The 110,623-nt window shown below is 67.3% G+C and carries 110 protein-coding genes, 2 tRNA genes and 2 pseudogenes (2 of these 114 only partly in view); 48 read left to right on the top strand and 66 right to left on the bottom strand.

The genetic code is table 11. From position 1 onward, the window contains the following. Positions 1–314, top strand: the 3' portion of a protein-coding gene (locus tag ACXAGF_RS05330; RefSeq protein ID WP_475015042.1) for a DMT family transporter. The gene continues 655 nt to the left of window position 1, outside the view; only the last 314 of its 969 coding nucleotides appear in the window; its start codon lies off the left edge, out of view; its stop codon occupies positions 312–314. A 196-nt stretch (positions 315–510) separates the two neighbouring features. Further along, positions 511–1,164, top strand: coding sequence for a haloacid dehalogenase type II (locus tag ACXAGF_RS05325; RefSeq protein ID WP_475015041.1), 654 nt, complete (start codon positions 511–513; stop codon positions 1,162–1,164). Positions 1,165–1,261: 97 nt separating this feature from the next. Here ACXAGF_RS05325 and ACXAGF_RS05320 read toward each other — a convergent pair whose 3' ends face one another. Then, entirely contained in the window at positions 1,262–1,987 is a 726-nt protein-coding gene (locus tag ACXAGF_RS05320) for a pentapeptide repeat-containing protein (RefSeq protein WP_475019215.1), read from the bottom strand. Between the two features lie 346 nt (positions 1,988–2,333). Between ACXAGF_RS05320 and ACXAGF_RS05315 the strand changes: the two genes are divergently transcribed. After that, entirely contained in the window at positions 2,334–3,491 is a 1,158-nt protein-coding gene (locus ACXAGF_RS05315) for an MFS transporter (protein WP_475015039.1), read from the top strand. A gap of 102 nt (positions 3,492–3,593) precedes the next feature. On the opposite strand, the gene ACXAGF_RS05310 is transcribed toward ACXAGF_RS05315, so the two are convergent. Further along, positions 3,594–3,980, bottom strand: coding sequence for a hypothetical protein (locus tag ACXAGF_RS05310; RefSeq protein WP_475015038.1), 387 nt, complete (start codon positions 3,978–3,980; stop codon positions 3,594–3,596). 239 nt (positions 3,981–4,219) lie between these two features. On the opposite strand from ACXAGF_RS05310, the gene ACXAGF_RS05305 reads away from it, so the two are divergent. From ACXAGF_RS05305 to ACXAGF_RS05295, 3 genes are all read left to right on the top strand, one after another. Beyond that, positions 4,220–5,752 (top strand): helicase HerA-like C-terminal domain-containing protein, encoded by a 1,533-nt coding sequence (locus ACXAGF_RS05305; RefSeq protein WP_475019214.1) that lies wholly within the window; start codon positions 4,220–4,222, stop codon positions 5,750–5,752. A 116-nt stretch (positions 5,753–5,868) separates the two neighbouring features. Further along, positions 5,869–6,543, top strand: a complete 675-nt coding sequence (locus tag ACXAGF_RS05300) for a YoaK family protein (protein ID WP_475015036.1) — start codon at positions 5,869–5,871, stop codon at positions 6,541–6,543. A gap of 325 nt (positions 6,544–6,868) precedes the next feature. Further along, positions 6,869–8,386: an ABC-F family ATP-binding cassette domain-containing protein gene (locus tag ACXAGF_RS05295; protein ID WP_475015035.1), complete on the top strand. Its 1,518-nt coding sequence runs from the start codon at positions 6,869–6,871 to the stop codon at positions 8,384–8,386. 44 nt (positions 8,387–8,430) lie between these two features. Here ACXAGF_RS05295 and ACXAGF_RS05290 read toward each other — a convergent pair whose 3' ends face one another. After that, positions 8,431–8,919 (bottom strand): MarR family winged helix-turn-helix transcriptional regulator, encoded by a 489-nt coding sequence (locus tag ACXAGF_RS05290; protein WP_475015033.1) that lies wholly within the window; start codon positions 8,917–8,919, stop codon positions 8,431–8,433. A gap of 260 nt (positions 8,920–9,179) precedes the next feature. On the opposite strand from ACXAGF_RS05290, the gene ACXAGF_RS05285 reads away from it, so the two are divergent. Continuing rightward, on the top strand, positions 9,180–10,217 hold the full coding sequence (locus ACXAGF_RS05285) for a DUF3095 family protein (RefSeq protein WP_475015032.1): 1,038 nt from the start codon (positions 9,180–9,182) through the stop codon (positions 10,215–10,217). A 98-nt stretch (positions 10,218–10,315) separates the two neighbouring features. On the opposite strand, the gene ACXAGF_RS05280 is transcribed toward ACXAGF_RS05285, so the two are convergent. Continuing rightward, positions 10,316–10,882 (bottom strand): cytochrome P460 family protein, encoded by a 567-nt coding sequence (locus ACXAGF_RS05280; RefSeq protein ID WP_475015030.1) that lies wholly within the window; start codon positions 10,880–10,882, stop codon positions 10,316–10,318. Positions 10,883–11,199: 317 nt separating this feature from the next. On the opposite strand from ACXAGF_RS05280, the gene ACXAGF_RS05275 reads away from it, so the two are divergent. Next, positions 11,200–11,595 (top strand): Ohr family peroxiredoxin, encoded by a 396-nt coding sequence (locus tag ACXAGF_RS05275; RefSeq protein ID WP_475015028.1) that lies wholly within the window; start codon positions 11,200–11,202, stop codon positions 11,593–11,595. A 114-nt stretch (positions 11,596–11,709) separates the two neighbouring features. Then, on the top strand, positions 11,710–12,993 hold the full coding sequence (locus ACXAGF_RS05270; protein WP_475015027.1) for an epoxide hydrolase family protein: 1,284 nt from the start codon (positions 11,710–11,712) through the stop codon (positions 12,991–12,993). A gap of 63 nt (positions 12,994–13,056) precedes the next feature. On the opposite strand, the gene ACXAGF_RS05265 is transcribed toward ACXAGF_RS05270, so the two are convergent. Beyond that, positions 13,057–13,479, bottom strand: coding sequence for an organic hydroperoxide resistance protein (locus tag ACXAGF_RS05265; RefSeq protein WP_475015025.1), 423 nt, complete (start codon positions 13,477–13,479; stop codon positions 13,057–13,059). Between the two features lie 107 nt (positions 13,480–13,586). Here ACXAGF_RS05265 and ACXAGF_RS05260 point away from each other — a divergent pair, with 107 nt between their 5' ends. The 3 genes from ACXAGF_RS05260 to ACXAGF_RS05250 all read left to right on the top strand — a co-directional run bounded on the left by ACXAGF_RS05260 (position 13,587) and on the right by ACXAGF_RS05250 (position 16,451). Further along, positions 13,587–14,075 carry a MarR family winged helix-turn-helix transcriptional regulator gene (locus ACXAGF_RS05260; protein ID WP_475015024.1) on the top strand — a complete coding sequence of 163 codons (489 nt, stop codon included), beginning with the start codon at positions 13,587–13,589 and terminating at the stop codon, positions 14,073–14,075. 71 nt (positions 14,076–14,146) lie between these two features. Next, a complete protein-coding gene (locus tag ACXAGF_RS05255; RefSeq protein WP_475015021.1) occupies positions 14,147–16,102 on the top strand; it encodes a sensor histidine kinase in 1,956 nt (651 codons plus the stop codon). After that, complete coding sequence (locus ACXAGF_RS05250) at positions 16,074–16,451, top strand: response regulator (RefSeq protein ID WP_475015019.1); 378 nt, start codon at positions 16,074–16,076, stop codon at positions 16,449–16,451. The genes ACXAGF_RS05255 and ACXAGF_RS05250 overlap by 29 nt, the downstream gene beginning before the upstream one ends. 6 nt (positions 16,452–16,457) lie before the next feature. On the opposite strand, the gene ACXAGF_RS05245 is transcribed toward ACXAGF_RS05250, so the two are convergent. Further along, positions 16,458–17,246 carry a L,D-transpeptidase gene (locus ACXAGF_RS05245; protein ID WP_475019213.1) on the bottom strand — a complete coding sequence of 263 codons (789 nt, stop codon included), beginning with the start codon at positions 17,244–17,246 and terminating at the stop codon, positions 16,458–16,460. Positions 17,247–17,526: 280 nt separating this feature from the next. Between ACXAGF_RS05245 and ACXAGF_RS05240 the strand changes: the two genes are divergently transcribed. Beyond that, positions 17,527–18,759: an adenylate/guanylate cyclase domain-containing protein gene (locus ACXAGF_RS05240; RefSeq protein ID WP_475015017.1), complete on the top strand. Its 1,233-nt coding sequence runs from the start codon at positions 17,527–17,529 to the stop codon at positions 18,757–18,759. Between the two features lie 12 nt (positions 18,760–18,771). Here the strand turns inward: ACXAGF_RS05240 and ACXAGF_RS05235 are convergent, their stop codons facing one another. The 3 genes from ACXAGF_RS05235 to ACXAGF_RS05225 all read right to left on the bottom strand — a co-directional run bounded on the left by ACXAGF_RS05235 (position 18,772) and on the right by ACXAGF_RS05225 (position 21,929). Beyond that, complete coding sequence (locus ACXAGF_RS05235) at positions 18,772–20,400, bottom strand: cisplatin damage response ATP-dependent DNA ligase (protein ID WP_475015016.1); 1,629 nt, start codon at positions 20,398–20,400, stop codon at positions 18,772–18,774. Then, on the bottom strand, positions 20,400–21,410 hold the full coding sequence (locus ACXAGF_RS05230; protein WP_475015014.1) for a ligase-associated DNA damage response exonuclease: 1,011 nt from the start codon (positions 21,408–21,410) through the stop codon (positions 20,400–20,402). Before ACXAGF_RS05230 ends, ACXAGF_RS05235 begins: the two co-directional genes overlap by 1 nt. Positions 21,411–21,476: 66 nt before the next feature. After that, the gene (locus ACXAGF_RS05225; RefSeq protein ID WP_475015012.1) at positions 21,477–21,929 is read right to left on the bottom strand and encodes a MarR family winged helix-turn-helix transcriptional regulator; all 453 of its coding nucleotides are present in this window, start codon (positions 21,927–21,929) and stop codon (positions 21,477–21,479) included. A gap of 152 nt (positions 21,930–22,081) precedes the next feature. Between ACXAGF_RS05225 and ACXAGF_RS05220 the strand changes: the two genes are divergently transcribed. Both ACXAGF_RS05220 and ACXAGF_RS05215 read left to right on the top strand, forming a co-directional pair. Further along, positions 22,082–22,555: a DUF1579 domain-containing protein gene (locus ACXAGF_RS05220; protein WP_475015011.1), complete on the top strand. Its 474-nt coding sequence runs from the start codon at positions 22,082–22,084 to the stop codon at positions 22,553–22,555. Positions 22,556–22,865: 310 nt separating this feature from the next. Then, entirely contained in the window at positions 22,866–24,230 is a 1,365-nt protein-coding gene (locus ACXAGF_RS05215; protein WP_475015009.1) for a TIGR03808 family TAT-translocated repetitive protein, read from the top strand. A gap of 188 nt (positions 24,231–24,418) precedes the next feature. Here the strand turns inward: ACXAGF_RS05215 and ACXAGF_RS05210 are convergent, their stop codons facing one another. From ACXAGF_RS05210 to ACXAGF_RS05200, 3 genes are all read right to left on the bottom strand, one after another. Beyond that, entirely contained in the window at positions 24,419–24,901 is a 483-nt protein-coding gene (locus tag ACXAGF_RS05210; RefSeq protein WP_475015007.1) for a copper chaperone PCu(A)C, read from the bottom strand. Positions 24,902–24,965: 64 nt separating this feature from the next. Continuing rightward, the gene (locus ACXAGF_RS05205; protein WP_475015005.1) at positions 24,966–26,351 is read right to left on the bottom strand and encodes a PepSY-associated TM helix domain-containing protein; all 1,386 of its coding nucleotides are present in this window, start codon (positions 26,349–26,351) and stop codon (positions 24,966–24,968) included. A 56-nt stretch (positions 26,352–26,407) separates the two neighbouring features. Further along, complete coding sequence (locus ACXAGF_RS05200; protein ID WP_475015003.1) at positions 26,408–26,821, bottom strand: hypothetical protein; 414 nt, start codon at positions 26,819–26,821, stop codon at positions 26,408–26,410. A gap of 153 nt (positions 26,822–26,974) precedes the next feature. Between ACXAGF_RS05200 and ACXAGF_RS05195 the strand changes: the two genes are divergently transcribed. Next, the gene (locus ACXAGF_RS05195) at positions 26,975–27,634 is read left to right on the top strand and encodes a glutathione S-transferase family protein (protein ID WP_475015002.1); all 660 of its coding nucleotides are present in this window, start codon (positions 26,975–26,977) and stop codon (positions 27,632–27,634) included. Here the strand turns inward: ACXAGF_RS05195 and ACXAGF_RS05190 are convergent. Beyond that, positions 27,594–28,535: a LysR substrate-binding domain-containing protein gene (locus ACXAGF_RS05190; protein ID WP_475015001.1), complete on the bottom strand. Its 942-nt coding sequence runs from the start codon at positions 28,533–28,535 to the stop codon at positions 27,594–27,596. The two genes, ACXAGF_RS05195 and ACXAGF_RS05190, sit on opposite strands and share 41 nt — an antisense overlap. 127 nt (positions 28,536–28,662) lie before the next feature. Here ACXAGF_RS05190 and ACXAGF_RS05185 point away from each other — a divergent pair, with 127 nt between their 5' ends. Next, complete coding sequence (locus ACXAGF_RS05185; RefSeq protein ID WP_475014999.1) at positions 28,663–28,869, top strand: hypothetical protein; 207 nt, start codon at positions 28,663–28,665, stop codon at positions 28,867–28,869. A gap of 58 nt (positions 28,870–28,927) precedes the next feature. Then, positions 28,928–29,296 carry an MmcQ/YjbR family DNA-binding protein gene (locus tag ACXAGF_RS05180; protein ID WP_475014998.1) on the top strand — a complete coding sequence of 123 codons (369 nt, stop codon included), beginning with the start codon at positions 28,928–28,930 and terminating at the stop codon, positions 29,294–29,296. Between the two features lie 26 nt (positions 29,297–29,322). Here ACXAGF_RS05180 and ACXAGF_RS05175 read toward each other — a convergent pair whose 3' ends face one another. Beyond that, the gene (locus ACXAGF_RS05175) at positions 29,323–29,943 is read right to left on the bottom strand and encodes a glutathione S-transferase family protein (protein WP_475014997.1); all 621 of its coding nucleotides are present in this window, start codon (positions 29,941–29,943) and stop codon (positions 29,323–29,325) included. Positions 29,944–30,041: 98 nt separating this feature from the next. Continuing rightward, positions 30,042–30,431, bottom strand: a complete 390-nt coding sequence (locus tag ACXAGF_RS05170) for a VOC family protein (protein WP_475014995.1) — start codon at positions 30,429–30,431, stop codon at positions 30,042–30,044. 312 nt (positions 30,432–30,743) lie between these two features. Between ACXAGF_RS05170 and ACXAGF_RS05165 the strand changes: the two genes are divergently transcribed. Next, entirely contained in the window at positions 30,744–31,367 is a 624-nt protein-coding gene (locus ACXAGF_RS05165) for a hypothetical protein (protein WP_475014994.1), read from the top strand. Between the two features lie 63 nt (positions 31,368–31,430). Here the strand turns inward: ACXAGF_RS05165 and ACXAGF_RS05160 are convergent, their stop codons facing one another. The 5 genes from ACXAGF_RS05160 to ACXAGF_RS05140 form a co-directional block, all read right to left on the bottom strand. Next, entirely contained in the window at positions 31,431–32,438 is a 1,008-nt protein-coding gene (locus ACXAGF_RS05160) for an asparaginase (RefSeq protein WP_475014992.1), read from the bottom strand. A gap of 91 nt (positions 32,439–32,529) precedes the next feature. Next, complete coding sequence (locus ACXAGF_RS05155; RefSeq protein WP_475014990.1) at positions 32,530–33,531, bottom strand: NAD(P)H-quinone oxidoreductase; 1,002 nt, start codon at positions 33,529–33,531, stop codon at positions 32,530–32,532. A 558-nt stretch (positions 33,532–34,089) separates the two neighbouring features. Beyond that, on the bottom strand, positions 34,090–35,892 hold the full coding sequence (locus ACXAGF_RS05150) for an EAL domain-containing protein (protein WP_475014988.1): 1,803 nt from the start codon (positions 35,890–35,892) through the stop codon (positions 34,090–34,092). Positions 35,893–36,036: 144 nt separating this feature from the next. Further along, a complete protein-coding gene (gene crcB, locus ACXAGF_RS05145; protein ID WP_475014987.1) occupies positions 36,037–36,423 on the bottom strand; it encodes a fluoride efflux transporter CrcB in 387 nt (128 codons plus the stop codon). Between the two features lie 188 nt (positions 36,424–36,611). Beyond that, positions 36,612–37,163 carry an HdeD family acid-resistance protein gene (locus ACXAGF_RS05140; protein ID WP_475014986.1) on the bottom strand — a complete coding sequence of 184 codons (552 nt, stop codon included), beginning with the start codon at positions 37,161–37,163 and terminating at the stop codon, positions 36,612–36,614. Positions 37,164–37,325: 162 nt separating this feature from the next. On the opposite strand from ACXAGF_RS05140, the gene betI reads away from it, so the two are divergent. From betI to ACXAGF_RS05115, 5 genes are all read left to right on the top strand, one after another. Further along, entirely contained in the window at positions 37,326–38,000 is a 675-nt protein-coding gene (gene betI, locus ACXAGF_RS05135; protein WP_475014985.1) for a transcriptional regulator BetI, read from the top strand. A 40-nt stretch (positions 38,001–38,040) separates the two neighbouring features. Next, positions 38,041–39,573, top strand: a complete 1,533-nt coding sequence (gene betC, locus ACXAGF_RS05130) for a choline-sulfatase (RefSeq protein WP_475014984.1) — start codon at positions 38,041–38,043, stop codon at positions 39,571–39,573. 1 nt (position 39,574) lies between these two features. After that, positions 39,575–41,038, top strand: a complete 1,464-nt coding sequence (gene betB / locus ACXAGF_RS05125) for a betaine-aldehyde dehydrogenase (protein WP_475014983.1) — start codon at positions 39,575–39,577, stop codon at positions 41,036–41,038. Between the two features lie 77 nt (positions 41,039–41,115). Then, complete coding sequence (gene betA, locus ACXAGF_RS05120) at positions 41,116–42,768, top strand: choline dehydrogenase (protein ID WP_475014982.1); 1,653 nt, start codon at positions 41,116–41,118, stop codon at positions 42,766–42,768. A 96-nt stretch (positions 42,769–42,864) separates the two neighbouring features. Next, the gene (locus ACXAGF_RS05115; protein ID WP_475014981.1) at positions 42,865–43,167 is read left to right on the top strand and encodes a hypothetical protein; all 303 of its coding nucleotides are present in this window, start codon (positions 42,865–42,867) and stop codon (positions 43,165–43,167) included. A gap of 33 nt (positions 43,168–43,200) precedes the next feature. On the opposite strand, the gene ACXAGF_RS05110 is transcribed toward ACXAGF_RS05115, so the two are convergent. The 6 genes from ACXAGF_RS05110 to ACXAGF_RS05085 form a co-directional block, all read right to left on the bottom strand. Beyond that, positions 43,201–43,674, bottom strand: a complete 474-nt coding sequence (locus tag ACXAGF_RS05110) for a DUF6644 family protein (RefSeq protein ID WP_475014980.1) — start codon at positions 43,672–43,674, stop codon at positions 43,201–43,203. Positions 43,675–43,685: 11 nt separating this feature from the next. After that, a complete protein-coding gene (locus ACXAGF_RS05105) occupies positions 43,686–44,066 on the bottom strand; it encodes a DUF6152 family protein (protein WP_475019212.1) in 381 nt (126 codons plus the stop codon). 129 nt (positions 44,067–44,195) lie between these two features. Next, entirely contained in the window at positions 44,196–45,230 is a 1,035-nt protein-coding gene (locus tag ACXAGF_RS05100; RefSeq protein ID WP_475014978.1) for a sulfate/molybdate ABC transporter ATP-binding protein, read from the bottom strand. Positions 45,231–45,244: 14 nt separating this feature from the next. Next, on the bottom strand, positions 45,245–46,099 hold the full coding sequence (cysW, locus tag ACXAGF_RS05095) for a sulfate ABC transporter permease subunit CysW (protein WP_475014976.1): 855 nt from the start codon (positions 46,097–46,099) through the stop codon (positions 45,245–45,247). Continuing rightward, positions 46,092–46,949: a sulfate ABC transporter permease subunit CysT gene (gene cysT, locus ACXAGF_RS05090; RefSeq protein ID WP_475014975.1), complete on the bottom strand. Its 858-nt coding sequence runs from the start codon at positions 46,947–46,949 to the stop codon at positions 46,092–46,094. The genes cysW and cysT overlap by 8 nt, the downstream gene beginning before the upstream one ends. Before the next feature lie 5 nt (positions 46,950–46,954). Next, complete coding sequence (locus tag ACXAGF_RS05085) at positions 46,955–47,974, bottom strand: sulfate ABC transporter substrate-binding protein (protein WP_475014974.1); 1,020 nt, start codon at positions 47,972–47,974, stop codon at positions 46,955–46,957. A 458-nt stretch (positions 47,975–48,432) separates the two neighbouring features. Here ACXAGF_RS05085 and ACXAGF_RS05080 point away from each other — a divergent pair, with 458 nt between their 5' ends. The 4 genes from ACXAGF_RS05080 (at position 48,433) to ACXAGF_RS05065 (ending at position 52,989) form a co-directional block, all read left to right on the top strand. Further along, positions 48,433–49,182 carry a phosphoadenylyl-sulfate reductase gene (locus ACXAGF_RS05080; protein WP_475014973.1) on the top strand — a complete coding sequence of 250 codons (750 nt, stop codon included), beginning with the start codon at positions 48,433–48,435 and terminating at the stop codon, positions 49,180–49,182. A gap of 40 nt (positions 49,183–49,222) precedes the next feature. Continuing rightward, on the top strand, positions 49,223–50,176 hold the full coding sequence (cysD, locus tag ACXAGF_RS05075; RefSeq protein WP_475014972.1) for a sulfate adenylyltransferase subunit CysD: 954 nt from the start codon (positions 49,223–49,225) through the stop codon (positions 50,174–50,176). Position 50,177: 1 nt separating this feature from the next. Next, complete coding sequence (gene cysN, locus ACXAGF_RS05070) at positions 50,178–51,647, top strand: sulfate adenylyltransferase subunit CysN (RefSeq protein ID WP_475014971.1); 1,470 nt, start codon at positions 50,178–50,180, stop codon at positions 51,645–51,647. A gap of 301 nt (positions 51,648–51,948) precedes the next feature. Beyond that, positions 51,949–52,989, top strand: a complete 1,041-nt coding sequence (locus ACXAGF_RS05065; RefSeq protein WP_475014969.1) for a glutamine synthetase beta-grasp domain-containing protein — start codon at positions 51,949–51,951, stop codon at positions 52,987–52,989. A 94-nt stretch (positions 52,990–53,083) separates the two neighbouring features. On the opposite strand, the gene ACXAGF_RS05060 is transcribed toward ACXAGF_RS05065, so the two are convergent. The 4 genes from ACXAGF_RS05060 to ACXAGF_RS05045 all read right to left on the bottom strand — a co-directional run bounded on the left by ACXAGF_RS05060 (position 53,084) and on the right by ACXAGF_RS05045 (position 58,531). Then, a complete protein-coding gene (locus tag ACXAGF_RS05060) occupies positions 53,084–54,001 on the bottom strand; it encodes an MBL fold metallo-hydrolase (RefSeq protein ID WP_475014968.1) in 918 nt (305 codons plus the stop codon). Between the two features lie 686 nt (positions 54,002–54,687). After that, positions 54,688–55,983, bottom strand: a complete 1,296-nt coding sequence (locus ACXAGF_RS05055; protein WP_475014967.1) for an HlyD family type I secretion periplasmic adaptor subunit — start codon at positions 55,981–55,983, stop codon at positions 54,688–54,690. Positions 55,984–56,023: 40 nt separating this feature from the next. Then, positions 56,024–57,763: a type I secretion system permease/ATPase gene (locus tag ACXAGF_RS05050; RefSeq protein ID WP_475014966.1), complete on the bottom strand. Its 1,740-nt coding sequence runs from the start codon at positions 57,761–57,763 to the stop codon at positions 56,024–56,026. A gap of 231 nt (positions 57,764–57,994) precedes the next feature. Continuing rightward, complete coding sequence (locus ACXAGF_RS05045; protein WP_475014965.1) at positions 57,995–58,531, bottom strand: MgtC/SapB family protein; 537 nt, start codon at positions 58,529–58,531, stop codon at positions 57,995–57,997. Positions 58,532–58,680: 149 nt separating this feature from the next. Here ACXAGF_RS05045 and ACXAGF_RS05040 point away from each other — a divergent pair. Beyond that, positions 58,681–58,757, top strand: a tRNA-Pro gene (locus tag ACXAGF_RS05040). Between the two features lie 259 nt (positions 58,758–59,016). Here ACXAGF_RS05040 and ACXAGF_RS05035 read toward each other — a convergent pair. Then, a complete protein-coding gene (locus tag ACXAGF_RS05035) occupies positions 59,017–59,820 on the bottom strand; it encodes an acyltransferase (protein ID WP_475014963.1) in 804 nt (267 codons plus the stop codon). A 108-nt stretch (positions 59,821–59,928) separates the two neighbouring features. On the opposite strand from ACXAGF_RS05035, the pseudogene ACXAGF_RS05030 reads away from it, so the two are divergent. Further along, positions 59,929–60,576: pseudogene (locus ACXAGF_RS05030) on the top strand (sulfotransferase family 2 domain-containing protein); the annotation flags it as partial. A gap of 28 nt (positions 60,577–60,604) precedes the next feature. Beyond that, positions 60,605–61,030, top strand: coding sequence for a hypothetical protein (locus tag ACXAGF_RS05025; protein WP_475014962.1), 426 nt, complete (start codon positions 60,605–60,607; stop codon positions 61,028–61,030). Between the two features lie 169 nt (positions 61,031–61,199). Here the strand turns inward: ACXAGF_RS05025 and ACXAGF_RS05020 are convergent, their stop codons facing one another. The 5 genes from ACXAGF_RS05020 to ACXAGF_RS05000 all read right to left on the bottom strand — a co-directional run bounded on the left by ACXAGF_RS05020 (position 61,200) and on the right by ACXAGF_RS05000 (position 65,720). Further along, positions 61,200–61,505: a hypothetical protein gene (locus tag ACXAGF_RS05020; RefSeq protein WP_475014961.1), complete on the bottom strand. Its 306-nt coding sequence runs from the start codon at positions 61,503–61,505 to the stop codon at positions 61,200–61,202. Positions 61,506–61,595: 90 nt separating this feature from the next. Then, complete coding sequence (gene kynU / locus ACXAGF_RS05015; protein ID WP_475014960.1) at positions 61,596–62,843, bottom strand: kynureninase; 1,248 nt, start codon at positions 62,841–62,843, stop codon at positions 61,596–61,598. Positions 62,844–62,957: 114 nt separating this feature from the next. Further along, positions 62,958–63,881, bottom strand: coding sequence for an ABC transporter permease (locus ACXAGF_RS05010; RefSeq protein WP_475014959.1), 924 nt, complete (start codon positions 63,879–63,881; stop codon positions 62,958–62,960). Positions 63,882–63,886: 5 nt separating this feature from the next. Beyond that, a complete protein-coding gene (locus tag ACXAGF_RS05005; RefSeq protein ID WP_475014958.1) occupies positions 63,887–64,666 on the bottom strand; it encodes an ABC transporter ATP-binding protein in 780 nt (259 codons plus the stop codon). 70 nt (positions 64,667–64,736) lie between these two features. After that, entirely contained in the window at positions 64,737–65,720 is a 984-nt protein-coding gene (locus tag ACXAGF_RS05000) for an ABC transporter substrate-binding protein (protein ID WP_475014957.1), read from the bottom strand. 173 nt (positions 65,721–65,893) lie between these two features. Between ACXAGF_RS05000 and ACXAGF_RS04995 the strand changes: the two genes are divergently transcribed. After that, the gene (locus ACXAGF_RS04995) at positions 65,894–66,649 is read left to right on the top strand and encodes a GntR family transcriptional regulator (protein ID WP_475014955.1); all 756 of its coding nucleotides are present in this window, start codon (positions 65,894–65,896) and stop codon (positions 66,647–66,649) included. A 97-nt stretch (positions 66,650–66,746) separates the two neighbouring features. Here ACXAGF_RS04995 and kynA read toward each other — a convergent pair whose 3' ends face one another. Further along, a complete protein-coding gene (gene kynA / locus ACXAGF_RS04990; RefSeq protein ID WP_475014954.1) occupies positions 66,747–67,583 on the bottom strand; it encodes a tryptophan 2,3-dioxygenase in 837 nt (278 codons plus the stop codon). 210 nt (positions 67,584–67,793) lie between these two features. Here kynA and ACXAGF_RS04985 point away from each other — a divergent pair, with 210 nt between their 5' ends. Then, positions 67,794–68,624: an alpha/beta hydrolase gene (locus ACXAGF_RS04985; protein ID WP_475014952.1), complete on the top strand. Its 831-nt coding sequence runs from the start codon at positions 67,794–67,796 to the stop codon at positions 68,622–68,624. A 30-nt stretch (positions 68,625–68,654) separates the two neighbouring features. Here ACXAGF_RS04985 and ACXAGF_RS04980 read toward each other — a convergent pair whose 3' ends face one another. Beyond that, positions 68,655–69,833 carry a DUF3095 domain-containing protein gene (locus ACXAGF_RS04980; RefSeq protein ID WP_475014950.1) on the bottom strand — a complete coding sequence of 393 codons (1,179 nt, stop codon included), beginning with the start codon at positions 69,831–69,833 and terminating at the stop codon, positions 68,655–68,657. A 77-nt stretch (positions 69,834–69,910) separates the two neighbouring features. Further along, a complete protein-coding gene (locus tag ACXAGF_RS04975; protein ID WP_475014948.1) occupies positions 69,911–70,369 on the bottom strand; it encodes a YbaK/EbsC family protein in 459 nt (152 codons plus the stop codon). 250 nt (positions 70,370–70,619) lie between these two features. Here ACXAGF_RS04975 and ACXAGF_RS04970 point away from each other — a divergent pair, with 250 nt between their 5' ends. Further along, positions 70,620–70,973: a hypothetical protein gene (locus ACXAGF_RS04970; protein WP_475014947.1), complete on the top strand. Its 354-nt coding sequence runs from the start codon at positions 70,620–70,622 to the stop codon at positions 70,971–70,973. 246 nt (positions 70,974–71,219) lie between these two features. Beyond that, complete coding sequence (locus ACXAGF_RS04965; RefSeq protein ID WP_475014945.1) at positions 71,220–71,546, top strand: sunset domain-containing protein; 327 nt, start codon at positions 71,220–71,222, stop codon at positions 71,544–71,546. A 305-nt stretch (positions 71,547–71,851) separates the two neighbouring features. On the opposite strand, the gene ACXAGF_RS04960 is transcribed toward ACXAGF_RS04965, so the two are convergent. From ACXAGF_RS04960 to ACXAGF_RS04950, 3 genes are all read right to left on the bottom strand, one after another. Continuing rightward, positions 71,852–72,196, bottom strand: coding sequence for a hypothetical protein (locus ACXAGF_RS04960; RefSeq protein WP_475014944.1), 345 nt, complete (start codon positions 72,194–72,196; stop codon positions 71,852–71,854). Positions 72,197–72,674: 478 nt separating this feature from the next. Further along, a complete protein-coding gene (locus tag ACXAGF_RS04955) occupies positions 72,675–74,201 on the bottom strand; it encodes a winged helix-turn-helix domain-containing tetratricopeptide repeat protein (protein WP_475014943.1) in 1,527 nt (508 codons plus the stop codon). A gap of 291 nt (positions 74,202–74,492) precedes the next feature. After that, a tRNA-Gln gene (locus ACXAGF_RS04950) sits at positions 74,493–74,567 on the bottom strand. Between the two features lie 212 nt (positions 74,568–74,779). On the opposite strand from ACXAGF_RS04950, the gene ACXAGF_RS04945 reads away from it, so the two are divergent. Beyond that, the gene (locus tag ACXAGF_RS04945; protein ID WP_475014942.1) at positions 74,780–75,697 is read left to right on the top strand and encodes an MBL fold metallo-hydrolase; all 918 of its coding nucleotides are present in this window, start codon (positions 74,780–74,782) and stop codon (positions 75,695–75,697) included. A 21-nt stretch (positions 75,698–75,718) separates the two neighbouring features. On the opposite strand, the gene ACXAGF_RS04940 is transcribed toward ACXAGF_RS04945, so the two are convergent. Then, the gene (locus tag ACXAGF_RS04940; protein WP_475019211.1) at positions 75,719–76,627 is read right to left on the bottom strand and encodes a DUF1499 domain-containing protein; all 909 of its coding nucleotides are present in this window, start codon (positions 76,625–76,627) and stop codon (positions 75,719–75,721) included. Positions 76,628–76,855: 228 nt separating this feature from the next. Between ACXAGF_RS04940 and ACXAGF_RS04935 the strand changes: the two genes are divergently transcribed. Both ACXAGF_RS04935 and ACXAGF_RS04930 read left to right on the top strand, forming a co-directional pair. Next, positions 76,856–77,236: a hypothetical protein gene (locus tag ACXAGF_RS04935; protein WP_475019210.1), complete on the top strand. Its 381-nt coding sequence runs from the start codon at positions 76,856–76,858 to the stop codon at positions 77,234–77,236. Between the two features lie 68 nt (positions 77,237–77,304). Beyond that, positions 77,305–77,553, top strand: a complete 249-nt coding sequence (locus tag ACXAGF_RS04930) for a hypothetical protein (RefSeq protein WP_475014941.1) — start codon at positions 77,305–77,307, stop codon at positions 77,551–77,553. 10 nt (positions 77,554–77,563) lie between these two features. On the opposite strand, the gene ppdK is transcribed toward ACXAGF_RS04930, so the two are convergent. From ppdK to ACXAGF_RS04905, 5 genes are all read right to left on the bottom strand, one after another. Next, on the bottom strand, positions 77,564–80,248 hold the full coding sequence (ppdK, locus tag ACXAGF_RS04925) for a pyruvate, phosphate dikinase (RefSeq protein ID WP_475014939.1): 2,685 nt from the start codon (positions 80,246–80,248) through the stop codon (positions 77,564–77,566). Between the two features lie 249 nt (positions 80,249–80,497). Next, positions 80,498–80,644, bottom strand: coding sequence for a hypothetical protein (locus ACXAGF_RS04920; RefSeq protein WP_475014938.1), 147 nt, complete (start codon positions 80,642–80,644; stop codon positions 80,498–80,500). Positions 80,645–80,731: 87 nt separating this feature from the next. Then, positions 80,732–84,196: a chromosome segregation SMC family protein gene (locus ACXAGF_RS04915; RefSeq protein WP_475014936.1), complete on the bottom strand. Its 3,465-nt coding sequence runs from the start codon at positions 84,194–84,196 to the stop codon at positions 80,732–80,734. A gap of 96 nt (positions 84,197–84,292) precedes the next feature. Then, entirely contained in the window at positions 84,293–85,114 is an 822-nt protein-coding gene (locus ACXAGF_RS04910) for a DsbA family protein (protein WP_475014935.1), read from the bottom strand. A gap of 112 nt (positions 85,115–85,226) precedes the next feature. Next, positions 85,227–85,745 carry a DUF721 domain-containing protein gene (locus ACXAGF_RS04905; protein ID WP_475014933.1) on the bottom strand — a complete coding sequence of 173 codons (519 nt, stop codon included), beginning with the start codon at positions 85,743–85,745 and terminating at the stop codon, positions 85,227–85,229. A 107-nt stretch (positions 85,746–85,852) separates the two neighbouring features. Here ACXAGF_RS04905 and mutY point away from each other — a divergent pair, with 107 nt between their 5' ends. Both mutY and ACXAGF_RS04895 read left to right on the top strand, forming a co-directional pair. Then, positions 85,853–86,968 carry an A/G-specific adenine glycosylase gene (gene mutY / locus ACXAGF_RS04900; RefSeq protein WP_475014931.1) on the top strand — a complete coding sequence of 372 codons (1,116 nt, stop codon included), beginning with the start codon at positions 85,853–85,855 and terminating at the stop codon, positions 86,966–86,968. Next, positions 86,965–87,579 carry an HAD family hydrolase gene (locus ACXAGF_RS04895; protein ID WP_475014929.1) on the top strand — a complete coding sequence of 205 codons (615 nt, stop codon included), beginning with the start codon at positions 86,965–86,967 and terminating at the stop codon, positions 87,577–87,579. The genes mutY and ACXAGF_RS04895 overlap by 4 nt, the downstream gene beginning before the upstream one ends. A gap of 318 nt (positions 87,580–87,897) precedes the next feature. Here the strand turns inward: ACXAGF_RS04895 and ACXAGF_RS04890 are convergent, their stop codons facing one another. The 4 genes and pseudogenes from ACXAGF_RS04890 to ACXAGF_RS04875 form a co-directional block, all read right to left on the bottom strand. Then, positions 87,898–88,089: a hypothetical protein gene (locus tag ACXAGF_RS04890; RefSeq protein ID WP_475014928.1), complete on the bottom strand. Its 192-nt coding sequence runs from the start codon at positions 88,087–88,089 to the stop codon at positions 87,898–87,900. A 295-nt stretch (positions 88,090–88,384) separates the two neighbouring features. Then, positions 88,385–89,512, bottom strand: coding sequence for a DNA methyltransferase (locus ACXAGF_RS04885; protein WP_475014926.1), 1,128 nt, complete (start codon positions 89,510–89,512; stop codon positions 88,385–88,387). 191 nt (positions 89,513–89,703) lie between these two features. Next, positions 89,704–90,057, bottom strand: a pseudogene (locus tag ACXAGF_RS04880) (antibiotic biosynthesis monooxygenase family protein). Next, positions 90,054–90,383 (bottom strand): NIPSNAP family protein, encoded by a 330-nt coding sequence (locus tag ACXAGF_RS04875; protein ID WP_475014924.1) that lies wholly within the window; start codon positions 90,381–90,383, stop codon positions 90,054–90,056. Before ACXAGF_RS04875 ends, ACXAGF_RS04880 begins: the two are co-directional and overlap by 4 nt. Positions 90,384–90,458: 75 nt before the next feature. Between ACXAGF_RS04875 and ACXAGF_RS04870 the strand changes: the two genes are divergently transcribed. After that, positions 90,459–91,163 carry an ArsR/SmtB family transcription factor gene (locus tag ACXAGF_RS04870; protein ID WP_475014922.1) on the top strand — a complete coding sequence of 235 codons (705 nt, stop codon included), beginning with the start codon at positions 90,459–90,461 and terminating at the stop codon, positions 91,161–91,163. Here the strand turns inward: ACXAGF_RS04870 and ACXAGF_RS04865 are convergent. Next, positions 91,093–91,602 (bottom strand): DUF1284 domain-containing protein, encoded by a 510-nt coding sequence (locus ACXAGF_RS04865; protein ID WP_475014921.1) that lies wholly within the window; start codon positions 91,600–91,602, stop codon positions 91,093–91,095. The genes ACXAGF_RS04870 and ACXAGF_RS04865 overlap by 71 nt on opposite strands. Before the next feature lie 231 nt (positions 91,603–91,833). Here ACXAGF_RS04865 and ACXAGF_RS04860 point away from each other — a divergent pair, with 231 nt between their 5' ends. Beyond that, a complete protein-coding gene (locus ACXAGF_RS04860) occupies positions 91,834–92,523 on the top strand; it encodes an HAD family hydrolase (protein ID WP_475014919.1) in 690 nt (229 codons plus the stop codon). Positions 92,524–92,536: 13 nt separating this feature from the next. On the opposite strand, the gene ACXAGF_RS04855 is transcribed toward ACXAGF_RS04860, so the two are convergent. Both ACXAGF_RS04855 and ACXAGF_RS04850 read right to left on the bottom strand, forming a co-directional pair. Beyond that, a complete protein-coding gene (locus ACXAGF_RS04855) occupies positions 92,537–93,463 on the bottom strand; it encodes a diacylglycerol/lipid kinase family protein (RefSeq protein ID WP_475014917.1) in 927 nt (308 codons plus the stop codon). Between the two features lie 75 nt (positions 93,464–93,538). Beyond that, positions 93,539–94,087, bottom strand: coding sequence for a hypothetical protein (locus ACXAGF_RS04850; RefSeq protein WP_475014916.1), 549 nt, complete (start codon positions 94,085–94,087; stop codon positions 93,539–93,541). 367 nt (positions 94,088–94,454) lie between these two features. Here ACXAGF_RS04850 and thrC point away from each other — a divergent pair, with 367 nt between their 5' ends. The 4 genes from thrC to ACXAGF_RS04830 all read left to right on the top strand — a co-directional run bounded on the left by thrC (position 94,455) and on the right by ACXAGF_RS04830 (position 100,852). Next, positions 94,455–95,852, top strand: coding sequence for a threonine synthase (gene thrC / locus ACXAGF_RS04845; RefSeq protein ID WP_475014915.1), 1,398 nt, complete (start codon positions 94,455–94,457; stop codon positions 95,850–95,852). A gap of 20 nt (positions 95,853–95,872) precedes the next feature. Then, positions 95,873–97,168, top strand: a complete 1,296-nt coding sequence (locus ACXAGF_RS04840) for a M16 family metallopeptidase (protein ID WP_475014912.1) — start codon at positions 95,873–95,875, stop codon at positions 97,166–97,168. A 113-nt stretch (positions 97,169–97,281) separates the two neighbouring features. Continuing rightward, positions 97,282–97,932 carry a GNAT family N-acetyltransferase gene (locus ACXAGF_RS04835; RefSeq protein ID WP_475014910.1) on the top strand — a complete coding sequence of 217 codons (651 nt, stop codon included), beginning with the start codon at positions 97,282–97,284 and terminating at the stop codon, positions 97,930–97,932. A gap of 7 nt (positions 97,933–97,939) precedes the next feature. Beyond that, positions 97,940–100,852, top strand: a complete 2,913-nt coding sequence (locus ACXAGF_RS04830; protein ID WP_475014908.1) for an EAL domain-containing protein — start codon at positions 97,940–97,942, stop codon at positions 100,850–100,852. Positions 100,853–100,921: 69 nt separating this feature from the next. Here the strand turns inward: ACXAGF_RS04830 and ACXAGF_RS04825 are convergent, their stop codons facing one another. Beyond that, positions 100,922–101,530, bottom strand: a complete 609-nt coding sequence (locus ACXAGF_RS04825; protein WP_475014906.1) for a YqgE/AlgH family protein — start codon at positions 101,528–101,530, stop codon at positions 100,922–100,924. A 191-nt stretch (positions 101,531–101,721) separates the two neighbouring features. Here ACXAGF_RS04825 and ACXAGF_RS04820 point away from each other — a divergent pair, with 191 nt between their 5' ends. Beyond that, entirely contained in the window at positions 101,722–102,549 is an 828-nt protein-coding gene (locus tag ACXAGF_RS04820; RefSeq protein ID WP_475014904.1) for a protein-disulfide reductase DsbD domain-containing protein, read from the top strand. 68 nt (positions 102,550–102,617) lie between these two features. Next, positions 102,618–103,103: a redoxin family protein gene (locus tag ACXAGF_RS04815; protein ID WP_475014902.1), complete on the top strand. Its 486-nt coding sequence runs from the start codon at positions 102,618–102,620 to the stop codon at positions 103,101–103,103. Positions 103,104–103,139: 36 nt separating this feature from the next. Here ACXAGF_RS04815 and ACXAGF_RS04810 read toward each other — a convergent pair whose 3' ends face one another. The 10 genes from ACXAGF_RS04810 to ACXAGF_RS04765 form a co-directional block, all read right to left on the bottom strand. Further along, positions 103,140–104,096, bottom strand: a complete 957-nt coding sequence (locus ACXAGF_RS04810; RefSeq protein ID WP_475014900.1) for an endonuclease/exonuclease/phosphatase family protein — start codon at positions 104,094–104,096, stop codon at positions 103,140–103,142. 99 nt (positions 104,097–104,195) lie between these two features. After that, positions 104,196–104,636 (bottom strand): ribonuclease HI, encoded by a 441-nt coding sequence (gene rnhA, locus ACXAGF_RS04805; protein WP_475014898.1) that lies wholly within the window; start codon positions 104,634–104,636, stop codon positions 104,196–104,198. Beyond that, a complete protein-coding gene (locus ACXAGF_RS04800; protein ID WP_475014896.1) occupies positions 104,633–105,601 on the bottom strand; it encodes a homoserine kinase in 969 nt (322 codons plus the stop codon). The genes rnhA and ACXAGF_RS04800 overlap by 4 nt, the downstream gene beginning before the upstream one ends. 46 nt (positions 105,602–105,647) lie before the next feature. Next, positions 105,648–106,652, bottom strand: coding sequence for a 4-hydroxy-3-methylbut-2-enyl diphosphate reductase (gene ispH / locus ACXAGF_RS04795; RefSeq protein ID WP_475014894.1), 1,005 nt, complete (start codon positions 106,650–106,652; stop codon positions 105,648–105,650). A gap of 141 nt (positions 106,653–106,793) precedes the next feature. Beyond that, the gene (locus ACXAGF_RS04790; RefSeq protein WP_475014893.1) at positions 106,794–107,537 is read right to left on the bottom strand and encodes an SURF1 family protein; all 744 of its coding nucleotides are present in this window, start codon (positions 107,535–107,537) and stop codon (positions 106,794–106,796) included. Continuing rightward, positions 107,530–107,913, bottom strand: a complete 384-nt coding sequence (locus ACXAGF_RS04785; protein WP_475014892.1) for a DUF983 domain-containing protein — start codon at positions 107,911–107,913, stop codon at positions 107,530–107,532. Before ACXAGF_RS04785 ends, ACXAGF_RS04790 begins: the two co-directional genes overlap by 8 nt. 214 nt (positions 107,914–108,127) lie before the next feature. Next, entirely contained in the window at positions 108,128–109,003 is an 876-nt protein-coding gene (locus tag ACXAGF_RS04780; RefSeq protein WP_475014890.1) for a cytochrome c oxidase subunit 3, read from the bottom strand. A 60-nt stretch (positions 109,004–109,063) separates the two neighbouring features. After that, positions 109,064–109,666 (bottom strand): cytochrome c oxidase assembly protein, encoded by a 603-nt coding sequence (locus ACXAGF_RS04775; protein ID WP_475014889.1) that lies wholly within the window; start codon positions 109,664–109,666, stop codon positions 109,064–109,066. Positions 109,667–109,669: 3 nt separating this feature from the next. Continuing rightward, positions 109,670–109,810 (bottom strand): hypothetical protein, encoded by a 141-nt coding sequence (locus ACXAGF_RS04770; protein ID WP_475014887.1) that lies wholly within the window; start codon positions 109,808–109,810, stop codon positions 109,670–109,672. Further along, positions 109,810–110,623, bottom strand: partial view of a heme o synthase gene (locus ACXAGF_RS04765; RefSeq protein WP_475014885.1) — the 3' portion only. It continues 143 nt past the right edge of the window; 814 of the gene's 957 nt are visible here — the last part of the coding sequence; its start codon lies beyond the right edge, outside the window — the gene reads right to left on this strand; the stop codon is at positions 109,810–109,812. Before ACXAGF_RS04765 ends, ACXAGF_RS04770 begins: the two co-directional genes overlap by 1 nt.

The following is a 110,623-nucleotide window of genomic DNA, read 5'->3' as shown; positions in this document are numbered from 1 at the left end:
CCGAACTCGGTTTCGGCTGGCATGCCGCTGGCTCGCTCTATCTCTGGGGTGCATCTTTCGCGTTGCTGGCAACCGTGTGCGGCGTCTGGGCGTGGAACATCGCTTCGCGAAGCTTGCCGGTCGCGCTTGCCGCACAGTTGATCGTCTCGGAAACCGCCTTTGGCGTCGTCGGCGGCCTCATCGTTCATGCTCGATGGCCGACCGCAATGGAAGCCGCAGGCGTTGCAGTCCTCATCACCGGCGTCGTCCTGTCTGTCCGGATTTTCTACGAAGGGCGGTTTCGATCGGGCGCGATGGCGCTGGCGCACGAGTAAGGGGCCCGTTGCTCTTTGTCGTCGGCGCCCCGCCAAGGCTGGTCCGCTTCAGGTCGAGAGACACGGGAGGGGGATGGGAGAGACATGGGCATCGCCCTGATTGCCGACAGCCGTATTGTGCATCGCACCGAATATTGACATTATGCAAGGCTAATAATTTGGAATGAAAGCGCTTTCCGGAAGGTAGACGAAGCCCTTGCCCTATGCCGCCTATGTGTTCGATGCCTATGGCACGCTGTTCGACGTGCACGCGGCCGTGCGCCGCCATGCCGGCGACGTCGGGCCGAACTACCAGCTGTTTTCCGAGGTGTGGCGGGCCAAGCAGCTCGAATATTCGTGGACCCGGGCGCTGATGGGCGCCTACCGCGACTTCTGGCAACTGACCGAGCAGGCGCTCGACTACACCTTCCAGCGCATCCCGGGCGTCGACCCGGCGTTGCGGCCGAAGCTGCTCGAGGCCTACTGGAAGCTCGACTGCTACCCGGAAGTGCCGACGGTGCTCAAGGCGCTGAAGGCGCGCGGCGCGCGCATCGCCATCCTCTCCAACGGCTCGCCGGAAATGCTGAAGTCGGCGGTCGCCAACGCCGCGCTCGATACGGTGATCGACGACGTCTTTTCGGTCGACGCGCTGAAGACCTACAAGACCGCGCCCGCCGTCTATGACATCGTCACCACCAGCTACCGGCTCTATCCGAGCGCCGTGTCGTTCCAGTCGTCGAACCGCTGGGACGTGGCGGGGGCGACGAAGTTCGGCTTCCGCACCGTGTGGATCAACCGCATGAACCTGCCCGACGAGTATCCCGACCTCGGCCCGGCACTGATCCTGCCGACGCTGGACGCGCTGGAATAGGACCGCAGAACCGCCGCGGCACTGCCGCCGTTCCCTGTTCCGCCGCTCGCCACCGCAACGACACGATCACCAGAGGCGTCGCGAACCGGGCGGCCGCTCAGTCGAACGGGCACGGCCACTTCGACGGGGTGGTGAAGCCCGGAGGCAACTTCGTCGTCGCGTCGCCACAGGCGAGGTCCACCTGCTCCTGCTCCAGCCCGATGGACGTCGACAGGTCGAGCCCCTCCAGCCGGGTCAGGAACAGGAAGGCATGGGTGAAATCGAGCGCCCCCTCGAACCTGGCCTTGCTCAGGTCGGCGCGGGAAAGATTGGCATAGGGAAAGCGCACACCGGTCAGTTCCGCGCCGGAAAAGTCGGCGCGGCCAAGCTCGGCCTTCTCGAAATCGGCGCCGGTGAGGACGGCACTCCTGAAGTTGGCGCGCTGAAGCTCGGCGGACGCGAAGGTGGCGCCCTGCGCACTCGCCCGCTCGAACCCGGCGCGATAGCCCTCGACGCGGTTGAAATTGGCCTTGGTCAGGACCGCGTCGGTGAACCAGGCGCGCAACAGCGTCGCCTTCTCCAGGTTCGCCTGGGTGAGATTGGTCTGGCTCAGGTCGGTCAGGGCGAGGTCGGACTCCGCCATGTTCGCGCCGATCAGGTTGCTGCCCTGGAGCACGATCATCCGCTTCCTGCAGCCGCTCCAGTCGATGCCGGGCTCGGCCGAACTCGAGCAGTCGGCGGCGACGGCGGTGCGGCCGTGCACCATCGCGGCGCCGATCGACAGGGCGAGCGCGATCAACCCGAACACCAGTACAGCACCGGCGGCGGCCCTTGCTCGCTGCATGCCCACCCGCACCCGATGACCGAAACGAATGCCCATTTCACACTCCCAATGCACGGCGACCGGATTGGCACGGAAACCGACCGGACGCAATCGCTATCACTACTGGCACAAGCGCCCCGCAATTGAAAGGACGGGGCGCCGCCCCCAGTGAACGGCCGGCGCACGCGGCGCGGCCGGATCAGGAACGGTCGCCCCCGCCCGGCATGACGGCCAGCAGCCGCCGCACCCACCCTCTCGAGCCGCCGGCGGGCAAGGGTCGACGTGCGGCGGCGCCGGCGGGCATTCCCTTCCGCCCCGTCCTCGGCTAAGCAGGTTCGGCCGCAGGCCGCGGCCCCGGAGCAAAGCAATGCAGGCGAACCAGAACCTTGCGGTCCAGACCATGCCCGACTGGCCGGCGATCGTGGCGGTCGTGCTCGGCGTCACCGCCTTTTCGGTGGCCCAGGGCGTGACCTATCCGCTGATCTCGCTGGTGCTCGAGGCGCGCGGCGTTTCCTCGACCATGATCGGCGTCAACGCCGTCGGCTTCGCGCTCGGCCTGGCGGCGGCGACGCTGATGCTCGGCCGGCTGACGCAGCGTTTCCGCGCCAACCACCTGATCATCGCCGGCCTCGTCGGCTGCTCGCTTTGCCTCGCCGCCTTTGCCGCCTTCTCGTCGACCTCGGTGTGGTTCGTCGCCCGCTTCCTGCTCGGCTTCTGCTCCAGCCTGATCTTCATGCTCAGCGAGGCCTGGCTCAACGTCGCGTGCCCCGACCGGCTGCGCGGCCGCGTCTCCGGCATCTACGGCGCCTCGATCTGCGCCGGCTTTGCCGCCGGCCCGCTGGCGATCCCGCTGTTCGGCACCGATGGCGGCCTCGGCTTTGCCCTGACCGCCGTCTACCTGGCCCTGGTCGCCTTCGCCACGGCGACGCTGATGTTCGCCACCCGCACCGTGCCCGAGCCGTCGTCGACACGCGAGCTGTTCGGCTTCTTCCGCCATGCGCCGATGCTGGTGGCGATGGTGTTCGCCTTCGGCTTCGCCGACATCGCCGCGATCTCGGCGATGCCGGTCTACTTCGTCAAGACCGGCCACTCCGAGGCGTTCGCCGCCGTCAGCGTCACCGTGCTGGCGCTGCCGACGGCGCTGGCGCAGCCCTTCATCGGCTATGCGCTCGACCGGCTGCCGCGCCACTCGGTCGCGGTCGGCACCGCGCTGGCGGCCGCGCTCAGCTACCTGGCGATCCCGTTCCTCGACGCGCCGGCGCTGATCCTCGCCGCGTTCGCCATGATGGGCATCGCCGGCTTCTCGCTCTACACCTGCGCGCTGACCATGCTCGGCGAGAACTTCCGCGGCGGCATGCTGCTCGCCGGCAGCGCCGCCTATTCGCTCAGCTATGCGGTCGGCAGCGGCGCCGGCTCCAGCCTGACCGGGGCGATCATGGAAGTCGGCGGCCCGCAGGCCGGGCCGCTCTCCGTCGGCGTGGGGCTGGCGGTGCTCACGGCCTTCTTCGCCTTCGGCAGGCGCTAGCCGCACCGTCGCGGCACCCGGCCGCCGCGCACCTTGACCGCGCATGAAAAAGCCCGCGGACACGGCCCGCGGGCTGCAAGCCGGTGCCGTTGGCCGGACGGCTCAGACGAACTGGCCCAGACCGGGCACCGAGCCGACCACCTCGTCGACCACCTCGTCGCCGGCGTACTCGCGGGCAACGGCGATCGTCTCCTTGGCAAGGCCGGTGATCTCGCCCATGCCGAGCCCCTCGCTCATCAGTTGCTGGCCGAGCGCCATGACGCCGCCGCCCATGGCGTTCATCAGGCCGCCGAGAAGGCCGCCACCGGCCCCCTCGCCGTTGTACTTGGCCACCAGCTCGGGGGCGCCGGGAATCGCCTCGATCATCTTCGCCACCGGTCCCTCGGCGGCCTCGCGCTGCAGGAAGCCGAGCATCATGCCGATGGCCTTTTCGGCGGTCGCCGGCTCGATGCCGACGTTTTCGGCGACGCGGTTGACGAGATCGTTCATGCACTTTCCTCCGGTCCAAACTTGACGTTAACGTCAACGTTAAATGAAACATCCAGCGAACTCAAGCACCGCAAGCGCGTCTTCCGTGCAAAGCCGGGCAAGGCCACGGGTGTTGAAGTTCCGTCCCCACCTTATAAAGTCGACACGGCGATTCAATGAAGCTTCGGGGTGGCGTGAGACGCGCCCCCGGGCGGCACGGACAGGAGACTGCAGTGAGCGAGACCAAGCTTCAGGACGGCATGCTCTATATCGGCACCAGCCGCAAGCCGGACAATGCCATCAACAAGCCGGAATATCTGGAGCTGAAGTTCGGCAACCGGCACGGCCTCGTCACCGGCGCCACCGGTACCGGCAAGACGGTAACGCTGCAGATTCTCGCCGAGGGCTTCTCCAACGCCGGCGTCCCGGTGTTCTGCGCCGACGTGAAGGGCGACCTTTCCGGCGTCGGCGCGATCGGCGAACCGAAGGACTTCCTGCTCAAGCGCGCCGAGGAGATCGGGCTTTCGCCCTATGACTTCCAGGAATTCCCGGTGATCTTCTGGGACCTCTACGGCGAGAAGGGCCATCGCGTCCGCACGACGATGACCGAGATGGGCCCGCTGCTGCTGTCCCGGCTGATGAACGCCACCGACGCGCAGGAAGGCGTGCTCAACATCGCCTTCAAGATCGCCGACCAGGGCGGCCTGCCGCTGCTCGACCTGAAGGACCTGCAGGCGCTGCTGAACTACATGGGCGAGAACGCCACCGAGCTTTCCAACCAGTTCGGCTTCATTTCCAAGGCCTCGGTCGGCTCGCTCCAGCGCGAACTGCTGATCCTCGAGCAGCAGGGCGCCGAGCATTTCTTCGGCGAGCCGGCGCTGAAGATCTCCGACATCATGCGCACCACCAACGACGGGCGCGGCGCGATCTCGGTGCTGGCCGCCGACCGGCTGATGATGAACCCCAGGCTCTACGCCACCTTCCTGCTGTGGCTGTTGTCGGAACTGTTCGAGGAACTGCCGGAGGTGGGCGACCCGGACAAGCCGCGGCTGGTGTTCTTCTTCGACGAGGCGCATCTGTTGTTCAACGATGCCCCGAAGGTGCTGGTCGAGCGGGTCGAGCAGGTGGTGCGGCTGATCCGCTCCAAGGGCGTCGGCGTCTATTTCGTCACCCAGAACCCGCTCGACGTGCCCGAGACGGTGCTGGCCCAGCTCGGCAACCGCGTGCAGCACGCGCTGCGCGCCTACACGCCGCGCGAGCAGAAGGCGGTGAGGACCGCCGCCGACACCTTCCGCCCCAATCCGGACTTCGACTGCGCCACCGTGATCACCGAGCTCGGCACCGGCGAGGCGCTGGTTTCCACCCTGTCCGGCAAGGGCGCGCCGTCGATGGTGGAGCGCACGCTGATCCGCCCGCCCGCCTCGCGCCTCGGGCCGCTGACGGAGGCCGAACGCGCCGGGGTGATGCAGGTCAGCCCGGTCGCCGGCCTCTATGACGAGGACTTCGACCGGGAATCGGCCTACGAAATGCTGGCCGAACGCGCAAGGAAGCTGGAGACGCAGCAGCAGGCCGAGCAGGAGCCGGAACCACAGCAGCAGGGCGGCGGACGATGGACGTTGCCGGGCTTCGGCGACGACGCGCCGACGACGACCGGCACGACCAAGCCGCGCAGCCGCTCGCGCTACCAGCGCGAGACCGTGGTGGAGGCGGCGATGAAGTCGGCCGCCCGCAGCATCGCCACCTCGCTCGGCCGGGCCATCGTGCGCGGGATCCTCGGCAGCCTGAAGCGGTAGCGGCAAATGGCCGCCGTGCGACGGCTTGGCGCCACGCGCCCGTTCGGGGCCAGCGCTTGCAAGGACCGGCCGCCTCTGGTTAGCTCGCGCAATCGCAATTCCGGATTGATTCCTGCATGACCGTTGCGCGGCGCCGGCGCCTGATCAGGCGCCAACGGAGTTCTGTCGGGCTCGCGCTCGTCGCGGCCATCTCGTTCCTGGCCGGCATGACCGACGCCATCGGCCTGATGTCGGTCGGCGAGTTCGTCTCGTTCATGAGCGGCAACACCACCCGCACCGCCGTCGCCATCGCCGACGGCGACACCCCGCGCACGGGCCTGCTGCTGACCGGCCTCCTTGCCTTCGTGCTCGGCAATTGCGGCGGCGTCATCATTGCCAGCCGGTTCCGGTCGCACGGCGTGCTGCTCGGCGTCACCGCCCTGTTCGCCGCCTCCGCCCTCGTCCCGGAATACCGCGAGGCGCGGTTCCTGCTGCTGATCTTCGCCATGGGCACGATCAACGCCGCCGTCGAACAGATCGAGGGCCTGCCGATCGGGCTCACCTACGTCACCGGCGCGCTCTCGCGCTTCGGCCGTGGGCTCGGGCGCTGGATCCTCGGCGTGCGCGACAACAAGTGGCTGATCCAGCTGGTGCCGTGGTCGGGCATGCTGGCGGGAGCGGTCGCCGGCGCCATGCTGCAGCGGAACGTCGCGGACGCCGCCGTCTGGGCGCCCTTCGTCGTCGCCTGCTTCGTCACCGCGGCCGCGATCCTCATTCCCCGGCGCTGGTCGGTGCGCTTCCTGCAGCGCTGACCGTCTTCGATGCCCGGCAGCGATTGAATTTTGCCGCATCCGGTGCTATCAGGCGGTTCTCAACCGAACCGTGAAAGGAGGGCGGACGTGAGATTCGATTTCCTGCCCAATCTCTCGCACGGTCCCGATCGGGCCCTGCAAACGCGTTTGCAGGGCTGACCAGAGACCGTTCCTCGCGACCCATCCCTGGTCTGCCCCTGGTGGCAGCGCGGCGTCTTGCGACGCCCGCATTTTCCATTGCTTCCGAGCCTGAACGCGCCCGCCCTCGACGACGGCTGAGGCCCACGACGCGGCGCGTGCTTGGAACGTTTCCCAGGGATCGACCATGTCGCTCATCACTCTCCGCAATCTCGGCGTAACCCTCGGCGCGCCGCTGTTTTCCAACCTCAGCCTGACGGTCAATGCAGGCGACCGCCTCGGCCTCGTCGCGGCGAACGGCCGGGGCAAGTCGACTTTGCTGCGCTGCATCGCCGGGGCGCTGGAGCCTGGCGAAGGCGAAATCACAAGGGCGCGCGGACTGACCGTCGGTCATGTCGCGCAGGACGTGCCGGCGGCGCTGATGTCCTTCTCCTTCCACGCCGCCGTGCTCGCCGCGCTGCCCGCCGATCAGGCCGCGCACGAGAGCTGGCGCGTCGACGTCGTGCTGGACTCGCTGGAGGTGCCGGACGCGCTGCGCACCCGCCCGCTGGCCAATCTCAGCGGCGGCTGGCAGCGGCAGGCCCTGCTTGCCCGCGTCTGGGTGACGGAGCCGGACATGCTGCTGCTCGACGAGCCGACCAACCACCTCGACCTCGGCCGCATCCTGCAGCTTGAGACCTGGCTCAATGCGCTGCCGCGCGATGTGCCGGTGATCGTCGCCAGTCACGACCGCGCCTTCCTCGACGCCACCACCGGCCGGACGCTGTTCCTGCGCCCGGAGCAGTCGCAGCTCTACGCCCTGCCCTATTCCCGCGCCCGGGCCGCGCTCGCGGAGGCCGACGCCGCCGACGAGCGGCGATTCCAGCGCGACATGAAGACCGCGCAGCAGTTGCGCCAGCAGGCGGCCAAGCTGAACAACATCGGCATCAACTCAGGCTCCGACCTGCTCACGGTCAAGACCAAGCAGTTGAAGCAGCGCGCGGAGAAGCTAGAGGAAACCGCGCGGCCGGCGCACCAGGAGCGGTCGGCCGGGGCGATCCGGCTCGCCCATCGCGGCACCCACGCCAAGGTGCTGGTGACGCTGGAGGATGCCGCGATCGCGACGCCGGACGGGACGCCGTTGTTCCGCACCGGCCGGCAGTTCCTCTGCCAGGGCGACCGGGTCGCGCTGCTCGGGGCGAACGGCGTCGGCAAGAGCCGGCTGGTGGCCGCGCTGCGGGCGGCGATCGCGGGCGAAGGCGTTGCCGGCATCAAGGCGACGCCGTCGCTCGTGCTCGGCTATGGCGACCAGGCGCTCGCCGACCTTGACGGGAAGGACAGCCCGCTGGCGACGATCGTGCGCCGCTTCGACATCGGCGACCAGCGGGCGCGCACGCTGCTGGTCGGCGCGGGATTTTCGATCGAGGCGCAAGGACGGCCGGTCGGCAAGCTGTCGGGCGGGCAGAAGGCCCGGCTCGGCATGCTGGTGCTGCGGCTGACCCACCCCAATTTCTACCTGCTCGACGAGCCTACCAACCACTTCGACATCGACGGGCAGGAGGCGCTGGAACGGGAACTGACGGCGGCGGAGGCGAGCTGCCTGTTCGTGTCGCACGACCGCAGCTTCGTGCGGGCCGTCGCCAACCGCTTCTGGCAGGTCGAGCGCGGGCGGCTGGTCGAGGTCGACGGCCCGGAGGCGTTCTTCGCAAGCGCCGGCGCGGCCTGAGCGAACGCCGGCCGCGGCCCTCGCGCTTCGGCCGGCTCAAGCCGTCAGTTGCCTTCCGCCGGCTCGGCCTGGTTTGCCCGCAGCAGGTTGTCGCGCAGCCGCGCCACCGACTGCTGCACCACCGGGAACTCCTCGCCGAGCCCCGTGGCCTCGGTCAGCGCGGCGCCGGGATCCATCTCCACCAGGCGGCGCCCGGCGGTCGTCAGGCTCACCCGCACCTGGCGTTCGTCGGCGGGGTCTCGGCGGCGCTTGAGATAGCCCTCGGCCTCGAGTTTCTTGAGGATCGGCGTCAGCGTGTTCGATTCCAGAAACAGCCGCTCGCCCAGTTCGCGGACGGTCTGCTCGTCCTCCTCCGACAGCGCAACCATAGCGATGTACTGCGTATAGGTCAGGCCGAGCCTGTCCAGTATCGGCTTGTAGGCCCGGCCGAAGGCCAAGTTTGCCGAATAGATCGCAAAGCACAGGAAGTTCGAGAGCTTCTTGCCGCCCTGCGCGGGCGCGTCCGCGCCGCCTGCCGTATTCGAAATGGTCATGGGCTTCTCCTGATCGGGGTTCCGGGGTGCCGTTTCTCCTATATAAATCGTACGCGATGAAATCGCAATAGCATTGACACCGAACTCGTCATCAACTATATCACACCTGTTCGATTAAATCGGACGTGATCTAGATGAGCCTTGCCGGCGTCAGCACGGGCAGCCCGCAGCAGGCGGGCGAAGCCATCGACCGACCAGACACCCGACCCCGGACGGCACGGCCCCAGGCCGGCCGGATCCGGAAAAACGGAGACCATGCCATGGCACACCGACCCGCGCCGCCGTCCGAAGCGCATCGCGACTTCGCGCTGGTGCTCGACCCGTCCAGCTACGCACCGCTGCCCGGCGACTGGCTGATCGGAATCACCGACGTCGTCGACTCGACCCTGGCAATCGAGGCGGGGCGCTACGAGGACGTCAACTTTGCCGGCGCCTCCATCATCGCCGCGCTCGGCAACGCCTGGGGCAGCTTCGACTTCCCCTTCGTCTTCCGCGGTGATGGCGCCGCCTTCGCGCTGCCGCCCGAGGGGATGATGACGGCGACGTCGACCTTGCGCCAGGTCGCGAGCTTCGCCGCCGCCCATCTCGGGCTGACGCTGCGGATCGGCCTGCTGCCGGTGCGCGAGATCCGCGCCAACGGCCGCGACGTCCGGCTGGCGCGCTACGCCGCCTCGGACAATGCCAGCTATGCGATGTTCAGCGGCGGCGGACTGAAATGGGCCGAGGAGCAGATCAAGGCGGGACGCTACCGCGTCAAGCCGGGGCGCTACGACACACAACCGGACCTGACCGGGCTGATGTGCGAATGGACCCCCTTTGCGAGCGAGCAGGGCGAGATTCTCTCGCTTCTGGTCGAGCCGGCCGAGCACACCAGCCCGGAGGGCTTTGCCGCCCTGGCGCGCCGGGTGCTGGCCGTCTTCGACGCCGGGCCGCGCCGGTCGCACCCGGTGCCGGTCGAGCCGGCGGCCCCCAAGGACAGCGCGACCGCCGTCAGCCGGCAAGCCTGGATCGACGTCGCCGCCCACTCGGATGTCCGCAAGTACGACGACGGGCTGCGCCTGACGCTGGACTGCACGGCCGAGCAGATCGACCGGGCCGAGGCGATCCTGGCCGAAGCCCGGGCGCGCGGCGAGATCCGCTTCGGCCTGCACCGCCAGTCGCACGCGCTCATGACCTGCCTGGTGCCGTCGGGGCGACCGGAGGGGCACCTGCATTTCCTCGACGGCAGCGACGGCGGCTATGCCCGGGCCGCGGCGATGATGGCGGCCGACGTGCCAGCGGCAGCAGCGCAGCGCTAGACCACGGGAGGAACCGGCCGCGGCCGCAACCTGCCCATGGCCGCATCCCTGGCCGCCGCCGTCCCTGCTCCGGCGCGGCGGCGCGGCTCCCGGCTCGCTCACCGCCTCCCGTATTCGGTGAAGACGAAATCCTTGGCCGCCGCGGCCTGGTGGCAGGCTGCCCCGCATTTGGCGTCATTGCCCTGCAGGGCCGTATTGGGCACGAGCCTGTCGGCGGCCGGGTCATAGTCGAACTGGGCATACCCCCACCCGCCGGTGTCGGGGAACCTTGCGCTATCCTTCACCATGCAGCCGATGCTCGAGATCGTGCCCGGCACCTTCACGGCGAATGGCGCCTCGGCGAGCTGGCGCGGATTCCAAAGGATCTTCACGATCCGCGAGCCGTCGGGGAAGGGTTTGCCGTTGCCCGGCGTGCCGGCACGGTAGGCCGCGATCATCGGCGCGTTGGCGACGATCAGGTTGAGCTTGGCCTCGGGCTCCTCGGGTTGGCTGGACGCCACCGCTGGCCAGTCCTCATATCCTTTGCACTCGGCGAGCGCGAGACCGCCTTGGACCGCCACGGCATACTTGTCCTGCACGGAATGGCTGTCCTGAGCGAGTCCGCCGCCGGCCACTCCGGCGAGCACGGCGGCCAGGACCAACCCGTGACGGATATCCCCCCTCATGGCACCCTCCATGCGCATGGACAAGCGACCTTGCCCGCCCGGACGCGCGGCGCGCAAGGAGCCGGTCACGAGCAAGGCGGCCGATAGCGCAATATCGCGACCCGGCCTGCAGGACGGTGGCAATTGTCTCACTCCGCTCCGTCATAGTCCATCGCCGGCACGATGACGCGCCCGCGGCTGGGACACGGATCCGTCGATGTCGCCTTTAGCTCGCATCCGATTAAATCGAATATCTGTTGACAGATCTTCTTCCAATCCGTATTAAAATCGCATCCGATTAAAACGGATCCGATTAATAACCACCAAAGGATCACGACATGACCGAGAAGCTTCTGTTCACCGGCAAGACCCACAACACCGGCGGCCGTGCCGGCGGCACCCGCAGCGGCGACGGCCTACTGGACCTGCGGCTGAGCCAGCCGCACCCGGCCGCCGAGAACCTGTTCGGCGCCGCATGGTCGGCCTGCTACATCGGCGCGATCGAGCTCGCCGCCGCCCAGCGCAAGATCAAGCTGGCGGCCGGCCCCGAAGTCGACGCCGAGATCGACCTGAACGTCGACGACGGCGCCTACTTCCTGCGGGCGCGTTTCAACGTCAGCCTGCCGGGCCTCGACCGCGACCTCGCCGAGGTCATCATCCACGCCGCCCACGAGATCTGCCCCTACTCCAAGGCAACCCGCGGCAACATCGAGGTCACGACGAACCTCGTCTGACGCCGAGCCAGCAACGCACCGGCGGCGCCCGCCGCCACCATCGATGACGGGACGCGCAACGGCCCGGCCGCAAGGACGGGCCACGCATCCGCAATACCCGATGCAGGAGAACACATGTCAGCCCTATCGTCTCCCCTTACCCGGCGCGGCCTGCTGGCCGGCGCAGCCATGGCAGGCGCGATCAGCCTGTTGCCCGGCCCGCTTGCCGCGGCAAGCGTCGATTCCGGCGCCATCCGCCCCTTCCGTTTCACCGCCTCCGAGGAGGCGCTTGCCGATCTGCGCCAACGCATTCAGGGCACGCGCTGGCCGGAGAGGGAAACGGTTCCGGACAATTCGCAGGGCGTCCGGCTCGACACGATCCAGAAGCTCGCGCACTACTGGTCGACCGGCTACGACTGGCGCAAGGGCGAAGCGCGGCTGAATGCCCATCCGCAGTTCGTCACCGAGATCGACGGGCTCGACATTCACTTCATCCATGTCCGATCCAGGCACGAGGACGCGCTGCCGCTGATCGTCACCCATGGATGGCCGGGCTCCATCATCGAACAGCTCAAGCTGATTGATCCGCTGACCAACCCGACGGCGCATGGCGGCAAGGCTTCCGACGCCTTTCACCTGGTGATCCCGTCGATGCCCGGCTACGGCTTTTCCGGCAAGCCGAGCACGACCGGCTGGAGCCCGGAGCGCATCGCCCGGACCTGGATCACACTGATGAAGCGGCTCGGCTACACCCGCTACGCCGCCCAGGGCGGCGACTGGGGCGCGCTGATCGTCGACCTGATGGCGGTTGAAGCCCCTGCGGAGCTGCTGGCCATCCATACCAACATGGCCGGGGCGGTTCCGCCCGAGATCGACAAGGCGGCATTTGCCGGGGCGCCGGTGCCCGCCGGTCTGCCCGCCGACGAGGCACGGGCCTACGAGCAGCTCGCCTACTTCTACAGGCACGGCCTCGCCTATGCGCAGGAAATGGGCAACCGGCCGCAAACGCTCTATGGGATCGCTGATTCCCCCATCGGCCTCGCCGGGTGGATCCTCGACCACGACATCCGCAGCTACGAACTGATCGCGCGCGTGTTCGACGGCGAGGCCGAGGGCCTGACACGCGACGACATCCTCGACAACATCACGCTCTACTGGCTGACGAACACGGCCGTGTCGTCCGCGCGGCTGTACTGGGAGAACAAGCTGGCCTTCTTCGCGCCCAAGGGCGTCAACATCCCGGTGGCCGTCAGCGTCTTCCCGGACGAGATCTACGCGGCACCAAAGCGCTGGGCGGAACAGGCCTACCCAGGGCTGATCCACTACAGCCGGCACGACAAGGGCGGCCACTATGCCGCCTGGGAACAGCCCGCGCTGCTTGCCATGGACCTCAGGGACGCGTTCCACTCGCTGCGCTAGCAAGAAAAAGGGCCCGGCGAAACGCTTCGCCGGGCCCTTGCCGTTCGACGCGCTGCGCCGCGGTCAGACGACGGTCGTCTTGACGTCGAGGTTGCCGCGGGTGGCGTGGCTGTAGGGGCAGACGACGTGCGCCTTCTTGACCAGGTCCTCGACCACGGCCTTGTCGACGCCGGGAACGGACACCTGCAGGGCTGCCTCGATGCCGAAGCCGCCGCCATCCTCGCGCGGGCCGATGCCGACGGTGGCCGTGACCTTGGCCTCGTCCGGGATCTTCACCTTTTCCTTGCCGGCGACGAACTTCAGCGCGCCGAGGAAGCAGGCGGAGTAGCCGGTGGCGAACAGCTGCTCGGGATTGGTGCCGCGGGCGCCATCGCCGCCCAGCTCCTTCGGCACGGTCAGGGTGACGTCGAGGACGCCGTCCTCGGTGGCGCCGTGGCCGGCCCGGCCGCCGGTGGCGGATGCCTTGGTGGTGTAGAGTATGGGCATGTCAGCTCTCCTTCGTGGTTGGATGGACATCGTGTAGCGTAAAATTAAATTGGACGCAATACAATTTTGCGCATTGCATTTTCCGAAAAGCACTGCGACAATAGCGCATGACGAACGATCACGACACGCCCTTGCCCCAGCTGCCCGGCGACGACATGCTCGCGCTCGACCGGCTGCTGTGCTTTTCCATCTACTCGGCGGCGCACGCGTTCAACCGCACCTACAAGCCGCTGCTCGATCCCTACGGCCTGACCTATCCGCAGTATCTGGTGCTGCTGTCGCTGTGGCAAGCGGACGGCAAGACGGTGAAGGCGCTCGGCGAGGCGCTGCATCTCGATTCCGGCACGCTCTCGCCCCTGCTCAAGCGGCTCGAGGCCAACGGCTACGTGGAACGCAAGCGCGACCGCACCGACGAGCGGCAGGTGCTGATCACGCTGACCAGGAAGGGCCGGGAGATGAAGGACGTGGCCCGCACCATCCTGAGCGAGATCGGCAAGGCGGCCGGCTGCACCGCCGACGAGCTGCATCGGCTCGGCAGCGAGCTGCAGGCCCTCGCCGCCAACCTGCGCGGCAACGACAAGACGGACGCCGCCTGACGGCCGATTTCGCGTCGGGCAATCCCCGATGCCCGGCTACACTCGAGGCTTCACCCGGGATGGGAGGACGAATGCGGAGCGATGACCGGCACGGACGGGTGACCGGCCTTTCGGCCGGACTGTGGTGCGTCCTGGTCGGTCTCGGCATGATCGCGACCTGGCTGTTCGCCCCGCTCGACCTTGCCGGTCGCCACCCGGCCGTGTTCGGGATGAAGTTCAACGCCGCCCTTGCCTTCACGGCCGTCGGCGCGGCCTTCATTCTCACGTTGTCGCGCTACAGAACCTTGCCGATCGTGCTGATGCTGGCGGTGTTCGTCTACGGCGTGCTGGCGCTGGCGCAGCATCTGTTCGCCGCCGATTTCGGCATCGACCTCCTGCTCTACCGCCCCGTAATCGACATCGGCACCAGCCTGCCGGGGCGGATCGCACCGAACACGGCGCTGTGCTTCGTGCTCATCAGCACGGCGATCGCCCTGCGCGCCGCCCGCGGCCGCACCGACCTTGTCCAGCTCGGCTGCGGCTACCTGGTCGCCGTGATCGCCGCCACCGCGCTGGCCGGCTACGCGATCGCGCTCGAGGGCGCCCACGACTGGGTGACGTTTACGCGCATGTCGGTCCAGAGCGCGAGCTGCTTCCTCGTCATCGGCTGCGCCATCGTCTTCGGCACCCCCCGTCCCGCCGGCTATCACCGCATGGCGATCGCCGCCTCGCTCGGGGCCGCCACCTACCTGATCCTGCTGACGCTGGCCTATGCCAAGATCCGGGCCGAGGTCAGCCGGCCGATCTCGGTGATCGAGCGCGCGGCGATGGCGTCGACCGCGACCACGCTGGCATCGCTGATCCTGATCTCCGGCGCGATCTATGCCGGCCTTGTCGGCTACTCCTACTGGAACGCGCGGCGCTACCGCCAGAGCGCCAGCGAACTGAGCGAGAGCCAGAGCCGCCTCGCCGCCATCATCGACAACGCCGTGGACGGCATCATCACGATCGACGGCGCCGGCGTGATCCTGTCCGCCAATCCGGCCTGCCAGCGCATCTTCGGCTACGCGCCGGCCGAGATGGTCGGCCGCAACGTCCGGATGCTGATGCCGGAACCCCACTATAGCGGCCGCGGCGCCGATCACGTCGGGTACTGGCGCGCCGGCACCGCCAAGCCCGACACCCGCAGCCGCGAGCTGGAGGGCCGCCGCAAGGACGGCAGCGTCTTTCCGATCGACCTCGCGGTGGCGAAGGTCGACGTCGCCGAGGGGACCATCTACAGCGGCATCGTGCGCGACATCTCCGAACGCAAGCATTTCGAGCAACAGCTGCTGGCCGCCAATGCCGAACTGGAGGAGTTCGCCTACCGCACCTCCCACGACCTGCGCTCGCCGATCGCCTCGTCGGTCGGGCTGCTGACCATCTCCCGCGAATTGCTCGAACGCGGCGACCGCGACGCGCTCGACGGCACGCTGGCGCGGATGGAGCGCAATTTCAGCCGCCTCGATCACCTGATCCAGAACATCATCGTCCTGACCCGCGACCGGCTGATGGAGGAGGCGGGCCAGAAATTCTCGCTGCGCGAACTCGTGCAGGCGACGGTCGAGGCGCTGTCCCACCTGGAGGACGTGGGCCGCATGGCGATCACCAATCATGTCGCCCCGGATTTGACAATCGTCGGCAAGAAATCGAAATTCGAGGTCATCGTCGGCAACCTGCTGTCCAACGCGATCAAGTACCACGATCCGCAGGAGCCGACCCCGCAGGTCGACGTCTTCGCGGAGCGGCGGGCCGGAACCATCCGGCTCGTGGTGGAGGACAACGGCATCGGCGTGCCGGAGCCGAAGCGGGCGCTCCTGTTCGGCATGTTCAGGCGCCTGCATCCGAGCCGCTCCTTCGGCAGCGGGCTCGGCCTCTACATCCTGAAGAAGAGCGCCGAATCGCTCGGCGGCGCGACCTACTACGAGGCAAGGAACAAGGGCAGCCGCTTCGTCGTGGAACTGCCCGATGAGGTTGATGATGAAAATCCAGACCATCCTCGTCGTTGACGATGACGAGAACGATCAGTTCATCTGCGAATACACGATCCGCAAGTACGATCCGACGATCACCGTGCTGGCGGCCATGGACGGCACCGAGGCGCTGTCGATCCTGAAGACGGCGATGCCCGACGCGATCATCCTCGACATCAACATGCCGGTGATGAACGGCTTCGAGTTCCTCGAGCGCTATGCCCGCGAGTTCGACAACCATGCGCCGGTGGTCGCCCTTCTGACCAGTTCCCGCCTCGGCTCGGACAAGGAACGGGCGCTGCGCTACCCGTTCGTGCGCAGCTACCTGGAAAAGCCGCTGACGCTCGAGCACCTGCGCGAGATCGCAGCGGTGCTGCAAGGCTGAGAGGCGTCAGATCACGACGATCGGGGCGCCGTTGCGCACCCGGCCGTACAGGTCGATCACGTCCTGATTGAGCAGCCGCACGCAGCCCGAGGAGGCGGCGCGGCCGATCGACTGCCATTCCGGCGTGCCGTGCAGGCGATAGAGCGTGTCCTGGCCGTTCTGGAAGATGTAGAGCGCCCGCGCACCGAGCGGATTGGCCAGGCCCGGCGCCATGCCGCCGTTGCTGGCCGAATATTGCGCCAGTTCCGGCTGGCGCTCGATCATCGAGTCCGGCGGGGTCCAGCGCGGCCATGACTGCTTCCACTGGATGACGCCGCGGCCGGACCAGGCAAATCCCTCGCGACCGATGCCGACGCCGTAGCGCATGGCGCGACCGCCCGGCATGGTCAGGTAGAGATAACGGTTGGCGGTGTCGACGATGATCGTCCCCGGTGCCTCGCCGAACGGATCCTCCACCTCGTGGCGCAGGTAGCGCGCGTCGATGCGGGTGTAGGGCACCTGCGGAATGGTGAAACCGCCGTCGATGCGCGCCGCATAGATCCCGGCATAGCGCGGGTCGAGATCGGGGATGCCGGTCGGCAGCATGGCGGTGTCATAGGGTCCCTGATCCGGGTCGCGGCCCTCGAGCCAGGGGCCGGGCACGCCTTCGAGGGCCGGGTTGCGATAGACGGGCTCGGTCTGCCAGCGAAAGCGGTCGGTGTTCATCGAGGAGGTGCAGCCGGCGAGCGCCGTCGCTGCCGCGAGCCCGGACAGGCGCAGGAAGCGGCGGCGGGAGAAATCGAGTTCTGGGACCATGGTCAAGCAACGCAATCCGTGAATTACCGAGAAACGCAAGCAGCGGGCGGCACGCACGAATCCCTGCCAGCGAGATAAGGCCGTCACCGTGCCGCAATTGTGGCAGACCCGGCTGGCGCGTGGCTTGCCATGATAAATTTCGCCCGCCTGCGCGCAAACGCCTGCGCCATCACGGTTTCGTCATCGCGCACGGCGCCGTCCGGCCGGCCTCGTCCCCTCCATCGGCAAGCGCCGCGGCACGCGGTATGATGGCGGCCGCACGAACGACCCTGGCGAGGTGATGGCGATGCCCGACGCGCTTTCTGCTTGCGATGCCCCGGCGCCCGTGGCGGCCGCTGTGAACTGGCTTGTCGACAGCGGGCTGGGCGGCAGCAGCCTGCCGGACCTCGTCGCCGGCCTGGGCCGGTGCCTCAACGACCACGGCATCGCCGTCGCGCGGGCCGGCTGCGCGATCCTGACGCTTCACCCCCAGATCGTCTCGCAGGAAATCACCTGGGTCGCGGAGACAGGCAGGGCAACGACGCGCTCGTACACGCCGAGCCTGATGGAGGATCCCGGCAGCCGCAACGGTCCCTACTTCGAACTCGCCTTGAACCGGCTGCGCTCCAAGCGGTACCGGCTCGAAGAAAGCCCGCCGGCAGCGCACATGTCGCTGCTCGCGCGGTTGCGTGCCGAAGGCCACACCGAGTATTTCGGCTTCTTTCACGCCACCGGCGGCGCGTCGGCGGTCACCCCGTTTGCCCGTCGGGTTGGCTTCGTCCCCTGCGTCGTCGGGTCGTTCGCGACGCGCCGGCCCGGCGGCTTCAGCGAGGCGGAGATCGGCTGCCTCCAGGCCATCACGCCGGCGCTGGCGCTGGCGGCAACGGCGCGGATGAACTTCGAGACGAGCGCCCGCCTGCTCGACATCTACCTCGGACGCTCATGCGGATCGCTGGTGCTCGACGGCCGGATCACACGCGGCGATTCGGAGCTGATCACCTGCGGCATCTGGTTCTGCGACCTGCGCCAGTCGTCACGGCTGGTGGCGCAAATGCCGCTCGGGGACTACGTCGCGCTCCTGAACCGCTATTTCGACATCACGATCGGGGCCGTCATGGACGCCGGCGGCGAGGTGCTGAAGCTCATCGGCGATGCGGTGATGGGGATCTTTCGCTCCGACCGGCCGGGAAGCGACACCGACATGCGGGAGCGGGCGCTGGCGGCGGCGATGCGCACGCTCGCCGACATGCGGGACCTGCACCTTGCCGGCCGGCCCGCGGAGGTCGGCATCGGTCTGCATGTCGGCGAGGTCATGTACGGCAATGTCGGCACCGACGAACGGCTGGACTTCACCGTCATCGGCCGCGCCGTCCACGAGGCGGCGCGGCTGCAGGCGCTGACCAAGCCGCTCGCCCGGCCCGTGCTGGCATCGGCATCGTTTGCCGCGCCGATCGCCGACCGCTTCACCTATGGCGGTGCCCACCCGGTCGCCGAGTTCGACGACGCGCTTGCGGTCTATGTCCCGCGCCCCTGACGGCTAGCACCGCTAGCCCGCCTCCTTGGCCTCGACCAGCGCCATCAGCGTGTCCAGCCGATCGGCCTCGCGCGGCAGCTTGTCGTCGCGCAGGCGGGCGATGCGGGGAAAGCGCATGGCGACGCCGGACTTGTGGCGGCTCGAGCGGTTGATGCCCTCGAAGGCGACCTCGAGGACGAAGCCGAAGTCGGGTTCGGCGCGCACGGCGCGCACCGGACCGAAGCGGTCGACGGTGTTGTTGCGCACGAAGCGGTCAAGCACCTCGAGCTCGGCGTCGGTGAAGCCGAAATAGGCCTTGCCGACCGGCACCAGCATTTCCCCCTCGGCCCCACCGGCCCAGACACCGAAGGTGAAGTCGGAGTAGTAGCTCGAGCGCTTGCCGTGGCCGCGCTGCGCATACATCAGCACGGCGTCGACATTGTAGGGGTCGCGCTTCCACTTGAACCACGGCCCTTTGAGCCGTCCCGCCTGGTAGGGGCTGTCGAAGCGCTTGATCATCACGCCCTCGATCACCGGGTCGGGCGGGTCGGAGCGCAGCTTGTCAAGCTCCTCCCAGCTTGTGAACGGCACGAGCGGCGACAGGTCGAAGCGGTCGTGCGGCGCCCTGTCGATCAGGTCCTGCAGCCGGGCGCGACGGGTGGCGAAGTCTTCCGGGCGCACGTCGGCCTCGCCGGAGAAGAGGATGTCGTAGGCGCGCACGAAGGCGGGGTAGTCCTCCAGCATCCGCGCGTTGACCGTCTTGCGGTTGAGCCGCTGCTGCAGGTCGGAAAAGCTGCGCGTTAGAGCGTTCGAGCGCGCCGTGCCGCCGACCAGCAGTTCGCCGTCGATGACCCCTTCGAAGCCGATCGCCTCAAGCACGTCGGGAAAGGCAGCGGAGATGTCGTCGCCGGAGCGGGAGTAGAGCCGGCGCGTGGCCCCGGCGGCGGAGATCTGCACGCGGATGCCGTCCCACTTCCATTCGGCGGCGAAGTCGCCGGGGGCGAGGCCGTCGAGGTCGCCCTCGCCGACCGGATTGGCCAGCATCACCGAATGAAAGATCGCCGGCGTCGCCAGCACGGGGCGGCCGGCCCTTCCCTCCAGCCAGGCGAACAGCGGCTCGTAGGGCGGTTGCAGGCCATGCCAGAGCGTCTCGATCTCGGTGACGTCGCGGCCGGAGAAGTCCGCCAGCGCCTGCTTGGCCAGCCGCGCCGACACGCCGATGCGCAAGCCGCCGGTGGCGAGCTTGATGAAGGCGAAGCGGGCCGACGGGTCGAGCCGGTCGAGCAGGTCGCGCACGGCCGAGCGCACCTCGGTCCGGCCGAGCGCGTTCATCCGCGCCACCACCGCGCCGAGCCTCGGCTGACCGGAGACGGCGATGCGCTCCTTGCGCTCCTGGTCCCAGACCAGCGAGATCGTCTCGGCGAGGTCGCCGACATAGTCGTAGGAATAGCGGAACAGCACCTCGTCCATGCGCTCGAGCACGAGTTCGCGCAGCATGGCCGGCTTGACGCTCTTCAGCTCGAGCGTGCCGGCGATCGCGGCCAGCCCGTAGCCGCGGTCGGGGTCCGGGGTTTCTCTAAAGTAATCCGCCAGCAGCTTGAGCTTGCCGTTGCGCGAGGGCGTCAGGACGAGACGGTCGAGGAGATCGGCGAAGGCGTGCATCAGTCCCCCTCGTCCTCGTAGCCGACCAGATGCAGCGGGCGGGCGGGAATGCCGGCAAGCTCGCACCAGCGCACCAGCGCCTCCTCGCGGCCATGCGTCACCCAGACCTCAGCCGGCGCAAGCTCGCGGATCGTCTCCGTCAGCTCGGGCCAGTCGCAGTGATCGGAGATCACCAGCGGCAGTTCGACGCCGCCCTGCTTGGCGCGCTGGCGCACCATCATCCAGCCGGAGGCGAAGGCGACGAGCGGCTCGGTGAAGCGGCGCGCCCAGCGATCGGCGAAGGCGGAGGGCGGGCCGACGACGACGGCGCCGCCGAGGTCGGTCGCGTCGCCCTTTTCCAGCGTCGCGGGCCGGAGCTCGCCGAGGTCGACGCCGCGGCTCACGTAGTAGTCGCAAAGCCGGGCGAGCGAACCGTGGATGAAGACCGGCCGGTCGTAGCCGCAGTCGCGCAGCAGCCGGATGACCCGCTGCGCCTTGCCGAGCGAATAGGCGCCGACGAGATGGGTGCGGGCCGGAAACTGCCGCAGCGACGTCAGCAGCCTGGCGATCTCGCCCTTCGGGTCCGGGTGATGGAACACCGGCAGGCCGAAGGTGGCCTCGGTGATGAAGACGTCGCAGGCGACCGGCTCGTAGGCGGCGCAGGTCGGGTCGGCGCCGCGCTTGTAGTCGCCGGAGACGCAGAACCGCGTGCCATGGGCGGTGATCGCGATCTGCGCCGAGCCGAGCACGTGGCCGGCGGGATGGAAGGAGACCGACGCGCCGCCGAGAGCGACCGTTTCGCCATAGGCCACGGCCTGGGCGCTGCCGCAGAAGTCCGGGCCGTGGCGGATCGCCATGATGTCGAGCGTCTCCCGGGTCGCCAGCACCGCCCCATGGCCGGCGCGGGCGTGGTCGGAATGGCCATGGGTGACCAGCGCGCGCGGCACCGGGCGCATCGGATCGACGTAGAAGTCGCCGGCGGGGCAATAGAGGCCGGCGGGTGCGGGATGGAGCAGCTGATCTGGCTTCATGCCTGAGAAGATAGGGACATTTCCGCCGTGCGCCAGACCCGCCTGACCCGCGCGTCCGCGGCCCCGTCAGGCGATCGCCAGCAGTCCCGCCCGCAGCGCATCGACGTCGACGTCGCCGCCGGCCAGCGCGCCCTCGACCTCGGCATGGGTCTGCTTCCACACCGGCACCGCCTGCGCCAGCAGCGCCCTGCCGGCATCGGTCAGCATCAGCCGGCGGCCGCGGCGGTCGCGCGGATCGGGCACGACGAGCACGAGCCCGCGCCGCTGCAACGGCTTCAGCGCCGCCGTCAGCGTCGTGCGATCCATGGCGAGCAGCGCCGCGACCGGCCCCATCGGCGGCGGCTCGGGCCGGTTCAGCGACATCAGCAGCGAGAACTGGCCGCTGGTGATGGCGAGCGGACGCAACGCCTCGTCGAAGCGACGCGCCAGCGCGCGCGCGGCCCGCTGCGCATGCAGGCAGAGACAATGGTCACGCACATGCACCGTGGTCTCGTAGGGAATGGCGACTTTCGTGGTCATGGGAGTTACTGTTGATATCAACTCAACCCTGTCAAGGGGCGGCGTCGCGGCGTCGGCGCCAGGCGCCACTTGAAAAGCGCCAAACGCGCCTAGCTTGCAGGTGAACGGGACGCGTGCCCGAAGCGAACGGGTCAACCCGCAGGGAGATCTTGATGAAAGCGGAAGTCACCACGCAACACCACTGGCTCGAGCGCCTGCACGGCGAATGGGACGTCGCGGCCGACGCGATCACCGCGCCGCCGACCGAAAGCACCTGGGTCGAGCGCGTGCGCCCGCTCGGCGATTTGTGGGCCGTGTGCGAAGGCAGCGGCCTGATGCCGGACGGCGCCGAGGGCCAGACGCTGATGACGCTCGGCTACGATCCGGAACGCCAACGCTATGTCGGCACATGGATCGGCTCGATGATGACCTATCTCTGGCACTATGAGGGCGCGCTGGAGCCGACCGGCGACCTTCTGGCGCTGCACTGCATGGGGCCGGATTTCGACAACCCGGGACAGAAGCTGCCCTACCAGGACGTCATCACCTTCATCGACGACCACCATCGCACGCTCACCGCGCTCGTGCACAAGCCCGACGGCCACTGGCACAAGCTGATGGAGATGCACTACTGGAAGCGGCGCTAGCCAGGCCGCCCCGCCGCGCGGGCCGTGCGTCCGTCCGCTCCTCGCCGGCGCACCGGCGGACGTTAGAGCACGGGTTCGGGCTGCCGCGCGTCCGAACCTGACGCCCCCCATCACGAGGCCCGCCGAGCCCCTCAGTCCGCCCCGGCCACCCGCGGCCGCACCCGTCCGCCGCGGCGTGCCAATTCCGGGCGACGTCGCGCTGAGGGACAGCGGTCCGATCCCGCACCCGCCGTTTACCCCCCGATTCCGTGCCGTTTCGACACAGAATCGACTGGCACGCTTCCTGCTCCTTAGTCCTCAAGGAGCATAAATGGTTACCAGACGCTTACTTCTTTCGACGCTTGGCCTCGGTGCACTCGGCATCGCGTCCCCGCTGTCGGCTGCCGCCGCGCCGGTGCTGAACGTCGAGCTGCGCGGTGCCATCGACGCCTCCGCCCACGGGGTGCGGCCCGGCGGCGGCGACCGCAAGAGCAAGGCCTTCGACCGGCTGCTGCGCCAGGCCGCGGCGAAGAACCAGCCGGTGTTCCTGCCGGCGGGCGACTATGTCGTCTCGAATGTCACGCTGCCCGAAAACACCCGGCTGACCGGCGTGCCCGGGGCAACCCGCATCGTCTATGGCGGCGGCGGCCACCTGTTCGCCGGGCAGGATGGCGGCCGCATCGTGCTGGAAAACCTCGTCATCGACGGCGGCAACCGCTGGCTCGACGACACGGTGCAGGGGCTGGTCCACCTCGGCGGCGCCTCCGACGTTCGGATCGACAACTGCGAGATCGCCGGCTCGGCCAAGTCCGCCCTCTATCTCGAACGCTGCGGCGGAAGGATCGGCAACAACCGCATCTCCGGCGCCGCCGATTTTGCCATCTTCGCGGTCGAAAGCGCGGGGCTGTCGATCGCCGGCAACACCGTCATCGAATGCGCCAACGGCGGCATCCTCGTGCACCGCTGGACCAAGGGCCCGGACGGCACGATGGTCGTCGGCAACCGCGTTTCGCGGATCGCGGCGACGAAGGGCGGAACGGGCGAATACGGCAACGGCATCAACATCTTCCGCGCCGACGGCGTGATGGTGACCGACAACCACCTTTCCGACTGCGCCTTCTCGGCGATCCGCGCCAACGCCGGATCGAACGTCAGGATCGCCGGCAACACGTGCCTGCGCTCCGGGGAAACCGCGATCTATTCGGAATTCGGGTTCGAAGGCGCGATCGTCAGCGGCAACCTGATCGACGGCGCCGCCAACGGCATCCTGATCGTCAATTTCAACGAGGGCGGACGGCTGGCGACGGTGACCGGCAACATCGTGCGCAACCTGCGGCTGGAGGGACCCTACGTGCATGACGGCGCCGGCTTCGGCTTCGGCATCGCCGTCGAGGCCGACACCGTGGTCAGCGGCAACACGGTCGAGAACGCGCCGAAATACGGCTTGATGCTCGGCTGGGGACCCTACATGCGCGGCCTCGTCGTCAACGGCAACCTCGTGCGGCAGACGCCTGTGGGGTGCGCGGTGACGGTCGTCGAGGGGGCCGGGTCGGCCCTGATCTCGGGAAACATTTTCGAGGAAACGCCGCAGGGCGCCATCGCCGGCTACCGCTGGAACGAGCGCGCGACCGGCGACCTCGCGCGCGGCGGCGAAGCCTTCGCGCATATCACGGTTGAGCGCAACCGTACGGGATAAGTCGGGTAGGCGCTCCCGCGGTGCGCGTCAGGGGCGACGCGCCCGCGGTTCATTCACAACCGGCCATGCCCGCCAGCAGAGGGCGACATGGCCGCGATACTCGCCCGTACCGGTTCCCGAACACCGGACAGGGCGATGGGGCGGGATGGGGAAGGCTTCTCTGCGTGCCTTCCCCATTTCCCGTCCCGCTAGTGGTGCTTGCCCCCGCCATTCGCAGCGGGCCTGGCCGCCTCGACGTCGAACTCGACCGCAATCGCCCCGGCCTTCTCGAAGGTGAGCGTGGCGGCGACGTGCTCGCCCTCCCTGAAGGGCTGCTTGATCGCCATGAACATGATGTGCAGCCCGCCCGGCTTCAGTTCCACCGTCCCGCCGGCCGGGATCTCGATGCCGTCGGGCAGCTGGCGCATCTTCATGACGTCGTTTTCCATCGACATCTCGTGCAACTGCACGTCGTCGGACACCGGCGAGGTGACGGAGACGAGCCGGTCGGCCTCGCTGCCGTGGTTGACGACGGTGAAGAAGCCGCCGCCGACCGGCTGCCCCGGCAGCGTCGCCTTGGAGGCCGGGTGCTGGATTTCGATGTCGCCCGCCTTGTAGTCGTGCGCGCCCGCGCCGAAGGCCGGCGCGGCAAGAAGGATGGCCGAAGCCAGGATCCGGGAAAGCAGTTTCATCTGATGCCCTTTCTGGGTTGAACAAAGACTGGTTGCGCTCCGCGGCAACGGCGGAGCGGACGCTCTAGGACAGAAACCGTCGCAGCGGCGGCACGAGCGGCACGAGAAGCAGATCGAGGGCGATCATCGCCAGGATCGCCAGACCCGTCAGCGGGAACAGCGCGCCGAACAGGGCGGCCAACGCCCACAGGCCGGCATAGATCGCGCGGCCGCGCGGCGCCGGCGGCACGCCAAGACGGCCGGACGGACGGCGCTTCCACCACATCACCACCGCCGTGACGCTGGAGGCGACGATCGCCAGGCAGGTGGCCAGCATCAGCAACTGGTTGAACAGTCCCCACTCGCGCCCCTGATGGACGTTGATGCTCCACTCGATCGCCTTGCCGGTGAAAGGATACTGGCCGAAGGCAATGTCGACCAGCCGTTCGCCGGAGTACTGGTCGATATGGATCGTGCGCTCGCGCTCCAGCTCGGCCGGAAAGATCGCGGCGGTATAGACCCCGGTGTCGTCGGAGGGCGGCGAGATTTCGTAGCCCGGCAGCATGCCGGCGGCCGAGGCGATCTCGACGGCGCGGTCGAGGCTGATCGGAGCCGGGCCCTCGCCGCCGGCCGGCGCGGCGGACGCCGGCACCGGCGCGTTCTCCATCAGCCAGCCGCTCTTCGGCATCACGTCGGCGGTCACCTTCTTCGACTGCGGCACGTCGTCCCAGAGCTGGGCCGGGTAGCCCATGCCGTTCGCGGTCAGGTAGCTGTTGACGTTGCTACCCCAGTAGCCGGACCACAGCAGGCCGGACACGGCAAGGAACAGGATCAGGACACCGGCCAGGATGCCGGTGACGGCGTGCATGTCGCGCCAGAACACGCGGCGGGACGGCGTGCCGCGCACCGACAGGACACCGCCCGCCTGGTTGCGCGGCCACCACAGATAGATCCCGGTCACCACCAGCACGATGGCAAAGCCGGCGGCGATCTCGATGATGATCTCGAACGACTTGCCGAAATAGTCGAGACTGTGGATGTCCTCGACCACCTGGTTGAACTCCTCGGCGGCGAGCACTGTGTCGAGCACGGTGCCGCTGTAGGGGTCGACGAACACCAGCAGGCTGCCCTCTTCCGTCGACAGCGTCACCCGGGCGGAGCGGTCCGACGCCGCGGGCACCCGGTAGGAGGATAGCGAGGCGCCCGGCACGGCGGCAAGCGCCGTTTCGACGACCTCGCTCGGCCGCAGCGGTTGCGTCGACACGGTGACGTAGTTACGCCCGCGAAACAGCGTCGCGTCGATCTCGTCGTTGAAGAGGTAGAGGCCGCCGGTGACGGCGAGATTGATCAGGAAGGGGATGACGAGGAGGCCGGCAAAGAAGTGCCAGCGCCAGACGGCGCGGTAGAGCCGCTGGGAGAAGGTGGAGGCGTCCGCGGCGGCGACTGCCGGCGCATCGGTTGCAAGGGTCATGGCATGCTCCGTCGAAGCGAGGGTGAAGACCGCGCGCACCAGGGCGCGACGGTGGCTCAGGCTCGGATCGACGGAACAGGGGGCGCGGTCGGCGGCGCCCCGGGCTGGTAGCGATGGCGACGGATGACCGCCTCGATCATCGGGCGGTCGCCGACGATGCGGAAGGCGAAGACGCGGCCGTCAAGATCGACCGGCGCCGGCAGGATGGCGGCCGCGCCGATGCGGCAGGCCTCGCAATGGCCGCCGACGCCCGACTTCGTCTTGCCGTGCTCGACGCCGCCGTCGAGGCAGAGGTCGGCGATGGTGCCGTCCGGCAGCGTGATCGCCGCCAGTTCGGCCGGCGACAGCCGCGCGGAAAGGACCGGCTTGTGGGCGAAGGCGAGCGCGACCAGCGCGAGCATGCACAGCATGCGCACCAGCCCCGACACCCTGTTGCCCGTCAGCTTCATCGTCGCCTCGCGATCCGCCATGGCGCGGATCATGCCGCCTTAACGCCAAGCCGAACGACGGTCAATGCGGCATTGTGGGTCCGGCATCACGACAATTCATCGGTAGATCACACACGAAGGCTTCTTCCCTCCGGCTCGCCCGCCTATGGTATCGCGCATCAGGGAGAACCGCACATGCTCACGATCTATGGGGTCTATCGCTCGCGCGCCTCGCGCAACTACTGGATGGCCGGGGAGCTCGACCTGCCCTTCGTCTCCGTTCCCGTGCTCCAGGCCCGCCGCCTCGAGAACCCGACGGCGCCGGACGCGCCGCTGAACACCCAGTCAGCCGAATTCCTGAAGGTCAATCCGACCGGGCTCATTCCCTGCATCGACGACGGCGGCTTCGTCATGAACGAGTCGCTGGCGATCAACCTCTACCTCGCCCGCAAGCACGGCGGCCCCCTGTCGGGGCAAACGCTGACGGAGGAGGCGGAGATGCTGCAGTGGACGATGTGGGCGGCGACCGAGGTCGAGCCGCATGCGGTGAAGATCATCCTGACCCTCGACGACAACGCCGCCGGGAGCGAACAGGGCCGGCTGACCATTCGTGCCGCGACCAAGGCGCTGAAGAAGGCCTTTGCCCTGCTCGACCGGCGGCTGGCGGCAACCGGACACGTCGTCGGCGCCCGCTTCACCGTGGCCGACCTGAACCTGGCGGAGGTATTCCGCTACACCATGAGCGAGGACGAACTGTTCGACGCCGCGCCCAACGTCAAGAGCTGGCTCGCCGCCTGCCAGGCGCGCCCGGCCTTCAAGGCGATGTACGAGACGCGCCTGAAGGAGCCGGCATAGGCGTCGCGGCGCCGTCACCGATCGTGTCGGCGATCGCCTGCGTCATCCAGGCCTTGAACAGCCGGACCTTGCGCGGCTCGCGCACGTCGGGGTCGGTGACGAAGTAATAGCCGGTGCCGGTCCGCACCCGGATGTCCAGCGGCGCCACCAGCCGCTCCTCCTTCACCGCCCAGGCGGCCAGGATCGGCCAGGCCAGCATCACCCCCTGCCCCGCCAGCGCCGCGTCGAGACAGAGCGAGGCGTCGCTGAAGACGTGCCGCGTCTTCGGCGCCGGCTGAGCGAGCCCGGCCGCCTTCAGCCAGACATCCCAGGTGAACTGGTCATTGGCATCAACGAGCGCCGGCATGTCGACGAGATCGGCCGGCGTGCGCAGCCGCTCCGCCAGCTCCGGCGTGCAGACGGGAAACATCTCCTGCGGCAGCACGAATTCCGCCCTCACCCCGGGCCAGTTGCCCGGGCCGATGCGGATGGCGAGGTCGACGTCGGAGCCGGACAGGTCGGTCAGCGCCGTCGTCGATTCGATCCTGAGACTGATCTCGGGATGGGCGGCGCTGAAATGGTGGATATGGTGAATCAGCCAGCGCGAGGCGAAGATCGGCGCCACCGAGATGACGAGAACCGCGTTGTCCCGCTCGCGGGCGCTGCCGACGGCCTCGGACAGCGCGTGGAAGCCGGCGTTGAGCTTGCGCAGGAAGGGCACGCCAAAGGCGGTGGCCACCATGCCGCGTGGCGTGCGTTCGAACACCGCCCGCCCGAGCTGGCCCTCGGCCCGGATGACCTGCTGGCTGACCGCGCCGACCGTCACGCCCAACTCCTCGGCAGCCGCCTGCAAGGACCCCAGCCGGCCGACCGCCTCGATCGCTCGCAGTCCGTTGAGGTGGATGCTGCTCAGGTTCTTCATATAGATTATCTATATCACGCACCTGAAATCCTCAATTGAATTCGACGGCGCCACGCCTCATTCTGCAGATCATAGAGCTCCCAGGCTTGACCCAGAACGCGAAAATGGCATGTGAATGGAGACGGCGATGTTCAAGTTTTTCTTCAGAAAGACGCATCGGTCCGCGGCCGCCGATCGAGGTGCCGACTACAGCGTGGAGGCGTGGACCGGCGATCTGCTGGCCCATCCCGACATCGAGGCGATGGACGAGCGCCAGCGCGCCGACCTGCCCTTTCCGGGCTATGCGGCGGCGCGTGACGGCGGCAAGCCGGCCCTGCCCTGCTGCGAGACCTGAGCGCTCGTCCCGGGCGCGAGGGGGCGCTATCATGGCTCCGCACGGAGGAGCCGCCGCCATGGCCGACAGCGACAAGATGGCACTCGAGGCCCGGCTCAGGCGGCTGGCGGACGGCCTTCCCGGAGTGGAGACGGGCACGTCCTATGGCGCCATGGCGCTGAAGGTGGCCGGGCGGCTGATCGCCCGCGCCAAGGATGCCGAGACGGTCATGCTGCCGATGCCGCTGGACGAGAAGGAACACGCCATCGAACTGGCGCCCGAGATCTATTTCGAGACGCCGCACTATCGCGGCTGGGCCGCGGTGTTGGTGCGCGCCAGCGCCATCGGCGACGAGGAACTGCGCCTGCGGCTGACCGAGGCATGGCGCAGGCGGGCGCCGGCGAAGCTGCGCCGGGCGGCGCGACCAGCCGAGCCGCCGGGCCAATAGGCCAGCGCAGCGCGCCGGCTTGCTCGTCAGGCGCTTTCGCGCGCGAGCGCGCGCCGGACGGCCGGCCGCTCGCGCATGCGGGCGTGATGGTCGGCAACGCGCGGAAAACGCTGCACGTCGATGCCGTGACCGTCCAGCCAGGTGCCGATGGTGAAGAGGTAGGGGTCGGCGACCGAATAGCCGCCGCCCATCACCCAGGGCCCCTCGAGCATCCCCTCCTCGATCAGGCGGAAGCATTCGGCCATGTTCTCCGGCACCTTCGCCTTCATCGTCTCGATCGCGGCCGCATCGTCCGACCAGCGCGCGCCGCGGCGGGCATGGGCGTGGGCGACGTGGACGGTGGAGCAGAGGTAGGAATTGAACGACTGCATCCGCGCGAACTGGAAGTGGTCGTCGAGCGGCGCCAGGCGTCCACCGGGCGTGACCTGGGCGATGTAGGCGAGGACCGCCGGCGTCTCGGTCAGGACGCCGCGTTCGGTGACGAGCGTGGGCACGCGCCCCTTGGGGTTGATCGCCAAGAATTCGGGCGTGCGCTGCTCGTTGTTTGCAAAATCGAGCTTCTTCACATCGAAGTCGAGTCCGCTTTCCTCCAGTGCGATGAGCGAGGCGAGCGCGCAGGTGCGCGGCGCGAAGTGCAATGTCAGCATGGTCTCCTCCGAAAATTTGTCTGAGACCAGTCTGCCAGCAGCGTCGCCGCGCCGCAATCGGCGGTGGCCGACGATCGGGCGCGGATCAACCGGCCGCGTCAGCCCTGCGCCATGTGCATCATCTCCCAGACATGGCCGTTGATGTCCTGGAAGCTGCAGCCGTACATCGGGCCAAACTCGATGTTGGGCTGCCACTCGCGCGCGCCGGCGGCCAGCGCCCTCGCCTTGAACGCGTCGACCTCGGCGCGGCTTTCGGCCGACAGGCAGGTCAGCACCTGGGTGTCCTTCTCCGGGTCGCCGACCTTTCCGGTGACGAACTGCTGGAAGCGCGCCTCGACCATGAGCATGACGAAGATGACGTCGGAAACGACCATGCAGGCCGTCTGCTCGTCGCTGAACTGCTCGTTGAAGGCGAAGCCGAGCGCGCCGAAGAAACGGCGCGTGGCCGACAGGTCCTTGACCGGCAGGTTGACGAAAATCATGCGCATGCGAGGCCTCCTTTGCCGCTTCTTCAGGGACGCGCCACCTGGCCCGCGTCCGCCGCATGGCCCAAGGACGGCCGCGACACCCTTGTCCCGACAGCCGGCACCATTTTTTGTGGCGGTACCCCGCGCGCCGTTCCGGTCCTTGTCAGGCCGCGACGGTCGGCAGCTTCTTCCGACAGGAATGAAGGCCGTTCCGTCGACGCGCCGCCGCGCCGTCCGGGTGGAGGGATTTTATTCCATCACATCATTTCGATTTTACGCCGGCTGCAACGCCCGATAGTCTTCGGACCGAACAACATCCCAGGGAGAGAAGCAATGAAACGCCAGCTTGCAGTGGTCGCAGTCGCCTTGGTATTTGCCGGGGCGGCCCATGCGCAGGACACCAGCATGAGCTTCTTCGTCACCAGCGCCAATCCCGGCAAGGGCGGCGACCTTGGCGGTCTTGAGGGCGCGGACGCCTACTGCACGACGCTGGCGACGGCGGCCGGCGCGACCGGCAAGACCTGGAAGGCGTACCTGTCCACCGACGCCGAGAACGCCCGCGACCGGATCGGCAACGGACCCTGGTACAACGCCAAGGGCGAGAAGATCGCCGACGACGTCGCCTCGCTGCACGGCGACGGCAACAACCTGACCAAGCAGACGGCCCTCAACGAGAAGGGCGAGGTCATCAACGGCCGCGGCGACACCCCCAACCGCCACGACATCCTGACCGGCTCGATGGCCGACGGCACGGCAGCGCCGGAGACCTGCGGCAACTGGACGATGGGCGGCGCGGACGGGGCGGCGATCGTCGGCCACAGCGACCGCATGGGCCTGAACGACTCGGCCGAGGCAAAGTCGTGGAACTCGTCGCACCCGACGCGCGGCGGCTGCACGATCGACGCCTTCAAGGGTACGGGCGGCGAAGGCCTGTTCTACTGCTTCGCCGCCAACTAGCGCCGACACCAGGCCCGGGGCGGTTCTGCCGCCCCGCCGGCACGTTCCCGCGGACGGCGGGCGTTACGCGGCCAGCGCGTCGGTCACCCGGACGTCGCCGACATGGATGCCGTTCCAGTTGTGCATGGCGTGATTGGCAAGCGCCATCAGCGAGGCCTTGAGTTCGGGCGTTTCGCCGGCGAAGCCGGCGAGCGTCGCGGCGACCATGGCCTCGGCGGCGCGGGTGGTTCCGTCCTCGCACTTCAGCGCAATCGCGATTCCCCTGTCCGGCACGGCGGCGCAGTAGACCCCCTCGGCGCCGACCTTTGCGAAGATCCGGCCGGGCGCGAGCTGCATCAGCCGGGTGCAGAAGCGGTTGCTGCCGGCGACGTAGAACGGTTCCGCCATGCAGGCGTCGAGCAGCCGCCGGGCGGCGCGGGCGCGGACCGGCGCGAGGCCGGCGCCGGTCGCCATCCTGGCAAAACCGTGCGCCATCGCCGTCAGCGAGGCGGCATAGGTCGGGATCGAGCAGCCGTCGGTGCCGCAATTGTCGTGCGCCAGCACCGCGCCGGTCAGGCTCTCCATCACGCCGCGGATCTCCGCCTGGATCGGATGGTCGTAGCCGACATAGCCCTTCGGGTCGACGCCGGCGTGGCAGGCGGCGCAGATGAAACCGGCATGCTTGCCCGAGCAGTTGTTGTGCAGCGCGGTCGGCTGGTCGAGACTGCGCGCCTGGCCGATCAGGATCGGCTGGTAGAAGCTCCAATGGGCGCCGCATTCGAGCACGGACGGCTGCTGCCCGGCCGCAGCCAGCATGCCGGCCGCAAGAGCGGCGTGTTCCGGCTCGCCGCTGTGCGAGGCACAGGCGAGCGCCAGTTCCTTCGCACCGAAGCCATAGGCGTCGGCCGCACCGCTTTCCACCAGCGGCAGCGCCTGCATCGCCTTGCAGGCCGAGCGCGGGAAAACCGGCGCCTCGACGTCGCCCAGCGAGAAGGCGACCTTGCCGTCGCCGTCGACCACGGCGACCATGCCGCGGTGGCGGCTTTCGACGCGATTTCCGCGCGTCACTTCGACAAGAACGGGGTTTTCCATGCTGCACGCCTCCGAATCCGTATTCCGGCTGCCGTCTTAGCCGAAAACCGGGGCCGTGACATCCGTCAAGATGGGCGCCGCTGCGGCGCCCTCACTCGAAGGTCATGATGATCTTGCCAATGTGGTCGCCCTGCTCCAGCAGGCGATGGGCGTGGACGACGTCGGTATGGGGCAACACCGCCTGGATCACCGGCGCGACGCGGCCGGCATCCAGCAATGGCCAGACCCGCTCGCGCAGCTCGTCGCGGATGGCCTGCTTTTCCGCGTTCGTCCGCGGCCGCATGGCCGAGCCCATGATCCGCAGCCGCTTCAGCAGGATCGGCGCAAGGCTGACCTTTTCGGCAAAGGTACCGCCGAGGAAGGCGATGATCGCCAGCCGCCCGTCGATCGCGAGCGATTTGAGGTTGCGCTCGAAGTAGGCTGCTCCGACCATGTCGAGGATGACGTCGACGCCGGCCCTGCCGGTCTCCGCGGCAATGACTGCGCAAAAATCCTCGCTGCGGTAGTTGATCGCCCGGTGCGCGCCGAGCCCGACGCAGGCCTCGCATTTCTCGGCCGAGCCGGCCGTGGCATAGACCGTTGCGCCGAAGGCGGCGGCAAGCTGGATCGCCGTCGTGCCGATGCCGCTGGTGCCGCCGTGCACCAGCACCGACTCGCCGGCCTTGAGCCCGGCCATCATGAAGAGGTTGGCCCAGACGGTGAAGACGGTCTCCGGCAGAGCGGCCGCCTTGACCGCGTCATAGCCGCGCGGGAACGGCAGGGCCTGGCTCGCCGGCACCGCGCAGTACTGGGCGTAGCCGCCGCCATTGGCGAGCGCGCAGACATGGTCGCCGAGCTTGAACTCCGCCACGTCCGCGGCGAGCGCGACCACCTCGCCGGCGATCTCGAGCCCGAGAACCGGGCTCGCGCCGGGCGGCGGCGGGTAGTCACCCTTGCGCTGCATGATGTCGGGCCGGTTGATGCCGGCGGCGGCGACGCGGACAAGAATTTCGCCCGGCCGCAGCTGCGGCAGCGCGCCCTGCATCACCGCGAGCTTTTCGGGTCCACCGTATTCGCCGATCCCGACATAGGCCATGGTTTCTGGAAGTGGCATCGCGTCTCCTCCCGGCGGTGGCCTGCGGCCGGTGTCCAAGATAGCGGATATCGCCTGCGGGCATCAGGCCGGCCGCCCGGCCGAACATTAATTTTTCGTCATATAGGGCACGGCACAACCTGCTGCAACCCATTGAAATGGCGATATTTCATGGGCTTGCCGAATTACCAAAGCTTAATTTGAACTGCGGCCCCAACCGGCCTAGTTTCACGCCCAGACCGGGATGTCCCGGGGCCAACGGTCGCGACGCGACGCCTTCCGGACGGGCCACGGCCGGACCTGGAAGCCGGATGCCCCACTGGAGCCCGACGGCCGGCCCGCGCGCGGCTGAGCCCCGTCAGATGCGGTCCGATGGCCGGCGTCTTCGGTCTCCTCGCGCGAGAACGAACGTGAAGTTTCCCAGTCTTGAGCGGCCTGCCCCGAAAAAACAAGGGCCGCTCAGGATAGGCCGAGCCGGTTGATGTGTGTGTACAGGCCGCTCGGCCGAAAGAGGGCGGGTCCGGCGCCGGGCTCGCCCTCCCCCGTTTCCGGCCGGTGCGGCCGGCGCGGGTGTTGCCCTCAGGCGGCGCTGCGGATGCTTTCCCTGCACATCACGATGCCGCGCGCACTCGACTTGGCCGCCCCCTTCAGCATTGCGATCCGGGCGCTGATCTGCTGCGGGTCGGCAAAGAGCTCGCCCGCCGGCACGCGCAGCACCACCGCCGAGCAGCGCAGCAGCGGGAAGTCGCGAGCATTGCCGTCGCGATCATGGCCGCGGATGACGCCCGCACGCAGGTCCTCGGACGCATAGAGGTTGCGCGCCTCGGCGGCGAATTCCTTGACCAGCAGTTCCAGCAGCGCGTTCAGCGTGGCCTCGTCACGGCCGCAGACGCCGGCAAAGAAATCGTCGCCGCCGAGATGGCCGACGAACGTGTCCGAGCCGACGAAATGGCGGCGCAGCAGCGAGGCGAAGAGCAGGATCGCGCGGTCCCCCGTCTGGAAGCCGTAGTGATCGTTGAACGGCTTGAAGTTGTCGAAGTCGAAATAGCAGAAATAGCGCACCTGGCCGCCGTCCAGCGCCCGCTCCTGCAGGTACTCGTGGATCGACCGGTTGCCCGGCAGCCCGGTCAGCGGGTTCTGGTCCTCGGCCGTCTTCAGCTGCTTCTCGCTGATGATCTTGAGCAAGGACGAGGCGCTGAGGATGCCGGCGTAGCGCATGTTCTCGGTCAGGATCACGCATTCGTTGCCGCCCATGTCGGCAAAGATGCTGAGAAGCTGCTCGGCCGGGGTCTCGAGGTCGGCCACCGGCGCCATGATCGCGAAATGCGCAAGGCTCTTCTGGTACAGCTTGTTCTTCAGAAGATCGCGCCCGAACGGGTGATAGATCAGTTCCTTGACATGATATTCGTGCAGGATGCCGCGCGGTTCGTCGTTGGCGTTCAGCACCGGGAAGAACGTGCGCTTGGGGTCCTTGCGGAACAGCTCGAACACCGATTCCAGGCTGGCGTTCTCGCGCACGGCCGGGAGGCGCTCGATCTGGCGGCGGATCAGCATCTTGTCGAGCGAATGCAGGCTGCTGCGACGGGCCGCGGCACGCGCAACGGCCGGATAGAACGGGCGCAGGGCGGACATGTCGGTTTGCGGACGGGCGACGTACCAGCCCTGGACCAGGTCGCAGCCGGCATCGCGGCAGGCGATGAACTCGGCTTCCGTCTCCACGCCCTCGGCGATAACGCGGATGCCGAGCACATGGGCGGCGCTGACCATGTTGCGCACCAGATGCCGCTTGCGCGCGTCCGCGTCGATGCCGGTGACGAAGTGGCGGTCGATCTTCAGATAATCGACCGGGTGGTCGCACAGCACCTTCATGCCGCTGTGGCCGATGCCGAAGTCGTCGATGGCGAGCTTGAACCCCTCGAGCCGCAGCCGGCGGACGAGGGAGCCGAACTCCGGAGCCAGGGTGCTGTCGAAGCGCTCGGAAATCTCGAAGCAGATCGAGGACGCGGGGATGCCCGCCCGCTTGAGATGGCTGGTGAGGCGCTCCACCGTGTCATGCGCCTCTGCCGTCAGGCGGGAATCAAGATTGATGAACAGGGTCCGGCTGGAAAAGTCGGGCAGCGCGGCGAAGGCGGCAAGCGCCCGGGAATTGACCATGTGTTCGAGCGAGAGCAACTGTCCGGCCGCAAAGGCCCGGTCGAGCAGTTCCAGTGGCGAGGCGACCCCGAGCCGGTCGAAGCCGCGCATCAGCGACTCGTAGCCGAACACCGCCCCGGAAACGCATTCCACGATCGGCTGGAAGGCCGTCTCGATGACCAGCTTGGCAAGCGTGACGATCTCATCGTCGCCAAGACGGGTAAGGGCGAGCATTTCGGCGGCGGACATCGGGCTGGCTCCGGAGGGCGTGCTTTTTGCCCGCGACTCTTCGCCGCCGACCCTGAAGAAATCGTTTCGCCAGTGTGACGTTTTGATGAACTTAAGTTACGACAAGGGCTTACATCAGAAACTTGTCAGATAGCCGCCGACGTTTCAGGGCAGGCTCTCCCAGGCAAGCCGGGCCAGCGCCAGCCCGGCGACGACCGATGAAAGCGACAGCACGACGCTGCCCAGCACATAGGCGAGCGCCAGGCCGAGGTTCCCGCGTTCCCACAGCACCGTGGCGTCGAGCGCGAAGGCGGAGAAGGTGGTGAAGCCGCCGAGGACGCCCGTCGTCAGCAACAGGCGCAATTCCTGCGGCAGGTGCCCGCGAAAGGCGAAGAAGCCCGCCAGCAGCCCCATCGCCAGGCAGCCGAGCACGTTGACGGCCAACGTGCCGAGCGGAAAGCCGTTGCCGGCGAGCCGCGCCGCCAGAACGTTGACACCGTGCCGGCCGGCCCCGCCGATCCCGGCCCCGATGAAGACGATCAGATAGTACATGCGTTACCCCTCCGCGGCGTGGCGACAACGGCGCCCGTGAGCCGCCGCAGCCGCACCTGCCCCTTCACGGCCATCCGATGCGCCACAGGCGGGAGATCTTGCCCGATCGAGAGTTGTCGGGGCCCAGCCCACGCGCCTCCCTATCGCGGCGGCGGCGGCGCTGTCAAACGCCGCCATCGCCGGCTTGGTCAGGCCCTGCGCAGGGCAAATCCGAAGGCGATCAATGCCCAGCCCTGCATCGCCAGATCGAAGGCGAGGAACAGGCCGAGCAGCCACAGACTGTTCACCGGCCAGCCGATCAAAAAGACAATGCCGGCCAGCGCGGTGACGAGGCCACCGGCGAGCAGCCAGCCCCAGCCGCTCTCGTGGCGGGAATCGAAGGCCACCCAGACGCGGAACAGACCCGAGACGAGCAGCGCCGCCGCCATGAACAGCGTTAGCACGGCCGAGGTCAGGATCGGATTGACGAAGGCAAGCACGCCGGCGGCGATGTAGAGCAGTGCACTCAGCACCCAGTAGATCGTGTCCTTCCATGCCTTCACCTGGAAGGCATGGGCCAGATAGACCGCGCCGCCGACGATCATCAGCATGCCGACGTAGTAGACCGACGCCACCGTGGCCCAGAACAGGTTGGCCGCCGCGATGAAGCCGAAGATCAAGAGCGCGGCCCCGAGGGCGACGAACCAGCCCCACTTGGCACGCACCTCGGACAGATGAGGAATTCCCGATTGAACCGCCATGACAACCCCCAACAGTTGGAACGACACGCCACAATCCTAGCACGATATCGGAAGTTGTCATGGGCGACCGGAAAGGGCGACCGGACAGGTGCGACCGGAAGCGATTTTTTTGTTGATTGGTCAGTCAATTAAAAATAAGTTCCATCAGCAAGGAGGCGGCGGATGCCCAAGGTCGGAATGGAGCCGGTGCGCCGGAAGGCGCTTGTCGACGCGACGCTGAAAGCGGTCGGCGACCACGGCTCGCTGGCCGTTACCATGTCTGAAATCGCCCGGCATGCGGGCGTCTCTCCCGCCCTTGCCCACCACTATTTCGGCTCGAAGGAGCAATTGCTGCTCGCGACAATCCAGAGTCTTCTCCAGCAGTTGCGCGAGGATGTGGTGAAAGCGATTCAATCCGTTGACGCACCGCGCGAGAAGCTGTCGGCGGTCATCCGCGTCAGCTTCCAGGCCGACCAGTTCGCGCCGGAGACGATCGCCGCCTGGTTGGCCTTCTATGCCGAGGCGCAGCGTTCGGAGGACACCCGGCGGATGCTCGTGCTCTATGCCCGCCGGCTGCGGTCGAACCTGGTGTCGAACCTCAAGGCGCTCTGCCCGGCGCCGGACGCGATCCGCATCGCCGAGGGCGCGGCCGCCATGATCGACGGCCTCTACATCCGCCAGGGGCTGCGGGCCGCGCCGATCAGCGCCGAGGCGTCTATCGCGCTGACGGAGGACTACCTGAACGCGCAACTGCGGGCGGTCGACGCCGTTGGCAAAGCGGCCGGCGCGATCGCCGCTGTCGCAGGATCACCCCCGCCCGCCGCTGCGCGGCGACCTCGCCCGGCAAGGGGGCGCTAGATTGCCCGCAGTAACCGTTATCGCCGAGGAACCGCACTCCGTGACCCGCCAGAAGCCGAACATCCTCATCATCATGGTCGACCAGCTCAACGGGAAGCTGTTTCCCGACGGGCCGGCCGACTTCCTGCACGCGCCGCACCTGAAGGCCCTGGCCGCGCGCTCGGCGCGGTTCCGCAACAACTACACCTCCTCGCCGCTCTGCGCGCCGGCCCGCGCCTCGTTCATGGCCGGGCAGCTGCCGAGCCGCACGCGCGTCTACGACAATGCCGCGGAATACGTCTCCTCGATCCCGACCTATGCCCATCACCTGCGTCGCAGCGGCTACTACACCGCCCTGTCCGGCAAGATGCACTTCGTCGGCCCCGACCAGTTGCACGGCTTCGAGGAGCGGCTGACGACCGACATCTATCCGGCCGATTTCGGCTGGACCCCGGACTACCGCAAGCCCGGCGAGCGCATCGACTGGTGGTATCACAACATGGGTTCGGTGACCGGCGCGGGCGTCGCCGAGATCACCAACCAGATGGAATACGACGACGAGGTCGCCTTCCTCGCCAACCAGAAGCTCTACCAGCTGTCGCGGGAGAACGACGACAGCGGCCGGCGGCCCTTCTGCCTGACGGTGTCCTTCACCCACCCCCACGACCCCTACGTGGCGCGGCGCAGGTTCTGGGACCTGTACGAGACCTGCGAGCAGCTCGAGCCGGAAGTCGGGCTGCTGGAGAGGCAGGATCCGCATTCCGAACGGATCCTGCACTCCTGCGACTATGCCAGCTTCGACATCACCGCCGATAACGTGCGCCGCTCGCGCCGGGCCTACTTCGCCAACATCAGCTATCTCGACGAGAAGGTCGGCGAACTGGTCGACACGCTGACGCGCACTCGGATGCTCGACGACACCGTCATCCTCTTCTGCTCCGACCACGGCGACATGCTGGGCGAGCGCGGATTGTGGTTCAAGATGAACTTCTTCGAGGGGTCGGCGCGCGTGCCGCTGATGATCGCCGGCCCCGGCATCGCCCCCGGCCTGCACCTCACCCCGACCTCGAACCTCGACGTCACCCCGACGCTGGCCGAGCTCGCCGGCATCTCGATGGACGAGGTGATGCCCTGGACCGACGGCGAAAGCCTGGTGCCGATGACGAAGGGTGTCGAGCGCACTACGCCGGTGCTGATGGAATATGCGGCGGAAGCCTCCTATGCGCCGCTCGTCGGCATCCGCGAGGGCAGGTGGAAATACGTCTACTGCGCGCTCGACCCCGAGCAGCTGTTCGACCTGCAAAGCGATCCGCTGGAACTGACCAACCTCGCCGCCGGCCCGACCGATCCGGCAATCAGGGCGACGCTCGAGGCGTTCCGGCAGATGCGCGAGGCGCGCTGGGACATGGAAGCCTTCGACGCCGCCGTGCGCGAGAGCCAGGCGCGGCGCTGGGTCGTCTACGAGGCGCTCCGGAACGGCGCCTACTATCCCTGGGACCACCAGCCGCTGCAGAAGGCTTCCGAGCGCTACATGCGGAACCATATGAACCTCGACAACCTCGAGGAATCCAAACGCTACCCGCGAGGAGAATAAGATGAGAGCCCAACCCAAAGCCTCGCACTTCATCGACGGCGCCTATGTCGAGGACACCGCCGGCGCGCCGTTCGAGAGCGTCTACCCGGCGACCGGCGAAGTGATCGCAAGGCTGCACGCGGCGACGCCGGCGATCGTCGAAAAGGCGATCGCAGCCGCCAAGCGCGCCCAGCCGGAATGGGCGGCGATGAGCCCGACGGCGCGCGGCCGGATCCTCAGGCGCGCCGCCGAGATCATGCGCGAGCGAAACCGCGAACTGTCGGAACTGGAGACGCTCGACACCGGCAAGCCGATCCAGGAAACGATCGTCGCCGACCCGACCTCGGGCGCGGACAGCTTCGAGTTCTTCGGCGGCGTCATCGCCGCCGCCCTCAATGGCGACTACATCCCGCTCGGCGGCGATTTCGCCTATACCAAGCGGGTGCCGCTCGGCGTCTGCGTCGGCATCGGCGCCTGGAACTACCCACAGCAGATCGCCTGCTGGAAGGGCGCACCGGCGCTCGCCGCCGGTAACGCCATGGTGTTCAAGCCGTCCGAAAACACCCCGCTCGGCGCACTCAAGATCGCCGAGATCCTGATCGAGGCCGGCCTGCCGAAGGGCCTCTACAACGTCATCCAGGGCGACCGCGCCACCGGCCCGCTGCTGGTCAACCACCCCGACGTCACCAAGGTGTCGCTGACCGGTTCGGTGCCCACCGGCAAGAAGGTGGCCGGTGCGGCCGCCGCCGAGCTGAAGCACGTGACGATGGAACTCGGCGGCAAGTCGCCGCTGATCGTGTTCGACGACGCCGACCTCGAAAGCGCCATCGGCGGGGCGATGCTCGGAAACTTCTATTCGACCGGCCAGGTGTGCTCGAACGGCACCCGCGTGTTCGTGCACACGGCCGTCAAGGAACGGTTCCTGTCGCGACTGAAGGAACGGACGGAGGCGATCGTGATCGGCGAACCGCTGGAGGAGGCGACCCAGCTCGGGCCGATGGTTTCCAAGGCGCAGCGCGACAAGGTGATGGACTATATCGGCAAGGGCAAGGCGGAGGGCGCCAGGCTCGTCACCGGCGGCGGCATCCCGAACCACGTGCCCGGCGAGGGCTTCTACATCCAGCCGACCGTCTTTGCCGACGTGACGGACGGCATGACCATCGCGCGCGAGGAGATCTTCGGGCCGGTGATGTGCGTGCTCGACTTCGACGACGAGGCCGAGGTGGTCGCCCGCGCCAACGCCACCGAATTCGGGCTCTCGGCCGGCGTCTTCACCGCCGACATCAGCCGCGCCCACCGCGTCGCCGACCGGCTCGAGGCCGGCACGCTGTGGATCAACGCCTACAACCTCGCCCCCGTCGAGATCCCCTTCGGCGGCTCCAAGCAGTCCGGCTTCGGCCGCGAGAACTCGCTTGCCGCGCTCGAGCACTACAGCGAGCTGAAGACCGTCTATGTCGGCATGGGCAAGGTCGACGCGCCGTATTGAGACGAAACGGAACCGCCGCGTGGCCGTGAGGCACGGCCACGGCGGGTGGCACGAACCGCAACCGCCAGGAAACAGCAATGCAGCAGGCTGACTTCATCATCATAGGCTCCGGTTCGGCCGGCTCCGCCCTTGCCTACCGGCTCTCCGAGGACGGTTCGAACACCGTCATGGTGCTGGAATATGGCGGGTCCGACATCGGCCCGTTCATCCAGATGCCGGCCGCACTGGCCTGGCCGATGAGCATGAAGCGCTACAACTGGGGCTATCTGTCCGAGCCGGAACCGAACCTGAACAATCGCAGGATAACGGCGCCGCGTGGAAAAGTGATCGGCGGCTCGTCGTCGATCAACGGTCTCGTCTATGTGCGCGGCCACGCCGAGGACTTCAACCGCTGGGAGGAGCTTGGCGCGCGCGGCTGGTCCTATGCGGACGTGCTGCCCTACTACAAGCGCATGGAACACAGCCATGGCGGCGAGGACGGCTGGCGCGGCACCGACGGACCGCTGCACGTGCAGCGCGGGCCGGTGAAGAACCCGCTGTTCCACGCCTTCATCGAGGCCGGAAAGCAGGCCGGGTTCGAGCTGACGCAGGACTACAACGGCTCGAAGCAGGAAGGCTTCGGGCTGATGGAGCAGACCGTCTGGCAGGGCCGCCGCTGGTCGGCGGCGAACGCCTACCTGAGGCCGGCGCTGAAGCGGCAGAATGTCGAGCTGGTGCGCTGCTTCGCCCGCAGGATCGTGATCGAGAACGGCCGCGCCGTCGGCGTCGAGATCGAGCGGGGCGGCAAGATCGAGGTGGTGCGCGCCAATCGCGAGGTGATCGTCTCGGCCTCCTCGTTCAACTCTCCGAAACTGCTGATGCTGTCCGGCATCGGCCCGGGAGAGCACCTGAAGGACATGGGGATCGAGGTGAAGGTCGACCGGCCGGGCGTCGGCGCCAACCTGCAGGACCACATGGAGTTCTACTTCCAGCAGATCTCGACCAAGCCGGTCTCGCTCTATTCCTGGCTGCCATGGTTCTGGCAGGGGGTCGCGGGCGCGCAGTGGCTGTTCTTCAAGAAGGGGCTCGGCATCTCCAACCAGTTCGAGGCCTGCGCCTTCCTCCGTTCCGCTCCGGGCGTCAAGCAGCCCGACATCCAGTACCACTTCCTGCCGGTTGCGATCTCCTATGACGGCAAGGCGGCGGCCAACACCCACGGCTTCCAGGTGCATGTCGGCTACAACCTGTCGAAGTCGCGCGGCAACGTCACGCTTCGGTCGAACGACCCGATGGCCGATCCGGTCATCCGCTTCAACTATATGAGCCATCCGGAGGACTGGGAGAAGTTCCGTCACTGCGTGCGCCTGACGCGCGAGATCTTCGGCCAGGCGGCGTTCGACCGGTTCCGCGGGCCGGAGATCCAGCCGGGCGAGTCCGTGCAGAGCGACGAGGCGATCGATGCCTTCCTGCGCGAGCACCTGGAAAGCGCCTACCACCCGTGCGGCACCTGCCGGATGGGCGACCGCGACGACCCGATGGCGGTGGTCGACCCCGAGACGCGGGTGATCGGAGTCGATGGCTTGCGGGTGGCGGATTCGTCGATCTTCCCGCATGTGACCTACGGCAACCTCAACGCGCCGTCGATCATGACCGGCGAGAAGGCGGCCGACCATATCCTCGGGCGGCAGCCCCTGCCCCGTTCCAACCAGGAACCGTGGATCAACCCGCGCTGGGAGACCAGCGACCGGTAGGGTCGGCCCGCATTGACGCCGGGGACCGTCGCCCCTTCGCCGACCGTCGTGCATTATGTTATGATGCATACATTACGGTCGATGGACGGTGAGCACATGGCAATGGGCAGGCCCGACTACGAGCGACCTGGGCGCTATGTCCGGGTTACACGTCTGCACATCCGGCGGAGCGACGAGATCGCGGTCGTGCTGGTGCGCGGCGAGCGCGGCCCGGTGGCGATCGTGGAAGAACCGACGCTGATGCTGGGGCGGATGCTGCGACCGGTCGCCAGCGCGCTATCGCTCGCCTGGCATGTGGCCCGGCATGACGACCGGCGCCGCCGGGTCGTGGTCATCGACGAGGACGGGCTCTGGAGAAGCGAATGGGGCGAACTCCTGCCTTACCGGGGCCGGACCTGACGCCGGGGCTGGGTGGCTGCGCGGTAGCGCTGCTCAGGCGACAAAGCCGATCCAGCGGCCGGAAACCAGCGCCGCCGGCCACACCAGCAGCGACAGGGCGGCCTGAAGGCGCAGGAGCGGCGAGACGCCGCCGCCGTGCAGGGCGACCTTCCATCCCCGGCTCCAGCGGATCGCCATTGCGTTTGCCGCGCCCACGCCGACCAGCACGAGCTTTGTCAGGAAGGCCGGGTTTGCCGCATACTCGAGCGGACGGACGCTGAACAGCACCGCGCCTGTCGTCACGGCGAGCAGCACGCCGACCGCCGCGCTACGGGACAGGTAGGAGGCCAACACCGACAGCGGATAGCCGCGAAACAGGCCGAGCAGCCGAAGGTCCAGCGGAAGGATGGCGCCGACGATGAGGCCGATCGACAGGATGTGCGCGGCATTGACGAACAGGTAGAGCGTTCCCGACCGCTTCAGCGCCTCGGCCAGCGGCGTCTGCGACAGCCATTGCAGCCACTCCATCGCCGGTCCGATCAATTCATCCTGATCCGTTCGGGGTAGATGTCATAGCGCTTGCCGGCAACGGTGATGCGGACGGCCTTCATCCGCTTCTCGCCGGGTTCGAGCGAGCGGTTTCCGAGCACGACGATCGGATCGCCCGGCTTGGCGGCTCCTTCGACGAAACCGGAACGCTCGGTCAGCCGCGGATTGCCGAGTTCGATGCGCCAGACACCGTCGCTCTCCGTCGCGACCTCCAGGCTCGGATGCGGCGGCGCCATCGAGATCGTTTCGATCGTGCCATCGAGTTCGGACAGTTCCGCCTCGGCCCAGGACCAGCCGTGATGCGCCATCGCCGCGCCGGCGAACAGCGCCACCAAACATGCCGTCGTGGCCGCCGGCCGCGCAATCATCATGGACATTGTCTTCATCCTCTCTGCAGTCCGGATGGAAGCGCAAGATAACAGTCCGGGCGAGGAGCAGCCTTCAAGATTTGTTGATGCGGCGGGGCATAAGGCAGGGCGGGACGGTGATCGCCCGGGCAGTCAGGACGCGAACCGCTCCCACCGCGTGGGACGAAAGCGGATCTCGCCGCCAATCTCAGTCCTGGCTTCGAGCGGCACCTCGATCTCGATATGATGGGAATGGCCCGCACACCCGACGTCGACTTCGGCGATGCGCGTTCCGGCAAGCCGGCGTGACGCCGTCACCTTGCCGCACAGCGCCTCGGCGTCGGGGACGATTGCCACGTCCTGCGGGCGAAAGAACAGCCGGGCCGGGCCTGCCCCCTCGGCGGCAAGCCCGATCGGCTGGCCCTGGAAGAACACCATGCCGTCCTTCTGCTCGACGGGCAGGCTCGCCGACGAGCCGATGAAGGAAAAGACGAAGGCGGAATTCGGCCGGTCGTAGACATCGTCGGGCGAGCCGACCTGCTCGATCCTGCCCTGGCTCATCACCACGACGCGGTCGGCCAGTTCCAACGCCTCCTCCTGATCGTGGGTGACGAAGACGGTGGTGTGGCCGGTGCGGTCATGGAACTCGCGCAGCCAGCGGCGCAGTTCCTTGCGCACCTTGGCGTCAAGTGCGCCGAAGGGTTCGTCGAGCAGCAGCACCCTCGGCTCGATCGCCATGGCACGGGCGAGCGCGACGCGCTGGCGCTGGCCGCCGGAAAGCTGGCTGGGAAAACGCTTCTCCAGCCCGGTCAGCTGCACCATGTCGAGCAGCTCCAACGCGCGCCTGCGTATGTCAGCGCGCGACGGGCGCCGGTGACGCGGCCGTACGGTCAGGCCGAAGGCGATGTTGTCGGCCACCGTCATGTGCCGGAACAGCGCATAGTGCTGGAACACGAAGCCGACATTGCGCTCCTGTACCGACTTGTACGAGGCATCCTCCTCGCCGAAGAAGATCCGGCCGAGCGTCGGCTGCTCGAGACCGGCGATCAGCCGCAGCAGCGTCGTCTTGCCCGATCCCGAGGGACCGAGCAACGCGATCAGTTCGCCCGAGCCGATCGTCAGCGAGACGTCGTGCAGCGCCGGGTAGAGGTCGAATTCCTTGCGGATCTGGTCAACGCGGATTTCCATGGGTCCAGCTCTTCTCAATGCTTCCGGGAGGCCGACAGCTCGGCGCCGTATCGGGTTTCGAGGATCGTCCGCAGCACGAGCGTCAGCAGCGCCAGCAGTGCCAGCAGCGAGGCGACGGCGAAGGCGCCGACGACGTTGTAGTCGTTGTAGAGGATCTCGACATGCAGCGGCATGGTGTTGGTCAGCCCGCGGATGTGGCCGGAAACGACCGAGACGGCGCCGAACTCGCCCATGGCGCGGGCGTTGCAGAGCAGCACGCCGTAGAGCAGCGCCCATTTGATGTTCGGCAGGGTGACATGCCAGAACGCCTGCCAGCCGTTGGCGCCGAGCGAGATCGCCGCCTCCTCGTCGCCTGCGCCCTGATCCTGCATCAGCGGAATGAGTTCCCGGGCGACGAAGGGAAAGGTGACGAAGATCGTCGCCAGCACGATGCCGGGCACGGCGAAGACGACCTGCACCCCGTAGGACTTGAGCAGCGGGCCCAGCGCCGAATTGGCGCCGAACAACAGCACGAAGACCAGGCCGGAGATGACCGGCGAGACCGAGAACGGCAGGTCGATCAGCGTGGTCAGGAACGCCTTGCCGCGAAACTCGAACTTGGCGATCGCCCAGGAGGCGGCCACGCCGAAGATCAGGTTGGCCGGCACCGCGATCGCCGCCACCAGCAGGGTCAGGCGGATCGCGGAGACGGCGTCGGGGTCGCGCAGCGCCGCGAGGTAGGCGCCCCACCCCTCCCTGAAGGCCTGGGCGAAAACGACCGCGAGCGGCGTCAGCACGAACAGCGACAGGAAGGCGAGCACCACCAGGATCAGGACGAGGCGGACCGGCGCGCGCTCGCTGACGGGACTCCGGAAACGGGGATCAGACATGGCCGAACCTCCGTCTGCTCCAGGCCTGAACGAGGTTGATGAGGAACAACATGAGGAAGGAGACCGCCAGCATAACGCTCGCGATCGCGGTCGCGGCTCCATAGTCGAACTCCTCGAGGCGGATGACGATGAGGAGCGGCGCGATCTCCGAGACGAACGGGATGTTGCCGGCGATGAAGATGACCGAACCATACTCTCCGACACCGCGCGCCAGCGCCAGCGCGAAGCCGGTCAGGATCGCCGGAAACAGCCCCGGCAGAATGACCCGGACGATGGTCTGCAAGCGGCTGGCGCCGAGCGAGGCCGCGGCCTCCTCCACCTCCCGGCTGATCTCCTGCATCACCGGCTGGACGGTGCGCACCACGAACGGCAGGCCGATCGCGATCAGCGCCACGACGATGCCGAGGGGCGTGTAGGCCACCTTGACGCCGAGCGGCGCCAACAGGCCGCCGATCGGACCGGTCGGCGCATAGAGCGCCGTCAGCGCGATGCCGGCGACGGCGGTCGGGATGGCGAAGGGCAGGTCGACGATCGCATCGACGAGGCGCCGGCCGGGAAAGCGATAGCGCACCAGCACCCAGGCGGTGACGACGCCGAAGACGACGTTGAGCAGGGCGGCGGCGAGCGCGGTCGAGAACGAGACCCTGAGCGCACCGAGCGTGCGCGGGTCCGTCACCAGACGGAGGAAGTCGGACCAGCCGAGCGCGGCGGAGCGCCAGGCAAGCCCCGCCAGCGGAATGAGGATGACCAGCGTCAGGTACACCAGGGTAAAGCCGAGCGTCAGTCCGAAACCGGGAATGACGCTTGGCGTTTTCCAGTGCCACCGCGCCGCGCTTGGGGCGGTTGTCATGGCCATCAGTTCCCCGGCTTGTAGAGCTGGTCGAAGAGGCCGCCGTCGCCGAAGAACTCGGCTTGCGCCGACTTCCATCCGCCAAAGGCCTCGATCGTCACCAGTTCGAGCTTCGGAAATCGCGCCAGCAGCCTCGGATCGACCGCCGACGGATCCGACGGGCGGTAGAAGTTGCTGGCGGCAAGGCTCTGGCCTTCCGGACTGTAGAGGTACTCCAGATAGGCCGTCGCCAGCTTTTCGCTGCCCTTTGCCTCGGCATTGCCCTTGACCACGGCGACCGGCGGCTCGGCATGGATCGATAGCGCCGGAACCACGATTTCGAACGCGTCCGGGCCGAGCTGTTCGCGCGCCAGCCAGGCCTCGTTCTCCCAGGCGAGCAGCACGTCGCCGATGCCGCGCTCGACGAATGTGGTGGTGGCCCCGCGTGCACCGGTATCGAGGACCGGCACGTGCCGGAGCAGCGTTGCGACGTACGCCTTCACCCTGGTCCGGTCGCCGGCAAACTCCCGCTCGGCCCAGGCCCAGGCGGCGAGGAAGTTCCAGCGCGCCCCACCCGAGGTCTTCGGGTTCGGGGTGATGACCTGGACGCCGTCTCTGATCAGGTCTCCCCAGTCGCCGATCCCCTTGGGGTTGCCCTTGCGCACCAGGAAGACGATCGTCGACGAGTAGGGCGTGGAGCTGTTCGGCAGCAGCGCACGCCAGTTTTCCGGAATCTTGCCGCTGTGCTCGACGATGGCGTCGATGTCGGCCGCGAGCGCCAGCGTCACGACGTCGGCCTCGAGGCCGTCGATGACCGCGCGGGCCTGCTTGCCCGAGCCGCCATGCGACTGCTGGATCGCAACGTCCTCGCCGGTCGAGGCCTTCCAGTGCGCCGCGAAGGCGGCGTTGTACTGGCGGTAGAATTCGCGCGTCGGATCATAGGACACATTGAGCAGGGCCGACTGCGCCGCGGCGGTAGTCAGGCCGGAGAGAACCAGCCCGGCGCCAACGAGTGCGACACGTAAACTACTGAAAATTTTCGTCATTTTCAACCTCTCCTCACTTTGCCCATAAACTCTATTAAATTAGTAGAGTTAGTCAACATAGAGGACGAAGTTCGCAAAAGTGGTTCCCTGCGGCGGAAGGAACGGCAAAACGGTACTCCGACAGAGGGGGGCGGACGATACGGATCTGCCGGGAAAGGCCCTCGCCGGGAAATGCGACAGGGACCTCAGCGGTCGGCCGGACGCGAGCCCCTGCGTTCGACGGTCGCCCGCTCCTGGCCGGCGGGTCGCCCCGCCACAGGCAGCCGCGCCCCGCCCCGCGGGAGCGCCACCGTCCCCGGCCGTTCGCGGGCACAGCCGCGGCAGGAACGGCAGGATTTCTGTCATCGACGCAAGATAGAGAGATATTTGCTCCGGGCCGGAACGAATGGAAATCCGTTTTTCTGTCCGCGCCGCAGCGCGCCTGCAATAATCCGGCCAAACTCAGACAGGACCCCAGCATGACTGCAGTTACGGAAAACAGCGCCGCCAAGACGCTCAACGACCAACTCGGCGCCCTCAGCCTGACCGAGCGGCTTGCGCTGGTCGCAAGCCTTGGCGGACGCGCTGTCTTCACCACCAGCCTCGGCATCGAGGACCAGGTGATCACCGCCGAAATCGGCCTCAACCGCCTGCCGATCGACGTCGCCACCCTCGACACCGGCCGCCTGTTCAAGGAAACGGCGGACCTGATCGAGGAGACCGAGGAACGCTTCGGCATCGCCATCACCCGCTTCCATCCCAGGAAGGAAGACGTCGAGGCCTATGTCGCCCAGTACGGGATGAACGGCTTCTACGAAAGCGTCGAGGCCCGGCACGCCTGTTGCGGCGTGCGCAAGCTGAAGCCGCTTGCGCGCGCACTCGAAGGGGCGTCGATCTGGGTCACCGGCCTGCGCCGCGGCCAGTCCGGCAACCGCGCCGACATCGCCTTCGCCGAGTACGACGCCGAGCGCAACCTGATCAAGGTCAACCCGCTCGCCGACTGGGACCTCGGGACCATCAAGGCCTATGTCGCCGACAACGCCGTGCCGGTGAACCCGCTGCACGCGCGCGGCTATCCCTCGATCGGCTGCGAGCCGTGCACGCGGGCGATCAAGCCCGGCGAGCCGGAGCGCGCCGGCCGCTGGTGGTGGGAAAACGACGAGAAGCGCGAATGCGGCCTCCACGTTCCCGAATCCGCAATCCCTTCGCTCAATTCAAGCTCGCTCTGAGGCCTCTCCCGGCCGGTCAGATTTCTGGAGACGATTAGGAATGTCCGATATCCGTAACGAAGCGGAAGCCAACGGCGCAGCGGCCACCAAGCCGCCGCTCGATCCGCATCTCAAGGCCCTCGAGAACGAGGCCATCCACATCTTCCGCGAGGTCGCTGCCGAGTTCGAGCGGCCGGTGATGCTCTATTCGATCGGCAAGGACAGCTCGGTGCTGCTGCACCTGGCGCGCAAGGCCTTCCATCCCGGCCGTGTCCCCTTCCCGCTGCTGCACGTCAACACCGGCTGGAAGTTCGCCGAGATGATCGCGTTCCGCAACGAGATCGTGAAGCGCTACGACCTCGACCTGGTCGAGCACATCAACCCGCGCGGCGCGGCCGAGAACATCACGCCGTTCACCCACGGCTCGGCGCGCTACACCGACATCATGAAGACCGAAGCGCTGCGTCACGCGCTCGACGCCGGCCAGTACGACGCCGCCTTCGGCGGCGCGCGCCGCGACGAGGAAGCCTCGCGCGCCAAGGAGCGGATCTATTCGTTCCGCACGCCGGACCACCGCTGGGACCCGCGCAACCAGCGCCCCGAGCTGTGGAACATCTACAACGGCATGATCAACCGCGGCGAGAGCGTGCGCGCCTTCCCGCTGTCGAACTGGACCGAGGTCGACATCTGGCGCTACATCCAGGCCGAGAACATTCCGATCGTGCCGCTCTACTTCGCCAAGAAGCGCCCGTATGTCGAGCGCGACGGCATGATGATCCTGGCCGAGGACCCGCGGCTGGAGCTGCTGCCGGGCGAGACCAGGCAGGAGGGCCTGATCCGCTTCCGCACGCTCGGCTGCTTCCCGCTGACCGGCGCGATCCGCTCGACCGCCACCACGCTGGACGACATCATTTCCGAACTGGAAACCGCCACCGTCTCCGAACGCCAGGGCCGCGCGATCGACCGCGACCAGTCCGGCTCCATGGAAAAGAAGAAGCGCGAAGGATATTTCTGAGATGACCGCAACCGCGACCATTGCCGCCTTTCCGGCCGCCGAGACCGAACGCGTCACGCGCGACAGCCGCCCGCTGCGGCTGATCACCTGCGGCAGCGTCGATGACGGCAAGTCCACGCTGATCGGCCGCCTGCTCTGGGACACCAAGGCCGTCAAGGAAGACCAGGCCGCCACGCTGCGGCGCGACTCCTCCGGCAAGCAGAACGATCTCGGCCTGCCCGACTTCGCGCTGCTGCTCGACGGCCTGCAGGCCGAGCGCGAGCAGGGCATCACCATCGACGTCGCCTACCGCTACTTCTCGACCGACCGGCGGTCCTTCATCGTCGCCGACACCCCCGGCCACGAGCAGTACACGCGCAACATGGCCACCGGCGCCTCGACCGCCGACCTCGCCGTGCTTCTGGTCGACGCCCGCACCGGCATCCTCGAGCAGACCCGCCGGCACGCGACGATCGCGACGCTGATGGGCATCCGCCAGTTCGTGCTCGCCGTCAACAAGATCGACCTGACCGGCTACGACCGCGCCGGCTTCGAGCAGATCACCCACGAGTTCAAGGAACTGGCGCTGTCGCTCGGCGTCAAGCAGATCACGGCGATCCCGGTCTCGGCGCTGAAGGGCGAGAACGTCGTCTATGACGGCCGCGCCTCGATGCCGTGGTACGAGGGGCCGACGCTGGTCGAAACGCTGGAGAAAGCCACCGTCCGCTCCAACCAGACGGTCGGCTTCCGCCTGCCGGTGCAGCGCGTCTCGCGCCCGGGCGAGAGCTTCCGCGGCTACCAGGGCACGGTCGCCGGCGGTGCGGTCAAGCCCGGCGACAGCGTCGTCATCCTGCCCTCGGGCGTCGTCGCCAACGTCAAGCAGATCGTCACCTTCGACCTCGTGCGCAACGCCGCCGTCGCCGGCGACGCGATCACGCTCGTGCTCGACCGCCAGGTCGACGTCGCGCGCGGCGACATGATCGCCTCGATCGACAGCCAGCCGATGACCGGGCGCAAGTTCGACGCGCAGATCGTGGCGCTGCAGCCGGACGGCATCGAGCCGGGCAAGCGCTACTGGCTGAAGAGCGGCAGCCGCCGCCAGCGCGTCAGCGTCACCCCGACGACGCAGCTCGACCTGAAGAGCGGCAAGTGGGCCTCGGCCGAGGCGCTGCCGATGAATGCGATCGGCAAGGTCGCGCTCACCTTCGACGAGCAGGCCGTGTTCGACACCTATGAGCAGAACCGCACCACCGGCGCCTTCATCCTGATCGACCCGGACACGCACAACACCGTCGCCGGCGGCATGATCACCGGACGGCACTCCGAACTCGGCGGCATCCACACCAACGACGACCGCGTGATCCTGTCGCTGCCGGCGGATCTGGCCGAGAAGCTGATGGCGACGGAGATCTTCGCCAGCCGCCGCCACGACGCCGAGGTGCGCCACACCAGCGCCGGCCGCGCCCACGAGTTGCTGGCCGACCTCGACTGAGGCAGACCGCACGAAACAAAAGGGGCCGTCACGGCCCCTTTTTTTATGCGTGCACCGGTCGTCGCCCAGGCAGCGCTGCCCGTCATCCCAGCACCTGCCGCCCAGTTTTTGTGCAGTGCGCATTTTCCTTGTGCGCCGCCCACCAGCCGGTCGTTGCGCCTCGCCGGGCCGAGCACGATTTTCCAGGGAATTGGCGCACCGGAACCAACTTGGCACGACTAATGCTTCTTCCTGGGTATCGGCGGCCGGGCGATCAGATCGCGCGGCCGCCTCCGAAACCAGAGAGACGTGAGAGAACGCAATGACCAAGTACAAGCTCGAGTACATCTGGCTCGATGGATACAAGCCCACCCCGAACCTGCGCGGCAAAACCCTGATCAAGGAGTTCGAGGCCTTTCCGACGCTCGACAGGCTTCCGCTGTGGGGCTTCGACGGGTCGTCGACGATGCAGGCCGAGGGCAACAGCTCGGACTGCGTGCTGAAGCCGGTCGCCTGCTATCCCGATCCCGAGCGCAGGAACGGCGTGCTGGTGCTCTGCGAAGTGATGATGCCGGACGGCAAGACGCCGCATCCGTCCAACAGCCGCGCCTCGATCCTCGATGACGAGGATGCCTGGTTCGGCTTCGAGCAGGAATACTTCTTCTACAAGAACGGCCGCCCGCTCGGCTTCCCGGAGACCGGCTTCCCTGCACCGCAGGGTCCCTACTACACCGGCGTCGGCTACAGCAATGTCGGCGACGTCGCCCGCAAGATCGTCGAGGAACACCTGGACATCTGCCTCGCCGCCGGCATCAACCACGAAGGCATCAACGCCGAAGTGGCCAAGGGCCAGTGGGAGTTCCAGGTGTTCGGCAAGGGCTCCCGCAAGGCGGCCGACGAAATCTGGCTGGCGCGCTACCTGCTGCAGCGCCTGACCGAGAAGTACGGCATCGATGTCGAGTATCACTGCAAGCCGCTCGGCGACACCGACTGGAACGGCTCGGGCATGCATGCCAACTTCTCGACCCGCTACATGCGCGAGGTCGGCGGCAAGGACTATTTCGAAAGCCTGATGGCCGCGTTTGCCGAGGCCCGCGCCGACCACATCGCCGTCTACGGGCCGGACAACCACATGCGCCTGACCGGCAAGCACGAAACCGCCTCGATCCACCAGTTCAGCTACGGCGTGGCGGACCGCGGTGCGTCGATCCGCGTGCCGCACAGCTTCGTCAACAACGGCTACCGCGGCTACCTCGAGGATCGTCGGCCGAACTCCAAGGGCGACCCCTACCAGATCGCCTCGCAGATCCTGAAGACGATCTCCATGGTCCCGACCGACGCCGAAAGCCGCGAGGCGGCCTGAGCCGCCGGCGCGGCGGGGCCGATCCCGCCGCGGCAGAGGACAAACATCGAAGCGCCCCATGCGGGCGCTTCTTTTTTGGGCGATGCCCGCCCGGTCAGTAGTCCCAGAAGACCGGGACCCAGCGGAAGTGGTCGCCATCGACCGCCACCCGGCCGACGGACGGGAACGGCAGATGGGTGGCGACCAGCAACGACTTGGTCGACGCGAGCTCCGTGAAAAGCGCGGTCCGGACGCGGGCCGCCTCCTCGGGGTCGTGTTCGAAGCCGTTGTGCCAGTCGGGGTGGTCGAACCCGACCGCGAACACGGCATCGCCGGCGAACATCAGCCGGTCACCGCCTGACGCGACGCGAACGACACAGTGCCCCGGGGTGTGACCGCCGGTGCGCGTGGCAACCACGCCCGGCGCCACCTCGCACTCGTCCTCGAACGTCCGCAACTGGTTGTGGTAGACGTTCATGAACCGCTTCGCCGTCGCCCGCAACGCATCCGGGAACCCCTCCGGCATGACCGCGTGAGAGAAATCGGGCGCCTCCCAGAACTTGGCCTCGGCGGCCGCCAGGTGGATCCGCAGGTCCGGGCGCAGCCGCTCCTTCACCCCATCGACGAGCAGCCCGCCGATGTGGTCCATGTGCAGGTGCGTCAGCACCACGTCGGTCACCGAGCCGAGATCGATTCCGGCGCCTTCAAGTCGCTTGATCAGCTGCCCGGCCCGCGGCAGGTTCAGGTCCGGGTCCAGCCCCAGGCCGGCGTCGACCAGGATGGTCCGGTCGCCGCTGCGAACCAGCACCACGTTGAGCGCCCAGTCGAAAGCGTCCGGCGGCAGGAACATGTCGTCCAGCCAGGCCGCCCGCGCGGCCGGGGCGACGTTGTGCCCCAACATCTTGGTTGGGAGCGGCAGCACCCCATCGCTGATTACAACGACCTCGATTTCGCCGATCTGCACCGCGTAGCGCGACGGAACCAACTCCTCGGAACCCGTCCTGGCGGCGTGAGCGATATTGTCCAAGCTCATGTTTGTCTCCTGTTGATGACGGCAGGATGCGCCTGCGCGATCGAGACAGGTCGATCACGAGCCACGTCGGAGACTGTATGGGCAGGATTGTCGTCGGGGCAGCTACACCTGAGGATAGGTTCCCGCTGGCATGGCGGAAACGCGCAGGCGGGCGGAAGCCGATGACGCCCGCAGCCTTGCCCCTGACCTTCGGCGCTCGAACTTCGATGGTCCAGGCGGCCACGATGCCTGCATGCGTGGCCGCCGCCAGGCTCCTTCATCCGGCTCGCGGCAAACTTCCGGGGCGGGAGCCGAATGCGGTGGCTCCAGCCTGTCGACGGCGGGACCAAGCGGGTATGGGCCATGCGTGTCAGCGGCCACCTCTACCGTGCTCGCTTTCACACCGGACGAACAGGCCCGCCAGCCAGCGGACCATCACAACCGGCTCCAGGCCCTAGAAATAGAAGAACCACAGCAGCAGCACGACAAAGAACGGCACGCCCAGCAGCCACAGAATCAGAGCCCGGAACATCATGATCTCCCTTGCAAACATTGCGTTGCGGGAGAAATGCCCTTTCGCCGGCTTTGTTCCACGCGTGACCGGCCGGACCTCGGCACTGGCCGCGGAGGATCGCCCGCAACAGAGAACCCCGCACCGCGACGTGCGGGGCGGGGTTCGCGTTCGGCGACCGATCCGGAAGCCGTGACTAGCGTTCGCGGAAGGCCTTGGAGAAATAGTCCGCCAGCGGCTTGATCAGGTATTCCAGCGGCGAGCGCTCGGAGGTCTGGATGAAGGTTTCGACCGGCATGCCGGGAATGACGCTCTTGTCGCCGAGCTTCGCAAGTTCGCCGTCGTCCGGCCGGATCTCGGCCTGGTAATAGGTCAGGCCGGTTCGTTCGTCCTTGAGCACGTCGGCGGCGACCTTGGTCACCTGACCGACAAGCTCGGGCGTGGTGCGGTGGTCGAAGGCGCCGAAGCGGATATGCGCCACCTGACCGACATGGACCTGATCGATCTGCGTCGGCGAGATCTGCGTCTTGACGACGAGGTCGTTCTCCTGGGGAATGATGTAGAGCAGCGGGTCTGCCGGCCTGATGACCGACTTCAGCGCGTGCACCGTCATGCCGAGGATGACGCCCGGAACCGGCGCGGTGATGTCCATGCGGCTCAGCGTCTCGAGCTTGGCCGTGCGGTTCTCCTTCAACTCGGCGATCTTGGCCTCGATCTCGCGCAGCGACGTCGTCGCCTCCTCGCGGGTGTTGGAGTTGATGTTGAGGATCGCCAGCTCGATCTCGGCGACCTTGCCGGCGTTCTCGGCAATGCTCGACTCCGCCTGGCTGATCGTGCCGGAAATATCGGCCTGCTCGCGCTGCAGCTGTAGCACCCGGCTGGCGTTGGTCAGCGACTGCTTGAGCAGCTTGTTCTGGGCGTCGAGCTCCTCGCCGATCAACTTCAGCTGGGTGTCAAGCGCCTTGATGCGGCTCTGCAGGCCCTCGTTCTGCTTGGCGATCTGCTGCTTCTTTTCGCTGAGCTGGCCGACCTGCTTCTCGCGGGTCTCCTGGCGCGCCTCCTTCAGGCGCGTCTGGCCGTCGATGATCTCCTGGACCGCGGGGTCGGTCCCGGCCCGCTCAATCATCTCCGGATCGAAGCGGATCTCGGCCTTGCCGTCCTGCTCGGCCATGAGGCGCGCCGCGGTGCCCATCAGGCTGAAGAGCTGGCCCTCGATGACGGCGAGTTCCGACCGGTCGAACTTGTCGTCGAGCCGCATCAGCACGTCGCCGGCGTTCACCCGGTCACCCTCGCGCACCATGATCTGGCCGACCACGCCGCCGGTCGGATGCTGCACGACCTGGCGGTTGCTGGCGACCTCGATGGCGCCGGAGGCGACGACCGCGCCATTGATCCGGGTGAGCGCGGCCCAGGCCGCCATGCCGCCCAGCAACAGGAACACCGTGGCATAGCCGATGACCGCGTAGTTCCGCCCGTTCCATTTGTTGTTCATGCTATCGAATTCCTACTCTCGTCTCGCGCCGTGCGGCGACTTACTTGTTGCTGCCGCCGGTTCCGGTGCTGGCCACGACCTGGGCGTGGTTGCGCAGGTGAGCGCGAAGCACTTCGTCGCGCGGCCCGAAGGCAAGACGCTGGCCGTTCTCGATGATTAGGATGAGGTCGCATTCCTCGATGGCGGCCGGCCGGTGCGCCATGATGACGACCGCCTTGCCCTCCGCCTTGAGATTGCGGATCGCAAGGTTCACCGCCATCGAGCCCTCGGCGTCGAGGTTGGAGTTCGGCTCGTCGAGCACCACCAGCACCGGGTCGCCGTAGAGCGCGCGGGCAAGGCCGATGCGCTGCTTCTGCCCGCCCGAGAGCTTGCCGCCGGTGACCGACAGGCGCGTGTCGTAACCGTCCGGCAGACGCAGGATCATGTCGTGCGCACCCGCCTTCTTGGCGGCCGCGACCACCTTGGCGGCGTCGGGGTTGATCTGCATCCGGGCGATGTTTTCCGCCACCGTGCCATCGAAGAGCACGACGTCCTGCGGCAGGTAGCCGACATGTTCGGCAAGGCCGTCAAAGCCGTACTGCTCCAGCGACGCGCCGTCGAGGCGGACATTGCCCCCGGCCGGCGGCCAGATGCCGGTGAGGATGCGCGCCAGCGTCGACTTGCCGGACGCGCTCTGGCCGATGACTCCGACCGCCTGGCCCGGGCCGAGGTCGAAGGACAGCATGCGCAGCGTCGCAACCTTCTCGCCCGGCGGAATCGCGGTGACCTGGTTGACCTCGAGGATGGCGCGCGGCTTCGGCAGCGCGGTGCGCCCCTCTTCCTCCGGAACCTTGTCGAGCAGTTCGGAGAGCTGCCACCAGCCCTGCACCGCGCGCTGCACCAGGCTCCACTGGCCGATGGCGCCTTCGATCGGCGCCAAAGCGCGGCCGATGATGATCGAGCTGGCGATCATCGCGCCGGCGCTGATCTCGTTCTGCAGCACCAGCCAGGCGCCGAGCGCCAGGATCGCCGACTGCAGGAAGACGCGGAAGGTCTTGGAGGTAATGGCATAAAAGCCGTTGCTGTCGCTGTAGCGGACATTGGCGTCGAGCGTCTTTTCGCGCAGGGCCTGCCAGCGCGTGGTGACGGACCGGCGCATGCCGAGCGCGCGGACCGTATCGCTCTCGCGCTGCAGCGCCTGGGTCAACTCGTCGCTCTGGCGGCCGGCGACCATCGCCCGCTCCTGGTCGATCTTGGTGCCGTTCTGGTTCAGCCACGTCAGCGCGACCAGGATCAGGCCGCCGACAAGGCCGAGCGCGCCCATCAGCGGATGGAACATGAAGATGACGAAGAGAAACAGCGGCGTCCACGGAATGTCGAAGACGGTGAAGACCGCCGGCGACGACAGCGCCTTCTGGATCGCGTCGAGGTCGCGCATGCCGGTCAGGGTCGAGATGCCCTTGGCGTGCAGCCCGGTGCGGTCGAGCACGGCGTTGAAGACGCGCTTGTCGAACCGCGACTGGAAGCCGGAACCGACGCGGGCCGCCACGCGGCTGCGGATATGGTCGAGCACGCCCATGATGGCGAACAGCATGACGATCAGGCCGGTCAGCGCCACCAGCGTCGCCTCGGAGCGTGACGCCAGCACCCGGTCGTAGACCTGGAGCATGAACAGCGGTCCGGTCAGGACCAGTAGATTTACGAAGAAGCTGAAAACACCCATAGCCAGAAAGGCATGCGAGCTGTCCTTCAGCGCGGTCCGCAACTCGTCCGCACCGATCCTGCTTTCCTTGATTGCCACGTTTTACCCTCTAATCGCCGCGTGCGCGGTCTCGAATCTCACACGAAAAAACCTGCCGGGCCGGCCCGGGTTTCTACGGGCGGTCAAGACAGGTACGTCTCGGAGTAAAGACGATATGGGTCCCGTCTTATTAGCGAATCAACTGCACAAGATGGCAGCACCTAGACATTTTAGTGACATCTAATTCTGATTACTACTATGTCGATTATTTTGTCCGCAGTTAAACCCGTGTCAACGCTTCTCGTGAGGCGCGGCCGTTGCAGCGTCGGATTCGTCGGAGCAGCTTTGCGCCGGACTTTCGCCGACCCCCTGGACGAGGCGACCGAGCACGTTGAGGACGAGCAGACAGGCGAGCGCCGACAGCGCGGCGATCGCCCAATAGCCGAGCCCCACCGAGAGCCCGACGCCACCGGAGAGCCACATGCCGGCGCCCGTTGTGAGGTTGCGCACCTTGCCGCGGGAAAAGAAGATCATGCCTGCGGCGAGGAAGGCGACGCCGGAGGTGACAGCCTCGACCACGCGCAGCGGGTCGATGCGCACCTGCGCATCGCCGAAATGGCGCATGTGGACCACCTCGATCGAGACGATGGCGAACACCGCGGCAGCAAGGCTGACGAGAATATGCGTGCGCAGTCCGGCGGGATGGTTGCGATACTCGCGCTCGAGGCCGATGACGGCGCCGAGCACGGCGGCCCCCACCAGCCGTGCCGCGATGACCGGGAAGGCGAGCTCGGTCTCCTGCATTATGTCGGCGACGATCTGCTGCATGGCCGGAAAACGCCGCGGCGCGTCCGAAGTTCCCTGCCCCGCCGGCGGGCCGCCACGCGGCCGTTGTGGACTTTTCCCGGGATCACATTTTTTTTGCGTTTGGCGCTTGTCGAAACCGAAGGCCTGTTCTATACGGACGCCGCTGGTCACGGAGTGTAGCGCAGCCTGGTAGCGCACCTCGTTCGGGACGAGGGGGTCGCAAGTTCGAATCTTGCCACTCCGACCAGCTTATCCAAAGGCTTACCCGAGAGCCGCCTCACGAAGATCGACTTTCCACCACCGCCGGCCCGTTTGCCGCCGCGCGCGGACAGCGCATCCGCGAGACTTGCCCTCTTCCAGCGCGGCGCGCGAGAAACCGCCGGCAGGAATGAAGCCCACCATGTGAATGCCGAGTTCGGCCGGCTACAGATGGAAGCCATTCCGCCTGTTCCGACCTCGTCGAGAATCCGGCCGCCACCAAACGAACTATGCCCCTGGGAACGGGGTCACTTCCAGTAGCCGAGGTCTGCTTCGGAAAATGACGGCTTGGTGGCGCGGTTCCAGGTGATCCCCTCCCGCACGACACGGGCCGGCACGCCGGCGAGGATGACGTTGCTCCTGCTGAACCTGGCATTCACGAACGACATTGCACCAACGATCGAGTCCGCTGGAACCTGCGCCCCCTTGCTGATGACGCTGCCCACGCCGATCCAGACGTGATCGCCGATAACGATGCTTTCCGGGCGGTTCAGACGCTTGCCCGACGACAGGTCGACCACCGAATGCGCGTCCGTCGTTCGTATCTCGATCTTGCGCGAGAACATGCACCACCTGCCGATATGCACATCGCAGCGCTCCTGGCAAAGAATGTAGACATCGGCCGCGGTCGAATGATCGCCGAACGAGACGGTCTGCCTGTTCCCTTTCACGACGATGATGCCCTTGAAGGTACAGTCGTCACCAATATGCACCCGGTTGTTGTTGCCCCTGATATTGATCTTTCCCTCGAATTTCGTGTTCGCGCCGAACGAAACCGTATTGCCGCGACTGTCGGGGCGTCCGTAGAGCCGCCCCCTGATTGAAGCCGCGCCATGATCGATGATGTGGTTCTGCTCGGACAGCTCGTTCCGAAATTTTGGCGCCGGTTCCCGAGAGAAGCGCTTTATGAAACTCGCAAACATATCCACCCCACATGATCGCACAGGTTGAGACAGTTGAAACGGATCGCAGCGATTTGCAATCCATGATTTCTGGCGGGAATCGGGCAAGGAGCCGCGTTCCGAGGCGGTTCGCGTGGACTTTCCCGTCATTTAGTTGCTTTTTTGTCGAACACACCCCTTGATTGAATGTGACAAGTATGATTTTTGCTGCCTTCTCTGGACCCGCAACCATGAGAGGCATTCCATGCCACCCATAAGTTCATCTATTTGAAGACCAGGAAAACCGCCAGCACGAGTGTCGAGGGCCTTCTAGAGCGCTACTGCACCCCACCAGGACACGAACCACAGCACACCCAGGACGAGATCAGGTCAGAATTCGGTATCGTCGCAGCGCGGGCGGGCGGGGTATCCCTTCCGGACGGGATCAATGCCCACGCATCTGCGTCCGAGATCGAAACCTGGCTTGGCTCCAAGACGTTCAACTCCTACCGAAAGATCTACGTCGTCAGGAACCCGTACGACAAAGTCGTCTCCTGGTTCTGGCATGTGATGCCCATGAGCACGAAGCACAGGGTGGGCGACGACTTCGATTCAGCCCGGCAGCTATTTTCCGATTGGCTCCGGATGCGCCCCAATCTCAATACTGATGCGCAATTCTACAGAATTGGAAAGCGCCTTCTCGACGCGACGGTAATCAAGCAGGAGAGTCTTCGGGAAGACCTGAAAGCCTTCGGGGACACGATTGGCGTCGCCGTCGATCCGGACATCATGCCCAGGTGGAAAACCGAGGCAAGGCGCCATCGGGACAGACACTTTTCCGACTATTACGACGAACAAACGCGGCAAGTCATCGATCGCGCATTCGCCTTCGATTTCAACCAGTTTGGCTACGAGACGCTAGCTTGATCCAAGGCGGGTTCGTCCGGGCCCAGCCGTGCTGTGGCTGGCAGCCGACCAGGTGGCGGTCGTGGCGCGGGAAGCGCGGCGGCTGCAATGGCATACCCGGACGCCCTTCCCTGCACTTCGCGGCGACGCGCTTTTGCGGTGGTGCGCGGGCCGTTCCCGGGCGCGGCGGCCGTGGCGACATTTTTCCGAGAATGCCCTTTTGAGGCTGACCGCGTCATCAAATCGTCGCGAACTGTTGCCATGGTCCGCGCAACAGGGAGAAGCAGCCATGGAACGGATTGTAGAGGTAACCGCGGCTCGCGCCGGCGGGCCGGTGCCTGTTGGGATCATGAATATAAGGCAGGCTCTCGAGTTGCCGAACCGTGCCGATTTCCGCTACCGCCACACGCCCGCCGGAACCTCGATCGCCAAACCCATCACGCGTCGTGAACTTGAGGAACTGGCAAAGCGCTAATCCTGCCCCAAATTGTCGTTCTCTGCCGGTCGGTCGCTCCTGCGGGCCGCCGCAGAGCATCGATTGGGCGTTTCCGCGCGCCGTCGATCATGCGCACACTGTCGCTCCGCCGGCGGCAGCGGCCGGACCCTTCGCGCCCGGTCGCCACGGAGCCGCGGGGGCGACAGCGTCACTCTCCGAAATTGGGCACGTAGAGGCACTGCGTCCGGCCATTCGGTCCGAAATCGCCGAGGCCCGCGCAGCGGTGGAAACGTCCGTCGGGCGAAAGCTTTACCGGCCAGCTGTTGTATTTGATGATCTCGCCGGTGGTCTTGACGAGCCAGCCTTCCTTGGTCGCCTTCACCTCGCCCTCGGGGACGGGCATGCAATCGCGGCCGGAACAGCATTCGACCTCGTAAAAGCTGTGCGCCCGTGCGGGCTGCTGCGGGGCGGCGATGGTCGCAAGCATGGTCAGGATCGCACCCACAAACCGCATGCACAGCCTCCTTCGCCGGCGCCCATGCGACGAGGAAACACCAACATCATGGCGAAATGACGCGGCATCGCGCCGCCGCCAGAACGGGGCTCAGGTCACCGCGCCGCGCACGGCGAAGCGCGGGTCGCGCCACAGGCCGGTGCGCAGGATCTCCTCCAGCACGTTGACCGCCTCGAACACGTCGCGATAGCCGACATAGAGCGGGGTGAAGCCGAAGCGCATCGTCGATGGCGCGCGGAAATCGCCGATGACGCCGCGCTCGATCAACGCCTGCATGATCGCGTAGGCGCCGTCATGGGCGAACGAGACCTGGCTACCGCGCCGGGCCGGATCGCGCGGCGTTTCCAGCTCGACGCCATAGCGCCCGCACCTCTCCTCCACCAGCCGGATGAAGAGATCCGTCAAGGCCAGGCTCTTCTCGCGCAGGGCCGCCATGTCGACCCCGTCCCAGAGGTCGAGCGCGCCCTTCAGCGCACGCAGGGACAGGACCGGCTGGGTGCCGCAGAGGAAGCGGACGACGCCGCTGCCGGCGGCGAAGCTTTGCTCGAAGGCAAACGGCCGGGCGTGACCCCACCAGCCGCTGAGCGGCTGGGTGATCCGGTCGTGATGGCGGCGGGCGGCATAGACGAAGGCAGGCGCGCCGGGCCCGCCATTGAGGTACTTGTAGGTGCAGCCGACGGCGAAATCGACATCGGCGCCGTCAAGGTCGACCGGCAGCGCGCCGGCACTGTGGCAAAGGTCCCAGACCACCAGGGCGCCGGCCGCGTGCGCCCGCTTCGTCAGGGCGGCCATGTCGCGCAACTCGCCGCTCTTGTAGTTGACGTGATTGACGAGGACGACGGCGACGTCCTCGTCAATCAGCTCTTCGATCGCTCCGCCGTCGACGCCCTCGAGGCGCAGTTCGGTGCCGGGACGGGTCGAGGCCACGCCCTCGGCGACGTAGAGGTCGGTCGGGAAGCTGCCGGCCTCGGCGACGACAACGCGGCGCCCGGGGCGCAGGGCGAGCGCTGCATGCAGCGCCTTGTAGATGTTGAGCGAGGTGGTGTCGCAGACGACCGTCTGCCCGGCGCCGGCGCCGATCAGCCGGCCGACGCGGTCGCCGAGTTCCATCGGCAGCTGGAACCAGCCGGCCGTGTTCCAGCTCTTGATCAGGTCGCGGCCCCACTCTTCCTTCGCCGCCGTCTCCAGTTCGGCAAAGGCCGCCCGCGAGGCCGCGCCGAGCGAGTTGCCGTCGAGATAGATCAGGCCGTCGGCCAGGGTGAACTGCGCGCGGTGGTGGCGCAGCGGGTCGGCCGCGTCCATGGCGTCGACGGCGGCGGCATCAATGGTTCCGGTCATGGTCGCAATCCTGTGTTGCCGCTTGCCTGCGACGCGCCCGTCCGCAGGCCCTGGGCGTTCTGAAGTAAACGGTGTCACGGCGCCCGGGCCGCTGCCGGCCCGGGCCTGGGCAGGCTATTCGCGCATGGTCTCGCGGGCCGGCGCGGGGCCGCGGCTGCGCTTCAGGCTCGGCAGCGCCAGCATGGCGAGCACGAACAGGCCGGTGGCGAGCTTGAGGTCCGGCGGCGGCATGCCGGCGGCAAGGCAGAGCGAAACGAGCTGGTAGTAGACGACCGCGCCGACAAAGGGCGCCAGCAGCTGCCGCAGCACCGTCTTCTTGCCGACGATGGCCTCGCCGATCATCAGCGCCGCAAGGCCGTTGATGAGGATGCCGATGCCCATGTTGACATCGGCGAAGCCCTGCGACTGCACCATCAGCGCGCCGCCGGTGGCCGAGAACGCGCTCGCCAGCCCGACGCCGCCGATGGTCGCGGCCCAGACGTTGATGCCCTGCGCCTCGGCCATGTCCGGGTTGGCGCCGACGGCGCGCACGGCCGTGCCCTTCTCGGTCTTGAAGAAGTAGTCGAGCAGCAGGAAGACGATCACCCCGATCAGGCCGGCCACGGCGATCTTCGCCGCCGGGAAGCCGGGCTGCAGGAACGGCACGGCGTCGAACAGGGTCGGCGCGCCGAACACCGACAGGTTGGACTTGCCCATGATGCGCAGGTTGATGCTGTAGAGCATCGTCATCATCAGGATGCCGGCGAGCAGCGTGTGGATGCGGAAGCGCAGGTGGATGAAGGCGGTGCAGCAGCCGGCGAGAAAGCCGACCAGCAGCGCGACCAGGATCGCCGGCAACGGCGCGACGCCGGCCGCCAGCAGCACGCCGCAGACGCAGCCGCCGAGCGGAAAGGCGCCTTCGCTGGTAAGGTCGGGAAAATTCAGCATGCGGAACGGAATCATGATGCCGAGCACCACGAAGGCGAGGATGAGGCTCTGCGCCAGCGTGACCGGGATCAGCCCGAGAAAGCTGGTGAGCGTGGTCTGAAGGAAATCCATGGTCGTCAGCTCGCCAAAATCATGCGGTCGGTCTTCACGGCGAAGTGGCTGACAAGGTCGGCCACGGTGGAGCGCTTCTTCTCCTCGCCGGTGATCTCGAGGCGGACCTTGCCGGCGTCGAGCATGATCACGCTGTCGCCGAAGTCGACGGCGTGTTGCATGTTGTGCGTCACCATCAGGGTCGTCAGCTTCAGCGACTGGACGGCGCGCACGGTCGCCTGCATGACGATGTCGGCGGTGCGTGGGTCGAGCGCCGCCGTGTGCTCGTCGAGCAGCAGCACCTCCGGCTGGCCGCCGACCGCCATGATCAGCGACAGCGACTGGCGCTGGCCGCCGGACAGCAGGTCGACGCGGGTGTCGAGCCGGTTCTCCAGGCCGAGGCCGAGCACCGACAGCCGCTCCCTGTAGGCGGCGAGCCGGGCGGCGTTCAGGCCGGGCCGCAGCGTCCGCCGGGAGGAGCGGAGCTCGGCCAGCAGCATGTTCTCGGCAACCGTCATGCTGGCCGCCGTGCCCTTCATCGGGTCCTGGAAGACGCGGGCGAGACGGGCGGCGCGCTTGTGCACCGGCATGTCGGTGACGTCGTCGCCGTTGATCAGGACCTTGCCGGAATCGAGCAGCAGCGCGCCGGAAATGGCGTTCAGCATGCTGCTCTTGCCGGCGCCGTTGGAGCCGATGACGACGCCGAACTCGCCGGTGGCGAGCTTGAGGTCGAGGCCGTCGAGCGCGACCTTTTCATCCGGCTGTCCCCGGTAGAAGGTCTTTCGAGCCGATCGGATTTCGAGCATCCGTTTCTCCCTGTGTGGCAACGGCGCCGCGAGGGCGCCGTCGAGCATTTCATGAAGTCTTTTCAGTTCTTTAGTTGACGAAGCAGTTGCATTCGTCGAGCGCGGCCGGCAGGTCGGCGCCAAAGGCCTTCAGCACGTCCTTGTTGACCAGCGGCGCATGGTCCTCATAGGCGGGGCGCCAGGCCGGGATCTCCTTCGGGTCCTTGCCCTTCAGGATCTCGGCGGCGATCTTGCCGGCGGCCAGACCGACCTGGTCGTAGTTGACGGCGAAGCTGGCCGGGACGACGCCGTTGCGCACGGCGCCATCGTCGGAGTTGACGATCGGGATGCCGGCCTGGCGGGCGGCGGCGGCGACGGCGGCGATCGCCGGCTGCAGCAGGTTGGAGGCCGGGGTATAGATCACGTCCGCCTTGCCGGCGAGCGAGGCGATGCGCTGCTGGATGTCGTTGACGTTGTCGACGCCGACCTCGACGACCTCGAAACCGGCCTCCGGGGCGGCTTCCTTGACCTTCTCGAGCAGGGCGACGTCATTGGCCTCGCCCGGATTGTAGGGGATGCCGATGCGCTTGGCGTCCGGAACCATCTTCCTGGCGAACTCCATCACCGCGCCGACGTCCTGCAGGTCGGTGGCGCCGGTCATGCCCTCGTCCCCGGCTTCCCACGACGGGACGAGCTTGGCCGCGACCGGATCGGTGACGGCGGCGAAGACGACCGGAATGCCGGAGCCGGCGAGCGCCTTCTTGGCAATCTGCGAGACCGGGGTGGTGATGGTGTAGATCAGCTTCGGCTGCTCGGACTGCAGCTTCTGGATCATCTGCGGCACGAGCGAGGCGTCGAAGTTGGTGTGGCTCTCGCTATAGACGACATCCGTGCCCTCGACGAAGCCGTTGTCGGCCATGGCCTTCTTGAAGCCGGCGATCGAGGCGTTCAGCTGCGGATGCTCGCCGAAGTTGGCGATACCGACGCGAATCGGGTCTGCCGCGGCGGAGCCCGCAGCCATCAGGGCGCCGGCCAGGACGATCCCGGACAGCCAACCGAATTTCGACTTCAACATCTTTTCCTCCACATGACAAAGCCGCGGCGGGCCCGCGATCTGCGGCGATCATAGCGGGGGCGCCAGCGCTGTCAAATGCCGATATATAATCCAAAGGACATTTGCAGATGATATATATTTCGGGCAACCTAGCCAATTATATATATTCGAACCGACGCCCGACCGGAGGAACCATGCGCGAGGCGGCAAGCGAGACGAAGACGGAAGAGGCCTACCGGCTGTTGCGGCGCGACATTCTCTCCACGCGGCTGCCGCCCGGCGCCTCGCTCAAGCTCGGCTCGCTGAAGGAGACCTATGGCCTCGGCTGGACGCCGCTGCGCGAGGCGCTGTCGCGGCTCGAGGCGGAACGGCTGGTCACCGCCGTCAGCAACCGCGGTTTTGCCGTGGCGCCGGTCTCGCGGCGCGAGCTGGAAGACCTGGTGCGCGCCCGCATGGTGGTGGAGGTGCCGTTGCTGATCGAGTCGCTTGCGCGTGGCGACAACGCCTGGGAAGAGACGCTCGTCACCGCGCACTTTCGCCTGTCGCGCTGCAGGACCGCGGCCGAGGACCCGTCCGACGCCGCCGCCTTCGACGACTGGGACGAGAAACACGAAGCCTTCCATGCGGCCCTGGTCGGCGCGGCCACGTCGAACTGGCTGCTGCGGTTCCGCAACACGATCTCCGACCAGTTGCGCCGGCACCATCGCTTCCTCGGGCTGGCGCCGACACTGCGCGCGGCCGCGGGACGGAGCGACGGGCACGAGGCCGCAATGGCGGCGCTGCGGGAAGCGATGGGGCTTTCCCACCACACCGCGCTGATGGAGGCCGCGCTCGACCGCGACGTGACCCGCGCACAGCGCCTGATGGCAGAGCACATCGGCTACACCATGGACGTCTACGCCCATTCCGAGGAGGGCGCCGCCGATCTCACCGTCGCGGTCGCGAGCTGAGCGGCAGAACGGCGCCGGGCAAATGACGGCAAACGGAATCGATTCAAGCGCCTGGACGGAATAGCTCACAGGCCGATTCCGGCCCTTCAGGCAGCGCTCAAAGCACCGTTCGCACCTTCCACAGTTCCGGGAACAACACCACCTCCAGCATCTTCTTCAGATAGGAGGCGCCGCCCGTGCCGCCGGTACCGCGCTTCATGCCGATCACCCGCTCGACGGTGGTGACGTGGTTGAAGCGCCAGCGACGGAAATAGTCCTCGAAGTCGACCAGCTTCTCCGCCAGTTCGTAGAGCATCCAGTGGCGCTGCGGGTCGCGGTACACTGCCTGCCAGGCGGCAAGCACCGCCTCGTTCTCCTTGCGCGTCTCGCGCCAGTCGCTGCGGGCCGCGTCGGCACCGATATCGAAGCCGTGGCGCTGGAGCAGGAGAATGGCCTCGTCGTAGAGCGAGGGCTGGGCGAGGATCGCCTCCAGCGCCTGCATCAGGTCGGGCCGGTGCTGGTGCGGGCCGAGCATGGCGAGGTTGCGGTTGCCGGCGAGGAACTCGATCGCCCGATACTGCCATGACTGGAAGCCCGAGGACTGCCCAAGGGCATCGCGAAACTCGGTGTACTCGCTCGGCGTCATGGTGCGCAGCACGTCCCAGGCGCTGTTGAGCTGCTCGAAGATGCGGGCCACGCGCGACAGCATCTTGAAGGCGACGTCCAGCCGGTCGGCCCGGACCGCCGCCAGCGCCGCCCGCATCTCGTGCAGCGCCAGCTTCATCCACAGCTCCGAGGTCTGGTGCTGGACGATGAACAGCATCTCGTCATGCGCGCTCGACAGCGGCGTCTGGGCGTCCAGCACCTTCTCGAGCTGGAGATAGTCGCTGTAGGACATGCGCCCCTTGAACGACATCTGCGCGCCTTCCCGTTCGGGATCATATGGTTCGGTCATCGTGCTCTCCCTGGCGGCGCGGCGGGTGGCTTCAGCCCCTCCCCCGGCCGCATCCCGCGCCGGGACAGGCCACGGACGCGCCCTCTTCGTCCTTGCGCATTGACCACAGTTTCGCGCCGATCTGAACCCTCCCGGCGAAAAATTTGCAGCGCCCGCTACCGCCGCCCACGCCGCGGCCGTATAGACGAGCGAGACATGCGGGAGGAGACCATGTTCGGGTACCGGATCGAGGACTGGAGCGACGCCTACAGCAATCAGGCGCACATCGCCGGCGGCGAACGCTGGCCGGCGGCCTGGATCGCGCCGGCGGAGGCGTACCGCGGCTTGCTCTCGTCCGCCGGTCGGGCACGGCTGGCACGCGCCTACGGCGAGGGCAGCCGCCAGCGCCTCGACCTGTTCCTGCCGGAAGGCCCGCCCAAGGGCCTCGTCGTCTTCGTCCACGGCGGCTACTGGATGGCCTTCGACAACAGCTACTGGTCGCACCTTGCGGCCGGTCCCGTCGCGCGCGGCTATGCCGTGGCGCTGCCGAGCTACACGCTCTGTCCGGGGAGCCGCATCGCCGGCATCACCGCCGAGATCGGCGCCGCGGTGACCGCCGCCGCGGCCGAGGTCGCAGGGCCGGTCATGCTGGCCGGCCATTCGGCCGGAGGCCATCTCGTCAGCCGCATGGTGTGCGAAAGCTCGCCGCTGGCGCCGGACCTGCGCACCCGCATCCGCCACGTGGTCTCGATCTCCGGCGTGCACGACCTGCGGCCGCTGATGGCGACGGCGATGAACGCGACGCTGGCGATCGACGAGGCCGAGGCCCTGGCGGAAAGTCCGGCGCTGCTGCGGCCGATGCCGGACGCGCGGCTCACCTGCTGGGTCGGCGGTGCGGAGCGTGCGGAATTCCGCCGCCAGAGCGCACTTCTCGCCAATGTCTGGACGGGGCTGGGCGCCACGACCGCGAGTGTCGAAGAGCCGGACAGGCACCATTTTAACGTCATCGACGGGCTGACGGATCCGGCCCATCCACTGACGCGCGCGCTTGTCGGCGAATAGCCGGCCCGCGACGCCGTCTGCAGTGCCCTGTCAGGGTTGCGCCGCCACCGCCGCGGCCTTCAGCGACGCCTTGAGCTTGGCGGCGGCGAGCGCATAGCCGCCCGAGGCGCCGTCGATGAAATGCACGTGCTCGCGGTTGAGCACCGTCGTCGGGACAAGGCACGTCATCAGCGCCGAGTCCTGACTGTGCAGGCCGTAGTGGCAGATGCCCAGCCGCTGCGCCTCGGCCAGCCGCGCCTCGAGCGCGGCCAGCCGCTGCGGTTCGATGTCGAGCGTCATCTTCAGCCCGTCGTCGAACTTGCGGAAGTCGGAATTGGCAACGAGATCGCGGCGGTAGAGCTTCGGATCGAACGCGCCGAAGTTGATGCCGAAGGCCAGGAGCGCCCGCATCAACAGGTATTGCAGCATGATGAAGGCCTTGCGGCCAAACCGCCGGCCGGCCGGCACCGCCGCCCGCGCCTCGACATCAAGGGCGAGCGGGTCGATCCCGAGGGTCAGGCCCTCGACACTGACCGGATGGCCGGCGCGCTCGGTGCGCGCGGCGAGCGCAACGATCTCGGAGGTCAGCGCGCGGAAGGCGTCGTCGCTGCCGCCGGGGCCGGGCACCGCGATGACCGAGACGATCGCCCCATGCCGGGCGGCGATCGGGTTCCAGCGGCAGGAGAGGCCCGCAAGGTTCGGTCGCGCGCCCGGCGGCGCCAGCGGGTTGACCTCGTGTCCCTCCTTCATCCGCCGCTCGGCCCAGGCCGAGCCGCCGCCGGCGAACATCGCGTAGGCGACGAACTCGTTCACCTGGAAGCGCGCGACGCGAACGTCCTGTCCGGCGGCGCGGATGGTGTCGACCGGAACGACGGCCCCGCGCATGTCGAGTCCGAGTTCCTCCTGCGACCAGCGCTGGACCGCCGAAAGGGCGGCCCGGGCCGCTTCCACCTGCGATGGCGGCACCGCCACCAGCGCGCCGTCGCCGCCGAACACGAAGGGCAGGTCGTGCTGCCCGATCGCGTTCAGCACGGCGGAAATGACGCTGGCGCCGGCCATGTTGACGGCCTTGTAGCGGCCGGCCTCGATGGCGCCGGTGGAATCGACGATGTCGGCGAGCACGAGCGCCCAGCCCTCGGGTAGCGGATGAAAGTGGCCCGGATCGGCCACGCCCTCGAAATCGGAGAAGCCGGCAAGCGTGCGAAAGAAGTCATCGCTACTGCTGTCCATCGGGATAACCTACCACAATCAGGCACAACGCGCGCTCCGGAACGCCTGCGGCGACGAAGCAATCCCTTCGGCGGACACTACTGGCAGACGTCGACCCAGCTGCCGCCCACAAGCGCCACCATCCGCTCCGTGCCGATGCGCACGGCGGCGTTGGTCGCCCCCGCCGCCGGCACCACCTCGGCGAACGGCCTGAGCGAGACGTCGCAATAGACCGGGATCGCCGAGGGCAGTCCGAACGGGCAGACGCCGCCGACCGGATGGCTGGTCAGCGCCACCACCTGCCCGGCATCGAGCATGCGCGCCTTGCCGCCGAAGTGGTCCTTGAACTTGCGATTGTCGAGCCGCGCCGTGCCGCTCGCAACGATCAGCATGGCGTCGTCGCCGACGCGCAGGCAGATGGTCTTGGCGATCTGTTCGGGCGCCACGCCGTGGGCGGCCGCGGCAAGCGCGACCGTGGCCGAGCTTTCCTCGGTCTCCAGGATCTCGATGTCGGGCGCATGCGCCGCGAAGAAATTGCGAACGGATTCAATACTCATGGCGTCCTATCGTTAGCGAGCCTTCCCCCGTTCGGCAAGCATACCTTCCGGTACCCGTGGCGCCGGCGCCGGCCGCGATCATGTCACAGGGCAAAAGTGTTGCAATTCGGTCGAAAGCCCGGCTCGCGAAGCTGGACAAATCGCATCTCCGCGATGAAGCCGCTTTTCTTTTGCCCCGCCTGCGCTAGAGCACGACCCAAGCTCCCAAGAGCCGGATGTCGACCGCACAACGCCCCGAGGATTTGGCCCCATGACCCTCCGCATAGCAACCCTGGCAGCACTCGCATTTGCCGTTACCGGATGCACCACCATCGCCGATCCCGTTCCGGCCAGTGCTTTGGAGACGCGGTGGCTCGGCCGGTCGGCGGGCACGTTCTTTGCCGCCTACGGTCCGCCGGTGCGCGACATCCAGGGCAGCGACGGGCAGACGCTCTACACCTGGCGCGGCGGCTTCATCAACCGCCGCACCTGCCAGGTCGAACTCAGCGTCGGTGGCGACTACACGATCCGCAAGATCCGCACCGTCGTCGATCCGAAGGATCCGAAGGGTGGCCCGTCGCACTGCGAGAAGGTGCTCGACGCGGCAGGACCTGCCGGCGCCTGACCGGCCCGGTGCATGGCCGGGGAAAAACCCCGCCCCTGTTCGCCGCCCCCACTAAAGCCGCCTCGACCCACCGCCCCGCCAGCGACCGCTGCGGGCATCGGCGCCTTGCGCGCGAGCGCCGCGCCAAGGCCTGTCGCGGAAACCAATCGTTAAAACGTTAGCATTTTCTTTCATGCTTTGATGCGGGTGTTTCTTAAGCCGGCGGCAAGGTTCTGGCGCGATGATCGAAGCGATGCTGGAGGGAGTATGATGCACCCGAAATTTGCCGAGCATAGGCAGGAGCAACGTCGCAACCTGCCGCTTGTGTCAGCCTTGACCGGCCTGGCCATTGCCGGGCTGGTGTTCGCCACCTTCGACAGCCTCAGCGGCGCCGGCCTGGTGACCGCCTTCCGGGCCGCGGTGGAAAATTGCCAGATCAAGGGCAACATCGATCAGGTCACCGGCACGCGCAGCTACTATCTGCCCGGCCAGGACCGCTATTCGGCGATTCGCATCCGCCCGGCAGAGGGCGAGCAGTGGTTCTGCAGCGAGGACCAGGCCCTGGCCGCCGGCTGGCAGCCGGCCTCGAACTGAGACCGCAACCGGCCTGCAAATCACCCTTCGGGTCTGGCGCACGACGGCGCCGAGTGGGTCGCCGATCTGCTTGACATGTCGCGCTGGCAATCCGGAGCGGCCTGCTACCTCTGCGCGCTGAAACATGCGACGATTGCCGCCTCGCCGAGAGCGACTGTCGCAAGGACGCAAGCTGCGTCGGGCAAGCCGCAACGCGACCGATCCTGGCGGCGTCGCCAATCGTGCGAACGCTCGACACGAGCAGGAGCGCATCTCAACTGTAGCTCTGGTCGGCATTTCAGCGGCGCGTCCCGATGCCGCGCAAATCAATATACGTAAGGAGGGGCAAAGAAGCAGTTCGCGTGGTCTTCGGTGGGGTGCAGGCAAATGTGAAAATGATTGTCCCCGGACGGAATGGTGTCACCGTAGGGGATCTGGAAGAAGTGTCGCTTTGTGACGAGGTGATGGTCGCCCGGATTGAGCAGCACTCCGTAACCGTCCGGACCGGTGCTCACGCTGGTACTGGGAATTTTCTGGCAATCGCCTCGTTCCTTGTCTCCTCGGCAGCAAGCGGGCGGATAGATCCATCCCGACCCGGTGTCGTGGGCGGTAGCACCATTCCAGCACGACAGCGCCGATAGGATAGCTGAGAGGCACAACGCGCGATTCATCTTTGCTGTTCCGGGGACGGCAGGTTGCAGATCCGCCGGCAATTGTGAGCGCGGTCCTGCCGGATGTAACGAACGGACGCCGATCAAACGACGATATTTCCGCGATCGGCACCTTTGCCCGGCTCTGTCGGAAAGCATTTGCCGACATCGCCGCCCGCGCACTCGACGTCGACCGAGGCGGGAGATGCGCAATGGACGTCTGGAAGCGTTGCGCCTCCGGAAGCGGTCTGCCGACTTCTATCTTGGCGCCCTGCCTGCCGCCGATGGCTGAGACGAGCATTCGGTTGCCGCGTGGCAGCCTGTCGGGCATCTCGCTTGGCTCGGCAGGGCGTTGCAGGCTGGCCCCGAGGGGCCCTTCGAAATGATGCAGATGTTGTTCACATCGCTGCTCGACTGGTCCATGCGTCCAACGGATAGGCGACCGGCGGCGTGTGACAGCGCCGCCCCTGACGCGGAGTTTGCGCCGCGCTGGCCGGGATCATTCGGGAAGCCCTGCCGTTCGCAAGGCCGCTGCCAGCGCGTCCATCAAGTACGGCTGAAACAGGTTCGTTCGCACGTAGCCGCCGACCGAGAAGTTCGGCGCCACCTCGATCAGTCGTCGTGCCGCGGAGTGCGCGGCTTCGACATTGCCGAGGCCGACATGGCTGGCCGCCAGATAGGCGTACGGGATGCTGAAGCCGGGATTTGCCCGGACCGCCAGGGCGGCGTATCTGGCTGCATCGGCGAAGGTGCCGGCAAAGAGGTGGGTCAGGGCGAGCGCGCAGTAGGGATGGTAGCTCAGCGGATCGTCGAGCGGGCTCAGCCGCAGCGCCTTGTGCGCATGTTCCACCGCCCGCTGGTGTCGCTCGCTGTGGGCGCCGACCAAGGCGCTGAAGCCGAATGCCAGGGCCGAATTGTTGTTCAACGCGAGAGCCCGGTCGAGCACCTCGATAGCGGCGTCGTAGTCCCGGGTGAGGTTGGCGCGGACGAACGCACCGATGCTCATCGCCTGCGGGTCGTCGCTGTTGATGCCCAGGGCAATGTCGGCGTGGCTGAGTGCGGCCGCCTTGTCGGCGGGATCCAACCCGTTGCGGAGGTAGCGCTGCTCGTAACACCATGCGGCATAGCCATGCGCTGCGACATAATCCGGCTGAAGCGCGATCGAGCGCGCCAGCAGTTGCAGGGCCTTGTCGGTCTCGACGGGCGTGTTCGCGTGCGTGTGCGGCAGGGCCCGAAGGTAGAGATCGTACGCATCCAGACTTTCGGGCCGCTTGCGGCGGGCACGCTCGATTTCCGCACGGCGGACGCTCGGTTCGATCGAGCCCACGATCTGCTCGGTCAACCGATCCTGGAGATCGAACACGTCCGTCGCCGCGCCCTCGAACCTGTCGGCCCAGACATTGGTGGCGGAGGCGCCGTCGACAAGCTGGGCATTGATCCGCAGCCTCCCCCCGGACTGCCGCAAGCTGCCCTGCAGCAGGTAGCGAACGCGCAGTTCGGCGGCAATCGTGCGCAGATCGCCCTTCTCGCCCCTGAAGCCGAAGGAGGAATTGCGTGCGATGACGAACAGACCCGGGATCTTCGAGAGGTTGGTGATGATATCCTCGACCAGGCCATCGGCGAAGTAGTCGTTGGGCTCGTCGCCGCCCATGGTGGCGAACGGCAGGACGGCGATCGAAGGCCCGCAGAACGCACTCTCGTCGCTGCGCTCCAGCGACAGGCGGTAGCCCCGCCGCGAGACGGTGGCCAGGACCGCATACCGCTCGTCGCCGAGCGCTCGCCGGATCTCGTGGATGCATTGAACGAGACTGTCGTCGGTGACGGCGGCGCCGCCCCAGACGGCTTCAAGCAGCTCGGCCTTGCTGACCAGCCTGTTCGCGTTCTGGACGAGGTGGCGAAGGACCGCAAAGGCCTGCGGCCTGAGGGCGATTGCGCCGCCGTCGTCAAGACGGAGCGTCTCGCCTTCCAGGTCGACGACAACCTTGTCGTTGAGGACAAGGGTGGCAGTTGCTGGCGAACCGACCATGACGATCCCCACGTGCGACGGATGCCGTCGCCTAACATACACCAGGTCTTCGCCGACGGCTCTTCATTCTTGCGGGGCTCTGGCCGGCGCAACTTTGACAAACGACCGAAACTCGCCCGCTCTTGGGGCGGCGTGGCGTGACGCTTCCGATCGCCGCCATGGTTTGACGAACCCGTTCGGACAGTGTGTACGACCGTCGTGCAAGACAACCTGTACGACGGTGCCCCGAATTCGATTCCCAGCCAACTTCGAAGAGCTGGAATACCGTTACTCCGACTTGAAAGGGAGCGATGGCTGGGGCGCCAGGATTCGAACCTGGGAATGCCGGTACCAAAAACCGGTGCCTTACCGCTTGGCGACGCCCCAACGCGCGGGCGAAATTCGCGCCCGACAGGCGGGAGCCTGATAGCAAAGCTCGCCCGGGCCGACAATGCCTAAGTTCCATCCGGCAAAGTTTATTTTGCGCAAGTCCGGCGGTCGGCGTATGGATCGCTGCGACTGCCCCCGCCACAGGCCTGCGCCAGGCGCCGGTCAGGCCGGCCGGGCAGCAGCCGATGCCGCAACGAGAACAGGTCCCCGTGAAGAAAAGCACCTCTCCCGCCTTCAACCTCGAGTTCCAGCCGGCCCACGGCACGGCGGTGCCGGTGGCCGCACAGGTGCAGCGCATCACCGTCAACAATCCCGGCCCGTTCACCTTCCACGGCACCAACAGCTACATCGTCGGCGACCGCTCGGTCGCGGTGATCGACCCGGGGCCGGAGGACGAGGCGCATTTCGCCGCCCTGATGCAGGCACTGAGAGGGCGCGAGGTGACGCACATCGCCGTCAGCCATACCCACCGCGACCACTCGCCGCTGGCGCGCCGGCTGAAGGCGGAGACCGGCGCGATGATCGTCGCCGAGGGGCCGCACCGGCCGGCGCGCCCGCTCCATGCCGGCGAGAAAAACCCGTTCGCCGAAAGCGCGGACAGCGAATTCTCGCCCGACGTCGCGCTCGGCCACGGCGACCGGGTGAGCGGCGACGGCTGGTCGCTGACGGCGCTGCTGACGCCGGGGCACACGGCCAACCATGCCGCGTTCGCGCTGGAGGGCACCGGCATCCTGTTCTCCGCCGATCACGTGATGGCCTGGGCGACATCGATCGTCGCCCCGCCCGACGGCGCGATGGCCGACTACATGGCCTCGCTCGACATGCTGCTGGCGCGCGACGACCGGCTCTACCTGCCCGGCCACGGCGGGCCGGTGGCGGAGCCCGCGTCGTTCGTGCGCGCGCTTCGGACCCATCGCAGGATGCGCGAGCGGGCGGTGCGCGAACGCATCCACAAGGGCGACCGGCTGATCGCGGACATGGTGAAGGTGATCTACCGCGACACCGATCCGCGCCTGCACGGGGCGGCGGCGCTGTCGGTGCTGGCGCATCTGGAGGACCTGGTCGAGCGCGGCGAGGTCGCCACCGAGGGGCCGCCGTCACTGCGGGGCCTCTACCTGCCGGCCTGAACCCGCGGCCGGGCGCCGGGATCAGTCGCCGGCGATGCCGAGCAGCTCGGCGTCGAGCGCCTTGAGGTAGCGCTCGGCAAAGGCCGCCCCCAGACTGAGGTCGTGCGGGCCGTAGCGCGAGGCGACGCGCATGTCGACCAGCGCCGTCTCCTCCTCCTCGCGCAGCCGGACCGCCACGTCGAAGCGGAAGCCGAACACGAGCGAACGCCACTCTCCCTGCAGCAGCACGTCGCTCGGCCCGCCGGTCGCCGGCAGCAGCCCGCGCTCGATCGGCCGTTCGACGGGCACCGGGACGGCGGCGATCGGGCCCGCTTCGGCCTCGCCCTCGGCCGCCTCCGGCCTGACCACCAGGTCCTCGAGATCGGCGATCACGTTCTCCAGCCCGCTCTCGGCGGTGAAGACGACGCCCTGCTCCTCGGCGACGGTGCGCACGCCCTGCAGCACGCGGTCGAGCGCACCCTCGTAGCGCCGGCCGGTCAGGCCCGGATAGGCGCCCTCCTGGGCCTCCCGGTCCTGCACCGTCACCGGCGGCCGCGGCAGGAAGTCCTGGTCGGCGATCGGCACCTTCAGCCAGGCGGGCGAGGCATAGGGGTCGGTCGTGACGTCGTAGATCACCGGCCGGGTGAAATAGGCGTAGACGGCAAGGCCGGCGACGCAGAGCGGCAGCGCGGACAGAAGCAACGCCAGGAACGCGGCCTTGCCGCCGCGCGCGCCGACCTGCCACAGGCGCCACAGGCCGGAGACGGCGAGCACCACCGCCAGCAGCGCGAGCCCGGTGGCAACGGCGCCGAGCACGAGGAAATGCGGCGTGGTCAGCGGGCCGAAGCGGTGCGACAGGGCGGCGGCAACAAACAGCACCAGCGCGAAGGATGCCAGCCGGCGCGCCCAGTGGGCGGCATGGGAAAAGGGTCGCTCGTAGCGAATGACCATCGCCATCGGTCCGTCCTCGTTCGCTCGCCGGCGGGGAATTCGCCATCCCCGCGACGCATCATGTCCCCACAGAACAACCTCGGCCGCGCGGCGTCAATCCGGCCGGAGGAAATCGGTGAAACCGGACCGGGGCGGGCGAATCTCCTTGCGTGCCGTAAAAATGACACGCTCGTTAACGACCTTGCGGCCGGGCGGGCAGAAGGAGATCTGATAATGTTGCCAACTTCGATGGCCGCCCTGCAGGCACGGCCGCTGGCCTTGCCCTCCCCCTCCGGTGAATCGGCGCTGCCGCTCGAACTGATCGAACTGGAACTGTCGCTGGACGGCTTTGCGGTCGAGCAGGACGGCTTTTCGGAAGCGATCCGCCGGGCGGCCAAGACGCTTGGCGGCGAGTTCCTGTTCGACCTGCCGGCCTCGGGCCTGGCGGAGAACTGCCAGCGCATCGCCGCGCTCAGGATCCCCGAGGCCACGGGCAACGGCCTGAAGATCGTGTTCGCGCTGCTCGACAGCAGCGGAACGGAAATCCGCGTGGAAGACCCGCGCGAGGAGACCTCCGGGCTCAAGGCCTTCGCAAACTCGTTCGTCAGCGTTCTCGAACGCATGCAGTAAGCTTGCCGATCCCGGCGCCACCGCTATATCCCGGCAGAGGACGTAACTCCCCGCAAGGAGACCGGGACATGCGTGTGCCGATCCTGCTCGCCGCCGTCGCCGTGCTCGCCGCGGGCTGCCAGACAATGACGCCGGAGCAGCAGCGCGCGGCCGACGAGCAGCAATGCCGCGGCTACGGTTTCAAGCGCGGCACCACCGCCTTTGCCGACTGCCTGCAGCGCATCGACCTCAACCGCGCCGCCAACGCCCGTGCACGGCGGATCGAGAGCGCGGTCGAACTCGGCTGGTACCGGCCCTGGTACGGACCCGGCTGGTAACGGCCCGCGCTCAGGCCTCCCGTTCGGTCGCCTTGCCCCCGGCGTAGGCCGCCTGCGCTGCAGCCAGACGCGCGATCGGGACGCGGAAGGGCGAGCAGGAAACGTAGTCGAGCCCGGCCTCCTCGCAGAAATGGATGGACGCCGGATCGCCGCCATGCTCGCCGCAGATGCCGAGCTTGATGGCGCTGCGCGTGCGGCGGCCGCGCTCGGCCGCAATCTGGATCAGTTCCCCGACCCCGTCGAAGTCGAGCTGGACGAAGGGATCGCGCTCGACGATGCCCTTCTGGATGTAGGTCGAAAGGAAGCTCGAGGCGTCGTCGCGCGAAATGCCGAAGGTGGTCTGGGTCAGGTCGTTCGTGCCGAAGGAGAAGAACTCGGCCGACTCGGCGATGACGTGGGCGCGCAGCGCCGCGCGCGGCAGTTCGATCATCGTGCCGACGAGGTAGTCGATGCTCATGCCGGCCTCGGTGATCACCTCCCTGGCGACCGCTTCGATGCGCTCCTTGACGTAGTCGAGCTCGGCCTTCAGGCCCACCAGCGGCACCATGATCTCGGGCACCACCGCGGCACCGGTTTCCTGCGCCGCGGCGACCGCGGCCTCGAAGATCGCCCGCGCCTGCATCTCGGCGATTTCGGGATAGGAGATCGCCAGGCGGCAGCCGCGATGGCCGAGCATCGGGTTGAACTCGTGCAGGGCGTCGACGCGCTGGCGCAGTTCCGCCGCGTCGAAGGCGAGCGCCGCGGCGACTTCGGCGATCTCCTCGTCGGTCTTTGGCAGGAACTCGTGCAGCGGCGGATCGAGCAGGCGGATCGTCACAGGCAGCCCGTGCATGATCTCGAACAGCTCGCGGAAGTCAGAGCGCTGCATCGGCAGCAGCTTGGCGAGCGCCGCACGCCGGCCGGCCTCGTCCTCGGCAAGGATCATCTCGCGCATGACGTTGATGCGCTCGTCCTCGAAGAACATGTGCTCGGTGCGGCAGAGGCCAATGCCCTCGGCCCCGAAGGAGCGCGCCGCGCGCGCGTCCGCCGGCGTTTCGGCATTGGTCCGCACCTTCATCCGGCGGGTCGCGTCCGCCCATTCCATGATGCGCCCGAAATCACCGGACAGTTCGGGCTGCAGCATCGGGATCGCGCCCTTCAGCACCTGCCCTGACGAACCGTCGATGGTGATGACGTCGCCCTTGTTCAGTGTCACGCCCTGGGCGATCAGCATTTCATTGCGCAAGTCGACCCGGAGCGTGCCGGCGCCGGAGACGCACGGGGTCCCCATGCCGCGGGCGACGACGGCGGCGTGGCTGGTCATACCGCCGCGGGTCGTCAGGATGCCCTCGGCGGCGTGCATGCCGTGAATGTCCTCGGGGCTGGTCTCGACCCGGACGAGGATCACCTTGCGACCCTCGGACTCGGCATGCACGGCCTCCTCCGAGGTGAAGACGATCTCGCCGGTCGCGGCGCCCGGCGAGGCCGGCAGACCGGCGCCGATGACGTCGCGGCGGGCGCGCGGATCGATCGTCGGGTGCAGCAACTGGTCCAGCGAGGCGGGGTCGATGCGGGCGACAGCCTCTTCCCGGGTGATCAGCCCCTCCTCCGCCATGTCGACGGCAATCTTCAGCGCCGCCTTCGCGGTGCGCTTGCCGGACCTTGTCTGCAGCATCCACAGCTTGCCGCGCTCGATCGTGAACTCGAGGTCCTGCATGTCGCGGTAGTGGCCCTCGAGCCGATCGCAGATGCCGGAAAACTCGACGAAGGCCTCTGGCATCAGCTTTTCCAGCGACGGCTTGTCGGAGCCGGAGGAGATGCGCGCCTCCTCGGTGATGTTCTGCGGCGTGCGGATGCCCGCGACCACGTCCTCTCCCTGGGCGTTGACGAGGAACTCGCCATAGAGCGCCTTTTCGCCGTTCGACGGGTTGCGGGTGAAGGCGACGCCGGTGGCGGACGCGTTGCCGAGATTGCCGAACACCATGGCCTGGACGTTGACCGCCGTGCCCCAGTCGGCCGGGATGTTGTGGAGGTTGCGATAGGTGATCGCGCGCGCGTTCATCCAGCTGGCGAAGACCGCGCCGATCGCCCCCCAGAGTTGGACCTCCGGGTCCTGCGGGAAGGATTCGCCGAGCTCCTCTTCGATCGTCTCCTTGTAGCGGGCGATCACATGCTGCCATTCCACGGCGGACAACTCGGTGTCCTGCTCGTGCCCGAGCCTGGCCTTCTCGTCCTCGAGGATCTCCTCGAACACTTCGTGGTCCAGGCCCATGACGACGTCGCTGTACATCTGGATGAAGCGGCGATAGCTGTCCCAGGCGAAGCGTGCGTCGCCGGCGTCGTGGCCGAGAGCCTGCACCGTGTCGTCGTTGAGCCCGAGGTTCAGCACCGTGTCCATCATGCCGGGCATGGAGGCGCGGGCGCCCGAGCGGACGGACAGCAGCAGCGGGCGCTCGTTGTGGCCGAAGGTGCGGCCGGTAACCTCCTCCATCCGGCGCAGACCGGCGCGAACCTCGTCCTTCAGGCTGTCGGGGATCGTGCGGCCGTTCTCATAGTAGTGGGTACAGGCCGTGGTGACGATGGTCAGTCCCGGTGGCACCGGCAGGCCGAGATTGCACATTTCGGCCAGGTTCGCGCCCTTGCCGCCCAAAAGATTGCGGTCGCCCGCGCTGCCCTCGGCACTTCCCCCGCCGAAGGTGTACACCCACTTCTGCATTGCTGTTCTCCACCCCGAAACAGTCTTTCATGACAGATTTACAGCATATGGCATGGTATGGGAACGAAACGGGCGCGACAAAATGTTGCAGCGCACCATCTCCCGCCCGGACCTGCCTCATACGCGCCCTCCAGGACAACGCTTGCAGCGGAACTGACAAATTGCAATCGCCTTAGGGTTGCATCTCTCGCCGGAGCTGGCGAGATCCGGCTGAAGAACGGCACGCCGCGCGGCGCGCGGCCCCTCGGTTCAGTTCTCCTTGACCGAGACGCCGTCCTTGCCGAGCTGGATTTCGATGCCGTCCGGCTGCCGTTCTTCCTGGTAGGCGTAGTAGGAAAAGCCGGCCACCACGACGATGAGGCCGCCGATGATCATGTAAAGTGCGTTTCTGCTCATGCTTGTCCCCTTGCTGGCGCAGCCCGCGGCTGGCGCTGGGGAAATGCCCGGCGACGGGTTTTGTTCCGTCCGGCCTTTCGGGTCCGGCTAGACGGCCTCGCGCAGTTGCTCCGCCGTCTGCAGGTCGACGGAGACGAGCTGGGACACGCCCTGCTCGGCCATGGTGACGCCGAACAGGCGGTTCATGCGGGCCATGGTGATGGGGTTGTGGGTGATGATGACGAAGCGGGTCTCGGTGGAGGCGGCCATCTCGTCCATCAGGTTGCAGTAGCGCTCGACATTGTGGTCGTCGAGCGGGGCGTCGACCTCGTCCAGCACGCAGATCGGCGCGGGATTGGTGAGAAAGACCGCGAAGATCAGCGCCATCGCCGTCAGCGCCTGCTCGCCGCCGGACAAAAGCGTCATCGTCTGCGGCTTCTTGCCGGGCGGGCGGGCAAGGATTTCCAAGCCGGCGTCGAGCGGATCCTCGCTCTCGATCAGTTGCAGTTCCGCCGTGCCGCCGCCGAAGAGATGGGTGAACAGCCGCTGGAACTGCGCGTTGACGACGTCGAAGGCGGCGAGCAGCCGCTCGCGACCCTCGCGGTTGAGGCTCTGGATCGCCGAGCGGAGCTTGCGGATCGCCTCGATGATGTCCTCGCGCTCGTTGACGAGCGCCTGCAGCTTTTCCGAAAGCTCCTTCTGCTCCTCCTCGGCGCGCAGGTTCACCGCGCCGAGGCGCTCACGCTCGATCTTCAGGCGGTCGAGCTCGATCTCGGTGTCGCGCGGGTCGGGCAGCGGCCTGTCGGCGGGATGCTCGGCCAATCTCAGCGCCTCGTGCGGCGCGCAGTGCAGCGCCTCGCGGATGCGGGCCTCGCCGTCGATGCGGCGCTCGCGGGCGGAGACGAGGCGCTCCTCCGAACGGCCGCGCCGTTCGCGCGACTCGGCAAGCTGCGACAGTGCGGTCGCGGCCGCCTGATCGGCCTCGCGCTGGCGGTTCTCCGCCGCCTGCAGCGCATCGGCGGCGGCACGCCGGGCCTGCTCGGCGCGGGACAGCTCGCCCATCAGCGCGTGGCGCTTCTCCTCGATCTCCTCCGGCGCCTCGGCCATGCGCTCGGCCTCCTCCCGCGCCTCGGCCTCGCGCTCGCGCAACGAGGCGATGTGGCGCTCGGCATTGGCGGCGCGGTTGCGCCAGGTGTCGCGCTCGGCGGCGATCGTCGTCAGCCGTCGGCGGCGATCGGCCATCTCGCGGGCGAGGCCATCATGCAGGGCGCGGGCCTCGGCGAGGGCCGCGCGGTCGCTGGCAACGGTGGCCGACTGCGCCGCGAGCCGGAGCTCCAGCGCCGCCACATCGGGGGCGTCCTCAAGGGTCGCCCGCGCCTCTTCCAGCGCGGCGGCGGCCTCCTCGACCTGGCCTTCGAGCTGCACCTTCGATTCCGCCAGCACGGCGCGGCGGCGGATCAGTTCTCCAGCGGCCCGTTCGGCCGCGTCGAGCCCCTCGCGCGCCTCGGCCAGCATGCGCGCGGCGCGCTTCTGGCCGTCGCGGGCCATCTGCAGGCGCTGCGTCTCGGCGCGGATCGCCTCGGCGGCGGCCGTGAGCGCAGCCTCGGCAAGCGAAAGCGCAGACCGCGCCGCCTCGAGCTCGGCCTCCAGTTCGCGCAGGCGGTTCTTCTGGGCCAGGCGCAGGGCGGCCGCGCTCGGCGCATCCGCGCCGGTGACATGGCCGTCCCAGCGGAACACCGCGCCGTCGCGGGTGACGAGCCGCTGGCCGGGGGCCAGGCCCGCGAGCAGCGCCAGCGCCTCGGCCTCCTCCCCGACCACGCCGATCTGGCGCAGCCGCCGCGTCAGGACCGCGGGTGCGCGGACATGGGACAATAGCGGCACGGCGCCTTCGGGCAGCGACGCGTCGGCGGCGCCGTCGCCGGCGAAGCGCCAGTGCGCAGGCGCGGCGGGGTCGGCCGGCGAGTCGAGATCGTCGCCGAGCGCTGCGCCGAGCGCCGTCTCGAAACCCCGGTCGACCTGGACGTCCTCGACCACCGGCGCGAAGGAGCCGCCGGCGGCGCCCGCTTCCAGCATGCGCCGGATCGTCTTCATTTCGGTCTCGACCGCGTTCAGCTGCCCGCGCGCGGTCTCGACCGGGCCGCGCGTCTCGATCTCGGCGAGCCGCGCGCCCTCGAGCGCCTCCTCCGCTTCCGCCAGCCGCTCGCCCGCGTCTTCGAGCGCGGCCTCGGCGTCCTGCACCTCCTGCCGCTTGCGTTCCGGATCCGGCAGGGCGGCGATACGGTCGTCCATCGCCGCGATCTCGGCCTCGAGATTCAGGAACTGCTGCGCCAGTCGCGCCCGGCGGTCGCCAAGGTCGCGAATGGTCTTTTCCAGCTGGTTGCGCACCGCCAGCGCCTCGGCGCGCTCGGCGGTGACCTCGCCGAGAACCCGCTCGCTCCCGGCAAGGCGGTCGGCGGCCTCATCCATCGCCTCGCGGGCGGCAGCAGCGCGGTCGTCGGCCTCGCCGAGAATGTCGCCGATTTCCTCCTCCTCGGCCGCAAGCCGCTCCAACACCGCCGCGTTGTCGGCGACCATCGCCTCCTCGCGCGATATGTCCTCGGCCAGCTGGGCCAGCCGGCGGGCAAGCTCGTCGCGGCGGCGCAGCAGGCGGCCGGCATCCTCCTCGAGTTGCGCACGGGCGATCTGCAGGCGCTGCAGCGCCGCTGCGAGCCGCGCCTCACTCTCGCGCAACTCCGGCAGCTTCAAGCTGGCGACCGCCTGCGCCTTCGCCGCCTCCATCTGCGCCTGGGCACGCTCGGCAACCAGCGAGGTTGCCTGGTTCAGCTGACTTTCCGCCTCGCCCTCGGCCTCCTTGGCCTGGGCCCAGCGCATGTGCAAAAGCATCGCCTCGTGGCGGCGGATGTCGGCCGACAGCATCTTGAAGCGGTTCGCCTGGCGCGATTGCCGCTTCAGGCTGTCGATCTGGCCCTCGAGCTGCGAGGTGACGTCGTCGAGGCGCTCGAGGTTGGTCTCGGCGGCGCGCAACCGCAGCTCGGCCTCGTGACGGCGCGAATGCAGGCCGGAAATGCCGGCCGCCTCTTCGAGCAGCTGCCGGCGCGCCTGCGGCTTGGCCTGGATCAGTTCGCCGATCCGGCCCTGCCCGACCATCGAGGGCGAGCGCGCGCCGGTGGAGGCGTCGGCGAACAGGAGCTGCACGTCCTTGGCGCGCGCCTCCTTGCCGTTGATGCGATAGACCGAGCCCTGCTCGCGCTCGATGCGGCGCGTCACCTGGATCTCGTCGGCGTCGTTGAAGGCAGCCGGCGCGGTGCGGTCGGCGTTGTCGAGAAAAAGGCCGACCTCGGCGGTGTTGCGCGCGGGCCGGTTGCCGGAGCCGGAAAAGATCACGTCGTCCATGCCGGACGCGCGCATGTTCTTGTAGGAGTTCTCGCCCATCACCCAGCGCAGCGCCTCGACCAGGTTGGACTTGCCGCAGCCGTTCGGGCCGACGACGCCGGTCAGGCCGCGCTCGATCACAAACTCGGTCGGCTCGACGAAGGACTTGAAGCCGAGGAGACGGAGCTTGGTGAACTTCATCGATCGCACACGAGGGGCCGACTCCCCTCCTCTGCCATCACCAACAAAGCGGGCGCGCGGCTTTCGCCGGCGCCCGCGATGCGTGCGACGTCGCGATCAAAGCTTGCTGTCGATAAGGGCCGACATGGTGTCAACCGACATGTCTCCGGAATAGCGCTGGCCGTTGATCAGGAAGGTCGGCGTCGATGCGATGCCGAATTCCTTGGCACCGCGCTCGCGTACCGCGTTCACATCATCGAGAAGTTTCTGGTTCGTCAAGCACTGCTCGAAGCTCTCCTGTGTAAAACCGGCGAGTTTCGACATCTGCAGGAGCGCCTCCCGGCCATTTTCCGCCGCCGCCCACTGCTCCTGCTGCTTGAACAACATTGAGACCATCGGGAAGAACTGTTCCGGCGGAGCGCAACGCGCCAGCATGATGGCTGCGGCAGCGCGCGGATCGAACGGGAACTCGCGCAGGATGAAGCGCACCTTGCCGCTGTCGACATACTTGGTCTTGATCGCCTCGAAGGTGTTGTTGTGGAAGGCGGCGCAATGCGGGCAGGTCATCGACATGTACTCGACGATCGTCACGGGCGCGTTCGCATCCCCGATCACCATGTCCGGCAGCGGGCCGGGTTCGAGCACCTTGGCCATGTCGACGTCGCCATCGGCCTCGGGCAGGTCGACCTTGGCGGCCGCCGGCGGCGACGCCTCGGCGGCAGGCGCCTGGGCGGTCTCGGTCGAAGCCGCGGGCGCCTCGGCAGCACCGGCCGCGGCGGGTGCGGCAGGCTCGGCCGCAGCCGTTTCGGTCTGGTCGGTTTCCGGAGCCTTGGCGGTCTCCGTCTTCTCGTCGCTGCAGGCGGCTAGCGTGACAACCAGGGCCGCAACGGCGACGCCGCCCAAAAGACGCTTCGCAAGGCTCAATTCGGAAAGGGACATGGTCTCTCCTGTGGGACAAAGAAAAAGTCGTTTCGGCAGACCGGATATACCGGCTTCATGGCGCGAACAAGCACCGCCAATACCGTGTTCTTCAAAGATTTGTGACCGCAAATCAGCGCCGCGGCGACCTCTGCCTGCCGAGCACGGCGGTGCCGAGGCGCTTCAGCGCCGCCCGCAGCGCATCGTCCTCGATGTCCGCGGTCAGCTGGTCGAGGTGGCGCGCCGCCTCCCCCGTCAGCGGCCGCGGCGGGCCGCGACGCCGGACCGGCGGCGAGACGGGCTTCTGCACGATCCTGACCTGGCGGATCGCGGGAAAGCCGAAGAAGCCATTGATGCGCTGGATCAACTCACCCTGCTGGTGGGACAGGAACAGCGCGCGCGAGCCCTCGCACGCGATCGTCAGCACGCCCGGCTGATGGCCGCCATCCTCGCCCGCCATCTCTGCGGCGCGGCGCGGCCAGGTGATCTTCTCCGGCCGGCTGCAGTCGGCAAAGGCATGGCCGGCGATCTCGTCCCAGGAGCCGAGCAGCATCGTGTTGATTCCCGCGCGCCGGGCCAGCACCGGATCGATCAGGTCGTTGGCCACCTCGCTGATCTGCTGGGCTCCCTTGCGGAACGGTCTGGAACTCACGATGCACATACTCCGGCGGATGCGACCTTTCCCTCCGGCAAAAAATGCCTTGAAGAAAGGGCCTTGCTCGGCCAGTTATACGCATCCTTACCGCATCCAGGCAAATCATGACGAAAGCGCACAGAGCGGCAGACCCGTCCAGCCAGGTGCTCGCCTGGTACGACCGGCACCATCGCGACCTGCCCTGGCGCGTATCGCCGACCATGGCGGCGCGCGGCATCCGGCCCGATCCCTATCGCGTATGGCTGTCGGAGGTCATGCTGCAGCAGACGACCGTGCAGGCGGTGAAGGCCTATTTCGCCCGTTTCACCGCAACCTGGCCGACGGTGACCGCCCTTGCCGGCGCCGACACCGAGGACGTGATGAAGGCCTGGGCCGGGCTCGGCTACTATGCCCGCGCCCGCAACCTGAAGAAATGCGCCGAGACCGTCGCCTTCGCCCATGACGGCCGCTTCCCCGACACCGAGGACGGGCTGAAGGCGCTGCCGGGGATCGGCGACTACACGGCCGCGGCGATCGCCGCAATCGCCTTCGACCGGCCGGCGGCGGTGCTCGACGGCAATGTCGAGCGGGTGATCTCGCGGTTCCATGCCGTCGATGCCCCCCTGCCCGGCGCCAAGGCACAGATGCGCGCGCTGGTGGCGGCGATGACGCCCGCCCGCCGGCCCGGCGATTTCGCCCAGGCGATGATGGATCTCGGTGCGACCATCTGCACGCCGAAGCGCCCGGCCTGCGCGCTCTGTCCGCTGAACGCGGACTGCCGCGCGCTCGCCGGCGACGATCCCGAGCGCTTCCCGGTCAAGGCGGCGCGGAAGGACAAGCCGGTGCGGCTCGGCGCGGCCTTCGTCGCCAGCGACGAAGGCGGTGCGGTGTTCCTGCGCAAGCGACCCGGCCATGGCCTGCTTGGCGGCATGACCGAGGTCCCGAACAGCGGCTGGACCGCCCGTCGAGACGGCGCGACCGATGCGCAGGCTGCACCTTTTTCCGCGGCCTGGCAGAGCTGCGGCACCGTCGTCCACGTCTTCACGCATTTCGAGCTCCGCCTGACGGTCTTCCGCGCCACGGTCGGCCGCGCCGCGGCGGACGGGCCGGGATGGTGGGAACCGAACGAAACGCTGGGCGAGCAGGCGCTGCCCAGCGTCATGAAGAAGGTCATCCAGCAGGCGCTGCCGCAGGCGTTGCAGTCGCGCGCGCTCCCAACAGAAAAGGCAAGTATCCCATGAGCCGCAACATCCGCCACATCGTCTTCGACATCGGGCGCGTGCTAATCCACTACGATCCGCAGATCCCCTTCTCGCGCCTGATCCCGGACGAAGCCGAGCGCAGCTGGTTCTTCGCCAATGTCTGCACCCATGACTGGAACCTCGAACAGGATCGCGGCCGCAAATGGGAGGACGCCGAGGCGCTCCTGATCGACCAGTTCCCGCAGCACCAGGCAAACATCCTCGCCTTCCGCAAGTGCTGGCACGAAATGGTCTCGCACGCCTACACCGACAGCGTCGCGGTAATGGAAGGACTGGTCGCCGGTGGCCACGACGTCACCATGCTGACCAACTTCGCCGCCGACACCTTCAGCGAGGCGCGCAGGCTCTACCCGTTCCTGAACACGCCGCGCGGCGTCACGGTGTCGGGCGAAATCGGGCTGATCAAGCCGGACCTTGCGATCTACCAGAAGCACGCACGCGACTTCGCCCTCGACCCGGCGCACACGCTCTTCATCGACGACAGCGAAAAGAACGTCGAGGGTGCCCGCGCGGCCGGCTGGAACGCGGTGCTGTTCGTCGATGCCGGCAAGCTGCGGGATGACCTTGCCGTGCACGGCATCGCCGTCTGAATTGCAGGCCCGGCGCAAAAGGAAACGCCCGAAGCCGGTGACGGCTTCGGGCGTTCGCGCCTGCCCGGGACTGAAGGAACTAAACCGGAGGCGGGTCGCGTTGCAGCCGGTTCAGGGAGCCCGCTGCATCGGTTGACGGCACCATAGGACCCGGACGGTTAACAGCCCTTGAACAGAACCCACCCCAAGTTCGAATTTGGCCAATATTCGCAACTGCTTGCAGGGCGCATCGGCACGGCGCGCAGCATCGACGTTCTCGACCGGAAACTGGGAAATGCAGCCCGGGGTCGGGCTGGTGAGGGGCACTCGCGCGCCTGGCTAGACGCGTGAGCGGTTGTTGGGACGGTTGATGTTCATTTGCAATTCGTGAACGGATGCGAAACGACCCAGGATCTTGATCAATCGCTTCTCCTCCGCGCGGTGAATGCCGGCCTTGCGGCAATATTCCGCAACGTCCCAGACGTGCTTGGCCTGGTCCTGATCGAGATGCCTGCTGTCGATATGCCTCATGATCGCCTCCCACTGACACGGTACAACGCTATCCAGCGCCTCAGGGCTTGCCGCCACGCGCTGGCGTGGCCGGCATCAGTATGCTCGCATGTGCATTCTCAATGAGATCATAGGCTTGCGGCTTTGTCCACGTCTGCGTCCGGCGGTGCGGCCCGGCTGGCGCGTACAATCTGAACGTTGCTCAGTTTTGGGCGAATGCCGCCAGCGGTTGAGGTACGCCCCTCAACTGCCGCGCCCCCCGGCGCAGGGAGCGCCGGAGGTCGCGACAGGAGGCATGCCTTGCTTCGGACCAGCTCTAGTCGAGCTTGGCCATGTCTCGGCGGATGACGGCGCGGAGCGCGTCGATCGGCTTCAGTTCCTGACCCTCGGCATAGTGCCAGAAGGTCCAGCCGTTGCAGGCGTCAAGGCCCTGGACCCTGGCTCCGACCCGATGGATCGAGCCTGCGTCGGCGCCGGCGGCGAGCGTGCCGTCGGCACGCACGATCGCACTGTAGCGGCGCTTGGCATCGGTCAGCACCGTGCCGGGGGCGATCAGGCCGCTTTCGATCAGCGTGTTGAAGGCGACGCGCGGCTCGGCCTTCTTGCCGCTCATGACCGTCAGCGTCTGCTTGCCGAGCGGCTCGACCGCCTGAATGCGGGCAAGCGCCGCGTCGATATAGTCCTGCTCGCGCTCGATGCCGACGAAGTGGCGGCCAAGGCGCTTGGCGACCGCGCCGGTCGTGCCGGAGCCGAAGAAGGGGTCGAGCACGACGTCACCCGGCCTGGTCGAGGCCATGATGACGCGGGCGAGCAGCGCCTCCGGCTTCTGCGTCGGATGGATCTTCTTGCCGTCGGCATCCTTCAGGCGCTCGCCGCCGGAGCAGATCGGGAACAGCCAGTCGGAGCGCATCTGCACGTCGTCATTGGCAGCCTTCATCGCATCGTAGTTGAAGGTATAGCCCTTCGCCTTCGGGTCTCGGCTGGCCCAGATCATCGTCTCGTGCGCGTTCTGGAAGCGCCGCCCCTTGAAATTCGGCATCGGGTTGGTCTTGCGCCAGACGACGTCGTTGAGGATCCAGAAGTTCAGATCCTGCAGCGTGGCGCCGACGCGGAAGATGTTGTGGTAGGAGCCGATCACCCAGATCGTGCCGTTCGGCTTGAGCACGCGGCGGCAGGCGAGCAGCCAGGCGCGGGTGAAGGCGTCGTAGGCCTCGAACGAGGCGAACTGGTCCCATTCGTCGTCGACGGCGTCGACCAGCGACTGGTCGGGCCGGTGCAGCGTGCCGCCGAGTTGGAGATTGTAGGGCGGATCGGCGAAGATCACGTCGACCGACTGGTCGGGCAAGGCCTCGAGGGCGGCGACGCAGTCGCCCTTGATGATCGTGTCGATCCAGCCATTGGCACGGACCGAACGGGCTTCGGCAAGCGAAAGAACATGGGGCATGAGATACTCGCTGATACGCTGACGCGGATACGAACTTGCTGGCCCCTATGGTTACCGAAGATGGTTACCGAAGGGTGAAGGCTTTCCAAGAAGTCCGCAACCGACGCTCTCCCTGCAATCCCTGCCCACCGGGCCGGGCGTCCATTGTCGCTCTACCGGCGGCATGCCGCCAGCGGCAATCGGCGCGCCGCCTAGGTTCGAACGTCATGCACCGCGCGGCTGTCCTGCGGCGCCTCGTCCCGGTCGAACATGCCGTAGTCGCGCAGGACCGAGACGACGCGCAGGCGATAGTCGGCGAAAACACCGCCGCGGCCGGCCTGTTGTGCAGCGCGGTGCTCGACGCCGTTGCGTCAGGCCCTGACCGCTTCCTCGTCGCGCCAGAACGACAGCGACAGGATCTTTCCCCGCACCGAAAGGCTTTCGAACCGCTCGATCGACAGGAAGCCGTCGATCTCGCCGAGGCGGGCGTTCAGGCCGGCGGCAAGATTGAGGTAGACGTCGCGCCGGCCGGGCGCCGGTGCCACCTCGAAGATCACGGCGATCATGGCGTCACCGTTACGGCGTGCGGCGCCGAGAGGTTCTTCAGGAACAGCCGGTCCTCCCTCAGGATGAACCGCTCCTGTCCGGCCAGGCGATAATTCTCCGCGCCGAGCGGATCGGATGCCAGCCGGGCCCGGTAGGCCTCGTACGCGGCCAGGCTCTCGATGTTGTAGACGCCATAGGCCGTCGTCGCCGACCCCTCGTGCGGGCCGAAATAGCCGATGAGGTCGGCGCCGTTGCGCGGGATCGCCTGCCCCCAGGCGCGGGCATAGGCGGCGAACGCGTCCTTCTTGAACGGATCGATCTCGTAGCGGATGAAGCAGGTGATCATGGGGCTCTCCCGATGTTGCCGACGGCACAGGGATGCCATATTGCGCGGCGCCTATGCTTCGACTACGATCGAACCATGAAGGAAGGTCCGGACATCGCCCAGATCGGCGCGCTCATCGGCGACCCCGCCCGTGCCAACATGCTGACCGCGCTGATGGGCGGCCGCGCGCTGACGGCCACGGAGCTGGCGGGGGTGGCCGGCGTCACGCTGCCGACGGCAAGTTCGCACCTGGCGAAGCTCGAAGCCGGCGGGCTCGTCAGCCAGCGCAAGCAGGGACGCCATCGCTATTTCGCGCTGGCCGACGACGAGGTCGGGCTGCTGCTCGAGGGGCTGATGGGGTTTGCCGCGACCCGGGGCCTGCTGCGGTCCCGGCCGGGTCCCAGGGAGCCGGCGCTTCGCAAGGCGCGCGTCTGCTACAATCATCTTGCCGGCGATTTCGGCGTGCGGATGTTCGACCGCCTGGTGGCCGACGGCCATGTCGAACTCGATGGCGACGACGTGGCGCTGACGGCGGCGGGCGAAGCGAAAATGGCCGGTATCGGCATCGACATCCCGGCGCTGAAGAGCCAGCGGCGGCCGGTCTGCCGCACCTGCCTCGACTGGAGCGAACGCCGCTCGCACCTTGCAGGCTCGCTCGGCGAGGCGCTGCTGGCGCATTTCACCGCCAAGGGCTGGGCGCGGCGAACCGCCGACAGCCGTGCGATCCATTTCACGCCGGCGGGCGAGCGCGCCTTCTTCGAGCTGTTCCCGCTCCCCGAGGCTCGCCGGGTTCGCCCGTGACAGGGGCCGCCCCGACCAGCACGTCGGGAAAGCCGTGCTCGGCCACGCGGGTGCAGAGGCCGGACCACTGGCATCCACCGCAGGCCGCCCGCACCTGGCCGGCCCGGAAGGCGGCGCGCAGCCGCTCGAGCAGGGCGCCATCCGGCACGATGGTGAGCGCGGGGCCGACCGGACCACCGATCAGATCCGCCAGGGCCTCGGCGGCCTGCCGGTCGCGCAGCGCCACGCCCTCGCCGTGACAGTGGGGATCGCAAAGGGGATCGGGGTCGGAAAGCAGCGGTGCGCAGATGTCGTCCGGGCCCTCGACCACCTCGATGTCCTCGCCGGCCGACAGACGACCGGCCAGGGCCTTGTAGTTTGCGACGAAGGCGGCGTTGTAGCCCCTGCCGACGAAGGTCAGCATGCAGAGCAGATGGTGTGGCCGCAGCCGCACGGTCACGGCCGCTTCCCCACGGAAAGGATCGTCGCACCGGCACGGCGAACGCCGCGGGGGTGCCTGTTGCCCTGACTGTTTGCCATGGCCTAGTGATAGAGGGCCCGTCCGTCCCTGTCGATAGCCCAATGACGGCCGAGGTTGAGCTTTGCGGCCCGATCGTATACATGGCCCCGAGCCCAATGCGTCCGCCCCAGTTGCCGGCGTCGCCATGCCCTCCTTCAAGGAAAAGCAGATATGGATGGTTTCGACCTCATCATCTTCGATTGCGACGGCGTTCTGGTCGATTCCGAGATCATCGCCGCCGAAGTGGAATCCCGGCTCCTGACCGAGGCGGGCTATCCGATCGGCGTCGAGGAAATGGGCGAGCGCTTCGCCGGCATGACCTGGCAGAACATCCTGCTGACGATCGAGCGCGAGGCCTCGATCCCGCTGTCGGCCTCGCTGCTGGAAAAGTCCGAGAAGCTCCTCGACGCCCGGCTCGCGAGCGAGGTCACGATCATTGACGGCGTGAAGCTGGCGCTGTCGCGGCTGCGACGGCCCTATTGCATCTGCTCCAACTCGGCCTCGCACCGGCTCGACATGATGCTGACGAAGGTTGGGCTGAAGGAGGTTTTCACACCGCACATCTTCTCCGCCAAGAACCTCGGCCCGGATCGCGTCAAGCCGAAGCCGGACATCTTCCTGCACGCGGCCCAGCAGTTCGGCGCCGATCCGGCGCGGGCGCTGGTGATTGAGGATTCGGTGCACGGCATCCACGGCGCGCGCGCGGCGGGCATGCGCGTCGTCGGCTTCACCGGCGCTTCGCATACCTATCCCTCGCATGCCGACCGGCTGACGGACGCGGGCGCGGAGACGGTGATCTCGCGCATGAGCGACCTGCCGGGCGTTATCGCCGCACTGGCCGAGTGGCAGGAAGCGATCTGAACCGCCGGCGCGGCTAGCGCGGCATCTTCAGCGACAGGCCGGCGGGGATCACCTCGATCCGCAGCGGCAGCACGCCGGGCGTCTCGCCGTCGCACTCCACCATCGCCCGATTGGCAGGCTCCCCGCCCGAGGGCAGGACCGTAAGCGATCGCACGCTTCGGCTCCAGACCATCGGCCGGCCGAGGTGCCGGCCGGAGTAGACGGTGTTCATCAGCGCAAGCAGCCGCGGCTTCCAGGCCGCACGGATGGCGACGACCTCGAGCAGCCCGTCGTCGATCGACGCCCCGGGCGCAATCCGCATCCCGCCGCCGAACCAGCCGCCGTTCGCCACCGCCACGAGCAGGATGCGTTCGCGCACGTCCTGCCCGTCGTCGAGCTGCAGCACGACCTCCTGGAAGCGATAGCGCAGCATCGCGCGGATCGAGTGGAAGAGAAACAGCGCCTTGCCGCCGATCGCACCGCGCCGGCTCTCGTTGACCGCCGACGCGGTCGGCCCGGAGACGCCGAGGCTGGCGACATTGACGAAATGACGGCGGATCGTCCGCCCGTCGGGCGACCGGCACTCGAGCCGGCCGACATCGACGGTCCGGATCTCGGCCGTGGCGATCGCCCGCAGCCTCTCGTCCATGTCGGCCGGAATCGCGAAATTGCGGGCGAAATCGCTCCCCGTTCCGACCGGTACGAAGGCGAGGCAGACGTGCGGCCGGCTCGAGGACAGGATTCCCTCTGCCGCATCACTGATGGTGCCGTCGCCGCCGGCGGCGATCACCAGTTCGGCGCCACCATCGGCGAAGGCGCGCGCGATCGCGGCCGCCTCGCCTGGCCCCTTGGTCTCGCGGATCTCCGCCGCCGGAAAATGCCTGGAAAAGGCCGCGAGCGCCCGCAGCCTGCCGGTCGCCCCTCGCCCGGAGACCGGATTGACGATGATGCCTGTCTTCACCTGCCACTCCCCCGCCCCTTCGTTCCACAGAACGGGGCGGGCGGCAAGGGGCCGCCGCGGGGCGAAGGCGGCTCGTCAGCGCGTGTCGTAGGGGCCTTCGTCGAAGCCGACGTAGATCTTGGCGAAGGAGCCGGCGCCGCCGGGGATGACGACGTTTGCATCGGTGAAGACATACTGGGCGGTGCCCGCCGACGGAATGTCGACATTGAACTTCGTCAGCGTCGAATAGAGCGTGCTGTCGCCGTCCGTCGCCGCCACCCGGATCGGCAGACTGACCGTTCCCGCCGAACCGGCCGGCCCGGAGACGACCCGGCCCTGCGCCATGACGGTGACCTTCAACGAATCCGCGGTCTGCACGCACTGGCGCGTGGTCGCGGCCAGGGTCGCCTGATAAAGCACCTGCTGCGGATCGTCCTTGGCGCCCTTGGCATAGGCGCGGTGTACCGCGGTGCCGTCGCGCAGATAGACCTGCGGGCAGGCGCCCTGGATCACCGGCTGCTGGGCCGAGGCCTGCTGCGCGCCGGAGCTGGCGCCGAGACCGGCACCCTTGTCCGTCTGGCTGCAGCCGGCGAGGACGGCGAGAAGGGAAATGCCCAGAAGGCGGCGGCCAATCTTACCAATCACGTATGTCTTACCCCTGCATTCGGACCAACGTGCCTGCTTCGACACACAAAAAACGGGCCTTTCTAGACCCTCGCGGATGCTCTATAGCAGCGGTGCGGCGAAAAATCGATTGTCCAGCGCAGACCTTCCACTTTTTGCTGTATCCGCTCGCAGGACGGAGACGCAACGGCGAAGGACATGGCGTGCCATCGCTTGCCGCAAGCAGAACCGGGCACCCCCGCGGGACCCGGACCAGTCTCTCACGAGGCGGCAACCATCGCCGCCGAACCGGAAGGAAGTTTCGTGACCGCGCCCCGAGCCGACATGGCCTCCTGCACACGAGCGCTCCTTCGCACCAGTCTTCGGTTCAATTTTCAGGGATGATGACGTGAAGTACATTTCGACGCGGGGCGAGGCCCCTTCCCTCGGATTCTGCGACGCGCTGCTCGCCGGCCTTGCCAGCGACGGCGGCCTCTACGTGCCGCAGGAATGGCCGACCTTCACGAAGAAGCAGATCCGGGCGATGCGCGGCATGAGCTATCAGGAGGTCGCCTTCGCCGTTCTGTCGCCCTTCGTCGGCCGGGAGATCGACGACAAGACCCTGCAGGCGATGATCGATGAGGCCTATGCCACCTTCCGCCACCCCGCCATCGCGCCGATGGTGCAGACCGGCGCGAACGACTTCATCCTCGAGCTGTTCCACGGCACGACGCTCGCCTTCAAGGACGTGGCGATGCAACTGCTGGCGCGGCTGATGGACCACGTGCTGGCGACGCGCGGCCAGCGCGCGACGATCGTCGGCGCCACCTCCGGCGACACCGGCGGCGCTGCAATCGATGCCTTTGCCGGTCGCGAGCGCACCGATATCTTCATCCTGTTCCCGCACGGCAAGGTCTCGCCGGTGCAACAGCGGCAGATGACCACCTCGAGCGCGAACAACGTCCATGCGATCGCGGTGAAGGGCAATTTCGACGATTGCCAGAGCCTCGTGAAGGCGATGTTCAACGACAAGGCCTTTCGCGACCGGATGCAGCTGTCCGGGGTCAACTCGATCAACTGGGCGCGCATCATGGCCCAGATCGTCTACTACTTCACCAGCGCCATCGCGCTCGGCGCGCCCGACCGGAAGGTCTCGTATACCGTGCCGACCGGCAACTTCGGCGACATCTTCGCCGGTTTCGTCGCCAAGCGCATGGGCCTGCCGATCGATCGGCTGGTGATTGCCACCAACGACAACGACATCCTTGCCCGCGCGCTGAAGACCGGCCGCTACGAGATGCGCGCGGTCGTCGCCACCAGCTCGCCGTCGATGGACATCCAGATCTCCTCCAACTTCGAGCGCCTGCTGTTCGAGGCCTGCGGGCGCGACCCGGCGGAGATCCGCTCGCTGATGGCGGGCCTGACGCAGTCCGGTTCCTTCAGCATCGGCGACAAGGCGCTGAAGGCGATCCGCAAGGAGTTCCGCGCCGGTCGCGCCACGCAGAAGCAGGTGGCCAAGACGATTGCCGAAACACTTGAAAGGACCGGGTATCTTCTCGATCCGCACACGGCCACCGGCGTCTTCGTCGCAGCGAAGCACACCCGCCCGGCGAGCCCGATGGTGACGCTGGCGACCGCCCACCCCGCCAAGTTCCCCGCCGCCGTAAAATCGGCCAGCGGTATTGACCCGGCGCTTCCGTCGTGGCTTGCTGGCATGATGCAAAGGGAGGAGCGGTTCGAAATCCTGGATCCGGAACTTGGCATTGTGGAAGCCTTCATCGGCGAGCACTCCCGCATTCGGGGTTAGCGATCGCAGAAAGTCGGAAAATGAAAGTTGAGTGCACCAGGCTGCCGTCGGGCCTGACGGTCGTCACCGAGAACATGCCGCATCTCGAAAGCGTCGCCCTTGGCGTATGGATCAAGTCGGGCTCGCGGAACGAAACGACCGACGAACACGGCATCGCCCACCTGCTCGAGCACATGGCCTTCAAGGGCACCGCCCGCCGCTCGGCGCGGCAGATCGCGGAGGAGATCGAAAACGTCGGCGGCGAGGTCAACGCCGCGACGTCGACCGAAACGACCTCCTACTACGCCCGCGTGCTGAAGGACCACGTCCCGCTGGCGATCGACATCCTCGCCGACATCCTGACGGAATCGGTCTTCGACGAGGACGAACTCAATCGCGAAAAGCACGTCATCCTGCAGGAGATCGGCGCGGCCAACGACACGCCCGACGATGTCGTCTTCGACAGGTTCTCGGAAGTCGCCTATCGCGATCAGACGATCGGCCGCGCCATCCTCGGCACGCCGCAGACCGTGCTGTCCTTCCGGCCCGACCAGATTCGCGCCTATCTCGGCCGCAACTACACCACCGACCGGATGTTCGTGGTTGCCGCCGGCGCCGTCGACCACGACGCGTTCGTGCGCGACGCGGAGAGACGCTTCGCCCGCCTGCCGCAAACACCCTCGGCCACGCCGGTTCTCGAAGCTGCCCGCTACACCGGCGGCGACGTGCGCCAGACGCGCGATCTGATGGACGCGCAGTTGCTGCTCGGCTTCGAGGGCAAGGCCTACCACGCGCGCGACTTCTACTGCTCGCAGATCCTCGCCAACATCCTCGGCGGCGGGATGTCCTCGCGGCTGTTCCAGGAGGTGCGCGAGCACCGCGGCCTCTGTTATTCGGTCTATGCCTTCCATTGGGGCTTTTCCGACACCGGCATCTTCGGCATCCATGCCGCCACCGGCGGCGAGAACCTGCCGGAACTCATGCCCGTCCTGATCGACGAGCTGCGCAAGTCCGCCGACCGGATCGACGAGCAGGAGATCGATCGCGCCCGCGCGCAGATCCGCGCCCAACTGCTGATGGGCCAGGAGAGCCCTGCGGCCCGCGCCGGTCAGATCGCACGGCAGATGATGCTCTATGGCCGCCCGATCCCGAACGAGGAACTGATGGAGCGGCTGGCCGGCATCAACTCGGCACGGCTGACCGACCTTGCCGGCCGGCTGTTCTTCGACACCGCGCCGACGCTGTCGGCCATCGGCCCGCTGGACCAGCTGGCCTCCGCCGCCGACGTCGTCAACGCGCTTGCCCGCGGCAACGCGCCCCAGCGCGCGGCCGGCTAAATCCCGGTTTGACGGGGTCGCGGCCGCTGGCGTACAGTTTGCCGACGGCATGGCGAGGCGACCGTCATTGGACGAACCGGGAGCCTCCTGGCTGCCACGGCGGAGAGGCATAGATGGCGCGATCGGTGTTTCGGTTCCTGTCCAGACAGTCCGACTCCGTCGTGCTGGAAGACGAAACCCACCTGCTTCGCCTGCCCCGCTATTCCGACTATCGGCAGTGGTACGAGCTGCGTTCGGAAAGCCGACGCTTCCTCGAACCCTGGGAGCCAACCTGGCGCAACGACGAACTGTCCGAGAGCTCCTTCCGCGCGCGCGTGCTGCGCAACGAACAGGAGTTCACCAACGGCCAGGCGCTTCCGCTGTTCCTGTTCTACAAGCCGGAACAGCGGCTTCTGGGCGGTCTTACCATCGGCTATATCCGCCGCGGCGCGGCTCAATGCTGCATGATCGGTTACTGGATGGGGGAACGGCACGCCGGCCGCGGGCACATGCTGGCGGCGCTGAAGCTTTCGATCCCCTATATCTTTACGGGGCTTCAGTTGCACCGCATCGAGGCAGCCTGTATTCCAGAGAACGAGAGGAGCGTCCGTCTCCTTGAAAAGGCCGGCTTTCAACGCGAAGGCTACCTGAGAGAGTATTTGAAGATAAACGGGGAGTGGCGCGACCACGTGATGTATTCGCTGCTGGCGGGGGACAGAAGCCAGCCACGGGTGCAGGTCGCGCAGGAGAGAGGGGTGCGAGACCCCCAGACGACAGGAATCTAGCGTTTCAATGACCTTCCGTTCCGCGCCGACACTGCTGACCGTCAGCCGGGCGCTCGCCCTTATCCTCCTGACGGCGCTCTCGCTCGTCGGGCCGCTGATGGCATCCGCGCATGCCGTGGAACCGGTGCAGATTTCCCGTGACGACACCGCCCTCGACCTGACGGCGACGACCGAGATCTACACCGGTCGCGGCGAAGCGTTCCAGGTCTCGACCGCGCCGGGCACCGACGGCATCGTGCGCCGCATCGAGGTGCGTGCCTCCAATCCGACCCACGAGGGCGACTGGGCCGTGTTCGCGCTGGCCAACGTGTCCGAGGAGCAGATCGAGCGCGTCATCGTCGCGCCGCATTTCCGCATGGTGCGCTCGAAGATGTTCTGGCCGGACCTCGGCTCGCAACGCATCCTGTCGATCACGCCGAGCGAAGGCTTCGCGCTCGACCGGCAGCAAAGCGAGGAGGCGGACGTGTTCCGCATCACGCTGAACCCCGGCTCCGTTGTCACTTTCGTCGCCGAGCTCGCGACCCCCGACCTGCCGCAGATCTATCTCTGGGAGCCGGACGCCTACAAGGACACGGTCAACGCGTTCACGCTCTACCGTGGCATCGTGCTCGGCATCGCCGGGCTTCTCGCGGTGTTCCTGACCATCCTGTTCGTCGTCAAGGGGACCTCGATGCTGCCGGCGACGGCGGCCCTGGCCTGGGCGGTGCTCGGCTACATCTGCGTCGACTTCGGCTTCCTGTCCAAGCTGATCAGCATCACCGCCAACGACGAGCGGATCTGGCGCGCGGGGACCGAGGTGTCGCTGTCGGTCGGCCTCGTCGTCTTCCTCTTCACCTACCTCAATCTCAACCGCTGGCACGCGCACCTGTCCTACGCCACGCTCGCCTGGATCCTCGGCCTCGGGCTGCTGTTCGGCGTCGCGATCTACGACCCGCCGGTGGCGGCCGGCATCGCGCGGATCTCGTTCGCGCTGACCGCCTCCGCCGGCATCGTCCTGATCGCCTATCTCGGCTTCAACCGCTACGACCGGGCGATCCTGCTCGTGCCGGCCTGGCTGTTGATCCTCGTCTGGCTGTTCGGCGCCTGGATGACGGTGACCGGCAGGCTCGACAACGACATCATCCAGCCCGCGCTCGGCGGCGGGCTGGTCCTCATCGTCCTCCTGATCGGCTTCACGGTGATGCAGCACGCCTTTGCCGGCGGCGCCTACCAACAGGGCCTGTTCTCGGACCTGGAGCGGCAGTCGCTGGCGCTGACCGGCTCCGGCGACACGGTGTGGGACTGGGACGTGGCGCGCGACCGCGTCGTCACCATCCCCGACATCTCCGCCCAGCTCGGCCTGTCGCCCGGCGTCATGCACGGCCCCGCCCGCAACTGGCTGCCGCGGCTGCATCCCGACGACCGCGACCGCTTTCGCGCCACGCTCGACGTGCTGCTCGAGCACCGCCGCGGACGGCTGAACCACCAGTTCCGCGTCCGCGCCGAGGACGGGCACTACCACTGGCTCGCGATCCGCGCCCGGCCCGTGCTCGGCGCCACCGGCGAGATCATCCGCTGCGTCGGCACGATCGTCGACATCACCGAGCAGCGCAACTCCGTCGACCGGCTGCTGCAGGATGCCCTGCACGACAATCTCACCGGCCTGCCGAACCGGCAGGTGTTTCTCGACCGGCTGCAGTCGGTGCTATCGATCGCCGGCTCCGGCGAGGCGGTGCGGCCCACCGTGCTGGCCATCGACATCGATCGCTACAAGCAGGTCAACGACGCGCTCGGAATCGCCGCCGGCGACAACATCCTCGTCGCCCTGTCGCGGCGGCTGCGCCGCCTGCTCAAGCCGCAGGACACGCTGGCGCGGCTGTCCGGCGACCAGTTCGGGCTCATCCTCTTGTCGGAGCGCGACCCGGCCAAGGTGGCCGACTTCGCCGACGCGGTGAGCCAGGCGATCACCGTTCCGATCAATTTCGCCAATCGCGAGATCATCCTGACCGCGTCTATCGGCCTCGTCTCCTGGCTCGACCCGCAGCAGGACGCGGCCAGCCTGCTCAACGACGCCGAGCTCGCCATGTACCGGGCGAAGAAGGCCGGCGGCAATCGCGTCGAGCCGTTCCGCCCGGCCTTCCGCACCATGGGCACCGACCGGCTGCAGATGGAATCGGACCTGCGCCGCGCGATCGAGCGCAAGGAACTGTCGCTCGTCTACCAGCCGATCGTGCGGTTGGCGGACGCGGAGGTCGCCGGCTTCGAGGCGCTGATGCGCTGGGAGCACCCCAAGCGCGGCAGCATCTCGCCGGAGGAGTTCATCCCGGTCGCCGAACAGACCGGCCTGATCAGCCAGCTCGGCGCCTTCGCCTTCGACAAGGCCGCCAGCGACCTGATGGACTGGCAGTTGCAGACCGGCGACCTGCCGATCTTCGTCTCCGTCAACCTTTCCAGCTCCCAGCTGCTCAACAACGAACTCTGCAACGAGGTGCGCGCCGTCCTCTCCAAGACGCGCTGCGAGCCGCACAAGCTGAAATTCGAACTGACCGAGTCGGTGGTGATGGAAAACGCCGAGCAGGCTCGGCTCGTGCTCGACAAGCTGCGCGAGTCAGGCCTCGGCCTGGCGCTCGACGATTTCGGTACCGGCCATTCCTCACTCGCCTACCTCACCCGCTTCCCCTTCGACACGATCAAGATCGACAAGGCGCTGGTGCGCGACAGCTCCGACAAGCGCACGGTGCTGCTGCGCTCGGTGATCTCGATGGCGCGCGAGATGGAGATGCAGGTCGTCGCCGAAGGCATCGAAACCGAGGAGGATGCAATCGAACTCGGCCGGATGGGATGCGAGTTCGGCCAGAGCTACCTGTTCGGGCCGCCAATCGGCTACGACTCGGCGCTGCGGCTGCTGAAGGAACGCTTCCCGCTGATGAAGCGGGCGTGAGGCGCATCACGCCGCAAAGCTGCGGGCGAGCCGATCCGCTATCGGTGCGAAGGTGACGCCGCAGGCGGGTCAGGCGTGACCGGCTTCCATCGACAGCATCGCCGGCGTCACGCCCATCAGGGCGAGCGCCCGGGCGTACTTGTCCTCGATCGCGGTGTCGAAGATCAGGTCTTCCGACGCCGGGCAGGTCAGCCAGCCATTCGCGGCAATCTCGTTTTCCAACTGCCCCGCCCCCCAGCCGGCATAGCCGAGCATCAGCATGCCGCGTCGCGGCCCCTCCCCGCGCGAGATCGCCCGGACGATGTCGAGCGTCGCCGTCAGGCTGATGTCGTCGCTGACGGGAATGCTGGATTCCGAGGTGTAGTCATCCGAGTGCAGCACGAAGCCGCGGCCGCTTTCGCAGGGGCCGCCCGCGCGGATCGGAAACTCGACGGTGTGCTCCGGCAGACGGATCGACTGGTCTTCGTCGACCAGTTGCAGGTGCAGGAGCACGTCGGTGAAGCTCATCTGCTGGGAACGATTGATGACGAACCCCATGGCGCCATCGTCCGAATGGGCGCAGATATAGACGACGGTGCGCTCGAAATTCTTGTCGAGCATGCCCGGCATGGCGATCAGGAAGTGACCGTCAAGGAAGCCGCGCTCTTTCTTCTTGTTGTCCAAAACCGACATCGCCATGGTGAGATAGCCTATCAATTCGCGGCCAAATGAAAAGCTCCATCTCGCCGCCGCTCGGCTCGTGCACGAACCGCAGAAACCCAACCCTCATATCTGAAATGGAGCGTCCCGGGCGTCGTTCAAGAGAATATGATCAAGAAATCGGAGGCGGCAGTGGAATGTCCCGAGGGGGAAGGATACAGCTTCCCTCCATGACAAGACTTCGCCTCGTCTCTCTCGCGCTCGCCGCGTTCCTCCTCGCTCCGACCCTGGCCGCGGCGGCCAGTTCGGAATGGTTCGAAACGCAGGGCGGACGAGTCCGGCTGATCGTGTTGCCGCAGCAACCCGACGGGCGGATCCCGGCACTACTGGAGGTCCGGCTCGAGCCCGGCTGGAAGACCTACTGGCGCGACCCCGGCGCGAGCGGCATTCCACCCTCTGTCCGGATCACGCAACCGGCTGGACTGGAACTGGAATCGATCCGGTTCCCCGTGCCGAAGCACTTCGACGACGGTGTCTCTCGCTATACCGGCTACGACCGCTCCGTTGTCTTTCCGCTGACGCTGCGGCGCGATGAAGCCGCGGCCGACGCCGGCGCGGTCACGGCCTCCGTCTTCCTTGGCGTGTGCCAGGACATCTGCATCCCGGTGCAGGCGGACCTCGTGGTCGACCTCGCGTCGAGCGCCGCCAGCAACCGGCTGGAACAGGCGATCGCCGCCCGTGCCGAGGCCGACCTGCCGGAGGCACCCGCGCCGGATTTCATGGTGACGAAGGCGTCCTGGGGCGACGATGGAAAGACGCTGTCCGTGACCTTCACCGCCCCGGAGACGGCGATGAGCGCGCCGCTGCGGGCGTTCGTTTCGGGCCCGGACGGTTTCCAGTTTGACGTCGCATCGGCACCGGTTCGCGAAGGCGACACCTATCGCGTCGACGCCCGCCTGCTGCGCAAGCCGAAGGCGGCGAGCCTTGCCGGCGCCACCATAATGTTCACCGCCGAAAGCGGCGGGCGGTCGATGGAGACGCCGCTTGCCATCGACTGACCACGCCCTATAGTCCGCGCCGACAGCCCGTGCAATCGGCACGGGCGCGGCAGAAAAGGAGAACGAACGTGACGATTGCCGTAGGAGAGAGACTGCCCGACCTGACTCTGAAGGAGCGCACCCCGGACGGCCCGGCGGATGTTTCCACCGGTGAGTTGTTCAAGGGAAAGCGCGTCGTGCTCTTCGCCGTTCCGGGCGCGTTCACGCCGACATGCTCGCTGAACCACCTGCCGGGCTACCTCGAGAACCGCGACGCGATACTTGGCAAGGGCATCGACGACATCGTCGTCGTCGCGGTCAACGACCATCACGTCATGGGCGCCTGGGCGAACGCGACGAATGCGGCCGGCAAGCTGCGCTTCATCGCCGACTGGAACGCTGCCTTCACCAAGGCGCTCGGCCTCGACGCCGACCTCTCGGCCGGCGGTCTCGGCCTGCGCTCGAAGCGCTATTCGATGCTGGTGGAGGACGGCGTGGTCAAGACGCTGAACGTCGAGGACAGCCCCGGCCAGGCGACGGTCTCGGGCGCCGCGGCGATGATCGCGCAGCTCTGACCTTTGACAGTCCGGTCCCGGGGTCTGCCCCCGGGATCAGAACCGCACCTTCGCCATGCTGGCGCGATGGTCGGATGGCCAGGGGGTCACGACGATCTCAGCCTCCGGCGCCTTCTCACCGACGATGCCGGCCTCGACGACGACGAGGTTCGGCGCCTTGCCGAAGGTGAAGTCGATGCGGTCGTGGTGGTCGTCCGTCGCGGTCGCCTCGCTCGTGGGCGTCCAGGTGAAGCCCGGCTTTGCCGCCACGTCCGCGTTGCCGGCGCGGAACAGATCGACGAAGCCCGTGGCCTCGATGCGCTCGGTTGTCGGATAGCGCACCGCCAACGGCTGCAGCCTCGCGGCGACCGCCGCTGCCGTCCAATCGCGGTGGGAGGGTTCGTTGAAGTCGCCGAGCAGGAAGGCCGCCTCGGCACCCTCCAACTCCTTCATGTCGCTTTCCAGCAGATCGAGCGCCGGCCCGCGTGCGGCGCGGGCAGCGGCAATCGCCTCCTCTTCCGTCGTCAGATAGGGCGCATTGCCGTACTCGATGTTCAGTAGCTGGTAGGGCTGGTAGGGGAAGTCGGTCAGGTGGATGTTGAAGACGGCGACCTTGCGGCCGTCGACGTCGATCTCCACGCCGAGATCGTTCGTCGTCGGCCTGCCGATCGGATAGCGGCTGAGCACCGCGTTGGCCCAGAGCGCGTCATTGGTCTTGCTCTGGTCGTAGTAGTGGTAGCCGAGCTTCTCGGCGATCCTCGCAGCCACGCTTTCGCCGGTCGCAGCACAGGCCTCGGCGCTGCAGTCCTCCGGCTCCAGCCGGGTTTCCTGCAGGCCGACGATGTCCGGATTGACCGCCTTGATCGCCGCCACCGTCTCGTCGACCGGCTTGCCCTCGTTGGCGCCGCCGCCCCAGATATTGAAAGTCATCACGGTGAGGTCGGTCGCCCGCGCCGGCAGCGAGACCGCCGTCAGCGCCAGAACGAGCAGCCCTACGGAAAACGTCTTGGTCACGGCAGATCCCCCTGTTGCGTCCCGTCGCCTTCTAGCATCGGCATGCGATGATCTAACGACAGAACGCAGAGATTTGCCAGTGGCCGGAGCGGGCCGGGCTCAGCCGCGCTTGAACGGCGCCATGCCCGAGCGCGCCAGTTCGTCGGCCCGCTCGTTTTCGGGGTGGCCGGCATGGCCCTTGACCCAGTGGAAGGTGACCTTGTGGCGTCGCCGCGCCTCGTCGAGCGCCTGCCACAGCTCGCCGTTCTTCACCGGTTTCTTGTCGGCGGTCTTCCAGCCGTTCCGCTTCCAGCCGTGGATCCACTTCTCGATGCCGTCCATGACGTATTTGGAGTCGGTGTAGAGGTCGACCTCGCACGGCGCCTTCAGCGCGTCGAGCGCGGTGATGGCCGCCATCAGTTCCATGCGGTTGTTGGTCGTTGCCGCCTCGCCACCGGAGAGTTCCTTTTCGACCTCGCCGTGGCGCAGCACCGCGCCCCAGCCGCCCGGCCCCGGATTGCCCGAACAGGCCCCGTCGGTAAAAATGTCCACGTGTTTCATCGATGCACCAGGCCGTATTCGTCGGCCGTTCTTACCTGCCGGTGGAAGCGCAGCTTGCGCAGGTATTCGAGCGGGTCCTTCTTCACCACCAGCGCGCCCGGCGGCGTCGTCAGCCAGTCGTAGAGGCGCGTCAGGAAGAAGCGCAGCGCCGAGCCGCGCGACAGCAGCGGCAGCGACTTCAGCTCGGCCCCGTTCAGCGGCCGCACCTGCTCGTAGCCGTCAAGCAGCGCCATCCCTTTCGTCAGGTTGAACGCGCCGTCCTTCTCGAAGCACCAGGCATTGAGGCAGATCGAAACGTCGTAGGCATAGGAGTCGTTGCAGGCGAAATAAAAGTCGATCAGCCCGGACAGCTGGTCGCCGATGAAGAAGACATTGTCGGGGAACAGGTCGGCGTGGATGACCCCGTGCGGCAGCGTCTTCGGCCAGTGGCTCTCGAGGAAGTCCAGTTCCTCGGCGATCTCGTCCTGCAGGCCGGGCTCCACCTCGTCGGCGCGTTCGGCCGACTTCTCCCACAACGGGCGCCAGCCGTCGACGGAGAGCGCGTTCTTGCGGGTGAGTTCGAAGCCCTGCCCGGCAACGTGCAGTTCCGCCAGCGCCCGCCCGACCTCGCGGCAGTGCTTGGCGGCCGGCTTGCGCAGCCAGGTTCCCTCGAGGAAGGTGATCATCGCGGCGGGACGGCCGGACAGTTCGCCCAAGAGTTCGCCGTCCTTGCGCGACAGCGGCAGCGGGCAGTTGAGACCGCGGTCGGCCAGATGGTGCATCAGGCCGAGAAAGAACGGCAGGTCCCTTCGGTCGACACGCTTTTCGTAGAGCGTCAGGATGAACGCGCCCTTGGTGGTGTGCAGAAGGAAGTTGGAGTTCTCCACCCCTTCAGCGATGCCCTTGTAGGAGAGCAGCGTGCCCGCCTCGTACTCGGTGAGGAACCGGGCGAGATCGTCCTCACTGATATCGGTGTAGACTGCCAAATCTCTAGCTCACGATCGAAGGCCCGGAAGGCAAGCCAAATTGCTGTTACCCATTGACGAAGGCCATGTCGGCCGGCGTCAGCTCGATGTTGCGGAGCTCGCGGTTGACGAGGAAGTTTTCCGTCTCTTCCACCGTGTCGGCCAGCTCCACCGTCGTGTCGTAGCGGGCGCGGAACGCCTCTATGATTTCGTCGACGATGACCTCCGGCGCCGAAGCGCCCGCCGACAGGCCGACCGTACGGACTTCGCCGATTCCATTCCAGTCGATTTCCGACGCGCGCTGCACGAGCAGCGATTTTTTTGCCCCCGCGCGCAGGGCGACCTCGACAAGGCGCTTGGAATTGGAGGAGTTCGGCGCGCCGACGACAAGGAACAGGTCGCAACCGGGCGCGGCCTGCTTGACCGCCTCCTGCCGGTTGGTGGTGGCATAGCAGATGGAGTCGGCGGCCGGCGCCGTCAGGTTGGGGAAGCGCTCCTGCAGCCGGGCGATGACGCCGGCGGTATCGTCCACCGACAGAGTCGTCTGGGTGACGAAGCCGAGATTGTCGGGGTCGGCCGGCACGTAGGCGTCGGCGTCCTCGACGGTCTCGACCAGCGACACCGATCCCTCTGGCAGTTGCCCCATGGTGCCGATCACCTCCGGATGGCCGGCGTGACCGATCAGCACCACATGGCGGCCGAGGCGCTGGTGGCGCATGGCCTGCTTGTGCACCTTCGAGACCAGCGGGCATGTCGCATCGAGGTAGAAAAGATTGCGCGCGACCGCATCCGCGGGCACCGACTTCGGCACGCCGTGCGCGGAAAACACCACCGGCTGGCCGCGGTGCTCCTCGGGGATCTCCGACAGCTCCTCGACGAAGATCGCCCCCTTCGCCTCCAGCCCTTCGACGACATAGCGGTTGTGGACGATCTCGTGGCGGACATAGACCGGCGCGCCATAGGCCTTGAGCGCCAGCACGACGATCTGGATCGCCCGGTCGACCCCGGCGCAGAAACCGCGCGGGCCGCAGAGACGGATCGTCAGGGGTGATCGAGCGAGAGTGGAAGCCATGTCAGTAGGTTACCGAAGATGTTGGGGTCGGGATAGACACACGATCGGAAAAGCGGACCGGCCATGGACCTGGCAGCGCTGCCGACCACCCGCGTTTAGCACAAATGGCCGCGGATGAAAGCCGTGGGAGGCCGGCAAGCATCAAGACGGCCGCGCTCGCCAGAGATAGGCCGCGCTCACGCCGACCAGCGCCAGCGCCAGGCCGTACCAGGTCAGCGCGTACTGCAGGTGATTGTTCGGCAGGTCGAACTGCGTCACCCCGCCGACTGGAAGCCCGCCCGGATTGGGGGCGTCGCCGGCATCGATGAAGAACGGCACGAGCCTGTCCGGTGCAATCCCCGTGCTGGCCGCCATCGCCTCCAGATCCTTCCAGTAGAACACGTTCTTGGCGAGGTCGTTGTCGGGCACGAGTGACGATGGCCTGGCGTCGAGCCGGTCGCGGGCCAGCCCGGCGATCGCCTGCACGCCTCCCACCTGCCCTGCGGCGCGCTCGCCCGGTTCCTTCGTCTCGAAGGGCACGAAGCCGCGGTTGACGAAGACGGCGCGACCGTCGGCAAGCCGGAGCGGCGTATAGATATGATAGCCGGACCTTCCCTTCCAGGTTGCCAGGAAGTGCCTTTCGCGCGCATGGTCGAAGGTTCCGCTGACCGTCACCGGGCGGTACTCGATATCCGCGCCGGCACGCCTCGCATCCTCAAGGACGCCGAGCGCGACCGGCGCCTTGGCGCGGCGCTCGGCGATGTCCGCCAAGAGCCTGTCCTTCCACGCCAGACGCTGCATTTGCCAGGTGCCGAGCGACAGCAAGACCACCAGGGCCGCCAGCAGCAGCCCGGCCGCGATGACCAGGCGCCCGGGCCGACGCCGGCGCAGGATCGCCTCAGCCACGGTCGATCTCGCCGGGGCGCGCGTTGTTGCGGTACTGCAGCGCGATCAGCACCCCCTTCAGCATGCGCGTCAGGACCAGCCCCAGAACCAGCGCCAGCGGCACGAACAGCACGAAGAGCAGCCACAGCGGCGGATTGTAGGATACCTCCATCCACAACGCCGCGCCGACCGTGATGAAGCCGACGATCAGCAGGACGAAGACGACGGGACCGTCGCCTGCCTCGGCGAAGGAATAGTCGAGGCCGCAACCGGCGCAGCGCGCCTTCGGCTTCAGGTAGCCATCGAACAACTGCCCCTGGCCGCAGCGCGGGCAGCGCCCCCGCAGGCCGGTCGCAATCGGATCGACGGGTGGATACAGCGCCTTGTCTTCGTTCATGCTCATACTCCGCGGCAGTTGCGGTGCGCACGCGCCCGACCGCGAATGCCCCGGCCGGCGGGAACCTTCGCAGCGCAGCGCAACGCAGTCTTCCGTCTATAGGTACGCCCAACCGCACCGCACGTCCAACGCCCGCCGTGCGACATAGCGCCCGGTCCCCACAATGCAAAACGGCCGCATCGCTGCGGCCGTCGGTAGGAAATCCAGCGACACCTCAGTGCGCGACCGGCGCACCCCAGCCACCCCAGATGTAGATGGAGAAGAACAGGAACAGCCAGACGACGTCAACGAAATGCCAGTACCAGGCGGCGGCCTCGAGGCCGAAGTGCTGCTTCGGCGTGAAGGCTCCGCCGATGGCGCGGAACAGGCAGACCAGCAGGAAGATGGTGCCGACGATGACGTGGAAGCCGTGGAAACCGGTCGCCATGAAGAACGTCGCGCCGTAGATCGAGTCCTTGAAGGCGAACGGAGCGTGGGCGTACTCATAGGCCTGCACGGCGGAGAACAGGATGCCGAGCAGCACCGTCAGCGTCAGCCCCTGGATCAGGCCCTTGCGATCGTTGTGCAGGATCGCGTGGTGCGCCCAGGTCACGCAGGTACCGGACAGCAGCAGGATGACGGTGTTGTAGAGCGGCAGGTGCCAGGGATCGAGAACCTCGACGCCCTTCGGCGGCCAGACACCGCCGGTGAACTCGGCGCGCGTCGCCTGGATCGCCTCGCCCGGGAACAGGCTGGCATCGAAGAAGGCCCAGAACCAGGCGGCGAAGAACATCACCTCGGAGGCAATGAACATGATCATGCCGTAGCGCAGGTGCAGCGACACCACGCGGGTGTGGTGACCCTCGTTGCCTTCCTTGATCGTGTCCGCCCACCAGCCGTACATCGAATAGAGGGTGATCACCAGGCCGATGATCATGATCCAGGGGTTGGCCAGCTCGAGGCCGAACAGCTTCAGCGAGCCGCCGGCGAGGTAACGCATGTAGACGATGCCGCCGAGCGCGAGCACGAAGGCGCCGACCGACGACAGCAGCGGCCACGGGCTCGGATCGATGATGTGGTAGTCGTGATTTTTCTGATGCGCACTCGCCATGTCAGTCATCCCCGAATGTATCGCGTTCTCGTCCCCGGCTTAGCCGGAAACTCGTGTCTCTCAAAGCTTCTTTTCCTGCTCGCCGACTTTGTCCGCCGCCGAAGCCACCGGCTTCGTTTTCTCATGCGGGAAGAAGGTGTAGGAAAGCGTGATGGTGTGGATGTTCTTCGTCTCGACCGGTCCGACGATGGCCGGATCAACGAAGAAGACGACCGGCATCTCCATCTCCTCGCCCGGCTTCAGCGTCGTCTCGGTGAAGCAGAAGCACTCCACCTTGTTGAAGTAGGCGCCAGCCGCCTGCGGCGTGACGTTGAACGTGGCCTGGCCGGTCGCCTCCGCGTTGGAAATGTTGCGGGCCTTGTACAGGACCTGCACGGTTTCGCCGATCTTCAGCTCGATCTCGCGCTGCACCGGTTCGAACGTCCAGGGCAGGCCGGGGCCGGTGTTGGCGTCGAAACGAACCTTGATCGTCTTGTCGAGGATGACCGAGGAGGCCTGCTCGACACGCTGGGTCGTGCCGCCGTAGCCGGTCACCTTGCAGAACATCTCGTAGAGCGGAACAGCCGCGTAGGCCATGCCGAGCATGCCGACGACGAAGGTCAGGCACACCGCGACGATGGTCGCGTTGCCGCGCTTGCGGGGCTCCCTGGCGTCCGCGTCCATGGCTCAGCCCACCATGCCGCCGGCGACCTTCACCAGCGTGATGACGTAGAAGAGCACGACGAGCGCCCCAAGTGTGACGGCGATCGCGACGTTGCGGCCGCGGCGCGACTTCTTCTGCTTGTCGTTGAGGGTGATCATTTCCATCAGAGGCTCCATCCAGACGCCCATCCGGCGGCGGCGATCGCGTGGTCGATCATCAGGCCAGAGAAAATCGCAAAGAGGTACAGGATCGAATAGCCGAACAGCTTCTTGGCCGGAACCATGGCGCGGTCGGCTTCGGGCATGCGCAGCACGCCGATCGAATACCAGACAAAGCCGACGCCCATGGCCGCGGCGAAGACACCGTAGCCGACGCTGGCAAAGCCGAGACAGCTCGGCATCACCGAGATCACGGCGGTCAGAACCGCATAGATGACGATCTGGTGCTTCGTCGCCTTCTCGCCCGCCACGTTCGGCAGCATCGGCACGCCGACCGCCTCGTAGTCGCGCATCTTGAACAGGGCCAGCGCCCAGAAGTGGGCCGGCGTCCAGAGGAAGGTGATGAGGAACAGGACAATGCTCTCGATGGAGACGCCGTTCGTGACCGCCGCCCAGCCGATCATCGGCGGGAACGCGCCGGCGGCGCCGCCGATGACGATGTTCTGCGACGTCGAGCGCTTCAGCCACATCGTGTAGATGACGGCGTAGAAGAAAATGGTGAAGGCGAGCAGGCCGGCGGACAGCCAGTTGACCGCAAGACCGAGGATGACGACCGAAAAGGCCGACAGCGTCAGGCCGAAGGCGAGCGCCTCGCGCGGCTGCACGCGGCCGGAGGGAATGGGACGCTTGGCGGTGCGCGACATGACCGCGTCGATGTCGGCGTCGTACCACATGTTCAGCGCACCGGACGCGCCCGCGCCGACGGCGATGCAGAGGATCGCGATCAGGCCGATGACCGGATTGATGTGGCCGGGGGCC

It is taken from the genome of Mycoplana sp. ABR4_002, from assembly GCF_056159645.1.
Note: the sequence above shows the minus strand (reverse complement) of the source record. Positions and strands in the feature narration are given on the sequence as shown.

Excerpts from the sequence above, each read along its gene's own strand:
- betI (WP_475014985.1), top strand. The coding sequence starts at position 37,326 with ATGCCCAAGGTCGGAATGGAGCCGGTGCGCCGGAAGGCGCTTGTCGAC.
- cysW (WP_475014976.1), bottom strand. The coding sequence starts at position 46,099 with ATGTCTGATCCCCGTTTCCGGAGTCCCGTCAGCGAGCGCGCGCCGGTC.
- ACXAGF_RS04775 (WP_475014889.1), bottom strand. The coding sequence starts at position 109,666 with ATGGACGCGGACGCCAGGGAGCCCCGCAAGCGCGGCAACGCGACCATC.
- ACXAGF_RS05310 (WP_475015038.1), bottom strand. The coding sequence starts at position 3,980 with ATGAACGATCTCGTCAACCGCGTCGCCGAAAACGTCGGCATCGAGCCG.
- ACXAGF_RS05250 (WP_475015019.1), top strand. The coding sequence starts at position 16,074 with ATGAAAATCCAGACCATCCTCGTCGTTGACGATGACGAGAACGATCAG.
- ACXAGF_RS04840 (WP_475014912.1), top strand. The coding sequence starts at position 95,873 with ATGAAAGTTGAGTGCACCAGGCTGCCGTCGGGCCTGACGGTCGTCACC.
- ACXAGF_RS05105 (WP_475019212.1), bottom strand. The coding sequence starts at position 44,066 with ATGATGATTGCGCGGCCGGCGGCCACGACGGCATGTTTGGTGGCGCTG.
- ACXAGF_RS05255 (WP_475015021.1), top strand. The coding sequence starts at position 14,147 with ATGCGGAGCGATGACCGGCACGGACGGGTGACCGGCCTTTCGGCCGGA.
- ACXAGF_RS04885 (WP_475014926.1), bottom strand. The coding sequence starts at position 89,512 with ATGCCCCATGTTCTTTCGCTTGCCGAAGCCCGTTCGGTCCGTGCCAAT.
- ACXAGF_RS05305 (WP_475019214.1), top strand. The coding sequence starts at position 4,220 with ATGCTCTATATCGGCACCAGCCGCAAGCCGGACAATGCCATCAACAAG.
- ACXAGF_RS04910 (WP_475014935.1), bottom strand. The coding sequence starts at position 85,114 with ATGTCCCTTTCCGAATTGAGCCTTGCGAAGCGTCTTTTGGGCGGCGTC.
- cysN (WP_475014971.1), top strand. The coding sequence starts at position 50,178 with ATGACCGCAACCGCGACCATTGCCGCCTTTCCGGCCGCCGAGACCGAA.
- ACXAGF_RS04870 (WP_475014922.1), top strand. The coding sequence starts at position 90,459 with ATGAAGGAAGGTCCGGACATCGCCCAGATCGGCGCGCTCATCGGCGAC.
- ACXAGF_RS05080 (WP_475014973.1), top strand. The coding sequence starts at position 48,433 with ATGACTGCAGTTACGGAAAACAGCGCCGCCAAGACGCTCAACGACCAA.
- ACXAGF_RS05280 (WP_475015030.1), bottom strand. The coding sequence starts at position 10,882 with ATGAGGGGGGATATCCGTCACGGGTTGGTCCTGGCCGCCGTGCTCGCC.
- ACXAGF_RS05035 (WP_475014963.1), bottom strand. The coding sequence starts at position 59,820 with ATGACGGGAAAGTCCACGCGAACCGCCTCGGAACGCGGCTCCTTGCCC.
- ACXAGF_RS04785 (WP_475014892.1), bottom strand. The coding sequence starts at position 107,913 with ATGAACGAAGACAAGGCGCTGTATCCACCCGTCGATCCGATTGCGACC.
- ACXAGF_RS05170 (WP_475014995.1), bottom strand. The coding sequence starts at position 30,431 with ATGCGCATGATTTTCGTCAACCTGCCGGTCAAGGACCTGTCGGCCACG.
- ACXAGF_RS04875 (WP_475014924.1), bottom strand. The coding sequence starts at position 90,383 with ATGATCACCTGCTTCATCCGCTACGAGATCGATCCGTTCAAGAAGGAC.
- ACXAGF_RS05215 (WP_475015009.1), top strand. The coding sequence starts at position 22,866 with ATGGTTACCAGACGCTTACTTCTTTCGACGCTTGGCCTCGGTGCACTC.
- ACXAGF_RS05140 (WP_475014986.1), bottom strand. The coding sequence starts at position 37,163 with ATGGCGGTTCAATCGGGAATTCCTCATCTGTCCGAGGTGCGTGCCAAG.
- ACXAGF_RS05275 (WP_475015028.1), top strand. The coding sequence starts at position 11,200 with ATGACCGAGAAGCTTCTGTTCACCGGCAAGACCCACAACACCGGCGGC.
- ACXAGF_RS04935 (WP_475019210.1), top strand. The coding sequence starts at position 76,856 with ATGGCCGCCCTGCAGGCACGGCCGCTGGCCTTGCCCTCCCCCTCCGGT.
- ACXAGF_RS04930 (WP_475014941.1), top strand. The coding sequence starts at position 77,305 with ATGCGTGTGCCGATCCTGCTCGCCGCCGTCGCCGTGCTCGCCGCGGGC.
- ACXAGF_RS05205 (WP_475015005.1), bottom strand. The coding sequence starts at position 26,351 with ATGACCCTTGCAACCGATGCGCCGGCAGTCGCCGCCGCGGACGCCTCC.
- ispH (WP_475014894.1), bottom strand. The coding sequence starts at position 106,652 with ATGGCTTCCACTCTCGCTCGATCACCCCTGACGATCCGTCTCTGCGGC.
- ACXAGF_RS05150 (WP_475014988.1), bottom strand. The coding sequence starts at position 35,892 with ATGTCCGCCGCCGAAATGCTCGCCCTTACCCGTCTTGGCGACGATGAG.
- ACXAGF_RS05220 (WP_475015011.1), top strand. The coding sequence starts at position 22,082 with ATGAAAGCGGAAGTCACCACGCAACACCACTGGCTCGAGCGCCTGCAC.
- ACXAGF_RS04835 (WP_475014910.1), top strand. The coding sequence starts at position 97,282 with ATGGCGCGATCGGTGTTTCGGTTCCTGTCCAGACAGTCCGACTCCGTC.
- ACXAGF_RS05190 (WP_475015001.1), bottom strand. The coding sequence starts at position 28,535 with ATGAAGAACCTGAGCAGCATCCACCTCAACGGACTGCGAGCGATCGAG.
- ACXAGF_RS04820 (WP_475014904.1), top strand. The coding sequence starts at position 101,722 with ATGACAAGACTTCGCCTCGTCTCTCTCGCGCTCGCCGCGTTCCTCCTC.
- ACXAGF_RS04830 (WP_475014908.1), top strand. The coding sequence starts at position 97,940 with ATGACCTTCCGTTCCGCGCCGACACTGCTGACCGTCAGCCGGGCGCTC.
- ACXAGF_RS04975 (WP_475014948.1), bottom strand. The coding sequence starts at position 70,369 with ATGAGTATTGAATCCGTTCGCAATTTCTTCGCGGCGCATGCGCCCGAC.
- ACXAGF_RS04895 (WP_475014929.1), top strand. The coding sequence starts at position 86,965 with ATGAGCCGCAACATCCGCCACATCGTCTTCGACATCGGGCGCGTGCTA.
- ACXAGF_RS04920 (WP_475014938.1), bottom strand. The coding sequence starts at position 80,644 with ATGAGCAGAAACGCACTTTACATGATCATCGGCGGCCTCATCGTCGTG.
- ACXAGF_RS05115 (WP_475014981.1), top strand. The coding sequence starts at position 42,865 with ATGGCAATGGGCAGGCCCGACTACGAGCGACCTGGGCGCTATGTCCGG.
- ACXAGF_RS05165 (WP_475014994.1), top strand. The coding sequence starts at position 30,744 with ATGAAACGCCAGCTTGCAGTGGTCGCAGTCGCCTTGGTATTTGCCGGG.
- crcB (WP_475014987.1), bottom strand. The coding sequence starts at position 36,423 with ATGTACTATCTGATCGTCTTCATCGGGGCCGGGATCGGCGGGGCCGGC.
- ACXAGF_RS05235 (WP_475015016.1), bottom strand. The coding sequence starts at position 20,400 with ATGCACGCCTTCGCCGATCTCCTCGACCGTCTCGTCCTGACGCCCTCG.
- ACXAGF_RS05100 (WP_475014978.1), bottom strand. The coding sequence starts at position 45,230 with ATGGAAATCCGCGTTGACCAGATCCGCAAGGAATTCGACCTCTACCCG.
- ACXAGF_RS04995 (WP_475014955.1), top strand. The coding sequence starts at position 65,894 with ATGCGCGAGGCGGCAAGCGAGACGAAGACGGAAGAGGCCTACCGGCTG.
- ACXAGF_RS05110 (WP_475014980.1), bottom strand. The coding sequence starts at position 43,674 with ATGGAGTGGCTGCAATGGCTGTCGCAGACGCCGCTGGCCGAGGCGCTG.
- ACXAGF_RS05065 (WP_475014969.1), top strand. The coding sequence starts at position 51,949 with ATGACCAAGTACAAGCTCGAGTACATCTGGCTCGATGGATACAAGCCC.
- ACXAGF_RS05160 (WP_475014992.1), bottom strand. The coding sequence starts at position 32,438 with ATGGAAAACCCCGTTCTTGTCGAAGTGACGCGCGGAAATCGCGTCGAA.
- rnhA (WP_475014898.1), bottom strand. The coding sequence starts at position 104,636 with ATGAAACACGTGGACATTTTTACCGACGGGGCCTGTTCGGGCAATCCG.
- ACXAGF_RS04770 (WP_475014887.1), bottom strand. The coding sequence starts at position 109,810 with ATGGAAATGATCACCCTCAACGACAAGCAGAAGAAGTCGCGCCGCGGC.
- ACXAGF_RS05300 (WP_475015036.1), top strand. The coding sequence starts at position 5,869 with ATGACCGTTGCGCGGCGCCGGCGCCTGATCAGGCGCCAACGGAGTTCT.
- ACXAGF_RS04955 (WP_475014943.1), bottom strand. The coding sequence starts at position 74,201 with ATGGTCGGTTCGCCAGCAACTGCCACCCTTGTCCTCAACGACAAGGTT.
- cysD (WP_475014972.1), top strand. The coding sequence starts at position 49,223 with ATGTCCGATATCCGTAACGAAGCGGAAGCCAACGGCGCAGCGGCCACC.
- ACXAGF_RS04940 (WP_475019211.1), bottom strand. The coding sequence starts at position 76,627 with ATGGTCATTCGCTACGAGCGACCCTTTTCCCATGCCGCCCACTGGGCG.
- ACXAGF_RS05245 (WP_475019213.1), bottom strand. The coding sequence starts at position 17,246 with ATGGTCCCAGAACTCGATTTCTCCCGCCGCCGCTTCCTGCGCCTGTCC.
- ACXAGF_RS05000 (WP_475014957.1), bottom strand. The coding sequence starts at position 65,720 with ATGTTGAAGTCGAAATTCGGTTGGCTGTCCGGGATCGTCCTGGCCGGC.
- ACXAGF_RS05005 (WP_475014958.1), bottom strand. The coding sequence starts at position 64,666 with ATGCTCGAAATCCGATCGGCTCGAAAGACCTTCTACCGGGGACAGCCG.
- ACXAGF_RS05200 (WP_475015003.1), bottom strand. The coding sequence starts at position 26,821 with ATGGCGGATCGCGAGGCGACGATGAAGCTGACGGGCAACAGGGTGTCG.
- ACXAGF_RS04780 (WP_475014890.1), bottom strand. The coding sequence starts at position 109,003 with ATGGCGAGTGCGCATCAGAAAAATCACGACTACCACATCATCGATCCG.
- ACXAGF_RS04915 (WP_475014936.1), bottom strand. The coding sequence starts at position 84,196 with ATGAAGTTCACCAAGCTCCGTCTCCTCGGCTTCAAGTCCTTCGTCGAG.
- ACXAGF_RS05265 (WP_475015025.1), bottom strand. The coding sequence starts at position 13,479 with ATGCCCATACTCTACACCACCAAGGCATCCGCCACCGGCGGCCGGGCC.
- ACXAGF_RS05020 (WP_475014961.1), bottom strand. The coding sequence starts at position 61,505 with ATGCGGTTTGTGGGTGCGATCCTGACCATGCTTGCGACCATCGCCGCC.
- ACXAGF_RS05055 (WP_475014967.1), bottom strand. The coding sequence starts at position 55,983 with ATGAACAACAAATGGAACGGGCGGAACTACGCGGTCATCGGCTATGCC.
- betB (WP_475014983.1), top strand. The coding sequence starts at position 39,575 with ATGAGAGCCCAACCCAAAGCCTCGCACTTCATCGACGGCGCCTATGTC.
- ACXAGF_RS05185 (WP_475014999.1), top strand. The coding sequence starts at position 28,663 with ATGTTCAAGTTTTTCTTCAGAAAGACGCATCGGTCCGCGGCCGCCGAT.
- ACXAGF_RS04890 (WP_475014928.1), bottom strand. The coding sequence starts at position 88,089 with ATGAGGCATATCGACAGCAGGCATCTCGATCAGGACCAGGCCAAGCAC.
- ACXAGF_RS04860 (WP_475014919.1), top strand. The coding sequence starts at position 91,834 with ATGGATGGTTTCGACCTCATCATCTTCGATTGCGACGGCGTTCTGGTC.
- ACXAGF_RS04970 (WP_475014947.1), top strand. The coding sequence starts at position 70,620 with ATGACCCTCCGCATAGCAACCCTGGCAGCACTCGCATTTGCCGTTACC.
- ACXAGF_RS05260 (WP_475015024.1), top strand. The coding sequence starts at position 13,587 with ATGACGAACGATCACGACACGCCCTTGCCCCAGCTGCCCGGCGACGAC.
- ppdK (WP_475014939.1), bottom strand. The coding sequence starts at position 80,248 with ATGCAGAAGTGGGTGTACACCTTCGGCGGGGGAAGTGCCGAGGGCAGC.
- ACXAGF_RS05270 (WP_475015027.1), top strand. The coding sequence starts at position 11,710 with ATGTCAGCCCTATCGTCTCCCCTTACCCGGCGCGGCCTGCTGGCCGGC.
- ACXAGF_RS05175 (WP_475014997.1), bottom strand. The coding sequence starts at position 29,943 with ATGCTGACATTGCACTTCGCGCCGCGCACCTGCGCGCTCGCCTCGCTC.
- ACXAGF_RS04985 (WP_475014952.1), top strand. The coding sequence starts at position 67,794 with ATGTTCGGGTACCGGATCGAGGACTGGAGCGACGCCTACAGCAATCAG.
- kynA (WP_475014954.1), bottom strand. The coding sequence starts at position 67,583 with ATGACCGAACCATATGATCCCGAACGGGAAGGCGCGCAGATGTCGTTC.
- ACXAGF_RS04960 (WP_475014944.1), bottom strand. The coding sequence starts at position 72,196 with ATGAATCGCGCGTTGTGCCTCTCAGCTATCCTATCGGCGCTGTCGTGC.
- ACXAGF_RS05240 (WP_475015017.1), top strand. The coding sequence starts at position 17,527 with ATGGCGATGCCCGACGCGCTTTCTGCTTGCGATGCCCCGGCGCCCGTG.
- ACXAGF_RS04825 (WP_475014906.1), bottom strand. The coding sequence starts at position 101,530 with ATGGCGATGTCGGTTTTGGACAACAAGAAGAAAGAGCGCGGCTTCCTT.
- ACXAGF_RS05180 (WP_475014998.1), top strand. The coding sequence starts at position 28,928 with ATGGCCGACAGCGACAAGATGGCACTCGAGGCCCGGCTCAGGCGGCTG.
- ACXAGF_RS05085 (WP_475014974.1), bottom strand. The coding sequence starts at position 47,974 with ATGACGAAAATTTTCAGTAGTTTACGTGTCGCACTCGTTGGCGCCGGG.
- ACXAGF_RS05210 (WP_475015007.1), bottom strand. The coding sequence starts at position 24,901 with ATGAAACTGCTTTCCCGGATCCTGGCTTCGGCCATCCTTCTTGCCGCG.
- ACXAGF_RS05230 (WP_475015014.1), bottom strand. The coding sequence starts at position 21,410 with ATGAAGCCAGATCAGCTGCTCCATCCCGCACCCGCCGGCCTCTATTGC.
- ACXAGF_RS05225 (WP_475015012.1), bottom strand. The coding sequence starts at position 21,929 with ATGACCACGAAAGTCGCCATTCCCTACGAGACCACGGTGCATGTGCGT.
- ACXAGF_RS05285 (WP_475015032.1), top strand. The coding sequence starts at position 9,180 with ATGGCACACCGACCCGCGCCGCCGTCCGAAGCGCATCGCGACTTCGCG.
- ACXAGF_RS04980 (WP_475014950.1), bottom strand. The coding sequence starts at position 69,833 with ATGGACAGCAGTAGCGATGACTTCTTTCGCACGCTTGCCGGCTTCTCC.
- ACXAGF_RS05155 (WP_475014990.1), bottom strand. The coding sequence starts at position 33,531 with ATGCCACTTCCAGAAACCATGGCCTATGTCGGGATCGGCGAATACGGT.
- ACXAGF_RS05195 (WP_475015002.1), top strand. The coding sequence starts at position 26,975 with ATGCTCACGATCTATGGGGTCTATCGCTCGCGCGCCTCGCGCAACTAC.
- ACXAGF_RS05315 (WP_475015039.1), top strand. The coding sequence starts at position 2,334 with ATGCAGGCGAACCAGAACCTTGCGGTCCAGACCATGCCCGACTGGCCG.
- ACXAGF_RS05295 (WP_475015035.1), top strand. The coding sequence starts at position 6,869 with ATGTCGCTCATCACTCTCCGCAATCTCGGCGTAACCCTCGGCGCGCCG.
- kynU (WP_475014960.1), bottom strand. The coding sequence starts at position 62,843 with ATGACCGGAACCATTGATGCCGCCGCCGTCGACGCCATGGACGCGGCC.
- mutY (WP_475014931.1), top strand. The coding sequence starts at position 85,853 with ATGACGAAAGCGCACAGAGCGGCAGACCCGTCCAGCCAGGTGCTCGCC.
- ACXAGF_RS05010 (WP_475014959.1), bottom strand. The coding sequence starts at position 63,881 with ATGGATTTCCTTCAGACCACGCTCACCAGCTTTCTCGGGCTGATCCCG.
- cysT (WP_475014975.1), bottom strand. The coding sequence starts at position 46,949 with ATGACAACCGCCCCAAGCGCGGCGCGGTGGCACTGGAAAACGCCAAGC.
- ACXAGF_RS05045 (WP_475014965.1), bottom strand. The coding sequence starts at position 58,531 with ATGCAGCAGATCGTCGCCGACATAATGCAGGAGACCGAGCTCGCCTTC.
- ACXAGF_RS04965 (WP_475014945.1), top strand. The coding sequence starts at position 71,220 with ATGATGCACCCGAAATTTGCCGAGCATAGGCAGGAGCAACGTCGCAAC.
- ACXAGF_RS05290 (WP_475015033.1), bottom strand. The coding sequence starts at position 8,919 with ATGACCATTTCGAATACGGCAGGCGGCGCGGACGCGCCCGCGCAGGGC.
- ACXAGF_RS05060 (WP_475014968.1), bottom strand. The coding sequence starts at position 54,001 with ATGAGCTTGGACAATATCGCTCACGCCGCCAGGACGGGTTCCGAGGAG.
- ACXAGF_RS05320 (WP_475019215.1), bottom strand. The coding sequence starts at position 1,987 with ATGCAGCGAGCAAGGGCCGCCGCCGGTGCTGTACTGGTGTTCGGGTTG.
- betA (WP_475014982.1), top strand. The coding sequence starts at position 41,116 with ATGCAGCAGGCTGACTTCATCATCATAGGCTCCGGTTCGGCCGGCTCC.